This window comes from Nostoc sp. (assembly GCF_036919595.1).
GTDB lineage: Bacteria > Cyanobacteriota > Cyanobacteriia > Cyanobacteriales > Nostocaceae > Nostoc.
The window spans coordinates 1-88,668 of sequence record NZ_JBALCO010000173.1; the positions used below are offsets into that span (position 1 = coordinate 1).

Consider the following 88,668-nt stretch of genomic DNA (forward strand, 5'->3'; position numbering starts at 1 on the left):
CAGTCATACTCTGCGTATTTTTCTGCGCCAGCGTTTTGGTATTGATGTTCTTACTTTTGAACAGCATCCTGTGGCTTAATTCACATAAGGCGTTTGAACGCTCCTAGTAAATTGAGAAGCTTTATGCTGATAAATATATTTATTATTTTCAGTTTTCCAGCAAACCGCACGAAAATCGGCATTAACTTCTAATTAAAATGAGAAGATCAATCATAAAGTCCCTATTGCGAGTAAAACACTCTCAATTGTGACCCTAACATCTAATGGTGGGGTGCAAGATGTCGGACAATCTAATGATGGTCTATGGCGTGCAAAATGCCTTCTGCCCATACATTCTTTGACTAAACCCAGTGCGGAAAAGAGAAAAATGCTTGCTTGAGTTTTTCATTAAGATTCAGACTCGCTTTTCAGAGGGCACTGATGAGAACGGTTTATGCCGCCATCAAAGTGCAGAGCCAAAAACGCTCTAGCTTTGGTCTGTTGAGGACACTTCTAAAGACAGTTTACCGAAGTTTCATGTAACGGAAAATGCCACCAAAAGTTGCGTAAGCATTGCTTCTGGGCAATCAGTTTAGACTATTTTCTACCGTAATTCTTATTGGGTTACCAAACCTCTAAGAAAATCTTGATTTGTTGACCACACTAGTGGGGGTTCTCTAAGATAGACTCTGGTTCCAACAAAGTGTCCATTAAGACCCCCCAAACAACAAATTAATCAGGTATAGTCTGACAAGTAAATTTTTACTTACTTTAACCTTAAAGATAAGTAAGTATAAGGTAAATTTTGTGTTTAAAGTTGCAATCATTCCTAATGGTGAAACCTATTAACAATATTATTGAGGCACATAAGATGCGTTGTGGCGTGTCTTTACAAGCTATGTCTTCTGTTGAGAAAAATGAAGAGATTAATGTCTGGTTGAAGTTATACAGAACACTTTTAGATAAATGTCAGTATACTTCTTTAGAATTGGCTGTGCGATCGGCTGCCTTAAAAGCTTATCCCATAGCAAATTTTCGCACAGCCAATTCTGTTAGGCTTGGGAGTAGTGAAAACAATAAAGAACAGTGCCATAGTATTGTGGCAGTGTCAAACTATAGTTGACTCTTAAGTGAATAACACCTGAAAAAGTCGTTTATCTACCCTTTCACAAATCCAATGACACTTGATAATAACCAAGGACTTACCTATAAAAGTTCCCAATCTACGGGACAGCCGGGGTTCTCTCTGGCAGTTAACTCGACCAATCCCTTTAATAACTCTGGGGTGAACTTTGGACCAAATCACGAAAATAAGAAGATTTTTGCGGAAAATAGCCGAATTGGCGAGATTGTTCCTGGTCGGGTTGCCAACATCAAAGTAATTGGTGTAGGTGGTGGCGGTGGTAATGCCGTTAACCGCATGATCGAATCTGATGTCTCTGGGGTAGAGTTTTGGTCAATTAATACTGATGCTCAAGCATTAACTTTGGCAGGCGCTCCCAGTAGATTGCAAATTGGACAGAAGCTAACGCGGGGTTTAGGAGCAGGTGGTAATCCTGCGATTGGTCAAAAGGCAGCTGAGGAATCACGAGACGAAATTGCTACAGCTTTAGAGGGAGCAGACCTAGTATTTATCACCGCTGGTATGGGTGGTGGCACTGGGACAGGTGCAGCCCCGATTGTGGCAGAAGTAGCAAAAGAAATGGGCGCTCTTACTGTTGGTGTAGTCACACGTCCATTTGTCTTTGAGGGACGCCGCCGCACCAGCCAAGCAGAACAAGGTATCGAAGGATTAAAAAGTAGAGTAGATACACTGATCATTATCCCTAACAACAAACTACTGGAAGTGATCCCGGAACAAACGCCTGTACAAGAAGCTTTTCGCTATGCAGATGATGTGCTGCGTCAAGGGGTGCAAGGTATTTCTGATATCATCACGATCCCCGGCTTGGTAAACGTTGACTTTGCTGATGTCCGAGCTGTAATGGCAGATGCGGGATCGGCATTGATGGGAATTGGCGTTAGCTCTGGTAAATCTAGAGCCAGAGAAGCTGCGATCGCAGCTATTTCTTCGCCGTTACTAGAATGTTCTATTGAAGGTGCTAGAGGTGTTGTCTTTAATATTACAGGTGGTACTGACCTGACTTTGCATGAAGTGAATGCAGCCGCAGAAGCAATTTATGAAGTAGTTGATCCCAACGCCAATATTATTTTTGGGGCCGTAATTGATGACAGACTCCAAGGTGAGGTAAGAATTACTGTAATTGCTACTGGATTTACAGGTGAAGTGCAAGCTGTACCACAACAAAGCGTGGCTAACGTTCGAGTCGCACCTAATACCTCGAAGCGACCAACAACACAGCAACCCCCAGTTAATCCCCCAACCTCAACTCCAACTCCAACTCCAACTCCAGAACCAAAAGAAAAACCTGGATTGGATATACCTGACTTCTTGAGAAACCGACGTACACCACGAAATTAAAAGATTTTGGATTTGAGATTTTAGATTAAATTAGCAGTCTCAGGTTAGGCTGAGTGCTGTATAAAATCTGCTAGTTCCAGGGTTTTACCAAAAGCAGGGGTAAGCAATTCGTTGCCATCCCCAATTTTGTTAATTGGTAAAGAAACTTGTTAACGCTACTTATAGAATGAACTTGGGCAGGAGTCTGCTGGCTCACATGTCCAGATGTGCTTTTGGAATAAAAAACAGGAAGGCATGTCCTACTACAGATACAACGCTGAACAGCCCGTGTAGACATCGCTACATCTACCCCCGCGATCCATTAAACTCATATTCGGTACAAGTAAATATATTTACTTAAAGAAAGTTGGGTGGGAAACTCGCCTATGCAAGCGTCCGAAGGAAGTCTGTTTCCTGGAGAATAAGGTGAGTTCGATAAACCTCTTCCAGACTTGAACTTTAGTTCAAGTCTGTCACTCTAGGAGTCGGAGAGGGACGGTTTTGCGTAGTAAAACCTCTTTAAGGATGTTTTAAAAGTAGCAAAGTATACTATAAACTCCGCTGCCATTCCCTTCCACAGAGGGAGAGGGTTTGAAATCCCCATTGCTGCACTTGATGCCGCAACTCTTAGAGACACTCTTGCGTTCGCCAACGCTAACATCGGGAAGGGGGGTTAGGTTTGGCAGGTATTGCTGTTACCAACAATACTTTTTAAACATCCTCTTGGAGGTTTTTGATTTAGTTCATTAGGCGAACATCACATCAGCCGTCGAACTCACGTAGAATAAGACACGAAGCAAAAAATAAATGTAAATTATTTTTTGCTTTTTAGTGTCTGTTCAATCCATTGAATAACCTGATGACCAAGGTGAGTACCATCTAGGCGATCAATCTCACGAATTCCGGTAGGACTAGTGACGTTAACTTCAGTTAAATAACCACCAATAACGTCAATACCCACAAAAATTAAGCCATCTTGGCGTAAGCGTTCAGCTACTTGGGTACAAATTTCATCCTCTCTTGGGGTGATTTCGGTCTGAGCCACTGTACCACCAGTTGCCATATTATTGCGAAAATCAGTTCCGCTAGAGAGGCGATTGAGCGCACCAATCGGTTCGCCATTCAGCAGGATAATTCGCTTATCTCCTTCTTTTGCCTCCGGTAAATAGGTCTGCACCATTACTGGTACTCGACCTTGGAGGGTACTGAGTTCGACAATAGAGTTAAAATTGCGATCGCCTGATTGCAAAAATAAAATTCCTTCCCCAGCTTTGTTACCCAGTGGTTTGAGAACCGCAGCTTTCTTTACTTCGACAAATTGCCGGATAAACTGCTTATCAGCACTGACAATCGTTTCTGGAATCGCTTTGGTAAACTGGAGGGCGTACATTTTTTCATTTGCCTCTCGGATGCCACTAGGACTGTTAATCACCAGGGTTTTATTTTGGTCAATGTAATCCAGAATGTAGGTGGCATAGAGGTAGGAATCATTGACTGGTGGATCTGTCCGTATAAATACGGTGTCCATTGTCTCTAAAGAAGTAAAGAAGGAATCGCTCAACTTATACCAAGGATTTGCCGCTATCCAGCGTCCCTCTAGCAACTGCACTGGTATAACTTCAACTCGCTGTATTATAGCCCAAGCTTTGCTATCCACCACACTCAGCAGGTTTCCCTGAGTTACCCAGACTTCGTGTCCCAAGATTTGCGCTGCTTCAATCAGGGCAACACTGGTATCATGACACGGGTCAAGCTGATGGATGGGATCAATGATAAAAGCCAGTTTCACCCTTTATACCTCAATCACCAAGAAATTAAATGGTTATTCAATTATTATCTCTTGATGCTCTCACCAATTGACGTACATGTGTACTGCTGAGTAGAAGCTAGTACAACACGGCGTAGATAGAGCAACCATTTAAAAACCCTAAAAAGCCCATTCCGTAGTACTTTTGACTTTTGACTTTTGAATGCATGACTTCCGCCTTGCGGTACTAGAGGGTAAAGTCTTGTGGACAGATGTGACTTTTATGATAGAAAAGTCTGTAAACAAGGCAGCGTTCCTCTTCCTTCTAGAGTTGTTGCGCCTGCCGTGTAATTTGCAGCGGCTTGTCGCTAGCGATCGCAATATCTTCTGAATCTACACGCTATTGCTAGAAGTTAGTAGCTCATCCAGCTTGCCTTGACTGTCTAAAGCGTGGATATCATCACAACCACCGATATGGTGATCATTGATGAAAATTTGCGGTAAAGAACGGCGTCCATTTGCTCTTTGAGCCATTTTATTTCTGGCTACCTCATCTCCGTCAATGCTGTATTCGATAAATTCAACCCCCTTGTTGTTCAGCAAACTTTTGGCACGGATGCAAAAAGGGCAAGTCCTCCAAGTGTAAATTTCTACGTTTGCAGCCATAATGTCCTCAACTTGATTTAATACTTCTTAATTTTAGAACTTTGCCACTTGCTGTAGCGGCTCTATCTCGTTTTGACTTTATCCTCAGAAGTGGCTAACTAAATTTGCCAGATTAAGTTACTAGTACAGATGAGTCCCTTCAACACATGCTACGCCAAGCTTGCTTCTTTGCAGGAGTACGCAAAGTTCAAAATCAAAATTGCTAAAAAGCTAGCTTGTTTTATAGGCTTCTTAGCGATTGTATAGCAAGCTTTAAGAGCTTGTCATTACCAACATTAAATAAATTTTGGGCTTCGTTGTCATCCCGCTTGGGAATAAATTTCGAGGCTAATAGCTTGTATTCTTCTCAAGAGGACTAAATACAAGTTTTTAAGCCATGTAGATGCCTATGCTGTTAAAAGGGAAAATTTTGCACATAGAAGGAATTTATAAAGGTATACAGTTTTGATCACAATCGCTCAAACTATTACGGCAAAAGCTTTTTCAGTATATTTAGTTTATTTGAACTTAGGGGAGTAGAAATATTCTTTATCTTTAATAGCAAATGCCGTAGTCAATAAAACTACGGCATTTTTAACTGAAATACAAAACTTTAATTTCAGTATTTACCCACAGTCAACGGCATATTCAATTAGCTGGGCAAGGCGGTGACGTAGGGTTTCTAATCCCAAGCGCTGACTCGCGGAAATAAATACTGCTAAGGGAAATTCTTCCCTAGCTAGAGCCAGTGTCTCACTATCGGCTTCATCAATCTTGTTAAAAACAACCAGCGCCGGGCCAGGAGTTATTGGCATTTGTGCCAGGATTTCCCTAACTGAGCGAATATGACGCAACCAAGCCGGGTGAGACAAATCCACCAAATGTAGTAGAGCATCGGCTTCTGTGACTTCCTCCAAGGTGGCGCGGAAGGCATCCACTAACGATGCAGGTAGTTCGTGTATAAACCCTACCGTATCTGTAATCAGAATTTCCTGATGTTCATCTGTTTCGCCATGAGGAATTACTAAGCGGCGCGTCGTGGGATCGAGAGTGGCAAATAGCTGGTCGGCTGTATAAACTTCTGCATTCGTGAGAGCATTCAGCAAAGTGGACTTACCAGCGTTGGTATATCCAACCAAAGCCACCGAAGGAACTTCTTGATGCTGCCGTCGCTGCCGTAACCGCGAACGATGGGCTTGCAACTGATCCACTTCTTTTTGCAGTCGAGAAATACGCTGCCCAATGGCACGGCGTTCAGTTTCCAGTTTGGTTTCACCAGGGCCACGAGTCCCAATACCACCACCTAATCGGGACATGGTACGACCTCTACCAGCCAGTCGCGGTTGCATGTATTCTAACTGTGCTAGTTCTACTTGCAATTTACCCGCACGAGATTGAGCGCGTTGGGCAAAGATATCCAAAATTACTTCGGTACGGTCAACCACCCGGATACCAATTTGCATTTCTAAGTTGCGGACTTGGGAGGGTGAAAGGTCGCGATCAAAGACGACAAGATTGACTCCTAGTGTTTGAGCAGTTAGGGCAATTTCTTGCACCTTACCTTCGCCAACAACTGTCTGGGGATGAACGCGCGATCGCTTTTGTTGTATTGTCTGTAATACATCTCCCCCAGCAGTATCAACTAAACGCCCCAATTCCAGTAGGGTGTCTTGGAATTGTAGGGGAGTCATCTCACTGGTCATCAGCCCCACAATCAGCACGCGATCGTGGTCAGCATCTACTTCCTGGGCGACAAATTCCCGCTGGAATTCCGCTTCCAGATTTTCTACCAAGTCTACTAAATCCTGGTCTGCCAGATCGTCCAAGTCCAGAGGTGGCGATATATTCCAACTTGGAGATTGGATTTGGCTTTCCCCTACCTTGGGAGCAGCAGGACTAGTAATCAAGGTGCGAGACTCTTGGGGTGTCAGATGAGCTAAATAAGCTTCTTTGACGTACCCAGTCGAACCGCCTCCCCGCCGTGTAAATCCGGTTCCGGTAATGTTTAGTACAACTAGGGCATCTAAGCGTTGCAATGCCATAGCCGTGAGCGCCGCCTCATTTGGCGGTTCTGGCTTCAGATGTGTGGCAATACAACGAATACCGCTGAGTCGTTCTGCACCATAACGGGGCAATTCCAGCGGTGGTATTTGCGTTTGACGCGGTGTGCCTACGCCGACGCGAATCACTTGTCCGCGACGGTTGATATAGGCGCACACAGGCTGATTGACTTCTGTGCTAATTGCTGCCAGACGCTGGGAAAACTCAGGCGTGGTGATGCGATCGCCTGGTATGCGCTGGTGATACAGCCGCTGTAGTTGCTTCAGCTGGCTGGACTTCAGACCTTGGAGATTTCCAAAAATAGTTTCTATAGGCGTTTTTGACCAGTTAAATGGCCCCCCGAATCCTTATAGGTCTATTTTACAACAGGGTTTCGGCTCCTATCTCTCTCCTTTGAGGGATGCATTGGGAATTAGTTCGCTGAAGATATGGATTTGAGGCTATTTTGGTGGTAGTAATCCACAAATCGAGAAATGGTAACAGCACGCGCTTCTTCAGAACAAAGGGCTGTATTGAGAAATATCAGCTGGCAGACTTTTGAAACTATGTTAGCTGAGATTGGAGAAGATAGAGCCTCTCGAATCGCCTATGACCAAGGAACGCTGGAAATTATGACCCCACTGATGCCGCATGAACATTGGAATTGCTTGTTGAAACTGCTCATTTTCGTTTTGGGTGAAGAGTTGAATTTAGAAATTTTTCCTACAGGTTCAACGACTTTAAAGCGGGAAGATTTACGGCGTGGTGCGGAACCAGATAGCAGTTACTATATTCGCAATGAAGCGTTGGTGAGGAACAAATCAGAAATTGATTTGAACCGTGACCCAGCACCGGATTTAGTAGTAGAAATAGATTTAACGAGTTCTTCGCTGAATAAATTCGATATTTATGCGTCTTTAGGTATTATGGAAATTTGGCGTTATGACGAAGGTGTGCTATATATTTACCAACTACAACAAGGGCAATATGTAGAATGTAATAATTCGCCAAGTTTTGCACAATTGCCTTTAATTGAAATCGGTCGATTTTTAGAAGAAAGTCAAAGAATGGGCGTGATGAAAATGACGCGGAATTTTCGAGAATGGGTGAAGGAACAATTTTAAGGATTTAGTACTGTATCGGCATCGCTTTTAATTTCAGTTAGTATTTTCAGTGGAAGTCTGAAGCCGATCGCTAAATTAATCGTTACATTATTTTAGTTTTTATAGTGGTAATTGAATCAAGGCTTGAAAACGTTCATCTTCGCGGATACTATCAAAAGATGAGTCGGTTTTTGCCCATTCACGGCATTCATCAGGACTTAGATTAATTGCTTGTTGTAGATTTTCCAGCGCCTGCTCAATATTACCTTTAAGCGCATAATAGCAAGCTTTGTTGTAGAAAGGGCTTGGATAATCTGGTTTAATTTTCAGTGCTTGGTCGTAGGATGCGATCGCTTCTTCAGTGCGTCCTAAATTAGATAGCGCATTGCCGCGATTGTACCAAGCTTCGTGTAAATCTGGTTGAAATTTCAGTGCTTGGTCGTAGGATGTGATCGCTTCTTTGTAATCTTGTCCAGCAAGCTGCAAATCTCCCAGTTTAATTAGTAATTCTGCTTGGCTACTAGTTCTTTGATAATCTGCTGCAATTAATTCTTGAATTGCTAGTATTTCTTGAGTTCTTTCTTCTGGTGTTAGCGTGAGATATTTTTCATAGTCTCCATCCTGGAGTATACGTGATGATTCCTGCTTGAGAGTTTCTGCATCTATAGGAAAGTCAAACAACCCCGAACGCCAGTCAAAGAAGTCTGGAGCGCGTTGAATAAAATATTTAATAGCAAATAGAGGTAGGAAGAAAACAAAACAAATATTAAAGCTATCTCTAAAACGTTCTCGCTGTTGATTCAGGTTAATTAAAACAGGCGGTACACTCTTCCAACTATATGAATAAATATCTCTACTATTCCAGCCCGCCAATGCTTTAGACTCTTCATATTCATAAAATGAATGCTCTAAACCTGTAATAAACAAAATATCTATCTGTTTTTTGTTATCTAATTTGTCTATGATTTCATATAAATTAGTAACAGCTTGCTTTAATCGCAAAACCTCAATTTTTTTATTAGTAATTTCTTCTTTAACTTTGCCAATTAACTGCTCACCCTCAGCCGGAGAACAACGAGCAAATAACAAGCCAAAGCCTTCTGTAAAGTTAAGAGTACGGACTAAGGCTTGATATTCTTCATTTGGTTCTGTTGGTAAATCTTTATCCCAATCAGTCAGTTCCAGTTTCATCAAGCTGTGTCTCACTAAGGTTCAAATTATCAAAAGCACCCTGAAATTCTTTAATTCCTTTAATTAAAGGATGAATATCATACCAACATTGAATTTGTTCTTCCTTATCACGGTAGCGATATTCCAAAATACAGCGATTGAATAATAAGTTACGGTGTTGTTCATCATTTACTATTTGTTTAGAATGATAAACTTTGGCTAGTGCTTGCCATTCATCTTCATAAACTGTATTGCGGTAGGTAATTCTAGTTTCGCTAATTGACCTTTGTAAAGCTCTATTCGTAATCGGTAGATTATTAGTATATTTAATTGCTTCCTTCATTAATAATAGCAAATTCCGCACATGACCTCCACTCATTAAGCAGAGTTGCTGTAAAGCTTCTGGCTGCTCAAACATATTTCTGATAGAAAGGTTAGGGTCAATCTGACTCACCCGCTTTTGCAACAATTCCTGGACTTTATTAATTCCTCGTTGATAACTTTTATTTTCAGGAGTTTGCACCATAATCATTGGTAAAACTTGAGCATCACTACCATAGATATCTCGTAAATCTGTAGCGCGGTTAGAGAACACTAATGAAATCGGTACTGTATAAATTAGATGGCAATTTAAAGCTTTGAGTTGTTCGCTCCGGTCTCAAAAAATATGTTCGTGATTGCTGCGTCCATCTTCCTGGAGTATGGGTACAATCCGATCTAGATTATCAGCGATGACTACCAATTGAGAATATTCCGAAGGTAAGCGTTTTTTTGCATCTTCAATAAATTGATTCAAAGCCAAAATCAAAGTTTGGGTGTGCGGGTTAACTCGTTCGCGGATTTTGTGGCGGAGACTGGGTTCGGTTCTCATTTTGGCTGTGATTTTGGCAAAAAGAGGAATTTCCTTCTCTACCTCCAGACCTTCTAAAGATACGTCAGGTAGCAAATCTTTTAAATCATGCAAGCGGTTTCTCAACCATGACACCAAAGGTTCAGGATTAGCGTTATCTTTTAATGCTTCTAATAAACGTCGTGTACAAGCAAGGAGAATATCTGTATATTGGGCATCTTCTGGCTCAATATCTTGTTCATCGGCGGCAAAATAGACAACAAAACAACCTTGCTCGTTTAAATATTTCAGAAGACGCAGCAATTCTGTTGATTTGCCTGCACCACGATGACCAGCATAAAGTTGACAAGTATTTCTGTCTGACAACAAAATCTCTCTACCCACCTCTACCAAAATGTCGCCATCTCCTCGCACCTCCTGACAATCGACATAAACCGGATCTCCTGCGGGCAAAGGTCGAAATGGGTCAAAAGCGTTGTATATCTTTTTTAAAGTTGCAAAATCCTGAGCCATAGGTAGAATTTACTAGTTTAGTGCGATAATAACGCAAGTTTACATGGGGATTGAGTAATCAGCAGCCCTAAAATTCATTAATGAAGCTCAAAGACTCATTCACGAGTATCAAAGACTCATTAATGAAGCTCAAAGACTCATTCACGAGTATCAAAGACTCATTAATGAGTAAAAAAGACTCATTAATGAAGCTCAAAGAGTCATTCACGAGTATCAAAGACTCATTAATGAAGCTCGAAGACTCATTAATGAGTAAAAAAGACTCGGCGACGAGTATCAAAGACTCATTCACGAGTAAAAAAGACTCGTTGGCAAGTATCAAAGACTCATTAACAAAGACACTAACAGGGAAGGAAAAAATCTTTACTTGTTTGTCATTACACAAGAAAAGCCGGAGTTAAAGTTTTTCGCCACCGATTTACCAATTTTTGCAATTCCCCCGACAACCAGCCATCAAACTGGGGATATACTGGTAAACGCGGCACCAATTCCCACCCCGCAGGCTGTAAAATTTCTCTCAATGCCTGTTCCTGAACATGAGGATAATCGGGATTCACCTCATCTTTTGGCCCAATTCCACCTAAATCTCGCGCACCAGCTTCGATACAAGCAAGTAACCATCGGTCATCTTTAACTAAATTCGGCGGAATTTGAATCGTAATATCTGGCGGTAAAATCTGACGCGCCCTGAAAATGACTTCTGGTAACTGATGGGGGTCAAAAGGTGGTGCATCAAAGGTTTGTTGATATCCTGGACTATGGGGTTGCAGGATGACTTCTTGAATGTGGTGATAACGTTGATGCAGTTGAGATATAGCTGTTAATGTTTCCCACCAATCATCTACAGCTTCTCCAATTCCCAACAGTAACCCAGTTGTAAAGGGAATCTGCAACTCTCCCGCCCATTGCAATTGCTGTAAACGAACTTCTGGTAATTTACTCGGTGCGTGCCGATGTACACTATTTAACAATGTTGGTGTTAACTGTTCCAACATCAGCCCCATCGAAACATTCACACGCTTGAGCTTTTGCATTTCTTCAAAACTCAGTGGCCCCGCATTCGTGTGTGGTAAAAACCCCATTGAAAGCGCTAATTCACACAAATCATAAATCCGCCCAAACCACGCCTGACGTCTCGGCGAATGGGGATGCACTTCACCGCTGAGTATGAGGATTTCACAGACTTTTTCGCTTTGAAGTGGTTTTAAAATACTTTCTGCATCTGAAAGACTCATCCAGGGACTTTTACCCGGTTCACTGCGAAAGTTACAGTAACTACAGCGATTGAAGCACTCGTAAGTGGGAACAATTGTATAAGCAGGGCTATAGGTGACAAAACGAGAATTATTAATTGGCATAAGCAGGATAATCTAACTATATAGATTACCATGTGACTCTTGTTGCCATAATATTAGATAAACGATAACTATTTTGTTTTATAAATTTCTGGTAACTGCCACCAAGTAGCATGGGGATACTCGTGATGTTCCTCATGGTAGCCAAAATGATAGCAGGTGATAAATGACCACCAAATTGGACGGCTAATTGTTTGGGCACGATGAGGCTGAATATAACCTCCTATGGGTTCGCTATGAGGTAGAAAAGTACCAAAATAAAATAATTGGAATGAACTTAAAACCGAGGGAATCACCCAAAAGGTTGTTAGATTATCGTGGGGTATATGAAGGATGTAATTAGCAAAGTGATAGATAAGAGTCAGAGCAATTATTTGTCCCCAACTCCAGTAACCCTTCATAAAATAAAAATACCAAGCAAAGAAATTTTTGTATTTACCATTATGAAAATCTGGGTCTATTTGACTTGCTGGATTGTGGTGATGCACCCAATGTTTTTTCAATAATTTTTTATATGGTAAAAGACCATAAAGAGATAGGGTTAATGTCCCAATAAAATGATTAATCTTGGTGTTCTGGGGAAACACTACCCCATGCATAGCATCATGTGATGTAATAAATAATCCCGTATATAGAAATGTTTGCCATAAGATAACAGGCGATAACATCCACAATTTAAAATTGGAGATGTCAATGGAAAGTAATAAACTCAGGCTAATTATCCATAGGCTAACAATGACAATAGCAATGAAAAGTCCCTTAAATTGAGATTTACTTTTCACTACTGGGGTCAGTTGTGTTTGATGACTGGGTACTTGTTCTAATTGAATCACGCTTTTACTTTGCCTAGTATTCAGGTAAAAATTCCTAAAATATAGTCACCACAAAAAATACTAACCAGCAGCCAGAAAACTCTTTTAGCGGTTAGTGTTTCGCATTGGACAGTGCCAATACTTGAAAATGTTTATAAATATTAAGATACTTTAACTAGTATTACACATACAAGCCGATACCAACAAATATTTTTGGTTGAGAAGTTGGAAAATCTAAGTTATTACACTGAAAAAATCAGTATATATAAAAACTAGTATTTATCCTATAGTACTTTCTAAATAGCTAAAGCTGGCGAAAAGGATGCAACACATTTTGCTATCATGATTCGCATTCCCGTTTAGTCACATAGTGGCGATAGCGAAACATTGCTTCTAGTTGCACTTGCACTAACCAACCACTGACAAATTCAACTGTACCTCCGCCAGGCATAGAGAAGGAAATAGCATCAGTTAGCCTAGTTTTGCCATTTTCTGGTTCAAATTCATGTCGATGTACCCAAGATTCAAAAGGACCAGATATCTGTTCGTCGGCAAACAGGTGATATTTTTCACATTCAGTATGACGCGCTAACCAAGTTAAGGGTAATGGGCCGAGAAACAGACGAAATTCGGTGATAGCGCCCACGTTCAGCCCCCCTTCACGACGAACCACTTGAACTGGCTGCCAAGGTGGATTCAGCAGTTGCAAAATATCTGGCCTTTCGTGAAATTTCCAAACTACTTCTGGTAGGGCATTAATTACTGAGGAATGTTTAAAGTGCAGCATGGAAAGAAAAACCTAAAATTCAACTTTCGGATTCGGTATCAATCTCGATATCTAGAGTATCTTCATCAACCCGGACATACAAAATATTTGGGTTACAGCAAACTTGACAATCTTCAATATAAGATTGTTGTCCTCCAGCACTCAAATCAATAAAAGTTAAGTTCGGTTCGCCGCAATAGGCGCAGTAATACTCAGCTGTGTTTTGCATCAAGTTTTCAGCTATGAATTCAATGGCTGTAATTCCTTTGAGGATGGGTTGATATAACTCTTAGCATCAGCCAAATGCTTTAGTAGTGTAGACTGTGGCAGAGGCCCTTGCAAGTGGCTCCAGGGTAATACTTGCTCTGTTGACCACTCGGCGTGGACGTAGAAATCTAAATCGGGGATTTGTCCTTTGAGTTGTTTGAAAGCCCGTTTATAGCTACCTAAGGAGTCACCAAAGTGACGAGTAAGTTGAAGAAGTTGGGACACTCTGCGATCGCCTCTGGATAACAAAGCTTGTATAATCGACCAATTATAGCTTTCTGGGCGAAACTCTATCCCCTGCGGTTTTAGCTGTTTTTGCAAAAACTGCAACCGCTTTTCTGCTTGGCGATTCACCCCAAACCATTGAAACGGTGTGTGGGCTTTGGGTACAAAGGTGCTGCATCCAAATGTTAAGCGCAATCCCGGTGCAGCTTTTTTAATACTACGCATCATCGCCACGGTTTGCTCTAAATCCTCTAGTTCCTCACCAGGAATTCCTGCCATTCCGTAGAGTTTCAAGCTTTTCAATCCGCCAGCTTTGGCATTTATCGCTGCTTGGATAATTTCATCGTTATGCAGCTTTTTGTTGACGATTTGCCGGATTTTCTCAGAACCACTTTCTACTGCAATGGTAAGCGATCGCGTGTCTCGTTTCGTCAAAGTTTCTGCTAACTGCACTGTTACAGTATTGGTTCGCACTGAGGCAATACTGAGACGGACATCATCATACTTTGGCTGACTAATATAATTTAGCAAAGTCTCAAATTCTGGATGCTGAGTTACTGAAGCCCCCAATAATCCTAGCCGATTTGTAACTTCTAAACCTTTTGCGATCGCTGGAATTAATGAACTTTCAAGACTAGCTGTTCTAAAAGGCAGTGTGAGATAACTCGCCAAACAAAAGCGGCACATTTCTGGACAACTTCTCACCACTTCCACCATGTAAATATTTTCCCATGCAGCTTTTTTGGTGACTACAGTCGAAGCCGATAGAGTATTTCCCCGATAAGTCTGCTTTTGCACCACTGCGGGAACTTCTGGAGAAATTGGTTTAATTGACTTTATTGCACCATCTATTGCGTGATATTCCACTTGATATAAACTGGGAATATAAATTCCTGGGACTTGTGCAAGTCTTTTTAGTTTAGTTTGTCTAGAAGCATTTCTTACTTCTTTGTAAGCCTCAATGAAATTTCCCAGTAGGTTTTCGCCATCCCCCAATAAAATTACATCAAAAAAATCTGCATAAGGTTCGGGATTCGCTGTGAGAACGGGCCCACCACCAAAAATTATCGGATGATAATCATCACGAGAAGTTGCCAAAATGGGAATTTCTAAAGATTCCAGCAAATTTAAAATATTCACATAATCCAGTTCCCAGGAAATAGAAAATCCCACAATTTCCGGTGTTCTGGGGAGTTGTTCGTGAGTATCTGTAAACAGGCGACTCACCTGCACATCATCACGCATTGCCAAAGTTGCCCAAACTACCTGATAGCCGAGGCTAGTGATACCTACGCTGTACTCATTGGGAAAGGCAAAAATGATGGCGATAGCGTCGGTGTCTGGGGTGGCGGGAGTGAAAAGGAGGCGTTCAGAGTCAAATACAGATAATGTCACAGGTGTTTCTTAGGGGTGTTTGAATAATGCAGTCTCATAGAATTCGCGGCTACATAGGCAAAACCCACGTAGGCTGACGAGAGTTTGTGTAGCCGCGATTTATAGCCGCTAGGGCTTCTTTATCTATATTTAATTTTAAGCCATAGAATTATCAAGTTAAAAAACAATGTCACGCTATTAGCAAGAATAATTGGCAGGGCTTGTAGATAAATTCCGTAGATTAACCACAAAAAAACACCAATTATGAATGTGATCAGTGTAACCATAGAAACATCTTTTGCTGATTTTGTTTGCCATGTTTTAAACATCTGTGGCAAAAAAGAGATTGTGGTTATTGTGGCAGCCGCTAATCCTAAAATTGTCAGAAAATCCATGCGATGCAACCAGATCAATTCATTTGTATTGTAACGTCAGAATAGCACTTACATTAGATAAAATTTTTCCGAGTTTACCTTTCGCTTTTCTGATATTGTTTTAATTTTTGATTTATCTCTTGTTAGATGAACCTTGGTATTTAGGAGCTTGGTACTTTGCCTTCAGAGCAAAAAAATGCCTCTCCAATTCCACCTTATGAACAAGAGCAACTGTCCCACCAAGCCCATTATTTTTTAGCCATTCAATCTCTGAATTTTTTAGTGGATTTTGTGAGTTAAACTTCCAAATAATTGGATACAGAATAATATAAATATTTTTGAAAGCTCCCAAAAATTTAGGAACTTGATACTGAGATTTGAGAGAGCAAAACTCATTTTCTAGTTTTCTAAGTTCTTCTAACTTATATTGCTGTTGGTAAACGATTTCAACTGTTTCAAAAAGTTCTTGCTCTGTTAACCAAGAGAACTCTAATTCAGTTAGCTCAATTCCTAAGTCAACTTTTCGCGAAATGAGATACAACAAACTCACAGGTGATGAATCGTTATATTTAGTTGCTTGGTACTTGGACTTTAGGCAAGTAAAGTGTTTTAAGCGATTTTGCGCCTCTTTATCCATGTTGCTAGTAGATGCGATCGCACTTAGTTAAATGTATTATATACAACTATAATAACATCAGTAAAGAACGGCGAGTCAGATACCCACCGTTCTTACTTGGGGTGCAAGATGTCAGTTGAAGTCGCCTGAAATTCGTCGCACTGATCTGGGCTAACAGAAGATCAGGAATTAAAATCTTAGCAAGAGGCACAATAGTAGCTGGAACTATTTTCAAAACATATCGTTAAAAATTCCGTTGCCTGAAAGCTAGGGAATGTCGAAACCCCAAAAAATTACATGAATGCTAAAGACTTCTTAAATCAAGGATTAAACCACAGTTCGCAAGGGGATTATCAAGGAGCGATCGCAGCTTACACCCAAGCAATCAAGCTCAACCCTAACTATGCTGAAGCTTACCATAATCGAGGGCTTATTTTAAGTGGTCAACTCAAAGATTATCGCAGTGCGATCGCAGATTTTAATCGCGCAGTAGAAATCAATCCCAATTTTGCCACAGCCTACTATCACCGAGGTAATGCTCGTTACTTTTTAGCCGATTATGAAGGAGCGATCACTGATCATAACCAAGCATTACAAATCGATCCCAATTTAGCCCAACCTTACCACAGTCGGGGTAATGCTTACTTTGCATTAGAAGACTACGACAAAGCGATCGCTGATTATATCCAAACAATAGAAACTAGTACCCAGTTAGCTGATAATATCAATATTGATATTGCCAATGCCTATCATAATCGGGGTGTAGCTCATTTTGAAAAGGGTAATCATCAAGGAGCGATCGCTGATTTTCAGCAAGCTTTACAGTGGCATCCCCATTTTGCCGCAGCTTACAGTAATCGGGGTAATATTCATCATATTTTAGGAAATTATCACGAAGCGATCGCGGATCATGACCGAGCATTACAATTAGATCCCAACTTAGCCGAGGCTTATCATAACCGAGGTAATGCCCATTACGCTTTAGCAGATTATCAAAGTGCGATCGCTTCTTACAACCGCGCCCTAGAAATCAATCCCATGTTTGCCGGAGCATACTATAATCGGGGTCTGGTTCTTGCTCATCTCAAAGAATATCACCGAGCAATTGAGGATTTTAACCAAGCATTAAAGCTAAATCCTGATGATCTGCAAGCTTATTGTGAGCGGGGTCTTGTCCGTAGTACTCTTGAGGATTATGAGGGTGCGATCGCAGATTATGACCAAGCGTTACAAGAAAATCCGACTCTAGCTTTAGTATACGGCTTTCGCGCGAATGCTCGTCGCCGACTGGGAGATTATCAAGGTGCAATTGAAGATAGCAATCGCCTATTACAACTCAATCCTAATTTAGCTGAAGGATATTGCGATCGCGCGGCGGCTCGTCGTTCTCTAGCAGATCATAAAGGAGCAATTAAAGATTACGATCAGGCATTAGAGATTAATGATAACTTAGCCGCAGCTTATTATGGTCGGGGTATTGCCCGTGAAGCCCTGCAAGACTTACAGGGAGCAATTAACGATAACACCCAAGCAATAGAACTTGTGCCTGAATTTTCTCAAGCGTACTGCAATCGAGGAAATGCTCGTCGTCTTTTGGGGGATGAACACGGAGCGATCACAGATTATAATCAAGCATTGCAAATTAATCCTGATTTAATTGAAGCATATTACAACCGAGGTTCAACCCACTATGCTTTAGAAGAATATGAAAGTGCGATCGCAGATTACACCCAAGCTTTGGAAATTAATCCCCAATCTGCTGCATTTTACAGCGATCGCGCTAATGCTCGCTATGCCTTAGAAGATTTTCAAGGGGCAATAGAAGATTACAGTCGAGCGATCGCGAGCGACCCCAGTTTTGCTGAAGACTGGTACAATCGGGGTCGTAGCCGTTCTTTATTAAAAGACTTACAAGGAGCGCTTGCAGATTTAAACCAAGCCTTAAAGCGTCAGCCTAATTGGGCTTCAGCTTACATCCTTCGGGCAGATGTATACCAAAATCTCGGAGACTCTCAAGGAGCAATTGCCGATTTCCAGAAATCCGCTGACTTATATTACCAAGAAGGAAATATCCAGTATTATCAACAAATTATTCAGCTAATTGAACAGCTTCAATGAAGAAATTGGATATTGGGCATTGGGCATTGTCACGCTGAAATAAATGAATTTCCAGATTTTGAATTGATTGTTAAGTTTGATGTAATAATCCGATGTAAATGATGATTGCGTGCGCCACGCCAATTGTACACCACTAGCACCACCACCCACGATCGCAATGCTAATTAGTTCTTAAGGATTTTTACCTACAGCTTCAATTAGTTCATACCAATGTTCCAATAGCTGCGATCTCATATTCTGCTGCACCTGATACAGACACTGTGGCCGGAGTTCTGCCAATATCAATAGACAGTACATCAAAATCTACCGCAAGTCCGTAGCACAAACAACTTTGTTATTTTCCAAGTCTAGGGCAACTACTCTGTTAATATACAACTGTGCTTGAGCAAAGTTCGCTAAAGGTCGCAAATCAATATGGCATTCATCGTAGCTGTTAAATCCAGCAATGTGTCCTGGTAGCATTCCAGAGTCGGCTGTCTTTTTATTTGCAGTAATCAACGTCAAACTTACTTTGGGTAACGTCTTCATTCCAAACATTCTCAGGACAATTGATGGCTGTGACTGCCACCAATCAGTACTAAGTCTTTAATTCTTGTATGTTGACAGTAATCATTAATTATTTTCATACTGTTAAAAATATTTCAAAAAATATTTCATCAACAAATAACAGTCGATTATCAAAAATATGTCTGGGGATACATGCTTTTCAGCAAAAATTTAACAAAATTCAGTATAATTTACAAAAACAACGTTTAAAAATAGCAATTGAACAATTAGGGAATAAGACAATAGAAACCAGTCTCGCTGTAATTAATGATTTAGAGCAAATTGCCCAAAATTATCCACAGTATCACTGGATAATCATGGAGATTCTTACTACTTTTGTCCGAGAAAATGCTCATTACACGCCCCAAAAGGAAGTAACAAGCAATATCGGGGCAAAAGTTCGTGCAGATATTCAAGCAGCCCTTACCGTTATCGCTAGAAGAGATGTAAGTAAATCGGCGGGAATAAATCAAACTATGTTAAGTAATGTCAAAAGATTGGGATTGGCTTTTAGTAGGGGCTTTAGCCCTGATGTTAGGGCTAAAGCCCTGACTAAAAACCGGGAATTCTTTATGTCGAGCTACTTAAATAAACACCCAGAAAATGAGCAACTTGATTTAAGTCACGTGGACATGAGAGGAGCAAACCTGAATAGGGCGAACCTAGAACAGACAAATCTCTATCAAGCTAATCTTGCTGGGGCTAATCTCAGAGAAGCTAATCTTGCTGGGGCAATTCTCAGTGCAGCTAACCTAGAAGGAGCTAACTTATATCTAGCCAACCTAGAAGGAGCAATCCTCAGTGCAGCTAACCTAAAAGGAGCTAACCTCTCTGGCGCTAACCTGCATTGTGCAAGCTTATATCTAGCTAGGTTGGACGGGGCAATTCTCGATGATGCCATACTTGATGGGGCAAATCTTAGGGAAGCAAAATTTTCTAAGTAAAATACTAGTACCGCAAGGTGTAAATTCAGCTACCATTTAAATTAACAAGACTTGGGACTTAACAACGGGCAAAATCCCCTTGTTAAAAGTAGTCAAACTTCCGCCACAGCTTACGATAGCAGTCCTAAATGATTCGTAAACTTCTTTCCTTCTTCTTTTGGCGCTCTTAGCGGCTTGGGGGCTTGGCGGTAGCCTGCGGCAAGCCGCTGCGCGTCTACGAGAATTTTTACAACTCAAATAAGATTGCTATAGTACGGTTTATCTACAATACGCTACGCGTTCGCCTCTGGTTTAGGTGGATAAGGCGAAATTCGTCATTCATAATTCGTAATTCTTGTACCACAAGCGTTTCATTGTTTTGGAATGGGTGGTTTATTTCTGCCGCAACGTATAAGTATATTCGATGTCATTCCTTAGTTCAATGAGTGTCTTGACACCTATTATAATTTTTTGCTAAATGCTATACTATTTTGCCCAAATATCTAAGTAATAATTCTAGGTTGTAAGGAAAATCTTTACCATGTCTTCTAAAAAGACAGACGCTCCGTTGAATTGGTTGATAACTATAACAGTTATATTTGGCTTCTCATTGACTGTAATTTTATTCGCGTTGTCCAGTATTAAGGAGTTGTCAATTCAGGAAAAAATCCAATATAGAAATCAAGCATTAACAACTACTGCAATAGTTTTTCTAACATCGGCAGCAATATTTAATACTTATTATGCATCAAAGCGTGCCCAAGCAATGCAGAAAAATGCGATCGCAGCTGAGAAAAACCTGGAAATTGGCATTCAGAATGCCAAAATCAATCAAGACAGATTGATTTCAGAACGCTTTATGGGGGCAATTGCCCAGCTTGGTCATGATAAGATTGAAACCCGAACAGGTGCAATTTATGCATTAGAAAGAGTTGCTCAGGATTTTCCTACTGAACACTGGACAATCATGGAAATCCTCACTGCCTTTGTGCGAGAGAATGTACATATCCAGCAGGTGAGGGTAGAGCAACAAAAGCCAGAATATTCACCAGCAGATTACTCAGGTAGGCGTAGAAGTGGGTCGCGTCCGACTCAGCAGTTGGAGCAAAACCTGCATGAAGAATTGCCAAACATCCGCACTGATATTCAAGCAGCCCTAACTGTTATCGGCAGGCGTAATTTACTCGAAGACCCAAAAGATCAGAAACTTGATTTACGCAATATCGACATCAGACGAGCAGACCTGCTAGGAGTTAATCTCCAACAAGCAGACTTACGTGGTTCTGACTTGAGTGGGGCTGACCTGCGTGGAGCCGACTTGAGTGAGGCTGACCTGAATGGCGCTAAACTCGTTAGGTCTATTCTTTATGAAACTAAATTACAAAAAGCTAGCCTATGTGGAGCAAACCTTTGTTGGGCTAATCTCAACCGCGCTAATCTTTGTGGGGCAAACATGCGTTCAGCCAACCTCTGTGGCGCAAGTCTGCGTATAGCTAATCTGCAAGGAGCAAACCTCTATAAAGCTAACTTGCAACAAGCAACCTTAAAAATGGCCAATCTCTCTGGAGCAAAGTTGTTTCTCGCTAACTTGCAAGGAGCAAAACTGGGTAAAGCCAATTTGCAGATGACGGGTTTAATTGGTGCTAACCTTTCAGGGGCTAACTTAAATGGGGCCAACCTTTCAGGGGCTAACTTGAATGCAGCCAAACTCCACCAAACGGAAGTCTATTTTGCCAACCTCTCAGAAGCCAGCTTAACGGAAGCTGACCTGCATCAAGCAAACCTCATCGGAGCAAACTTGTATAGGGCAACCTTTTATCAAGCTAACCTGACTCAGGCAAATCTGATGGGAGCTAACTTCTCAGAAGCTAACCTCAGTGATGTCAAACTGGAAGGGACAATTTTAACAGGGGCTAAAAACTTAGAGTTGCAGCAGATTAGAAAGGCACTTGGCGATCGCACTACTCGTCTACCTGATTATATAGAAGTACCGACAGATTGGCGGCAGTCTGGTTAAGTTATCGCAGCATCATTAGTTATTTGGGCGCATTCTACCGTTTTCACAAAATACTAATATAGTTTCTACTATCAGCTTGCCTTTACTGGAATTTGAATTACAAGCTGCGTTCCCTGTCCCGAAGTTGAATAGCACTCCAATGTTCCGCCGTGTTTGACCGTGATAATTTGGTAGCTAATAGACAATCCCAGCCCCGTCCCTCTACCCACAGGTTTTGTCGTATAGAACGGATCAAAGATGTGTTGTTTCACAGATTCAGACATTCCTGAACCGTTATCTGCAATTACAATTTTTACCTGATTTTGGGTGTTGATATCGGTTGAAATTGTGATTTGGCTAAAATTCTTTGACATCTGTTGATGGCTGCGATCGCAATTGTATTCCTCTAGCGCGTCAATTGCATTTGCCAGAATATTCATAAACACCTGATTGAGTTGACCTGCATAACATTCCACTAACGGCAGATCGCCATAGTGTTTGACTACATGAATTTCTGGGCATTCTGGTCTAGCTTTCAGGCGATGTTGCAGAATCATTAGCGTACTATCAATCCCAGCATGAACGTTAACAGGCTTTAGTTCTGCTTCATCCATACGAGAAAATGTGCGGAGCGATTGAACAATATCACTAATTCGCGTCGTTCCCACTTTCATAGAAGCAAGCATTTTAGGTAAATCTTCTGCTAAAAATTCTAAGTCAATCTCCTGAATCATTTCTTGAATTCCGGGACTTGTTTGAGGATACTCCTGTTCATACATCTTAAGCAAAGCCACTAGAGCAATTACATACTCATCTAGATAAGTCACATTCGCATGAATAAAATTGACTGGATTATTAATTTCGTGAGCAATTCCCGCCACCAACTGTCCTAAGCTCGACATCTTTTCTGTCTGTACCAATTGGGATTGAGTTTTTAAGAGAGTCTCTAGCGTCTCTTGCAATTCTTGAGTTCGTTCTTCAACTCGATGTTCCAGCGTATCATGAGCTTCCTGGATCGGTTGAGCGATCGCCCGACTTAGCAGCCATGCCAGTGTCAGTGATGCGCCCAATCCCACTATAATGCTGATTATAGCCGCAAATTGGCTTTGCTTTGCTGCCTTATTGCCAGATTCCTGAATTTGAACTGCAAAATCTTGATTGTTTTTGAGCAGATTTTGTAATGAAGTATTAGCTTTTTGATAAAGTAATTCTCTAGTTGGTCTACTGGACTCCAATTGAGTGTAGAGAGCTAAAGCAGACTCAACGCGCTTTACTTGAGGCAAATTCTGTTGCTGCCGATGTCCCAGTTTTGCTTGCATTAACTCCGGTTGAGAAATATTAAACTCATAGAACTTTCGCTCCAAACTCATAAATTCCTGGTGGGCTTGCTTCCAGACTTTCCAATTTTGGATGAACTGTTCTGATAACTGTTGCTCTGCTGCGTTGTTGATCGGCGTATTCAAAGCTTGCTGCGTATTCAACGCTTGTTCCCATCCCTGATCAATTTGTTTCCAGGCTTTGTCAATCCGCACCAAAGTCAACTGCCGCTGTTGTTTTGTCAAGGTCTGGTTAAGTAATAGCCGTTCGGAGGACTCAATTTGAATTTGTCCATCACTGATTTTCCACAAGCCATCCATACTGGGTAAATCGTTGTTAGCCAGCTCGTCGATATAGCTTGATAGCTTTGAAATACTGCTATACGAACCTACACTCATTATCAGAATGATTGCAGTAATAACTCCAAAAGAACCAAAAAGTTTTAGCTGCAAATTTAGTTTGGAAAACATAGCACCTTTACTTAGATATGACGATGCTAAATACAGCATTCGCTGTTTTTTAGGATTCCCCAAACATCTGGCGATCGCACAACAATATTACCCGAAAATCTTCAACTACCCAAACATTGGAAAGCTTAAGTTTCACCCTCTTAGGACTTACGCACACTCTACTAATTCTTCTCTTCGAGACGCTTTGCGTTTGCGTAGCGTTCCGAAGGAAAGGCGCTCTTGGCGTCTTCTCTTCGAGACGCTGCGCGATGGCGGTTCGAGAAATTAAGCTTTTTATTTAGCAATTGTTTGCGTAAATCCTGCCTTTGAACCTCAACGTCGAGCCTTTGAACCTCAAACGTGACCTTTTTAAGATATAAGATTGGCTAGAGTGACTGCAAAACCTAACTTACTGGTATAACCTGATAAATATTCCCTAAGCGAGAGATAAACAATAGGACACCTGTCTTATCTTAGTAATTCTATGGGAATAGGAAAAGGAGATGTCTGTAACAAAAGGATTAAAAAGTTTAGATTTAATTCGGGAGCTTCGGCAGCAACTCAATCTTTCTCAAAAACAGTTTGCTGCTAAATTAGGAGTTTCATTCAAAACAGTCAATCGCTGGCAGAATGGGCATACAGTGCCTTCACAGATAGCATTAAAATTAATAGAAGAAATGTTACGGAAGATGGGTGAACCTGGTAAAAGTCTGCTAAACCAGTATTTTCCAGAAGCAGAGTAGGGTTATGACTCATAAAGTGAGGGCATCTAAACCTAAAGACATCTTTGCTAGCAGTACAAATAAGGGCGCAATCATTCGGGAGCAACTGCTGCACTATACTATTGCTTTGCTATCCGTAGCCTTAGGACTGGGAGTAACACTGCTGCTCCGTCCATATCTGAGCGCAACGCCTTCTGCACTATTTTTTGCAGCAGTGATGGTGAGTGCCTGGTACGGGGGTTTCGCACCAGGACTACTGGCAACTGTTTTGTCTACTTCGATAGTTAACTACTTGTTTCTTCAGCCGCTCTATCCGCTGTACATTACACATCGGGACATTTTAGTCCGGCTGACCGTGTTCATGATGACAGCAGGGTTAATCATCTGGCTCAACGAATCACGCCGCACAGCCCAAAGGAAAGCTGAAGCGAACCTTAAGTCCCTACGCCAAAGTGAGTCAAGGTTTGGTCGCTTAGTAGAGTCCAATATCATTGGAATCATTATGGCTGATGTGAACGGCTCGATCATTGAAGCTAATGATGCCTTTCTCCAAATGGTTAATTATACACGCGAGGATCTGCGCTCTGGTCGAATCCGCTTGGGCGAGATTACCCCACCTCAAGGTATTGGGGTGAGTGAGCGATCAATTCAAGAACTAAGAATTGCCGGGAGTTGTAAGCCTTTTGAGCAGGAATACATCCGTAAAGACGGCTCTCTAATTCCTGCCTTACTTGGCTTTGTCAAGCAGGAAGAGACTATCATTGGTTTTGTTCTTGACTTGAGCGAAGACAAGCCGCGCTACGCGATCGCAACCAGGTAGAAGCAGCGTTGCGTGAAAGTGAAGCCCGCTTTCGCCAGATGGCAGACACCGCTCCCGTACTGCTATGGATGTCTGGCACTGACAAACTTTGTTATTACTTTAATAAACCCTGGCTAGATTTTACCGGGCGGACTCTGAAGCAAGAGATGGGCAATGGGTGGGCTGAAGGTGTTCATCCTGATGATTTTCAGCGTTGCTTAGATACATACATCAATGCCTTTGATGCCCGACAAAGTTTTAAAATGGAATATCGCCTCAAACACTTTGATGGCAAAGACCGTTGGGTTTTGGATACTGGTATACCATACTTGGCACCAACTGGGGAATTTATCGGCTATATTGGCTCCTGTGTTGATATCCACGATCGTAAAGTTGCCGAAGCCGCTCTGGAACAACTGAACGAAATGCTAGAGCAACGGATTCAAGAGCGCACCCTCCAACTTGAAGCCGCGAATAAGGAACTCGAATCCTTCTCCTATTCAGTCTCTCACGACTTGCGAGCACCGCTTCGCCACATCGCCGGATTTATAGAATTGCTTCAAAAGCGGCATAGCTCAACAAGCACGTTAGATGAAACGAGTCAGCGCTATTTAAGAATAATTACCGAAACTGCCAAACAGGCAGGAATACTAATCGATGAGTTGCTCACATTTTCCCGCATGGGGCGCAGCGAGATGCGCTACATCAATCTCAATATGGAGCAGTTAGTGCAAGAGATAAAGCGCGATTTGGTCAACCAAACCCCAGGACGCATAATTAATTGGCACATAGAGTCAGTGCCAGAAGTACAAGGCGACCCCTCCATGCTGCGGCTCGTCCTTCGCAACCTCATAGGCAATGCCGTAAAATATACCCAGACTCGAAACCCAGCAGAAATTACTATTGGAAGTACTGAGAATGAAGACGAAGTTGTCTTTTTTATAGAAGATAACGGCGTAGGCTTTAATATGCAATATGTTCACAAGCTATTTGGAGTATTTCAACGTCTACATAGCGACCAAGAATTTGAAGGTACAGGTGTTGGATTGGCAAACGTGCAACGCATTATTCATCGACATAATGGCCAAGTCTGGGCAGAGGCTGTAGTTGACAGTGGAGCCACCTTCTATTTCTCACTACCTAAACTCGCGAAGAAGGAGGGCGAATGAAAGAACTCAAGCGAATTCTACTGATTGAAGACAGTGCTAACGATGCAGAGTTAATATTGGCCGCCTTGTCAGAAAATCATCTCGCCAACGAAGTAGTGGTAGTGCGTGATGGAGAGGAAGCACTAGATTATCTCTATCGCCGGGGGCTGTTTCGGTTGCGAATGGAGGGGCATCCTATTGTAGTGCTGCTCGATTTGAAACTGCCTAAAATCGATGGACTAGAAGTACTGGCACAATTAAAATTTGACCCAATAATGCGAGTGATTCCGATCGTGGTACTAACTTCTTCCCGTGAGGAGCCAGACTTAGTTCGATGCTACGAGTTAGGTGTAAATGCGTATGTCGTCAAACCTGTAGATTACCATGAATTTGCCGATGCTATCAAGGGTCTGGGACTATTTTGGGCAGTGATTAATCAGCCACCCGTTGGTGCTCTACCTTCTGCACCTCATCGTCAACAGGAGATTAAATGATGAATGTCCTGCGTTTTCTGCTTTTGGAAGATAGTCCCTTAGATGCAGAGCTTGTCCAAGCGATGTTAACTGAAGGGGAAATTAATTGCGAACTGATCAGAGTTGAAATCGGTGCTGATTTCCTGACTGCTCTGGAAACAGAGGATTTCGATTTAATTCTTGCCGATCATGCCTTGCCTTCTTTTGATGGAATTTCTGCTCTAGAAATTGCCCGAAATCAGTGTCCAGAGGTTCCTTTTATCTTTGTCTCTGCCGCATTGGGCGAAGAATTAGCGATCGAAGCCTTGAAGAACGGTGCAACGGATTATGTATTAAAGCAACGACTAGGGCGGTTAGTTCCCTCGGTGCAACGGGCATTGCGGGAAGCTAAGGAGCGGCGGGAGCGCCGCTGAGGAATTGCTACAGAAGAGTGAAGCCAAGTATCGCAGAATTGTTGATACCTCTTATGAGGGAATCTGGATGATTGACTCTCAATCACGAACTGAGTTTGTGAATCAACGGTTATCCGAGATGTTAGGTTACCCGGCTCAAGAGATGCTCGGTCGTTCCTTGTTTGATTTTATGGATCAAGCTAATGGGATAGCCGAAGAGATACTAAAGTGGCTAAAGGGAGAAGGGAGTGATTTAAAAGAAGGTCAATTGCGCTGCAAGGATGGTTCGTATATATGGACGCTGATTTCTGCTAGAGCTATTTTTAGTGAACAAAATGAGTTCTTGGGCGCGATCGCCATGCTAACTGATATCAGCGATCGCAAACGCACTGAATCAGAACGCGATCGCCTTTTGCAACTTGAGCAAACAGCCAGGGCAGAAGCAGAGGCTGCTAACCGGATAAAAGATGAGTTTTTGGCGGTACTTTCCCATGAATTGCGATCACCGCTGAATCCGATTCTCGGTTGGGCAAAACTGTTACAGAGCCGTAAATTTGATGAGACAGCGCTCCAAAAAGCCCTTGAAACCATTGAGCGCAATGCTAAATTACAAGCTGAACTAATTGATGACTTGCTCGATGTTTCTCGCATCCTTCAAGGCAAACTCAATCTCAAGATGATACCAGTCAATCTGGCATCCACGATTGAAGCAGCAATGGAGACAGTGCGTTTAGCAGCAGAGGCTAAAACTATTAAAATTGAGATCATGCTTGATCCGCAGGGGAAAGTTTTGGGTGATTCAGCCCGCTTACAGCAAGTTTTCTGGAACATTTTATCGAATGCCGTCAAATTTACACCGATTGGGGGACATGTAAATGTGCGATTGGAGTGTATCGACGCTCAAGCGCAGATTAGCGTCAGCGATACAGGTAAAGGCATTCACCCTGACTTTTTACTTTATGTGTTTGACTATTTCCGTCAGGGTGACAGTACAACAACTAGAAAGTTTGGTGGGCTAGGGTTAGGTTTAGCGATCGCTCGTTACTTGGTTGAGATGCACGGTGGAACGATTTCGGCCGAAAGTCTTGGGGAGGAGCAGGGAGCCATCTTCACAATTAGGTTACCGCTGCTCAAGAACAGTGCAACAATCGACGATGATCCGAATGCTGATTCCTCAACTGCCGTTTTTGCCTCCTCTCCCCTCATGGGTCTACAAGTCCTGATTGTGGATGACAATACTGATAGCCGCAACTTTTTCAGCTTTGTGCTGGAACAGTTTGGAGCGATGGTCACCGCAGTTGCATCAGCAGATGAAGCATTACAAGCGCTAACACAGTCAAAGCCAGATATCTTACTCAGCGATATTGGGATGCCAGAGATGAACGGCTATATGCTGATGCAAGAGGTGCGTACTCTGGAAGCAGAAGTAGGGGGAAAACAGATTCCAGCGATCGCTCTGACTGCTTATGCAGGCGAAATCAATCAGCAGCAAGCACTAAGAGCGGGGTTTCAACAGCACATCGTTAAACCTGTAGCACCAGAGGAATTGCTCATGGCGATTTCCAATTTAGTCAGATGTGTTTAGGTGCTTGTGAGAAATCTGAGTAATTAGATGAACCTCCTTAAAACGTTAACCCAACCGGATTAAATGCGATCGCGCACTGAAGTGATTGCTAGCAAATGGGTTGGTTAATTTAACAAACAATTTAGCAAAAAAACTTTCCGGAGTGAAATATATCACTAAAAATTATAAAAATATCAAATTTAAAGAGATTTTTTAGTGTTTGAAGTTTATTTATTTTTTCTGATAAAAAATGTTTTCTTTTCACTAAATTTTCTCTGATTGTGGGTGCTGTTACAAAGCATAATTTGGAAAACGTTTACTATACCTGAGTACTTTCAAAAAATAAAAGTAGTTCGTCAAGAACATAAGTCTCTTAATACTGGAGAGTAATATCATATCCACTAAATTACCTATAAGAAAAGAACCCCACCCTAACCCTATCCTTACAAAGGGGAGGGAATTAAATTTCCTGTCCCCCTTATAAAGGGGGGAATTCGACTTGTATGTACACCGCAGGCGGGGAGGTTAGCTCAAGCAGAAGTTAATCGTGTCATAGCAGCCATGAATCTGGCAAAAGTCAATCTGGAACAGTCCCAGGTGCGATCGCCCCAAAATGGACAGGTATTTGAGATCCACCCCCATCCTGGGGAATTAGTATCAAATGATGGCATTGCAGATATTGGACAAACCAGCCAGATGTATGTCATAACCGAAGTCTACGAAAGCGATATTGGCAAAGTACATTCAGACTGCGCTGTATGACAGTAACACCAGACTGCATCGCAGTTTGCAAGCAGACATTGTTTTAACCAGTCCCCAAGCCCGTAACTTGCCAAGCTTGTCTACATTTTCTCGTCGGCGACTTTATCAAGCAATGGATATACCAGGGGTAAGGTCGGCAGAACCAATGTATTTCAACAACACAATTTGGAAGAATCCCCAAACACATCGTGAGACGGGAGTATTAGTTATTGGCTTTAATCTGGACAAGCCAGCCTTTGATTTAACGGATGTTAACCAGCAATTGCAGAAAATTAAGCTGCCAGATACCGTTTTGTTTGATCGTGGTGCAAGAGGAGATTATCAAAAAGCGATCGCTCAAATTGACCAAGGTAAAACCCTAACCACCGAAATAGAACGGCGCACAATTACCATTAGCCGCTTATTCCGAGTCGGGGCTTCCTTTGGCGCAGATGGGAACCTGATTACTAGCGATCAAAACTTTTTGCGGCTATTTTCTGGGCGACAGTCAAGTAGTGTCTAGTCTAGGTTTGATTGTTCTTAAACCAGGCTATGACCCAAAAAGGTGGCAGCAATATTGAAAGCCTACCTGAGAGATGATGTCAGAGTATTAACCCATGCAGAATTTATTGAATTTGAGAACAACTTCTGGAGAACAAATTCCCCAATTGGGTTTATTTTCAGCCTGGGTGTATCGATGGGGTTTGTGGTAGGGGTGATTATCGTCTTATCAAGTCCTCTCCACCGATGTTAATGCCCATGTTCAGGAATACGCCACCTTCAAAGCAATGGAATATCGCAATTATTACCTGCTAGGTGTGGTGCTTGAAGAATCGTTGATATTGGCAGCTTGGCAGCACTGGGCTTCTTCCCCGGATTAGGAGTGTCCTTAGCACTTTACCAACTGACTCGCACAGCTACAAATTTGCCCATGTACATGACTGCGATTCGGGCATTGCAGGTATTAGTGCTGACTATCATTATGTGTGCAATTTCTGGTGCGATCGCCACCCGCAAACTCCAAGCCACCGACCCCGCTGATATGTTTTAAAAATGGGCATCAGAATAATTAACAATCCAAAATCCAAAATCCAAAATTGTTATGCTTCCCGTCATTTCCATCCGTAATCTCGACCACTACTTTGGTCACGGCTCACTCCGCAAGCAAGTTCTATCTAACATCAACTTAGAGATTAACGCCGGTGAAATCATTATTATGACCGGGCCCTCTGGTTCCGCAAAGACTACCTTGCTGACCTTAGTCGGTGGGTTGCGTTCTACCCAATTTGGTAGTTTGCAGGTGTTGAGACGCGAACTTTGTGGTGCTAGTGCAGAAGAACTAGTGCAGGCGCGACGCCGTAAGGGTTATATTTTCCAAGCACATAACTTGCATGGTAGTTTAACGGCACTCCAAAACGTCAAAATGGCTTTGGAATTGCACAAACATCTTAGGTTAAAAAAGATGCTAGCTAGGTCAGCCCAGATGCTAGAGCAGGTAGGATTAGGAAATCACCTGCATTACTATCCTGATAAACTGTCTGGGGGACAAAAACAAAGAGTAGCGTAGGCGTAGCCCGCCGCAGGCATCGCTCGCACCTTGGTCAGTCATCCTCAAATTATCTTAGCGGATGAACCCACCGCCGCCCTTGACAGTCAATCGGGACGAGATGTAGTCAATCTTATGCACAAACTGGCAAAAGAACAAGGCTGTACCATCTTGATGGTTACTCACGACAACCGCATCCTAGATATTGCTGATCGCATCGTTCACATGGAAGATGGTAAGCTCAAGTCAAAATTAAAACTATCAGCTTAGGCATCATGTAAAAATAAGTTGTACAAAATTTATTTGGAATAGCTTGCTAAATCTAGCTTATATATAAAATTTGTTCAGGTTATTTTTACACAAATCCTTGGAGGATGAGTCCTCTCCCTTTGGGAGACGATGCCGCGCAACCAGCGTCACCCGTTCGCTCTTAGCGTTCCCGCAGGGTAAGGCGGTTCGTTTAATAAAAATTAAGTGCATCTTCATAGCGAATTGGTATAAGTTCTGGAGTAATCCAGGCAAAGATCGTTGAAGCAGGAATCATGCCACTTCAAGTGGTGTGAGATTCAAAAGCGTTCATTACTCAAGCTCAGGACTCGTAACGTCGAGCTTTTTACTCCATTATTCCAGATCAAAACTCGAAACGAGGAAATTTTAGGTAAAGTCGCTGCTATTTTACATCCTATCTCAAAATTAGTTAAAAATGTTATAAGTATATAAACGGTAATTAGGGTAGGCAAACTGACGCCACAGTATACTAATTAAGTTTTAAAATCATTGACAATGTAATAGACCTTGGTTATTAAAGTTAATATCAATTCATTAAATTACACTTACGAATCATTCTCTCTTGTCTCCTACCCCTACCCCTGTACTGTCCATAAGTCCCTAGACGATTTCCCAACATCTATGGTTTTCAACAACATTTGCTTCAAACAGGAAACACTAATAGAAATAAGCTAGTCTATTTTCTAATCCAAGCAAGGTATTTTTTATAGCTCTATGATTACTGAGAATCACGCTAATGATTCAAACAATAAGTTGCTCAGTTTTGATGTCAAAAGTTTGACACCTAATCGCCGTGCAATAAATGTGTTAAAGGGAATATTTGCTGTTCTCCCTCTCACCTTGGCATTGCCTGTAGATGCTTTACAAGTAAAGGTGACTCCAACTAATCCTAAATTAGGAGATACGCTCTCAGTGGAGATTAATCTAGACCATCAAGAAAATGGTACAAATCCAACAGTAGCTAGTGGTAATAATACATACCCAGCTTTTGAAATTTCCCCCAATCGGTATCGGGCTTTTGTTCCCACAACTCCACTAGAAAAAGCTGGAACAAGGCCACTTCGGGTTGCAGGGGATGGTCAGGTGCAAAACTTGGCAGTGAATGTGCTTAATCGCAAATTTCCTATACAGCGCATAACTTTGCCACCTGGCAAAGCCGGAGTAGATGCCACAGAATATGAACTAAAACGGGTGGCAGCTTTCAAGGCACTACAAACACCACAAAAGTATTGGAATGGAGTATTTCTGAAGCCAAATGCTGGGCGGATGAGTACAAACTATGGTGTACGTCGCTACTATAATGGTACATTTGCAAAAGACTACTATCATCGTGGTCTTGACTACGCTGGTGCTGCCGGTTCACCCGTGATTGCACCAGCCGCTGGGCGAGTTGCTTTGGTAGGTAGGGCATCCCAAGGGTTTCGGGTTCACGGCAATGTAGTTGGCATTGACCACGGTCAAGGAGTAATCAGTATTTTCATGCACCTGAGTCGTATTAACGTTAAAGAAGGTGATTTTGTGAAAGCTGGTCAACTAATTGGTGCAGTGGGTTCCACAGGTGCTGCCACAGGCCCACATTTACACTGGGGTCTATATGTCAACGGACAATCTGTTGATCCAACACCTTGGCGAACTAAAGTCGTTAACTAGTAGAGGCAGAATTGATCGCGTCTGTGCATAATTTGTGTTTTTTTTGCTGAGAATTAGGCAAAAGAAATTGGATTGATACCCTCCTTACCTTGCTTGGCTAACATAAATGATGATCAGCGTTATGAGTATTGAAAAAATTGTAGAACAAGCTCTCCAAGATGGTTATTTAACACCAGCAATGGAAGCAGAAGTCGGTAGAATCTGCGACAATGCCTCGGAACTCTCAATTGAAGAGTATATGGCACTCGATCGGCTGATGGGAGCATTATTGACTGGTGAGGTAGTGGCGGTACCTCGGAAACAATTCATTAACGTCATGGAAGAATTGGTACTGACTGAAGCGATCGCCCGAGTCGCAGAAATTGAAGCCACCAGCGAAAGTTCTCTAGATGTCGGCGATATTGCTGCTTACGCTCTCAATCGGCTACCACCTTTGTATGCTACTACAGAAGAAGGTGCTACCTTCCAGCGCGAAACGGCTCGGGCACAACTGCAAGAATTAATTTCTCAGCAAGTAAGTGAGGCAATTAACCGTTACCTTGATCGACCCCATTTCTTCCCAGAACGGCAAGCCTTGGGTAAAAACACTGGCAATGAGGTTGTACGCCAAGTTAGTGCTTTACTCCAGACATACGCACCTAACTTTGAGCAAAAATTATAACTTTAAGAGTCATTAGTCATTTGTCAGGAGTTTTAGACAAAGGACAAAGGACTCTTAATCAATCATTCACGCACTAACACTGTTGTCCCTAAACTCACTTGCTCGTACAACAATCGGACATCAGAATTACGCATCCTTAGGCAGCCGTGGGATACAGCGGTTCCTACTAGCCCAATCTCCGGTGTGCCATGAAAGCCAATTTCATTCCTTCCATCTGACCAAAAACCAATCCATCTGTCTCCCAAGGGACTATCCGTACCAGCCTGAAATACTTTACCAGTGATCGGGTGACGCCAGATTGGATAGTGTCGCATGTGGATCACCTGGAAAGAACCTGTAGGCGTTTCCCAACCTTTCTTACCTACAGCAATTGGGTAGCTGGCTATGACCTCATCTCCTGCATATACATAGGTGCGGCGATCGCTTAAATCAACCATTACTTGCGTCTTGGCATCAGCCAGCCTATTAGATGGTATTTGTTCGGCTGAAGCCTGAGACCATAGAGCTTTTGGCCAACTATCCGCAACTGGATTTTGTCTTTCTGCTTGCGCCACCAGCCGCGTCTTAGTTGGTAGGTCGGTTGTTTCAGCTACATCATTCTTAATTATTTGAGGCTGAGTTTGAGGCTTAATAGCAGCAGACCTGAGTGTAGGTACTTTCGCTACATTCTTCTCAATTATTTTCGACTTAGTTTGAGGCTTAATAGCAGAGGACTTTGGTGTAAACGCCCTCTGAGGAGTTGAGCCTTGGGTAACTTCACCAACTGGCACAGATGCACCCAGCGCAATTTCCCCTAAACTCACTTGTGAAACATTCTTGTAGACTTTCTCTGAGCGGCTTCCCTTAGGATTGGTTAGGGTAGAATCTCGCCGCATCGAAGTAGATGCAGACTTCTCAGACTGCCCTTGGGCCATAGTAATGCGCCAATGGACAGCTAAAGATAAAAATGCTGTGCCAAAACAGAGCAACATTACCATCCGCCCTACAGATTCGTTTCTTACCATTGCCATCGCCTATTGTTTATCCCTGACATATCCAGCCGAGCAATTAGATGTGTTCATCATCCGATTATCAAAAATTTATCAATACTTATCATTTCCGATATAAATCTGCCAATACCTTTGGGCAAACTAAGACTATGCAAATTGTCCCAGCAGCAAAACTCCAAGTGACCAACCTCATTCCTCCAAAGTTCTGGGGGTTGTAAGCCAATATTCGGACTTTCTGGTGGAACTTTTGAAATGTAGCAATCAATCATTAATGGTGTAGGTGGGAGAAAAACCATGTTTGAAAAACTATTGCTAGCAGTCACAATTACATTTTCCCTTAATTTCTTTTTTCAAGTTCGTGTACCAGAGCAACAAAATGGTGCTACCTACGGTTCACAACCAGAACAATCAGCAACTATTCTGGTAATAAAATCAAAAAAATAAATCACCATTATAGTAACCACAGCAAGCCAACTTCCAGAAATTATTGCCTGAATTTTAAAGATATCAAGAAGTCAGAATTACAAAATTTTTATCTTCATCCTTATAACTAGATTTAATTATTTTTATCAAGCGTATATACCCAGTTGCTAAAATGACCTAAGTGTGCATATTGCTGCGCCTTTGTTAGTTGATGGGTACAAGGGCAACTATGCGAACAGTATAAGGAAAAAGTGGGTCTCCTTATTGCTATAAATGTATCCAAAATTGTATGCTTCAGTGTTCCAGTCATAAATCCGTCACCTTAGCATGGAACTTCTGTCCCATTAGCAGGTCTAATAGATAGGGATGATTTAGAGCCAGTACGATCTATGAGTCAGTCGATTACTGTATCCTGGTCAACGGTTGATGCAAAGTATCCAGAAGCATCAGTGCAAGTTGACAAACTCCCTAATCACGATTTAATTTTGCGCTGTCAAGCGGGACTGCGACCAGATCGTGCTGCGTTTGCAGAACTATTACGCCGCTATCAAAGTCAAGTTGATAAAGTTCTATACCACCTGGCTCCAGATTGGGCTGACAGAGCCGATTTGGCTCAAGAAGTTTGGATTCGAGTCTATCGGAATATTAACCGATTACAAGAGCCTGCTAAATTTCGGGGCTGGTTAAGCCGCATTGCCACCAACTTGTTTTATGATGAGTTGCGTAAACGCAAGCGGGTTATGAGTCCTTTGTCATTAGATGCTCCCCGCTTGTTAGACGACGGCGAGATGGATTGGGAAATCGCCGGCGATACCCCAGGTCCTGAAGAAGAACTTACAACTAGAGAATTTTACGAGCAATTGCGGGAAGCGATCGCGGATTTACCAGAAGTCTTTCGTACTACCATTGTCCTCAGAGAAATCGAAGGCATGGCATACGAAGAAATTGCTGAAATCACTGGAGTTTCATTAGGAACTGTGAAATCAAGAATTGCCAGAGCTAGATCGAGGCTGCAAGCTCACTTGCAGAATTATTTAGACTCCTAATTTACTGCATCTTGCCTCTGCCCAATGGCAGACTTTAAGCATTGATTAAGAATTATTACAAAGATGTAGATCGCCTCTGTCTTTAGGAGGAAAATTGGCTAATTTTTCCGAATTTCCGTCCAGTTTACCCGTGTTTGAATTGGTAATAATGTTAAGATGACTACTGATTCTCAGTTTTACGACTGTTCTCCTTTGCAACTTCCTCAAGATTTGTCAGATGGAACGGCCAAGCATACCAATGAATCAACGGGTCTTATGGATATGGTGAAGCGCGATCGCTTCGAGTTATTGAGTGCTTATCTCGATGGTGAAGTCACAGCCCTAGAACGCAGGCAAGTAGAAGAATGGCTGGCAAATGATGCCTCAGTTCAATGCTTGTATGCCCGACTCTTAAAGCTGCGCCAAGGCTTGCGGACTCTCCCAGTGCCAGCAGCCCAACAGTCACCAGAAGCAACAGTTCAGCAAGTATTGACACGTTTGCGCCGCCGTTCCCGTTTAAACTGGATGGTGGGAGGTGCAGCCATTGCTGCTTGTGTAATCGGTGCAGTATCTGGCTTAGTATCTGGTGGTTCCAGTCCGCCGCAACTGGCACAACGACCAGAAATAGAACCGATACAAACGTCATCACCGTCTATGGCTCCACTTTCCCCACTGATGGTGGGACTAAATAACCCGGTAATTGAAATTCCTAAAGCAGCAGTAGCTTCTCCAGAAAATCCAATCTATCCGGTACAGCTGCAACGGCACGACTCTAAACAGGATATAAACTAATCGCATTAACAGTTCACAGATCATAACTGTGACTTTGCTGTTAAACCAGAGCCTGTCCACCAGCCGTAAGGTTGGAGGAATCCTCCTAATTCGTTAACTTGGTTTAGAGTCATCAAATAAACCCAAGCCCAACCTAGATAGAGCGACTGTGGCTGATAAACCTCGATAATTTGTCGATTATAGAGGTTTTCTGATGGTTGTCTAGTGGACTGGTAATTTTCCAGCATATCTAGCTCATTTAAAATCCTTGGGTTGGAAAAAGAAAGTAAATATCCGTAAACTTGGGTATTCCCTAGCGTCATTGCTGGGTAGCCCATTGGCAGAGCAAACAATTTACCTTGTACAAAAGCTCTTTTAACATCTATTATCTTGCCAGCACAGTATCTTTTATAGTTAGCTTCACCTGGTTTGAGCGTGCCGTAGACAAAAACCCGCATTAAATCGGAAAATTCTACATTTGATTCAACCATCTAAACCTTCATCAAATGACTATTGCTATACCTAAAACACTAGCAGTTCGGGCATAATCAGGCTGATGCTCAATTATATAAATCTGTGAGTAGTTGACCTACAATATAGGTTAACCTAGCAGGCTGACATAGCAGGTTAACCTAGACAGACCCAGTAGGAGAATTTTTTTGGTGGATTCCGGATATAACCCAGCAGCAATTGAGGAAAAATGGCAAAAAACATGGGTAGAATTTGGCTTAGAACAGACACCTACAGCTAGCAACAAGCCAAAATTTTACGCTTTATCCATGTTCCCTTATCCATCGGGCAGCCTACACATGGGTCACGTCCGTAATTATACGATTACCGATGTCATTGCCCGTCTCAAGCGAATGCAAGGCTATCGGGTAATACACCCAATGGGTTGGGATGCCTTTGGGTTGCCGGCAGAAAATGCCGCCATTGACCGTGGTGTGCCGCCAGCAAAGTGGACTTATCAAAATATTGCCCAGATGCGGCAGCAATTGCAGCGTCTTGGTTTATCCATCGACTGGGAATGTGAACTTGCTACCTGTTCACCGGATTATTACAAGTGGACGCAATGGATTTTCTTGCAGTTTTTGCAAGCTGGGTTAGCTTATCAAAAAGAAGCAGCAGTAAATTGGGACCCCATTGACCAAACTGTACTGGCAAATGAGCAAGTTGATAACGAAGGACGTTCTTGGCGCAGTGGGGCAATAGTTGAGCGCAAATTATTGCGGCAGTGGTTTTTTAAGATTACTGACTACGCCGAAGAATTGCTGAATGACTTAGATAAATTGACAGGTTGGCCGGAACGCGTCAAGTTGATGCAGGCAAACTGGATTGGTAAATCTACAGGCGCTTACTTAGAATTTCCGATTATTGGGATAGATGAAAAAATCGGCGTGTACACCACACGTCCAGATACCGTTTATGGTGTCAGCTACTTAGTGTTAGCACCAGAACATCCCTTAACAAAGCGCGTCACCACAAAAGAACAACAAGCGGCAGTAGAAGTCTTCATTAAAGAGGTTTCCAATCAAAGTGAGTTGGAACGGACTGCTGAAGACAAACCTAAGCGGGGTATCCCAACTGGTGGGGTGGCAATTAACCCGTTTACAGCAGAAGAAGTGCCCATTTGGATTGCTGACTATGTACTGTATGAGTATGGTACTGGGGCAGTCATGGGAGTACCAGCACACGATGTCCGGGATTTTAAGTTTGCCAAAAATTACGATTTGCCAATTGATTTTGTCATAGCTTCCCCAGATGATGTTGCAGGTTTTGACTTAAGTCCAACATCAGAGATAGATGAAATTACACAACTCATCCAAATTGAATATAACCAGGCATACACTGAACCAGGAATTTTAATTAATTCTGGGTCTTTTACTGGTATCGCTTCGGCAGATGCTAAAGAAGCCATAATTGAATACGCCGAACAACAAGGTTTTGGTAAAGTACGGGTGCAATATCGCTTGCGGGATTGGTTAATTTCGCGGCAGCGTTACTGGGGCGCACCAATACCTGTAATTCACTGTCCCAACTGTGGGATAGTGCCAGTGCCTGACAAAGATTTGCCAGTTCAGTTGCCAGAAGAGGTGGAATTTTCTGGACGTGGCGGTTCACCTTTAAGTCAGCTAGAAAGCTGGGTAAATGTGCCTTGTCCAACTTGTGGCACTCCAGCAAAGCGGGAAACTGACACGATGGATACTTTTATTGATTCCTCGTGGTATTTCTTGCGCTTCCCTGACGCTAAGAATGAACGACAGGTTTTTGATTCAAGTAAAATTAATGACTGGATGCCAGTAGATCAGTATGTAGGTGGGATTGAACACGCGATTTTACATTTGTTATATTCGCGATTTTTTACTAAAGTGTTGCGGGACAGAGGGTTACTGAACTTTGATGAACCCTTCCAACGCCTATTAACTCAAGGTATGGTACAGGGTTTAACTTACCTAAATCCCAACAAGGGCGGTAAAGATAAATGGATTCCTTCTAATCTAGTAAATTCAGCCGACCCTCGTGACCCTCAGACAGGCGAACCATTACAACGTCTCTATGCCACCATGTCTAAGTCAAAGGGCAATGGTGTAGCGCCAGAAGATGTAATTGCCAAATACGGTGTAGACACAGCGCGGATGTTCATCTTGTTCAAAGCGCCGCCAGAAAAAGACTTGGAATGGGATGAAGCCGATGTGGAAGGACAATTCCGCTTTTTAAATCGGGTTTGGCGTTTGGTGACAGATTATGTTGCGGCTGGGGTATCCGGTAAGCAAGCCCAATCTGATTTAACTAAGGCAGAAAAGGAATTACGGCGGGCGATTCACACGGCTGTTCAAGCGGTGACAGAAGATGTGGAAGGTGAATATCAATTCAACACAGCTATTTCAGAATTGATGAAGTTGAGTAATGCTTTAACGGATGCCAGCGGCAAAAATTCACCAATTTACGCAGAAGGTATTCAGAATTTGGTGCTATTGCTAGCACCCTTCGCACCACACATTGCTGATGAATTATGGCATTTATTGGGTAAAACTGATTCAGTTCATACTCAAACTTGGCCATCATTTGACCCAGCTGCTTTGGTAGCTGATGAAATCACTTTAGTGATTCAGATTAATGGTAAAACTCGCGGCACAATTCAAGTGCCAGCGCAAGCAGATAAGGCAGCGTTGGAGAAGTACGCTCGTGAATCAGAAGTTGCCCTGCGTAACCTTGAGGGTAAAGAGATTAAAAAGGTGATTGTGGTGCTTGGGAAGTTAGTGAATTTTGTAGTCAGCTAAGAGTAGAGGGAAGAGAACACGCTAGGCGTTCATGCTGACCAACCATTGCTAAATCACATCTGAATTCATAACTCTGTATTCCTATTTTTTAATGCCCGATTGCGATACCAAGCGGGGAAGCGTATCGTCATCAAGATGGCGATCGCAACCATGACTATGTGTAGAATCGTAGAAACGTTGAGTGGCAGCAGCCAACTGATCAATGCACTCAGCGCAAAGGTAATCCCCCAGGTCAGGGTAAGAATCTGATTCACGCGAATAAAAATAGGACTATTCCAATGTTCTTGAGTAACTTGCTCACGGGCATACTGAATCGTAAATGGGATACCCACCAGTAAGGAGCCAATCGCAATCACTGCCAAGGCACCGTCAGCAAAAAGTCCTGGATGTTGCGTAATGAAAGGATGCTGCAAGTAAACACCCACAACTAGAACGAAGGCAAAAAAGACAACCGTACACCAATCTAAAATGAAGCCTTTACGTAAATTTTCACGTCCAAGAATGAACGTCAGGACGAGTGCAATAATTGCCCCGTGGAGGATACCACTCTCCCCTCTGTTTGCCAACACAGAATAAATGATCCAGGGTAAGAACCCTAAGATAACTCTTTTCATCGTGTTTGTTCTTCCTAATGCCTGAGCAATAGACTTTGTATATTGAAAGAGTGGCAGACCGAATTTGCTCTATCCCGACATCTCCCAACAATCTGCTAAACGTTAGTCTTAGACGGAGAGTACACATTGCTAAATCATACTAAATCATATCTTGCCCGTTTCGTACAAGTGGTACTAAATCGATTTCTAAATCAATTTTGCGACCATTGCCTTTGCGGTTATCGTAAGGATTTAAATCGTGTTTAGCGTTATGGTCATTAAGTCTGTAGAATTTCTTTAATTGTGGCAGGCTTGCTACCTGTGAGACATTGGATAGCAGTCTGATTAATATACCACAGGCTTTTTCGGTACTGTTGTTATTGTGCATTTCCAGAGCGTATATGGCGCGTCTTGCTAGTTTATCTGCTCTGCCTGGATGAGTCTTATAGGAATTACTTTTTAATTCTTCTGTAGGGATGTTAAAGCCATAAAACATTTGTTGCAAGAAGTATTGTAACAAATGTTTCTTTCTGTGGTATGTGTGTATTTTAGAACATCTATATGATCGTCCAGAGAGTAGGACTATTTTATTTATACACGAAAAAGCGCTTGAGAGTTTTGCTCACTCAAGCGCTTCTCCGTAAAAGCTTATACCAACTCACTTGTTTGATGCAACATTTGAAATCTGCAACACTTCCTTGACAGGGAGTATTGCGGGGATAACTTGTGACAAACATCTGGTGAAATGGTATCACTCCTTGCACTAACTAAGAATATCTCTTTTGCAAGAAAACCGGGGATCTAGTGAGTGACAGTTTATGAACTGACACTAGTTAAAAACGACTCACTATGAATGGTAACTAACAAGACTAAGCACAACTGTAGCAATTTTGTAAGTATAGTATAAAAACTTATAGTTTCTTAGCGTAGGCGTAGTCCGCCGTAGCCATCGCCTACCACTGAGTGCCGATTCACAATGTGCAGGAATTAGTAGCATAAATATCTCAACTTCAGCGGCAAATGAATCGTTATAAAGTAAATTAGAGAAGGCTTGGATATTAGCATCGAAGCGATTTAGACTCAAATAAATCGTCACCTCCTCTATACATGTAGGTATTCTTTAGAGAATGGCAATCCAATAACAAATCTTCGACCCAAGCAGATTGAAAAGTTTGGGTTAGGTATCTTCTATCTCTTCGCAAACGGTAACATCCTAGTCTTCCGCATAGTGTAAGAGGTTACTTCCTTGGTTGAAGCAAAACATAGCTTTTTCACCGGCAATTCCCGCAATATTCAAAACGATTTTGCGTGTTTCAATAAAAACAACAGAGGCGGATTATAGGTAATATTTAAGAATTTCTCATACCTGTGCCTAAAATTGTAAAAGTCTAGATAGACGCTTCACGCTTGGCTAAAATAGCCACTCCCCTACGAGCAGACGACTTAACCTGGCATCTAGGTGTGTGGTAAAATTGCCTGGAACAGAGGTTTCATCTGAGTTGGAGTCTCATATAAATTGCAAAGGTCAAACTTACCGAGCAATAACTCCCACGATACTTTTCCTATGGATTCGGAAAATATACAACAAGACTGGTGACAAACTGAGTGTAATTTGTAAAAAAATATCTAGAATTTGCTACCAGACTGAACCAACTTCACACAATTTTGACTTCTATTTAACTTTAGGATAGACACATGAACGATAAGCTGATGCTGATGATTCCTGGCCCAACCCCGGTGCCAGAAGCTGCCTTACTGGCATTAGCCAAGCATCCGATTGGGCACCGCACCAGTGAATTTAGCAACATATTGGCAGAGGTGACGGAAAACCTCAAGTGGCTGCACCAAACTCAAAGTGATGTGCTGACGCTGAATGTCAGCGGTACTGGTGCTGTAGAAGCTGGAATAATTAATTTCCTCTCTCCAGGCGATCGCATTTTAGTTGGCTCTAATGGTAAATTTGGCGAACGTTGGGTAGAAATTGGTCAAGCCTACGGTTTAAATGTAGAAGAAGTTAAAGTGGAATGGGGAAAACCCTTAGATCCAAAGGTATTTGCTGAAAAACTCCAAGCAGATACCCAAAAGCAAATTAAAGCTGTGATTATTACCCACAGCGAAACCTCGACGGGTGTGTTGAATGATTTAGAAACCATCAACCGTTACGTCAAAGAACATGGTGAAGCTTTAATTATCGTTGATGCCGTGACTAGTTTGGGTGCGTTCAATCTACCTGTGGATGCTTGGGGTTTGGATATAGTAGCCTCTGGTTCCCAAAAAGGTTATATGATTCCGCCAGGATTGGGTTTTGTCTCTGTTAGTCCCAAGGCTTGGGAAGCTTACAAAACTGCGAAGCTACCAAAATATTACTTGGACTTAGGCAAATATCGCAAAGCCACAGCCAAAAATACAACTCCATTTACTCCGCCTGTGAACTTGATTGTAGCGTTACACACCACGTTACGAATCATGAAAGAGGAAGGCTTGGAGTCAATATTTGCTCGACACGAACGGCTCAAAAATGCTACCCGCGCCGCCATTCAAGGGTTAAATTTACCCTTGTTGGCAGCAGATAGTTCCGCTAGTCCGGCGATTACGGCTGTAGCACCACAAGGAATTGAGCCGGATAAAATTCGGTCATTGATGAAAAAGCGCTTTGATATTGCCCTAGCAGGCGGTCAAGACCATTTGACTAACAAAATTTTCCGCATTGGTCACTTGGGTTTTGTGAGCGATCGCGATATCCTTAGCTGTATAGCATCCTTAGAAGTTACCCTAAGAGAACTTGGTTACGAAGACTTCACCCCTGGATCTGGTATAGCTGCAGCAGTTAGAGTGTTTAGTCAGTCCTGAGTACTAAGCACTAAATCAAAAGAGCGAGTTAAATTATCAAATCGCTCTTTTGATTTGGCTGTAAATGAGTAGAAACCGCCACAGTGAATAGACCTATATATCAACTTTTACACAAGGTAAAGTTGATCTGACAAGCTTCAATTTTCCTAGATGATACCAACTTGCCCTAGATAGTATTATTTACTCCGGAGACAGTCGCACAGCGTATTTGACACTAAACAATACTAACTTTGGTAACTTAGTATAATCCTAAAATTGGCATAAATAGCATTGTTTGAGATTCCGGTAACAGCCTTTTGGTAGAGACTTATAATCCCTGACGCCCGATAGCACAGGGTTAGCTAGTCCGCAGGCGTCTGACTCGCTCTAAGCGTTGGCGCAGCCTCTCGTAGAGAAGGCTTTACGCTAAATTATGCGCTAGCGTAAAGCCTTCTCTCAAGGGAGACGCTAGCGCCTGCCGTAAGATACCCGAACGCAAGAGCGTCTCCTATCTTGAGAAGGGCTGTAGGGAGAAAACTGCGCTGCTTTACCAAAATCCAAAATTCAAAATCCAAAATCCAAAATCCAAAATCCAAAATTGGTATGATCTACGCTGTCTCTAGCCAATCATAAATTTGTTCTAACTGCTCTAGAGTAATTAACCCATACTGCCAAAGAATCATTGTCAAAGGGCCTGGATCTTGCTCCCGATGCCGAAGCGCCACCGCTAGCGATGCTGTGGAAATTGCCAAATCTTCTTGCAAGAAATGAATAAGTCGAGAATATTTTGATGGTGACATTTGTATCTCACCTCCTTGTGCAGAATGTATTGTCATATAATCAGTTCACCATTGCTCGGTAGCCAGTAGCCAATATTTCATCTGTCACTGTGCCGTTATCGGCTATACACCCCAACACAGTTATTTAATCTGCCTTAAAGAAAGGCTTTTCATACAGGATCTGAGAAATAGAAATTTCCGTACAAATAATCTGCTCGATTTTCAAGCAGTATTTTTACTTAGTTAAATTCACTCAATCTTGTTTACTTTTATGCTTTATTTAATTACACATGTAGTAACAAAGATTCCATAGCCTATATTCTCTTATTGGCGACTATTTACATTTACGCCGAAGGGAATATTTTTGCAACCAAACCTTAAAACTGCGATTTGAGCTTGGAGGCAGTAGAATTTTACATTATTATCACAGTTTTTAAATAGTAGCGTTACAGATGACTTTTGTACCACAATACGTGACAATTTTTACAAAAAAAACATATATTTCGATAGTATAGGCTCTGAACAGAGCAACCACCAAAATCTTTATCCTCACAAAGCTCCAGAGTTTCAAAACTCAATTTTGACAAGATCGCCCGCTTTCAACTTCAATTCGGCAGCTCTTCCAGAGCGAAGTTCAATCACCTTATCGATTGGTGTATTGGGGCCATAGGTAGGACAAGGCTCACTTGCACAAGGAGGTGCAGCTGCCTGAATATATTTAACTACACCCTTATGTAGAAATACCATGTCCAAAGCCACAGGTACATTCTTCATCCAGAAACTAACTGGTTGTGCTGAAGGAAACCCAAACAGCATTCCTCGGTTATCTGGCAAAGCTGGTCGATACATCAATCCCTTCGCTTGCTGTTCTGACGTCTGTGCCACTTCTAGCTGAATCGTTGTGCCATTAGGAACAATGGCTTTTGCAGAAATTGGTAGTGTTTGACCTAAACTCTCTGGTGCTGGAGTTTGAGAACCAGACGTGAGGGTAGGAGGTTTAGCTGTTGTGGGCACAGAACAGCCGATCAGAAAAATACTCAGTAACATCGAGAGCAAACCTAGCCAACGAGTCATAATTCTTTTTGATTTTGTAATTTAGATTTCAATTTTACTAGTGTTGTAGGCAGAAACCGTTGGGTTGGGAGGCAGCGGCCCCCAAATGTATATTCCCAGTCTCAGACTGGGAATGCGGCAACGAATCTCCTTGTTAAAGATAGGCAAACTTCCACCACAGTGTACTAGGATTCTCTTAAAACATACCCTACGCCTCGCACTGTTTGAATAAGGCGCTTTTGACCTTCATCTTCAATTTTTAGGCGCAAGTAGCGGATGTACACTTCAATTACATTCGACTCACCTAGAAAGTCGTAACCCCAAACATTTTCTAAAATTTGTTCACGGGTTAACACCTCACGGGGATGTTCCATTAAGAATTTTAATAATTCAAATTCCTTCATTGTCAAGTCAATTGCCCGTCCGCTGTGTATGGCACGGCGAGTTGCGATGTCTAAAATCAGATCCCCAAAGCGTAATTGCTCCGTGGTATCCAAATCAGGTTTTAAGTAGAGGCGAATTAACTTTAAAAAGTCTTCTGAGCGGTATGGCTTGAGGATATAATCATCGGCTCCAGCTTCTAGACAAGCTACACGATCATCGACTGTATCCCTTGCCATTAAAATCAATACAGGCGATCGCATACCAGTGCTTCTCAGATTTTTGCACAATGAGAGTCCTGATTCACCTGCTAGCATCCGGTCTAAGACAATTAAAGCAGGCTGGCGATCGTGGTAGTGTTGCAAACCACTCGTCGCATCATGAGCCAAAATTGATTCATAGCCGGCTTCTTGCAAATCGCAAGAAAGCTGATTTGCTAGGCTCTCATCGGTTTCAATCACTAAAACACAGGGACTTTGAGCAACTGTCATAACAATTTGGGATATTGGATTTGGGATTGTAAAGATATTCCAGTGAAAATCTTTACATAAGTTAGAAGTGCAATTACGAGTTTGTAGTGATGGAGCAATCCTGATTTGACACGTGGCTAAGGATCTTTTAGCACGTTCAAGTGACAGCCATCGAATTCTCGGATGCAATCTTAATAACTAACTCCAAATACCATCTCCATACCAGTAATTCTGGAAGGAAATCAGCAAATTGAGCATAGGTCATGGCAGCAGAGGAACAGAGGAAAGAATTTTTTGTTTGCTTCCTCGCTTCTTCAACAATACCCTGCTTGGTCAAGAACTAAGGTAATTCTACGGAAGTTGGTTTAGCGATATGTGGCAAACCCCAACCTAATTTTTCTCGTAAAATTCGGAAAAACTCAGGCGGTTGCAGGCGAATAAATCTGGCACTATATTGCGATCGCTCCATATATACTCTATCTTCTGGTAGTACATAGCATCCCCCATTACCATCCACCACCATCACCAGTCGAGCAATATTAACTGGATAGATGTTGACAGATTCAGTATCTGGAAATACCAATGCTCTAGAAGCTAGGGAATGGGGACAAATGGGTACTAGCTGTAAAGCAGGTATGCCAGGAGTCACCACTGGGCCACCAGCACTTAATGAGTAAGCTGTAGAACCAGTAGGCGTAGAAACAATCACACCATCCGCCGCAATATCTACTGGCGCATGACGCCCTATGGCAATTTCAAAATGGCACATAGAGGTCAAAGGTTCCCGATGCAGCACCATTTCATTCAAGCAAAGGGCTTCCCATAGCACTGAATCTCCCCGAAACACTTTGACGGTGAGCATGGCTCGTTCTTCAATTTCATACTCACCCGCCATCAACTGTTCTAGTGCTTGGGGCAATTGATTCAGGAAACTTTCCGTCAAAAATCCCATGTGGCCGGTATTCACTGTTAGTAGTGGAATACCACAGGGAGCTACCTGACGAGACGCTGCTAAAACAGTGCCGTCTCCCCCTAATACCACTGCAAACTCCATATCTGAGTCAAAACCAGGGGGTGTCAGACCGTCAATGGGGGTGTGGCATACAGGACTATCTGGGTTAGAGTAGCCCAGTATGCCACCGATACTCGATGTCACACATACATTCCAACCGGCTGCGGTTAGCTTGTCTTTCAACTCGATAGCGACACGACTCGCTATCGGTTTAACGTCATTGTAGATAATGCCTGCTTTCGGCACACTCAAATATCCAAGTTTAGGCGATGCTCTGTATTATGTAATCCTTACACATTTTTGACCATGTAGTCATTAATCTAGAGTCAAATATCCAGAGTCTAGAGTTTTACGACTAATGTCTGTTTTGTAATGACTATTGACTATTGACTTTTGAAGACTGTTTAAAAGGAGTTTTTTTAGGTTTCTGCTTTTTGGTTTTATTTTTCTGGTAGTCTAACTCTTTGAGCTTTTTCATTATTCGGCTGAAGTACTCTTGTAGATAGCTTTCTAGGGTTGTGGTTTGTTGCTGATCTAAACCAAAAACTGTGTATACTTCATCCATTGGAGCATTTAACTCTTTACCACTAGCCAACACTTCTGTAAACGCTAGCCTATCTGCTACGTTCCATCCCCACTGAAAGAACCGCATTAAGCCCCGCACAGTACGCAGCAAGTTTGTTGGCATCCGGGTTACTCTGGCATCTTTTCCAGATAAGCGTTCGCACAGGTTGATGATTTCCTCTGCACTCCATGCACGAGTACCGACTACAGGAAAAGCTTGGTTTTCCGTTTCTGGCACGCTCAATGCTCGAATAGCAAACTTAGCAATGTCCTGAGTGTCCATATAGGCGATGGGAGAAGAATTACCTGTCACCCAAACTGGCTGTGCTTCCAAAATCGGAATCCCATACTGACTGATTAATCCTTGCATGAACCCAGCTAGCCGCAAGATAGTGTAATTCAAGCCAGACTCAGCCAGGAAGAGTTCTGTACACCGCTTAATTTCCATTAGCGGCACTTCTGGGTATTTATCAGCATCTAAAATCGAAAAGAAGATAAAACGCTCTACACCCGCTGCTTTTGCAGCCTGAATCAATGCTACTTTGCCGTCCCAGTCCACTTGTTTGATACTCAGTGAATCTGTAGGGCGAGATGTTGACGCATCAATAACTTGGGTTACACCTTCTAATGCTTCCGTTAGGCTTTCGGGGTAACGCAAATTTCCCGGTACGAGTTCTGCACCCCATTCTTTGAGAAAAGCTGCTTTTTTACTGCTCCGAACAAGACAGCGTACTTTATATCCCTCATCGATTGCACGACGAGCCACTTGTCTTCCTAAGGTGCCAGTGGCACCGACAATTAATAATGTCATGAGGGTTGTAATAAATTTTAATGTTTTATGAAAAGAATGTTATCAGAATAACCTATGCAAACAAAAGTTTACATCTTTTCTCAGAAAATCAATTTATTTGGAAAAACTTATGGGAAAACGGCTGTCCGGTAAACGGACAAGCTTTTTTCCCAGTTAGCGAAAAGTATGAACGCTAGCTTGAGGCGAACAGAACTTTCTAAAGCAGAGGAAAACCTTTTTCCTCTCAATAGCCGATTCCCGTAGGGATTATTCTTCTGTGCCCTGAATTTTCAGTAACAATGCGCCTAAGCCCCAGCCCACGAAGATTAAACTGAAGGACAATAGAGCTCCATCCAAAATTTCGCCGCCCATTGGTGTGATTCTCCTTATGCAAAGTGGTGTGTAAACTAGGTCTACCAGAAGCTTTTCAATAGTTGCTGTAGGATTAGACCTGTGTAAATAATTTTAAACTAGTTTAGCAGGTAATCCCTACTGGTTTAGGGGGTAATCCCTACTGTTGGTAAAGAGGGAGATGGGGAAATTGGGGAAAGTTGATGATAATAATTATGAAGAGATTTTATGTATCAAAATAATCAAGATAATTTAGTAAATTTTTGCAAAGAGAATCGTCCGCGTTTGGTGCTGACGCTGGGAGATCCGGCGGGGATTGGGCCGGAGGTGATTTTGAAAGCTTTAGCAGATCCGGAAATTAGTAAAAAATATGACGTTACAGTGGCGGGTAACCGGAATTTGCTGGCACAGACTTATCACAGACTGAATTTAACTGAGAATTTAGCAGCTTTGGCAAATCCAGACGAGTTGTCAGTCAGTGATGTGCAGTTTGATCGGGAAATTAAAAGTGAAATTATCACTGGAATAGGTAATGCAGCAAGTGGTGCAGCTAGTTTTGCCTATATGGAATATGCGATCGCTCAAACACTCGCTGGTAAATTTGATGGTATTGTCACCGGACCGATCGCTAAATCGGCTTGGAAAGCCGCAGGCTATAATTATCCAGGGCAAACGGAACTTTTGGCACAAAAATCAGGTGTTGACCGTTTTGGGATGTTATTTGTGGCGCGATCGCCACATACTAATTGGACACTCCGCGCAATACTAGCCACCACACATATTCCTCTACGTCAAGTAGCTGAGACATTGACACCGCAGTTGTTGACACAAAAACTGGATTTGCTGGTGGAGTGTTTGGAGAAAGATTTTGGTATAGATAGAGGAAGAATTGCGATCGCGGGTTTGAATCCCCACAGTGGTGAACAGGGACAATTGGGACATGAAGAACAAGATTGGTTAATTCCCTGGTTGGAGCAAGAGCGGGAAAAGCGACCACAATTACAGCTAGATGGGCCGATACCGCCAGATACGATGTGGGTTAAACCTGGTCAAGCTTGGTATGGAAATTCTTTAGTACAAAATCCGGCTGATGCTTATTTGGCACTTTACCACGACCAAGGCTTAATTCCTGTGAAGCTGATGGCGTTTGAGCGGGCAGTTAATACTTCTATTGGTCTTCCTTTCGTTCGGACTTCACCAGATCACGGAACAGCGTTTGATATTGCGGGTAAGGGAATTGCTGATGCTACGAGTATGAAAGCAGCAATACATTTAGCGGCTGAGTTGGTTAGTAAAAGATTGGCTAACAAAAATGAGGAATGATGATATGACAGTTTGCAGTTGAGTCAAATATAGACCTAACCCCCAGCCCCTTCCCTTGTAGGGAAGGGGAGTAAGATTCAAAGCCTCTCTGCTTTTAGGAGAGAGGTCAAAGTGTATTGCATACAAACGAAATACGCTATATCACGAAGTAGTAATTAAAAGTCTTTAAGTATTGAGTTGTTTTCTGACCATTGAATATCAGGAAATATTCTTCCCCGACAACTGTACAAGTAGGCTTTGGCTCACTCATTGTTGTTTTTTACCATCTATTTTGAGATTTTATAACTTTATCATTGAAGCTATTTACTAGCTTCAAGTAAAGGTAATTTCTAAATACCAGTTATCTGTTTTTCAGGCGACTGGTATTTTTTTTTGTTTTTTGGGTTAGAGAAAGGATAGGCTTACGCCTAAAAATTCTGAAATATATATTTATATACACGCTTAATTGCAGGACTTTTTTTAATTTTTCAAAGTGAAAATAGATGAAGAGTTGTACTCTACTTGTCGTGGTGTCAACACGCCTTTAAATATTTTTTCTTAAACACTTCGTGTGAAATAACTTTTAATCTCTCCAAATGAAAATAGATGAAGAGTTGTACTCCACTTGTCGTGGTGTCAACACGCCTTTAAATATTTTTTCTTAAACACTTCGCGTTATAGAAAGATTAAATCGGCTAACGCCGATAGTAATGAGGAAATCTAGTTATTTACTCCTTGAGTAGATAGAAATTCCTTTTTTTGTTCATTTAGAGTTGAAAACTTTTTTCTTTTTAGGAGTTAATTATGAATTTTGATACCATTGGATACATTCGTCGTGATCTTCAAAGTCTTCATGACTGGTGTCCTTATCAATCTAAGATGAAGTCAATGTCTTCTAGTCGGATTGCTTTTGATCGAACTCACAAATGGTTTGGATACGAGGTAATACTACTAAAGCCTAATGCGAAGATTAATCCAGGCAATTGGGATGAGAGGGTTAATCGACTTGGCAATCGCATTCTTCCAGGATGGAATTGTGCCTTACTTTGCCATTATCGTCCAGGTGGTGGTATGACAGAACACTGTGACCACTCAGTTTTTGAACCTCTGGTAGCATTAGTCAATATTGGACGTGCTACTTTCCGCATTGATAATCAGGAATATCACCTTGAAGATGGTCAGGTTATCCGGTTTGACTCTAGTATTCTCCATGAACTACTTCCGGTTGTATCTGAACGCTGGTCTTTGAGTTTCCGAACGATTAAACCACAGTATTTACAGTTCTAAATTCCTGTAATCTTTTGACTGTAAGGATTACGTGACTGCGGTTGCATCGCTGATGTCACTCTATATTCGTGACTGCGGTTGCATCGCTGATGTCACTCTATATTAAATCTTTGTAACTTGCGCTCCCATCGGAAATACAAACTTTCCCCATCCACCTCATCTGTCTCTTCACTTTCATTAATGAGGTCTTGGTTTTTCTCTTCTAATTCCCGCATATACTGCCTAAGTATACCCCCAACAGCGATCGCTCTAGTTTTATGCAGTTGACGGGTTAACTCTAGAAACCATTCTCTATCACCCACAAAATCTGACTCTTTCACCTGATACTTGAGAATTTCTGGGATAAGTAGTGAAGGGTTATGATGCTTTGCGATCGCGCTAGTATGAATAATTGGCTGGTAATCAATTCGTAAGCACTGCTGCCACAATGCTACCCATTTGGCATAAGAAAGATAGCCATGACTGAAATACGAAGGCGGCACCATTGCCAAAATATGTAAATGGGGGTGTGCCGAGACTCCATCTCTACCTTTGGTGACTTCTGTGGACTTTACCCAACCTTTCGCAGGCCATGCTTTCAATTCAGTGAATCGCTTAAAAGCTTTATTTATCGAATCCAAGTTTTCCCTAAGTTCCTCAATCTGGCAATTCTTTACAGTCAAGGTGACAAATAGCCAACGGTAGTTGGGGTAATCAGTTACAACCTGTGGGAGAATTTTGTAAGCCCTTGCTTTCCACATCAGCGATCGCCGCCACTGACAAACTGGACAGTGACGAACCCTACAGAATCGGGCATCTAATAGCTTTAACTTGAGAATACCTTCCGATTCGTCCGGCACTAATTGAAATTCCAGCAACTCGGAACACATTCTCATCCGCCAAGCATACTGTTGAAAATAATCTTCGTCTGCTTTGGCGTAAAAATGCAAGAGTTTATCAGTATTAGCTCTGTGCTTGTCCCAAATTTTACCTATAGGCGAAACTTCGGTTAAGCTCTGTATATTTGGATTTTGTTGGAACTTATCTTGAGACGATATATTAAAAGCAATAAAGTTACTGTCTGAGGCTTGAGCAGACACGAAATTACTAAATCAGTTTGGATCAACGTCCCAATTTAACGCAAGTTATCCGGTCAAGCCTCAGTAAAAGTATTTAAGTAAGCAATAAGATTAATGCTGACTTATCTGAGTCGTTCATTATTATGAAGTACTCCCGAAATCAGAAAGATCAGGAATCAGCATTTTCGTCGGGCGCTTCAAACTTGTAACCATAGCCCCGTACAGTTTTAATAAACTCCGGTATGCTGGCATCGACTTCCATCTTCTTACGAAGTTGACCAATATGCACATCAACCACTCGTCCATCTCCTATGTAGTCGCAACCCCAGATTTTTTGGATTAGCTGTGGACGACTCCAAGCCTGATTAGGATGACTTGCCAAAAAATGTAAGATATTAAATTCCAGCGCTGTTAAAGCGAGAGGTTTATCGTTAAGTGTTACCTCCCGACCCTCTGGGTTAATTGCTAGCTGCTTGAAGAGAATACGTTGTGTTGGGGAGGGGTTGATGTAGCGTATCCGCCTTAAAAGAGCTTCTACTCTAACTTCAACTTCCGCAAGACTAAATGGTTTAGTCATGAAATCATCAGCACCTGCGCTCAAGATTTTAATTTTATCAGCCTCGTCAGTCCTACTAGTCAGTATTAGCACTAAAACATTAGTACGACTCTGCATTTCTTGGCAGAGGCTATAACCATTAACATCCGGTAAATTCCAATCCAGAATTACTAAAGTTGGATTGAATTGCTCAAACAACGACAAAGCAGTCTTACCATCTGCTGCCGACTCTATTTGATATTTCCGACTTAAAAAACGATAGACAAGATTTCGGACACCGAAGTCGTCATCAACGATCAGAATTTTGGGATTAGTCTCAGAAACCATAACCATAATGCTGCCTATTGTGGATTGGGCGATTTGCTGTTGTGCCAGTTTTGCTTGAGGTGTTTCTGTTAAGAATGTATTCACGCGTGTCTATGCTGAGAACTATCGCTACTGTAGTACTTGTGTACAATTAGTTTTCCATAAGTATGAAAACTTCAATCATGTAATGCTTATAGAATATATAATTATTGGCTGATTTTTGTAAAATTTTTAATTTATATTGTATAATATAAAACTTTTATAATAAAAATGAGTATAATTGAAGACCATCTCCATAACCGCAAAAAGTCAAGAGAAATAATAAACGCCACAGCAACTGTTACAACTTTGGAACAGTAATGCACTACCTGATTAATTAGGTATCTACAAAGGCTCACAAACAAAGCTCTAAGCCAACCTAGATCCTAAACTCCTATTTTCCCAAATGTACTCTAGGCAACAGGTATGTCTTCTTGAAGAGGGTCTACGAAAATTTACTCAGCGTGCATTTACATGTAGCTACCCTCTTAAGCATATAGTATACTACAAGTTTCAGCATCAAACTACGACAAGTCTTGGACTGGTGGCAAGCTAAGGGTGATTTTGCCAGTTTTGCCAAAATTTTTGCAAGCTCTTAATCTGGCGAAGGGGAGTCTTGCAGATAGGAATTGCGACCTTACCTGATTGGGAACCACCAAAAAGTGGTGCTTTTGCATTAAACCTGCATTGCGTTGCCGTCCATGCATATAGCGCTGCTTGTATAACTCGAACAGTGCAGCAAGAGATTGAAAAGATTTTATTGTTAGCGATCGCAGATATTGAAAAAGTCAAAAAATACTATAGTAATGATTGGATATTTTTAATTTTAAACTAAGATTTTCTCGTTATGTATAGATTATAGGAAATTTAAATAAATTTAAATTTGGCTGTATTATTCAATATCATCAACATCAAATTTAAAGATATTTAATTAACTTCATATAAAACATTGTCTTGTCATATGTAGTCTTAAATGGCTTTATTGGCAATTGATTAATTGGTAGAAATTATTAAAATTACCACTCTATCTGAGGAGATAGTTTGAAAATATTCATCCCAGAGAAAGAGCAATTAAATATGCTTAGTCCATTAAATTGCTATTAATATCGTCAGTAAGGAATAATTATGACTAACAATTTAGCAGGCGGCATCATTCCCCCACAGCCACCAATAGAATCACAATCTGAAGCTCATGTCTTAAAGACTCGTCTAGAATGGGGCGAACCAGCTTTTACAATACTGGATGTGCGCGATCGCAACACCTTCAATGAAGGTCACATTATGGGAGCGATGCCGATGCCAGTAGATGGATTAGTAGAGCGGGCAGTAGCTTCTTTGGCTAAGAGCCGGGATATTTACGTTTACGGAGCTAATGAAGAAGAAACTGCCCAAGCCGCACAACAACTGCGTTCTAATGGATTTGAGCATGTCTCTCAACTCAAAGGTGGTCTTGCCGCGTGGAAGGAGATCGGTGGCCCAACTGAAGGCATTGTCGAATCAACAACTCCTCTAGGTGCAGATGACTACAATGTGGTAGATCGGCTAAAAAATCACCAAGAGAATCTGCAAAAGGGAGGCACTAGCCCGACAGAAGCTATTAAAAGGGGAGCCAGTAATTTAAAGGAAAGCATTCAAGAGGGAGCCAGTAATTTAAAGGAAAGCATTCAAGAGGGAGCCAGTAACCTAAAAGAAGGCATTGAAGAGAAAGCCAGTGAGGCTAAGGAGAAAGCCAGTGACGTCAAAGAAGGCATTCAAGAGAAAGCCAGTGAGGCTAAGGAGAAAGCCGGTGACGTAAAGCAAGACATTCAACAGAAAGCCGGTGATGTGAAGCAAGACATTCAACAGAAAACCGATGATGTGAAGTAAGACATTAGCGAATCTAGAACTTTTACAGCTTCAGATGATTCCAATATTGGCTCTTATGCATAAAATAACTTAGCAAATCAGTAATAGACTTCTTGCAAAATCTCAATTTCTCGTGAGGAAATAAGTCAGAATTCACAGAGAACTCTGAGCCGCGGCTTTTGCCATTCCCCGTACCCTTACGAGGAAGCAAGCTACGTAATAGCGTGCAGGAGAACAACTTGCCGTTCGCCCTTGGCGTTGACTATAACAAAAGGCATGTGATAAGTTGAAGAGTCAGGAGACAAAATGTTCTGCCTCCAGAGGCTTGTCCTCCAGAAATATAACTTTTGCAAGAGGTTTACTGTTTGATTCAGTGTTCAAACAAATCCTTGAATTGTAACAAATCTAAAGAAACAATTGTTGGTAGAAATTCAAAACATTCTTGAGCAATTTCCCAACGTTCTTCTCGTTTGAGCATTTCTGTTAACTTCTGCTGCACACTAAGTAAGTAGCGCACATCATTGGCAGCGTAACTCAGTTGAGATTCAGATAAACTGGCAGCGTTACCCCAATCAGAACTTTGAGAGCTTTTATCCAGTTCCACTTTTTCTAACTCTTGCACCACATCTTTAAGTCCGTGGCGATTTGTGTAAGTACGGGCTAACTTACTAGCAATTTTGGTGCAAAAAACAGGCTGAACCTGAATCCCCAGATTGGCTCGTAAAGTTGCAAGGTCAAAGCGAGCAAAGTGAAACACTTTTACAACATTTGCCGCTTCCAAGAGTTTTTTTAAGTTTGGAGCGTCAGCTTGTCCTTTGGCTATGCGAATTGCAGTCACTTTTCCTTCTAGATTGCACAGTTGGACAAGACACAAGCGATCGCGTTGCGGCAATAATCCCATTGTTTCTGTATCAACTGCGATCGCTGTAGATTCTAAATACTGTCTAAGGGCTGCGTCACTGAGGTCGCGATCGCTCACCTGAAAATCTTGTAATGTCATAAATTGTTCAAAAATAATTGCAGTGTCCAATAGATAGAAGTCTTGTCAGACACTAAATTATTATTGTGCAAAAAAATCAGAAATTAAATCTACCTAGTGCGGAAAAACATTTGTGTCAGGTAGACTTCGCCTTGATTATTAGTAGCAACGCCAATTCCAGTCAGGTTATAATTTCCTTTAAGATTTTTTAAATGTCCCGGACTGTTGATCCAACCAGTAACAGCTTTGTCTACAGGGTTGCTATATCCCCGATTGAAAGCAACATTTTCCGCCGCACTGTTGTAGCGAATAGGGATAGCTTTAACTCGCCGTTCAAATCCTTGATGGCTAAATGGGGTTTTACCTTTAGCCATATTTTGACTATGAATTCTTGCCTGTCGAGTGATATTTGCATTTATGGTCAACTTTGGCAGTCCTTTAGAAGCCCGATATCGATTAATTTCGTCAAAAACTGATTTTTCTAGCTCTGTAGTTTTAAAAGTAGGAGTCGATATTGCAACCTGACTGGAAAAAAGTGACAACAGCTTATTACGGGTGGATGTATTTGTAGAAAGATAATTTGGTTTCGGAACAGTCGTTAATCCACTAGCAAGGACAAGCGCACTTAAAGCGATGCCAAAAGCAGTTTGTCGGAACATGGAGAATTGCATAATGTGTAGAGATGACTTCTACTCTACCCTATAGTTCCAACAATATATACCATGATTCTATTAAGGATTGATGAATTTCGGCAATCTGGCTACATCGTTGTACAGGAAGTATAAACAATCATTTCCAATTGTCAATACTTCAATAAATAAGCTTCATGAAATCACGGTTATTTTTACTGATAATTTAAGAATTTTCATCAATTACTAAAAAAATAATCTAGTCTTCAATAGACAAATGTCATTGAAACTACATTATTCAGCCTGCTAGCAGGCTGAAGTCTGGGGAATTTGATGAAAACAAACCTAAATCTTACCAAATCTATCAGCGAAGGAAAATTTGTGTGAAGTAGATTGCGCCTCTACTGTTGCTAGCGACACCAATCCCCGTCTTCTCATAATTACCTTTGATATTGGCTAGATGCCCTGGACTTTTGAGCCAGCCTTGAACAGCTATTGTGGCAGGATCACTATATCCCTGGTTGTAAGCAACATTTTCACCAGCTGCTCTGTAAGGAATACCGATTGCTCTAACACGTTCTGAAAATCCCGTATGTCCAAAGGGAACCGTACCATTAGCCATGTTCTGACTGTGAATCCTGGCTTGATTCTCGATGGCAGAATTGCGAGTTAGCGCTGGTAGTCCTTGGGAAGCTCTATAGTTATTAATTTGGTTGAAAATCGACTGTTCTAGAGCAGCAGTGTCTATCCTAGATGCTGCAACTTTAATAGTATCAGTTAATACATATAAAGTTTTCGTTAAAAAGGTTAGATTTGTTACCGGAGTAGCGAGCGCACCACTATTGAGAAGAATGGTGCTTAAAGTAAGTCCGTAAATTGTTGTTTTAATCATTTGCTGTAACTTTAGTTACAGACAATCTAACCAAGCTAGTGCGAATGTGACAAATTGGTTATCGGTCTATATACCTCTGTTTATGGGGTTTTATGTTCAAAAACTACCAGTAAACGTTTAATTTCATAATCTTACGAAAGTTTTTTATAAATATAAAAAGTTGTCATCTACCATTAGTATGATAGTTTTTAGACAAGCCTTTTCTACACTTCATTGTGTAATACACGAATATTTCCAAAACTTTGCTAAAAATGGTTAAAAAACAATCAAAAATTTCTAATAATTAGCAGTATTAATACTTAATAAAAGTAATTGTTATGAACTATTTTTGAATCTGAAGAGATGATTTAACTAAATATTAATACTGACTAAATTGTGGAATATGAGATATACAGCAGTTTTCTTTTACATGAAGTACAAAGTTACGGGTTTGGAGGCAGGAGGTAAAAACTCTTTATATCTGATGCGTGAGTCCTGCCTTTCGTACCTCACTTACTTGCAAACTGCTGTAAATGGCATAAATTTTTTCACTAAAACTTCTGGACGACTAGCTTTGGTTGAGAGTTTCTAACTCTTCCTGTACCACGCGCAACACCCGCGCAATATATTTTACACGCCACTATTTCCGTTCCTTAGTTATTTTGGCATCCGGCTCGTAAGCTTCAATCTCAGTAGCCGATAAAATCCCTTTAACCTCTAACACCTGTTCAATGGTGTCCAGCCGCTCACGCAACACGGATACTTCACCAGTCAAAGCCATGACGATCGCCAACAATTTATCGATTTGCGGATTGTCTAAGTAAACAGGTCGTTTACCCTTAGCTATTTTTGCCGTCCTAATACCAATTCTCCAAAAATAAGACTACAAATACAAAAGAAAGAAACCCAGATAAAATCTGACTTTCTCAATTACGTTAGGGAGTCCGCCAACGTGATTACGAATTGGTATACTTCCTCTGCTTACTTAGTTGCAGCAACCACAAACCAAGTGCCTTGCCTGCTTAAGTTACCATTTTTAAACAGGTCATTAGTTACTTTTGCTTTCCATCCGCCATTAGGGACAAACTTCTCGAATGTCTCATCTGTTGCAAAACCAGCCTCAGTAGCTAGCGTCACGATGCACAAAGTTTTGGCGTGCCAACTCATCGTGAGTGGGTTGCGGTAGCATAAAGTGTTGGAATTGTTGATCCATTATTGCTTCCTCTCAAAAATTGGGTGTACATTTACGCATGATTTAAGAACTTGGCTACTGTATGTACATCTTTATCGCCGCGTCCAGAGCAGTTAATTACAATCCGGGGACTGTCGGTTAGTTGGGGACATAAAGTTTCGAGGTAGGCGATCGCATGGGCTGTTTCCAATGCCGGGATAATCCCTTCCAATTTCGACAATCGCTGGAATGCCGCCAAAGCTTCTGCATCCGTCACACTATAGTATTCCGCACGACCAGTATCCTTCATATAACTATGTTCTGGACCGACACCGGGATAATCTAACCCCGCACTAATTGAGTGTGCCTCAATGATTTGCCCATCCTCATCTTGCAAGAGATAGCTCATTGCTCCGTGCAACACACCAACTCGTCCTTTTGTCAAGGTTGCTGCGTGTTTTTCGGTATTGACACCTTCTCCTGCTGCCTCAACCCCAATAAACCGGATAGAAGACTCATTGATAAACTCATAGAATAGTCCCATAGCATTGGAACCACCACCCACACAAGCCAAGAGAATATCAGGCAATACACCCCACTTTTCGATTGCTTGGGCGCGAGTTTCTTGGCCAATTACTGCATGGAAATCACGTACCATCATTGGGTAAGGATGGGGCCCTGCTACCGAACCCAGGATGTAGTGAGTTGTTTCCACATTTGTCACCCAATCGCGGATTGCTTCAGAAGTGGCATCCTTGAGCGTTCCTGTTCCCGCCTCCACCGGACGCACTTCTGCCCCCATTAACCGCATTCTGAATACATTCAAAGCTTGGCGCTCCATGTCATGAACACCCATGTAAATTACGCATTCCAGCCCAAAACGAGCGCAAACTGTGGCTGTGGCAACTCCATGTTGTCCAGCACCAGTTTCGGCAATAATCCGTCGCTTGCCCATACGTTTCGCCAACAATATCTGACCAAGGGCATTATTGATTTTGTGAGAGCCAGTATGATTTAAATCCTCGCGCTTTAAGTAAATTTGCGGTCCCGTGCGATCAGGTCGGGCATAATGAGCAGTCAGGCGTTCAGCGAAATACAATGGTGTGGCACGTCCTACATAGTTCCGTAACAACTGCTGTAGTTCTGCTTGAAAACCAGGATCATTGCGGTATTGCTGATAAGCTGTTTCTAATTCAGCAAGGGCAGGCATGAGCGTTTCAGGTACATACTTACCGCCAAAGCGTCCAAAGCGGCCTAGCGTATCGGGAACCTGAGCAGTTGAACTTGGAGATAGGGGAGTGGTAGTCACAAGCTGATTTTGATGACGGGAATGACTTTATTATTATAGAAAAGTCTGAGGCATATATGAAAAATGGTAATTAAGGACTAAATTCCTCGTTGATACTCTAAATCCCTTAGAATGGATTTGTGATGTTAGCCTAGAAATTGATATCCGAGCAGAATGGTTGCGTAGAAGTTTCCACTGCCTTTTAAATTTTTCTTAAACATTCATTTTATGTCTTCTTCCAATCCCAAATCTTCTGACAAAAGCTTTGTATACCGCGAATTTGGTAACGACAACTCCGCCGCCACAGAAAGACCAATTCCAGAACTGCCATCACAGCAACAAAATCTCAAAGTACAAGCTTCCCGCAAAGGACGCAAAGGCAAAACTGTCACGGTGATTAGCGGTTTTCAAGCCAAACCAGAAACCTTGGCAGATTTGGTGAAGCAGTTGAAAACCCAGTGTGGCACAGGTGGGACAATTAAAGATAACGAAATTGAAATTCAGGGCGAACACAAGCAGAAAATTGTCGAGATTTTAACCAAACTAGGCTACAAGGCCAAAATCAGTGGTGGCTAATCTTAAGTGCGCTTTACCGGATCTCAACTGTGACCTAGATTGAGAGGGGCAATGTTATCTTTGAGAGGTAGAAATATACTTGAGCAGTGGTGAATCACTTCACCGACAAGCTGTCTTTTGTGAGATTAATAGGAGGTTCAAATGGATTTAGTTCGTCTTCTGTGTGCCATTTTCTTACCGCCTTTGGGAGTTTTTTTGCAAGTAGGTTTTGGTGTAGACTTTTGGATTAATATACTTTTGACGTTTTTTGGTTACATTCCTGGGATTATTCATGCAGTGTGGATAATTTTGAAGAAATAATTCTTTGTAAGTGGAGGTTGGGTGTACCAATCTCGACAGAGGCAATTCATAAATTGCCTCTACAAAAAGGCTTAAAAATTGGATATCTGCAAAGTTTTGATCAATAATTTAGAAAAGAGCATTCTGAATTGTGCATTAGACATTCTTCTTCAAAAGTTTGCCGGAGGTATTACAAGACTGTATTGAAAAAATAACTATTTTTTATTTAAAATAAAAACTCTAAAGACACGAGCAATCATGTCTCCAAAGTATAATTTTCTGTGGCGCTAAATACCGAAATTACTATCATTTTTTAACATAGCGTAGAGTCTAAACTCTAGAAGCAAGGGGCAAATATGCAATTGCCATTGCTTAGTTAAGACGTTCAAATCTTTGATCAACCCAGTGCTTATATCTAGTACCCAGCCATGAACCATAGGCGCTTTTCGTTCATAGAGTACCTGACGCATGATGGAAGTTTGGTAAATATTTTTTACTTGCGCCACAACATTGATTTCCGCCAAACGATTCAGACGTTCTTTTCTTGTTGGCAAGGCATCAATTTCTTCTTGCTTCTGTAAATATAGTTCTCGAATCGGATTTACCCAGTTATCAAGAATTCCGATGGTTCTCCCTTCTAAAGCCGTCTTAATTCCTCCGCAATCGTAGTGACCACAAACAATAATATGTTCCACCCCAAGATGTAAAATCGCGTATTCTAAAACGGCTAAAAAGTTAATGTCTGTTAGAGAAACTTGATTGGCAATATTACGATGTACAAATAACTCTCCTGGTTCTGTACCGGTAAATCTTGTTAATGCCAGACGACTATCAGAACACCCGATGTATAGAAAAGGTGGTGTTTGTCCGTTAGATAATTCTTGAAAGTAAGTTGGGTCTAGAGCCAGTTTCTCGGCAACCCAAGCCTGATTATTTCTCAATAGTTCATCAATGCTGTTATATTTCATCTTTCGTCCAATTCGAGAGAGAATATCATAAATATTTTAGCTGATCTACAATTTTTTATAAATCAATATGAGCTTTTTGAAAGCTAAAATTATTGTAAAGATTACAGTTTTTTAGACAGTATAAATTCTAAAAAGCTAACTTAATCGTTAGGTAAAAAACTATGTATGTCAGCCATAAAAATTCAATATATATGAATAAATATAAATTATTAGTAGGGTGCCTTAGCCTACGGCATAAGGCATTTTGAATTGTTGACAGTGCGTTGCGCTACGCGATAACGCAACGCCAGTTGCTACAACGAATAGGGCACTTACAAGTAATAAAATGCTATGAGCCTAGCTTTCACCCGGAGGGCGAAAGCGCCAAAATCTCATCGTTTTGGCAACAATATCCTTGAAACGGCGCTTGCTTTTATTTTTTGGATCTCCCTAGCGCAGTGTAAAGCCTTCTCTTCTCCCAAAGGGAGACGCTATTCGCGTTCGAGGCTTGTCTGCGACACGCTCCGTGAACGCCAAAGGCATGGCATTAGAGACGCTCTTGCGTTCGCATAGAGCGAGTCAGACGCTCCTCAATACAGTTCAGTTAAGGCTTAACTCTTTATCAAAGTCAATTTTTTTAACGAACCGCCTTCTCTATCAGAGGCTTCTCAACGAGAGGCTCCGCCAACGCCAACGCGCAGCCTCTCGTTGAGAAGAAAGAGAAGGAAGAAATGCTTAACTGAACTGTATTGAAACGCTCCTACGTCGCTAATACAACGCTTACGAGCGTCGGAAACCTCTGCAACGCACTGGCTTCCCTAAGTCAACTGGCGATCGCAATCCGGTTATCTCAGCCAAGGACACTCTGATTTTGAACGCATCGCGACAGTCCTTACCAAGAATATCTTTGCAGCTGTTTATAGACGTTTATAGATGCTCCCTCATCCGGAATCAAAATCTAAGATAAGGAAGCACACATTTGTATTACACTTTCTGATGGTGGTAAGCTAACTTAACAAAGATGCCAAATTTAAGGTTGAAATATTAAGTTATCAGCTTCAATCGGGGACAACAACTTTGCTACCGTTATGATGGTTGATCGACCAACGGTGATCAACAGTAACAGAGGAAAATTCGCAAATTTCTTCTAGTCGTTTTTGTTGCACGGCAGCTTTACGGAGAGTAATAATTAGCTGATTCACCTGATGCCGTAAATCTGGATTATCATTTACCGCTAACATGGTTTGTCTTTCTAAAAGTTGAAGTATAAGTTCGTAGTGAATAGGTGAAGGTAGAGGAATTTGCTCCATGAAGTTAAATTGGGATTTCATATTTGGGATTTTGTATTAGTAAAAATTTATCTCTGGTAAATGGATTGTTACATAATAAATAACTACTTGCTTATGGTTTTGATTTGATTAGCAATGAAGATTTGGTAAAGATATGATGATATTTGATGGCAAAGTGCTGCGTATCTACGCATAGTGTGCCCTAATTGCCTAACAATTCTGTGTGGTTAGTTGCCCTGCACCCTTAGTGCAGGGGAGGTGTTTTTTCAAAAATTCTTCGGCAATATACGGGCGATCGCAGCACCGGGATCTGGTTGTTTTACCAATGTTTCTCCAATGAGTACAGCTGATGCACCTGCTGTAAGCACCAAACTCAAATCATCTGGGTTGTGTAGTCCTGACTCGCTGACAACAAGGATGTTTTTCTCCTGCAATTGGCTACCCCTTGCAGCTAAAAGTTGGCAAGTAGTTTGCAAGTCAACAGAGAAATCTTCCAAATTGCGATTATTTATTCCTACTAAGCATACCCCATCTAAGGCTAACACACGGTCAAGTTCTGCCAAACTATGAACTTCAATTAAGGCTGCCATTTTCAGGTTGTTAGCAATTTTGAGAAAGTATTTCAAATCTTGATCGCTCAGGATAGCTGCAATCAACAAAATAGCGTCTGCACCGTGAACCCGCGCTAAGTATATTTGGTAGGCATAAATGACAAACTCTTTGCAAAGTAGAGGCAAATCTACCGCAGCCCGAATCTTGGCTAAGTTCTCAAAACTACCTTGAAAGAACTTGACATCTGTCAGCACAGAAAGACAACTTGCTTTGGCTTGCTGATAAGAAAGGGCGATCGCTACTGGGTCAAAATCTTCTCGGAAAACGCCTTTGCTGGGTGAAGCTTTTTTAACTTCTGCAATCAATGCTGGCTTAGTCTTACCTTGGCGCAAGGCAGCGACAAAATCACGGGTTGGCGGCGCACTAAGTACCTGCTTCTGCAATTCCTGCAAAGGAACCTTTTCCCGCATTTGGTCATATTCTACTTCTTTCTGCCAGACAATTTCCTCCAAGATGTTGTTTGGCGCTGCATCAGGCATGACAGCCTGATAACGTAATATGGATACATTAATAGCTGGGTTAGGGGAACGGCGACGGATTTGCATAATTAGTGCTGAGTTAAGAGTTATGAGTTAGGAGTTATGAGTTAGGAGTTATGAGTTATGAGTTATTAACATCCTCACTCCTAACTTCTCACTCCTAACTTTTAGATAGCGATCGCTCGTTTATAAGCTTCGTCCAGCACTTCCGAAAGTGACGGGTGAGCGTGAACTAGATGTGCGAGACTTTGGACAGATTGACGGTTAGCGATCGCGGCTGACGCTTCATGAATTATGTCTGAGGCGTGCAGTCCGAAAATGTGGACGCCCAAGACTTCTCCTGTGTCTTTGCGATATATCACCTTGGCAACACCATCGGCTTCATTTTCAGCCAACGCTTTGGAATTTCCTTTGAAGTAACTCTTACTTGTGGCGATTTCAAACCCTTCAGTTTGTCCCAACTCCTTAGCTGCGGTTTCCGTTAAGCCCACATAGCTGATTTCTGGGTGGGTAAACGCCGCTGCGGGGATGCTGCGATAGTCTACTATTCTTTCCCTCCCAATTATATTTTCCACCGCGATGATGCCTTGAGCAGAAGCCGCATGTGCCAACATAATCTTCCCGTTAGCGTCGCCAATTGACCACAAATGCGGCACTACTTCACCGGCTGATAGCACTGCCATGCGATCGTCAACTGGAATAAAATTCCGCCGATCAAGTTCCACACCTACAGACTCTAAACCAAGATTTTGTGTTGCCGGGATGCGTCCTGTAGCCACTAAGCAAGCATCCACTTCGATGACATCTAGATCTTCTTTGGTTTTGAAATCTGCTAACTCAATTACCACAGGTGAACCTGGGATGACTTTTTTGGCGTATATCCCTACTTTGGTTTCAATATCGCGGGGAGTAATCAGCACCCGTTCAGCAAGTTTGGCAATGTCGCGGTCAAATCCTGGCATTAGCTGATCTAGGGCTTCAATCAAGGTGATTTCACAACCCAAAGCTGAGTAAATGTCAGAAAATTCCAAGCCGATGTAACCACTACCAATAATCGCCACCCAGTCTGGTAGCGACTCCAACTTAACGCCTTGGTCGCTGGTAAAGACAGTTTTGCCGTCTACTTTAATCCCTGGAGGCACAAAAGGAATTGAACCAGGCGAAAGGATGATGTCTTTGGCCGTGATCGTTTTTTCGCCACCGTCTCCGGTAATAGAGACTTTTTGTGCCCCAGCGATTTTTCCCCAACCCCTGATAATATCGACTTTTAGACGTTTGAGACTGTTGGTTAAGTCGCCTTGAATTTTTGATACCAGATTATTAGCATGATTAGCGATCGCTTGGCGATCAAATTCCACGCTACCAATTTGAATTCCCAGCGACTTGAGGTGGTGGGCATTGCGTAACTCCCGCACACGTCCAGATGCAGCCAGCAGCGCTTTAGAAGGGATACAGCCCCGATTAACACAGGTTCCTCCCATATCAGCAGCTTCAATAATCGCTGTTTTTAAACCACAACTTACGGCGTGTAAGGCTGCGCCATGTCCGCCTACACCAGCGCCTATAATTACTAAATCGTAATCAAATTCTTGACTCACGTTAGTTTCCCTGTGTGCTTCGCCTATTTATTCTCAACTTGACCGACAATCAGCGCAACCCTTTTAACAGTTAGTTATCAGTTTTGTTGCTGGGTTTAAGCCCTCAGCACACAGTTATCAGTGAACACTGGGAACTGGTAACTGATTTAAATCTCCTACCATCCGCCTGATAACTTTTTACTGATTCAACGTTCGGGTGTTGCTAACTTAAATTATGATTCACTCACTTCTGGCGAAAAGATGGATGTTTTCAGTAATTATAATCAAATCTAGATACTTATTTTTTTTATACTCCAAAGGAAGTGGGGAGTTAGGAGTTAGGAGTAGCCCTGTCAAGGTGATATGTAGCTTTATTTTCAAGTGAAGCCCTGCTTTGTTGACTACCAAAAGATGGCATTGGCTGGGGAAAACTGGGAAAGTGTCAAAACAGACCTGCTGAGAACTGTCTGTACTTGTAGTGGTTGGGGAACAGAATCAGCTAAGGTGGATATTTTATTGCATGAGGAGCTAATTGATGATCCAATTGCGATCGTTAGTGAACTTAGTTCTTATTATTCAGAGTTGATTCACCGAGTCATGGATGCTGCTATCTCTCACAATCCTGATTGGGTGATTGCTAATACTCGTCGCTGTGCCGAAAAGATTATGGATGCAGGTGAAGCCGAATACTACTACGCGCTTGAATGCTTGAAAAAGGCAGGTAATGCCTACTTTACTTGGCATCTGGGAAGGAAGTTGAGTGGTTAAGCTATCGGGAAGACTTGATACAAACCCACGTTCCTAAACATAAATTCATGGGCATCTTTAAGCAAAAAGGTATGGAGTGAAAATTATTGTTTGTAAGCCTAAACCATATTCAAAATGGATTAGAGGATAAATCAACAGGGTAATACTTAATCTGCCATTACACCACTTTCTTTGCTCTAAATCTTTTTGCTTACCTTCTGAAGTAATAATGACATTCCTGATTTTTTGACTTTTGCAAGAGGTCTATTGAGATAGTAGGTGGATTTACACGCCGTGCTGTACTAGGTCTATTTCTCTTGCAGCAACAGATAATTCCAACATATCTGCTTGCTTATGCAGTTTAAACACCATCAAGGTTTTTAAGTCTGCAATAACCAGATGATTTAGCTTTGAAATTGAGATTTGCCCAAGATATCAACTTTAGCGGCAAAACATGAAGTAAAATTCACATCTGAAGCAGTCCCCGTATAATCTCATAATTCCTAACAAAAAATAGTCCAGTGTGATGATTGATAAATATCCTCAGAATCTTATAGTGTCCTGCTTACCGCTGAGTATGCTTGTATTACTCAGTAGCATATTTTCTAGTCCACTAAAAGCCCACGCTGTTGATACTACACAATTACCAACTAGTAATTTCATCCTTTCACAAAGAATTCCACCACCACAGGATATCCAACCACCCGCACCTTCGCCACTTCCCTCACCCGAACTGCCACAGCCACTCCCCCCACCAGCAGAACTATTTCCCCCCTCTGCCCCAACTCCCACACCTGAAGAACCATTTCCTGGCAAGTTTCCTCAAACTATTGTTGTTGAACGGTTTGAAGTTGTTGGTAGCACAGTCTTCAGTCCTAAAGAGTTAGCCCTCGCCACTGCTGAATTTACCAAACGACCGATCTCACTGGCTCAACTGTTTCAAGCCAGTTCTAAAATCACTGATTTATACGTCAATAATGGTTACATTACTTCTGGTGCGTATATTCCACCCCAAACACTCCAATCCCGTGTTGTCAAAATTCAGGTGATTGGAGGTAAATTAGAAGCACTCAAATCTCATATTGTCAAAATTCAGGTGGTCGAAGGTAAATTAGAAGATATCCAGGTAACTGGGACTCGGCGGTTGAATCCGAATTATGTCCGCAGCCGACTAGCAATAGCGACATCACCGCCTCTTAATCGCCAGCGTTTACTAGAGGCACTGCAACTTTTGCAACTTAATCCTTTGATTCAAAAGGTGTCTGCTGAACTCTCAACAGGATCGCGGGCTGGTACGAGTCTGTTAGAAGTCAACATCAGCGAGGCAAAAACCCTTACAAGCCAAATAGTTCTTGATAATGGGCGATCGCCAAGCGTTGGCAGTTTTCGCCGCGGATTACGATTGAATGAAGCTAACTTACTGGGATTCGGAGATGGTCTGAGTTTAGGATACACTAATACCGATGGTAGCAACTCCTTTGACGCTAGTTACACATTGCCTCTCAATCCCCGCAACGGAACCCTCACCTTTAACTATGGCACTACATCGAGTCATGTCATTGAACCTCCTTTCGACTCTTTAGATATCGAATCAACTTCTCCCTATTACGAACTGACATTCCGCCAGCCAATAGTTCAAACTCCCATACAAGAATTCGTCCTTGGATTAACGGTGTCCCGACGCGAAAGTTATATTTCGTCCTTGCTACAGAGATATGGGTTTCCCGGTTCTGTACTTTCGCCTGGAGCGGATGAACAGGGACGCACCAAGATATCTGCGTTGCGATTTTTTCAAGAATGGACGAGTCGTAATAGCCGTGAAGTCATCGCCCTCCGCTCGCAATTTAGCTTGGGTATAGATGTGTTGAATGCCACAATTAACCAAAATGCTCCCGATAGCCGTTTTTTTGCTTGGCAAGGGCAAGCGCAGTGGGTACGCCTTTTAGCTCCTGAAACCTTACTATTACTTCGTTTAAATACCCAACTCGCATCCAGAGCACTTTTGCCTTTAGAGCAATTTGGCTTAGGTGGGCAGGATAGTATTCGAGGCTACCGTCAAGATTACCTGCTGACAGATAATGGCACTTTTGTTTCTGCTGAAGTTCAAGTACCGATTCTGCGCTTACCACAGATAAATAGCACATTACAGGTTGTGCCGTTTATAGATTTTGGTGTTGGTTGGAATAGTTCTGGTAGAGAGAATCCCAACCATAATACTCTAGCTGCTGTTGGTCTGGGGTTGCGTTGGTCACAGGGCGATCGCTTCACCGTTCGTCTTGACTGGGGCATTCCTTTAGTATCTGTTGACTCAAATGATAGAACATTACAAGATAACGGTTTGTATTTCAGTTTACTCTATAATCCTTTTTAAAATTTAGGAGTTCATTCTCCTTCCTTTTGCTACCAGAGGCTGCGTCAACGAGGGTTGACACCATTGAAGCAACTGGCGTGCGATTTCCAATTGTCAGATATTTTTTACCCAGTGGGATGCGTCCAATTAATTTAATTCCTGCCTTGCTCTTATCTATTTCACAAAATTCCATAAAGCAGTACTAAATAGCTAGGCCTAAATAAATTAAAGTTTGTAGTGAGTTAGCGCGGTCTTCTCCCTACAGCCCTTCTCAAGACAGGAGACGCTCTTGTGTTCGGGCATCCTAAGGCAGGCGCTAGCCTCTGGCAATGTGAGAAGGGGAGACGCTGTTCGCGTCCCTTGGGCAAGTCTTGCGACACGCCTCTTGTTCGCCAACGGCATAGCAACTTTTAGAGACGCTGTTCGCGTTCGCTTAGAGCGAGTCTGCATTCGCCTCGGGTCTAGTAGAGAGCGTCTGGGGGTTTCCCTGATGAGCGACTAACTTTCCTCTTGGGTAAGACTTTAGTCCTGATAAACGTTGCTATAAGCGAGGAATTGCTCACTACGAACTAGGATTTTATTGTATGTTTAATTATGCTTACTTACTTATTTGAGTGATTAAAAAATAAAAATCAGATAATTATTTATATAATTCGGAGTTTCCCCACTACTCAGAATAAAAATCCGCAAATATACCACGTGTTCTATTCAGTATTTGATTTTATTCTGGGTATCCTAAGGAAGACAAGGTTGGATGATATAGACAAATGGACAAAGTTTATAACTTATGAATGAGTGCAGAAAACAGTTAGAACTTCTACTGCAAAAACTGATTGAACAATTAGCCATCTCATTCCAGAAGGTCAATCATGAAGAGAAGGGCTGGTTTGCACCCTCATACCGATTTTGGGATTACAGACAGTGACAATTTTAATTGAGCAAATTTTCCATAAGTTCAACCTGAAAATCTTGAATTTATGGCAATACGCTTGGTGTTAGTGATATTTTGCCCAGGAAGATCCCCCCAAGTGGAGCAAGTGGCTTCCCTTAAAAAGGGGACTTAATTCCCTTCTTTTTAAGGAGGATTAGGGAAGATCAACCCTTAACCTAAGTGGATTGCAACTTCTGGGAGTAGTATTTTTTAGACTAAAACATTAAAGATATGAGAATTTGAGGAATAGCCATGCTAGGAAATGAGCGGGAAAAAATACGCCATATGTTGGTCATCCAAGACCTACAAGGGCAGCGAACTGTCGTTTTGCAAGAGGCTACTTATTCTTTGGGGCGGCATCCCGCAAACACTATTGTCTTGGCTTCCCGGTCAGTATCAATGCAACATGCAATTTTATTGCGAGTAACTGTTCCACAGACTGACCAATACGGCTTCCAGATTATTGATGGCAACTACAAGGGGAAAGGAAGTACTAATGGCTTATTTTTAAATGGCACTAAATGCTTTTCTCATAATCTCAGAAACGGAGATATCATTGCCTTTGGCGGTAATCATGCTCAAGCAAAATATTATGCTATTTCTAACCTCTCAGAACAAGCATTTTCTGAATCTTCTGATGTTGAAGACTTATCTGGTTTCCTATCACAGCAAGCCAGTCCTGCCAATCCTTTTCAAACCTTAGCTATTGATCCCACCTTTGAAGCAGCCAGTGAGTCCGCCCTAGCTCGCCTAGCATCCTTCCCTGAACTCATCCCCAATCCAATTATCGAGATGGATTTCGAGGGAACAGTAACTTATCTCAATCCAGCCGCAGCTCTCAAGTTTCCCAAACTTAGAGAAGTTGGAACACAACACCCTATCTTAACAGGACTCCTGGGTGCAGTTAACAATTTAGAAAAAAATTCTTTTGTGCGGGAGGTGGAAGTATATGCAGAAGTTTTTGAACAATCCGTTCTCTACCTTCCTGAAAGTGATTTAATTAGAACTTTTATTGTTAGGGATATTACAGAGCAAAAGCAAGCCACAGCCGAACTGCGCCAGCGCGATCGCTTGCTACAGGCAGTTGCAGAAGCCGCTAATTATTTGCTAAGGGAAATGAATTCTGAAACTGGTATTGATCGAGCTCTAGCTGTATTGGGCGAAGCTGCCAAGGCAGATCGTGCCTATCTCTTTCAGAACCATCCCCATCCTGCTACAGGGGAAATAGCAGTTAGCCTACGGTTTGAATGGACGCACTCCTTTATTGAACCTACCCACCACCATTGGCAGAATCAGCCTTATCAAGCTTCTGGATTAGCCCGTTGGTATACTGTTCTCTCTAGCGGCGAGTCGATTAGCGGACTCACCCAAAAATTTCCTGTCGCCGAACAAGAATTTCTGATTAGAGATGGCATTCAATCGCTTATCCTGGTGCCTCTCCGGTTGGAGAACGAATTATGGGGTTACCTTGGCTTGGCAGACTGCACCTTTGAGCGGCATTGGTCAAGGCATGAAGAATCTACCCTTTTGACGATGGCCGCTAGTATCATTAGTACGCAGCAGCGTCAGCAAGTAGAAGAAAAGATTCGCTATCAAGCCCTTCATGACCTGCTGACAGGGTTGCCTAATCGCCTACTATTTAATGAGATGCTCGCTAAAACTCTGCCAAACGCCACTCGGAATGGCGAAAGTTTAGCTGTGATCTTCCTCGACCTAGATCGCTTCAAGGTCATTAATGATACTTTAGGGCACACTTTGGGAGACCAATTGTTACAAAATGTCACTCAAAGATTAAAAGACTTACTCAGAGGCGGAGACACCATAGCCCGTTGGGGAGGTGATGAGTTCACTATTTTACTCCCCCGAGTCAATGATATTGAAGAGGTAAAGCAGGTGGCGCAGAGAATCTTACAAGCCTTAGAGGATGCTTTCCATCTTCAAGGGCATGAACTTTACGTGACTGCCAGCCTCGGTATTGCCTTGCTTGATGACAACAGTCCTGACGCCGAAACACTAATCCAGCACGCGGATGCCGCTTTATATTATGCTAAGGACAAAGGGCGGAATAACTACCAATTCTACAGTGTTTCCCTGAGCGCTAAAAATCCTGAACTCCTAACTTTAGAAAAGAGCTTGCGCTATGCCTTAGAACGCGAAGAATTTACGGTGTATTATCAGCCTCGTGTGAACATTGCCACAGGAGAAATTACTGGCATGGAGGCTCTGTTGCGTTGGCAGCACCCAGAGATGGGTTTGGTTGCACCTAGTGTCTTTATTCCCCTCGCCGAAGAAAGTGGATTAATTGTCCCCATTGGCGAATGGGTGCTGCGGACAGCCTGTAGCCAAAATAAAACCTGGCAAGATGCAGGATTGCCACCCATGATGATCGCTGTCAATCTTTCTCTGAAACAGTTCTGCCAACCCAAATTGGTGGAGACTATAGCCAAAGTTTTAGAACAAACCGGTCTGGAGCCGCGCTTTTTAGAATTAGAAATTACCGAAACTACAGCTATTGAAAATTTAAGTTTTACCAGAAAGGTGTTACAAAATCTACAGCAGATGGGTGTCTACATCTCCATTGATGACTTTGGTACGGGTCATTCCTCGCTCTCACGCCTACAGCTTTTGCCACTCCACAATCTGAAAATAGATAAATCTTTTATTCAAGATTTGACACAGGATGTCAAAGTAGCTCATATTATCAAAGCCATAGTTAGCTTGGGGCACAGCTTGGGATTGAAGTTGACAGCCGAAGGGGTAGAAAAAGAAGAGGAACTGGAGTTCTTGAAATCTATCAACTGTGAGGAGGTACAGGGCTTTTTACTCTACCGACCGCTTTCTGCAAAGATTGCAACAGAAATCCTCGAAAGTAAACGACCAATACTCTAGTCACAAGGAAAAACTGTTTGTACCAGTGAGGATACAATAGCATTCATTGACCTGCTGCCAACCTTTTTCGTCTTATGCTGCCAGTCATTTATTCCGACGAATTTTTAGATCACAAGACTGGAAAATACCATCCCGAAAGACCAGAACGTTTAAGTGCGATCGCCACTGCCCTAAAAGCAGCTACCTTTGCAGATAAAATTGGCTGGCGATCGCCTACACCAGTATCAGAAAAGCCATCACTGATGTCTATGTTGGTTAAAGCGCATAGCCCAGCCTATATCAAAAAACTTTGGCAAATCGCCTCTAGTGGCGGTGGCCCTTTGGATGGAGATACGCCAGTTTCCCCTCGCAGTTATGATGTGGCATTGTTGGCAGTCAGTGCCTGGTTAGATGGAGTTGAGGCTGTATTAAAGTCGGCTAATCCGGCTTTTGTACTAGCACGTCCCCCAGGACACCATGCAGAAAGTGATGCAGGAATGGGCTTTTGCCTGTTTTCTAATGCAGCGATCGCAGCTTTATTTGCCTTAGAACAACCTGGAATTAACCGCGTCGCCATCCTCGATTGGGATGTGCATCACGGTAATGGTACTCAGGCGATCGTCGAAACCCAAGCACGCATCGCTTACTGTTCCCTACATCAGTACCCATGCTATCCCGGTACTGGAAGATCGACAGAACGCGGTTTTCATAATAATGTCTTAAATTTACCTGTACGCCCTGGTAGTGATATTGCAGTATATCAGCCACTATTTGAAACACAGGTTGTACCGTTTTTAGCTAACTTTCAGGCGGATTTACTAATTGTCAGTGCTGGTTATGATGGCAATGCCGCAGATCCTTTGGCAAGTATCAATTTGCAGCCACAAGACTACGCTTTATTTACTGATTATTGTCTTGGGTTAACTCGTAAAATTCTGTTTGGCTTAGAAGGTGGCTACGACTTTGATACTCTTTCTCAATCAGTTGTAGCGACGATTGAACGCTGTTTACTTTAAGCTTTCCTTGTTTACCTCATTGTCGGACAAAAGTTTACAGAAATGATGTATGCAAAGGTTTCTTCATCAAAGGAGTAGAAGGGAAATTGCAGTAAGTCTTTCTTTTCTGCCCCTTCGCCCAATGCCCTTTCTTGTAAACTTCATCGAATCTTCAGAAAGAAAAGTTTGAGTTGGTTCAGAAAGAGCTAAAGTTTTGTTAAGATGCAATTGCTAGCAGTTTCTCAGCGAAATTCACCTATCGGGGTGTGGAGAAATAAAAAGTACTAGCAGCACAAAGTTCAAAAGGTGAAGCAATGACCACCTACATTTTTTTCGATGAAGCTCTACGGATGCTGACTAATGCCTACTTGATATCAGTAGTACTGTTAATAGCAGCTTCTGGTATAGGTTTGGCGGTAATTGAAATAATAGAAAAGGCAGGAGAACCTTAAGTTTACAGATAGCAATGTAGTTCTTGCCAAAAACCATTGGGTGCAGGTGTTCGCCGTGAATAAATCTTGGGAACACTAAAGCATGAAAGTCTCACAGCATTGCAGTCTTACCCGGAAATCCACCAAACACACAGGTAACTGTAGCGCTATTGGGACTCTAACCAAGGAGCTACTACAATGGGTCTATTCGACGCTGTGTTGGGTACAGAAAGCCAAATCCAAGCAGCACTCAATCCAGAAGAAGCTTTTGCTGTGATTATTTTGGTGGCAACAGCCTCAGACGGTTACCTTTCTGTTGAGCAGGCAAATTCTATCACTTCTGTGCTGTCCCGGACAAAACTTTTTAAAAGTTATCCCCATGAGATGATGAACAGGCTGTTTGACAAAATCTTGGGCATTCTCCAGGGTGATGATTTTAATAGTTTATTTGATGCAGCAAAAGATTCTTTATCTCAAGACTTGCGCGAAGCAGCCTTTGCAGTAGCCACCGATTTAGTGTTAGCTGAAGGTATTGTCGCTGAAGAAGAAAAATACTTCTTAAATGATCTATATCAAGCTTTAGGTGTTTCTAGTGAGATAGCAATCAAAATTGTGCAAGTAATCTTGATTAAAAACCGGGGATAGGATGATAAAACATATGCTTAATTAAACTATATAAATAGCTTATAAACAAAGTGTGCCAAAGGAGTTAAGCTTCTTTGGCACTATTTTTGGTATTATTGTGACCAAAGAAGGTAAAAAAGGTAAAGCAAGAAGAAAGAAATCACTTTTCCCCACACGTTACAGAGCAAGTATTTTTAAATACGGGGTTCCCTTTTCTCACTTTCCTTCATTAGGCTTAGATTCGCGACTTTTCCCTTGAAGTCGAAAATCTTGTTGTTTAATGCAGTATTATGTCATAATTCGATTTTATAATTTTTAACTTTAAATTGTAAATTACTTATGCATTGTTCTGCCACCCTAACCCAACTGGTTGAAGTTCTTTTGGCCAGTCCGACAAACTTATCTGAAACTGCTTTAACACAAGTAAGTAGCGGTATCCAAACAGATAGCCGTACTCTGAAACCGAGTGAAGTATTTTTAGCTTTGCGAGGCGATAAGTTTGATGGACATGAATTTGTGGCAACCGCGATCGCAAAAGGTGCAATAGCTGCAATTGTAGATTTTGAATATGAAAATCCTGGCTTTCCTATATTACAGGTAAAAGACACCCTCAAGGCATATGAGAAAATCGGCAGATGGTGGCGCGATCGCTTTAACATTCCAGTGATTGGCGTAACAGGTTCCGTGGGCAAAACTACAACCAAGGAACTGATCGCCGCAGTTTTAGGAACAAAGGGACGAGTTCACAAAACTTATGAAAATTACAACAACGAAATCGGTGTTCCGAAAACTCTCCTAGAACTTGGCACAGAACATGACTACGCCGTGATTGAAATGGCAATGCGCGGTAGAGGACAAATTGCCGAACTGACGCAAATAGCGCATCCAACAATTGGAGTGATTACCAATGTCGGGACAGCGCATATTGAATTACTGGGTTCGGAAGAAGCGATTGCTCAGGCAAAATGTGAATTATTAGCCGAAATGGCTGCTGATAGTGTGGCAATTCTCAACCACGACAATCCCCTATTAATGGCCACAGCGGCGAAAGTTTGGCACGGAGAAGTTTTGACTTACGGCTTTTCTGGTGGGGATATCCAAGGGCAGTTAATTGATCACCAAACTGTGGAAGTTGCAGGAATCCAACTACCTCTGCCGTTACCTGGGCGTCACAATGCGACTAATTTTTTGGCAGCTTTAGCAGTGGCAAAAGTGTTAGGGATCGATTGGGCAAGTCTCAAAGCAGGTGTGGTGGTGGATATGCCCACAGGGCGATCGCAGCAGTTTACCTTACCCAACGATGTGGTAATCTTAGATGAAACTTATAATGCTGCACCAGAAGCTATGATAGCAGCCTTGCAATTATTGGTAGACACACCCGGAAAGCGAAAGATTGCCGTATTGGGTGCAATGAAAGAATTGGGAGAGCGATCGCAGCAGTTGCACCAGCGAGTGGGAGAAACAGTGCGAAAATTGAATCTAGACGGCTTGTTGGTTTTGGTAGATGGACAAGATGCCGAAGCGATCGCCCTTAGTGCTGAAGGTATCCCATCAGAGTGCTTTGCAACTCATGCTGATTTGGTGGCTAGATTGAAGACATTTGTGCAAGCAGGCGATCGTTTATTGTTCAAAGCCGCCCATTCCGTTGGACTAGATCAGGTAGTCAATCAGTTACGTGCAGAATTTCCCAAATGATACCGCTAGAAACCCAACGTCTTATACTGCGAGACTTTGTAGAATCAGATTGGCAAGCGGTTCATAAATACGCCAGCGATGATGAAGTTGTGCGTTATTTGACCTTTGGCTTTTTGCAAAGAGAGATTTCATTGCAAGGCGAAGAATCCCGTCAGCATTTTGCCTTGGCAGTGACTTTAAAAGCCCAAAAGCAATTAATTGGTATCTGTCGCATTTCTACTCTAGATACTGGCAACAAAATAGGCTCTATTGGATACTATTTTAATAAAGAATTTTGCTAAGTTGCCTTTGTAGCGACTAATCTCAATCACGGCATCTGTGAGAGAAGAGAATCCATTAGTATTATCATTAACTGCTAGAAAATTCTGCTGATCAGTGCCTTTACTTAGAGTGAAAGTTGCCGCAGCTTTAACCACAAAAGCAGTTGCAGTCAATATCTGTTGTACATCTGAAAGATTCAGACTCGCAACAGTGCCAAATTTAACAAAATTAGCGGCTGAAACTGTATTCAGACCATCAATATCTACACATACGCACTACTTGCACCAGCGAATTGGAGAAATAATGCGTAGAGGCGTAGCGGCTTGTCATTAGACATCGCTCGGATGTGTAAATTTCAGGCGTTGTTGGAAAGACTAGGGCTGTTACCGTAGCGTCTTTGAAAAAGAATTGCTGCCAAATTAGTCACCAAGCAAGTAATTGCTAGCCACAGCAAGATATAAGTAGGAGCCATCACTACTCCAATCATGAACCAAGTATATACGTGCAATATCATCACGGAAGCGAAAAAGCTGGCAATTCCAGCAGATTGCCACACTTGATATGATGGGCGACGTAACGCTACCAAGCTCATCGTTAAAATTGTGACTAGTAAGTTCGCTGGTACGAGAAATGCACAAATACTTACGCAGTTGCCACGAGAGAACTCAACTAAGGTGTTAAAATCGAGCATTAATTTGTTGGGATAGACGTTAGCTTTTTAAGAATTTAATTTATTCTATTTTAAAATAACTAAATCTACATTAATATATGAGTGAGTAATCACATTGCGAATATAACATAAGTTAAACTATTTAGTTGCATTTTGATACTACCAATAGTTAGTTAATTATAAAGATTTTGGATAAGTAGGGTGGAAAATACCCACCCTAGCTGAATTAACCCGGTAAAATCACTGTATCGATAACGTGTACCACACCATTATCAGCTTCGATATCTGCTGCTAAAACTGTGGCATTTTTAACTTCAAAACCATCAGAAGAATCAATTTTTATGGGTGAACCTTCTACAGAATTAACCGTACCGAGTTGTGCTAGATCAGCCTGTAGCAGCTTTCCGGGAACGACATGATACTTTAAAATTCGTGTTAGCTGAGGAATATTCTGTAACAGAGTTTGGATAGTTCCCCCTGGTAACTTGGCAAAAGCATCGTCATTTGGTGCAAAGACAGTGAACGGACCAGGACTTTTTAATATTTCTACTAAACCAGCAGCTTGTACAGCCGCCACCAGTGTTTTGAAAGACTTAGCCGTAACTGCAATATCAACAATATCAGCCATATATCTGACCTAAATTTCTGCAAAAGATTTTAAAGGATAATAAACCTATTTTAAGTTTTATTAAACCAAATAAATTTAAAATCAGCCGTTGAATAAACAACACGTAGATGTGTACTTTTCGTCAGACATCTCCGAAACAGTTCTGAGTGCTGAGTAATATCATGTCCGGTGAATCAACCGGAAAAAAATGTTCGTACTGGGTTTTTTGGCATGGTCTGGGTTGATTTTTCTGCTCTGGCTCATACTTGCGATCGCGTCACTCAAATCCCTATCTCTAATTGAGTTTGAGATGATTTGTAAGAGATGCAAATATTGCCTTTTGCGAGATTTTTGATCATGATATGTACCCAATGCCCATTAATTATGATTTGCTTTCCAGTTTGCTAGGTCAGTTAAAGAGCGATCGCGGTAACGTCCATAACGCTCTTGTTTACTTTTGATTTTCGCACCCAGTTCGGGAAAAATCCCAAAGTTGGGCGGCATTGGTTGGAAATGCTTCGGCGAAGCAGAACTAATAAATTCCAATAACGCACCTATCATTGTTGTTGGTGGTAAAATCAAAGGTTCTTTACCCAAAGCTAGCCGTGCTGCATTAATTCCTGCCAAGCAGCCACCCGCAGCCGCTGCGGTGTAACCTTCAGTACCAATCAACTGTCCAGCTGCTAACAATGTCGGACGCTCTTTAAATTGCAGAGTAGGATGCATTAGCTGAGGAGCATTAATAAAAGTATTGCGGTGCATTACTCCCAACCGCACAAACTCCGCCTTTTCCAAACTTGGAATTAGCTGAAATATTCGCTTTTGCTCACCCCAACGCAGATTAGTTTGGAATCCTACCATATTCCACAGTTGACCGACTTTATCTTCTTGTCGCAACTGCACCACAGCATAAGGACGTTCCCCTGTGCGAGTATCTGACAATCCTACTGGCTTTAGGGGCCCGTAGCGCATGGTATCTTCCCCCCGCTGTGCTAGTTCTTCAATGGGTAAACAAGCTTCAAAAAATTTCGCCGTTTCCCGTTCAAAACCTTTGAGTTCTGTTTGTTCAGCTTTACAAAGTTCTTCTCGAAACTGCAAGTACTGCTCTTTATTCATTGGGCAGTTGAGATAAGCGGCTTCGCCTTTGTCATAACGTGATGCCATAAAAGCAACGTCACGGTTAATCGATTCTCCCACAATAATCGGACTAGCCGCATCGAAAAAGCTGAGGTATTCCATCCCGGTAAAGCGGTGCAAATCTTGGGCTAAGTCGGGACTGGTTAAAGGTCCAGTTGCCAAAACCACAATTCCTTCTGGAATCGCAGACACTTCACCCCGACGAAATTCAATTAAAGGATGGCTAGCTAAAGTTTGAGTCAAGTCTTGGCCAAATTGTCCCCTGTCTACGGCTAGCGCCCCACCTGCCGGAACGGCGTGTTCATCAGCTTTAGAAATGACGATAGAGCCAAGTTGGCGTAATTCTTCGTGCAATAATCCCGCTGCGCGATTGCTTGCCATTGCCCCAAAGGAATTACTACATACTAATTCTGCCAGATGTTCTGTATGATGAGCAGGGCTGAAGCGTTTTGGACGCATTTCATGGAGAATTACTGGTACTCCAGCTTGGGCTATTTGCCAAGCTGCTTCAGTTCCAGCTAGTCCACCTCCAATTACTTGTATCGGTTGTTCCATAGTTAAATTTTTAGTTCCTATATCATAAGTATCCATCAGCATCAGCGCTAGGACGCATCAACAAGTAGAGTGTTGCTGAGTTTGAGTCTAAACTTTTGTACATAAATACAAAAACGATGCTAGCAAACTATTGAAATAAACAGGAAGATGCTAACCACTAATTGTCCAACGTCGTTGGGCAAAAACTCTAACTGCGCGATCGCACCCTTGGTGTTAGGCGAATGGTTGTAGTTTTTGGAGCTATACCGTCACGACTCCACTAGTTAAGTAGACAAGGTTATAAGGCGTGTTTTCAAACTCGTTGTATTCTATAAAAACAGGCGATCGCAGGCATAGTGTATTGATGAATCGAGGACGACAGGTATAGAACAGTGGGAGAAGTTAAAACCGTTACTTCCACTCCAAAAACCCTAAACTGGTAAATCAAAGGCTGAATTATATCTGTTGTTTTGTCAATCAGTTAATTTTGCAGCCCATTCTTCTTCTGGCTTAAATCCGTATTCATAAATTCCTTTTAAACCCTCAACTTCGCTTATTGAACCAAACCGTTCCTCCCAACGTCGTAGGGCATTTTCCAGTAGCGGCTGATTAAGAGAGTACAGTTCGCTATTGTCTGCGCCGAGAGGATAGGAGAATGGATAGAAAAGTGTGTGATGCACGGAGAAGCAGAGATATGGCTCTCCGTACTCTGGACCACCACGAATCAGCAACTCGCCAAGGTATCTCACCCAAGCTCGAATTGGCTGATGGGGGGATTCTTCAGTGCGAACAAAGACCAGCAGATCGACTTGCATCACTAGCTCTTCAATGGCAGCAGGATACTCACCTATGGCTTTTAATACGTGTTCAATGTATTCTTCATAAGAGTTTCCTGGTTGCCACTCAAGCACCACTCCCTTAATGTCTGATTCGCTGCTTGGGCTAAAGAAGACTTCCCCAACTCTTGCTAGCTCGTCAAAAGCATCTATAGTTCCTATCGTGCTATTGATGTACCAAGCATTGACGAATTGAGTCGAGAGGGAAGTAAAATCGAATGGTGGAACTATACACCACCTGCCAGCACTCTTTTTACCCGCCCAGGTGTCATTTAGAGGTTCGATTGGATCTGCTGTTTTGTTAATTGATTGATTGTGCATATTAATCTTTTCAAGGTAGTATAACTAATTTCCCATTTTGCACTTGGAAGACAAGCTTTTGGGCTTGACCTGCTGTGTCTTTGTAAAAAACTTCAACAAATTCCACAACATTAATCCCTGCTATGAACTGACAGCTTATGTACTTGCACAACGAGATAATAATGAAGCTATTCGTGTCCTGTTTAGCCGCTGTAATCCTCCCGACTCTGAAGCAACATGGTATCCGCCCAATGGCGACTGAAGATGGTACACCAGTAGAAGTAAATATTCGCATAGCACAAGAAGCAATTAGGCAGCGCATTGAGCAAGCAATAAAAGCAAGCAAGATTCTTCAAGTTGAGACTAACTCGTCTAGATTCACACCCATGTATCTCAGCTTTTGCGCCATTTTGTACTTAACTCAAATTATACTATGATGGGAATTTCCGCTCGCGTACTTCCACAGCATAATCTTGCACGGCTTTGGTAATCGTCTCGCGCAAGTTTGTGTAAACCTTGGCAAAGGGTGGCTGCTTCTCTGTAAGCCCGATTACATCTGAGGTAACTAAAACTTGTCCATCGCAGTGAGTTCCTGCACCGATACCAATTGTTGGAATGCTCAGTTTTTGTGTAATCTGCATTGCTAAATCTGCGGGGATATGCTCTAACACTAGAGAAAATACACCAGCTTGTTCGAGAGCGATCGCTTCAAGTAAAATCCTCTCACTCGCTTCTTGCGTTTTCCCTTGTTGTCGCAAACCGAGTTGATGTACTGATTGCGGTGTCAAACCTACATGACCCATTACCGGAATTCCGGCTTCTACCAAACGAGCAATAGTTTCTGCGATCGCTGGATAGCCACCTTCCAATTTTACCGCTTGAGCGCCTGTTTCCTTCAGTACCCGCCCAGCTGAATGCATCGCTTGCTGGAGACTTTCTTGATACGTCAAAAATGGTAAATCTACAACTACTAATGCACGTTTAACTCCTCGACGCACGGATTTGGCGTGGTATATCATCTCATCCAAAGTTATGGGCAGTGTTGTTTCATGCCCTAGAACTACTGCCATAGAGTCACCCACGAGGATTAAGTCTACACCAGCTGCATCAAGGAGTTGAGCGATCGCATAATCCCAGGCGGTCAATGCCACAATTGAACGTCCCTGTTGTTTCCATTGAATTAATTGCTGGGTAGTGATTGCCATTGCCAATTTTAGATTTTGGATTTTGGATTTTGGATTGGGGATTAAGTATTGGGTATTAGGAATAAATTTTCCTAGTCCCCAGTCCCTAATCCCTACTTAACGGCGCGACTGAAAGCAATATGGGATTTTGCACTACTCGTTTTGGGCATTAACCAAGCTAGACCTTCACTAGTGCCAATCCATAATTTATTAGCGATATCAGGTGCAAGGGCAAGAACCCGACTAGAAGGAAGTCCAGCAACTTCTGGGTCTAACACAGCTCCTGTATTTGGATTTAATCGTAGCAAACCATTGTTAGTCCCGACCCAGACACTACCATCTTTAGCAAAACGTACTGCTGTCACGTTACGCCCACGTAGGCGAGTCACAGACCGCAACACTGCACCAGTTTTTGGGTTAATAACTAGCAAATTATTCGGCATTCCCGCCCAAATTAATCCTTCTGGACTAATAGCTAAAGCTTGTACAGTCGTCCCTGGTAAATCGGCTATCCGCTTCATAATCGCTGCACTAGCAGTATTTACCCGTACTAATCCATCAAGAGTGCCAACCCACAGTTGACCTTCAGCATCTAAAATCATGGTGTTGGCGCTGACACCAGGCAGATTTTTTAATGTTGTCATAATCAAGCCTTGGTCGGGACTAATTAGGGCTAAACCGCTATCAGTTCCAGTCCACAAATAACCCCGCTTGTCAAGTAACACTGACAACACCCGTTTAGAAGGCAAAAATAAATTTTGTGCGGTGATTTCGTTAGTGCGGGGGTCTACTCGGATTAGTCCCCCATAACTTCCCACCCACAAACGTCCTACTTTGTCTTGGGCTAAAGCACCAATGGTAACATTCGATAAGCTTACACGAGAAACAATCTTGCCGGTTTTAGGATCAATGCGCGATAGTCCTCGCCAAGAACCTACCCAAAGATTGCCCATAAAATCTTCTAGTAAGTTGCCGACACGATAATCAGTTTCTGGCGAATGTTCTTGCACTCCCTGTTCATCGGGTAAGGGTTTTACTCGCAATGGCGGTGCAGAAGGTGGGTAAACTGGGGTTAAATCAGATGAATTAGTGTCAGGGGTTTTTTGTGCCCATCCTATATTTGGCACAGCTATCAACCCCAGCAAGATAGAAGTAATCCATAAACTAGCACGCTTGTAAAACAATACCACGGTGACATTTCCTTTGGAGAGAGTACCCATAGCCGTTACCTAAACTGGCTTTGGGTTAATTCCAGTGTTCCCCTAGCTGGGATTAATTAAACGTCATCTGGAATTTTTCTAAAATTCAATGGGCATCGGGCACTTGTACCGAACTTGTCCTAAGCGGCTTGCCTTGAGCGTTCGCGCAGCGTCTCGTAGAGAAGCCGAAAGGAGCCGTTGGCGCAGCCTCTCCAAAAGTTGTATTGAGCATTGGCGAAAGAATTCTTATAACTCCTCACTCCTCACTCCCCAAAGGCTCTATACAGTTATTCATGACACTTTGTAAATCATTTGTAACAAAATGTTTAAAACTTTATGTAATAACAAATTCATATACTTAAGTTAAAAACTTTCAAAGAATAACTTATCAATTTCTTGATATATTGTGAAACAAGTTACAAATTACGTGGTGTGGAATTTTTTATCTTTCGCTCACCACTCTGCTAAATCTCTGTCAAGTAAATTCTTTTCTGGTATCTTTTCCATCAACGGGGAAGATATAAGGAGTGTAGAGGCGAGAATGTGTGCCAGCCAGCCCAATCCCCTGAATACCCCAATCCATAAGGGAATTATCTAAATGCTGCCCGCAAAGTGCGGAAGTTTTGGTTAAATTGAGAAGGTTTAGTTGGGTGCGAAAAAGAGATAAAAAAGAATTTTGATTCGTAGGAAGGGGGAAAAGTAGAAGCGCTAGGACGTGTACTCTAGAAAGGGAGAACACTGCTAAGGGGGGTTACTACCGCTACCAAAGTGTCTGCCGCAAAAAAACTGCTACCTTTTTCCAAAGACAACCGCTAACAAAAAATTTCCCAGATATTCTCCCCACTGAAAAAGGGAAAGAGCGCAGTGAAGGGAAGTTGCACAAAACGTGATTTGATAATTAAAAAGAGTGATTTCAGGGAAGGATAAAATATGTCTTACGCTCAAACGAGGACTCAGAGCAAATCTGGGTATAAAGCCGGTGTTCAAGATTACAGACTAACTTATTACACACCCGATTACACACCTAAAGATACTGATCTTCTAGCTGCGTTCCGCATGACACCCCAGCCTGGTGTTCCTCCCGAAGAAGCAGGTGCGGCTGTAGCAGCTGAGTCTTCCACAGGTACTTGGACAACCGTGTGGACAGACTTGCTCACCGACCTCGATCGCTACAAAGGTCGTTGCTACGATATTGAACCAGTTCCCGGTGAAGACAACCAGTACATCTGTTACGTTGCCTATCCTCTGGACTTGTTTGAAGAAGGCTCTGTAACTAACGTCTTGACCTCAATTGTAGGTAACGTGTTTGGTTTCAAAGCTCTACGGGCACTGCGTCTAGAAGACATCCGCTTTCCAGTAGCTTACATCAAGACCTTCCAAGGGCCTCCCCATGGTATCCAAGTTGAGCGCGACAAGTTAAACAAATACGGTCGTCCTTTGCTGGGTTGTACAATTAAGCCCAAATTGGGTCTTTCCGCTAAGAACTACGGACGCGCTGTATACGAGTGCTTGCGCGGTGGTTTGGACTTCACCAAAGACGACGAAAACATCAACTCCGCACCATTCCAAAGATGGCGCGATCGCTTTTTGTTCGTAGCTGAAGCTATCAACAAAGCTCAAGCAGAAACCGGTGAAATTAAAGGTCACTACCTAAACGTCACCGCCCCCACCTGTGAAGAAATGCTGAAGCGGGCTGAGTACGCTAAAGAACTCAAAATGCCCATCATCATGCATGACTACCTCACCGCAGGTTTCACTGCCAACACCACATTGGCTCGTTGGTGCCGCGACAATGGTATCTTGCTGCACATTCACCGTGCTATGCACGCTGTAATCGACCGTCAAAAGAACCACGGTATTCACTTCCGTGTATTGGCTAAGGCTCTACGTTTGTCTGGTGGTGATCACATCCACACCGGCACCGTAGTTGGTAAGTTGGAAGGTGAACGTGCTATCACCTTGGGCTTCGTTGACCTGTTGCGTGAAAACTACGTTGAGCAAGACAAGTCTCGCGGTATTTACTTTACCCAAGACTGGGCTTCTCTACCTGGAGTATTTGCAGTTGCTTCTGGTGGTATCCACGTATGGCACATGCCCGCGCTGGTAGAAATCTTTGGTGATGACTCCGTACTACAGTTCGGTGGTGGTACTCTGGGTCACCCTTGGGGTAACGCTCCTGGGGCTACAGCTAACCGCGTCGCCTTGGAAGCCGTTATTCAAGCTCGTAACGAAGGCCGCAACTTGGCTCGTGAAGGTAACGATATCATCCGTGAAGCTGCCAAGTGGTCTCCTGAACTGGCTGTTGCTTGCGAACTGTGGAAAGAAATCAAGTTCGAGTTTCAAGCAATGGATACAGTCTGATCAAAAGTTAAGAGTTAGAAGTAGAGACGCGACGCCAGTTGCTACAACGGGGGGAACCCCCGCAACGCGCTGGCTGATTAATCGCGTCTGTACAAAAGTTAAGAGTTAAGATTTGCATTAATTCATAACTCATAACTCATAACTCTTCAGGGCTGGGGTCAAGCATGAATCTTAAGCAAATTGCAAAGGACACAGCCAAGACTCTCCAAAGCTACCTGACTTATCAGGCTCTAAGGACAGTACTGGCACAGCTAGGCGAAACGAATCCTCCATTAGAACTTTGGTTGCATAACTTTTCGTCTGGCAAAATTCAGAATGGTGAATCATATATTGAGCAACTGTTGCGAGAAAAACCAGATTTGGCTTTGCGAATCATGACTGTCAGGGAACACATTGCCGAAGAAATCATCGAATTTTTACCGGAAATGGTTCGGACTGGCATTCAGCAAGCCAACATGGAACAGCGTCGCCAGCATTTAGAACGGATCACACGATTAGACACATCCAACCCCAGTCTGCAACCAGAACAGCAAGCAACTTCAGATCCGAATTTGGATGACTTATCCAATTAGTTCGGTCAACCTAGTAGTAAAAAATCGCAACCCATTATCAAAAGCTATGCAAACTTTACCAAAAGAGCGTCGTTACGAAACCCTTTCTTATCTGCCCCCCCTGTCTGACGCTCAAATTGCCAAGCAGATCCAGTACATTTTGAATCAAGGTTACATTCCAGCGATCGAGTTTAATGAAACTTCTGAGCCAACAGAATTATATTGGACAATGTGGAAGCTGCCTTTGTTCGGTGCTCAATCCACTCAAGAAGTGTTGAGCGAAGTTCAAGGATGCCGTTCTCAATTCAACACCAGCTATATTCGTGTTGTGGGTTTTGACAACATCAAACAGTGCCAAATTCTCAGCTTTCTTGTTCACAGACCCAACAAACCCCACAAATACTAAAGTCAGCAAGCTTTAAGTAATTGGTTTACGCAATAGGAGAGGTAGAATTATCTGCTTCTCCTATTTACTAGATTTGTTTTGAAACGCAAAGGGACGCAGAAGTTTATGCTCATCAAAACTGTACAGAAATCGTTCCTACAACACTAAAAGGTGCGCCAGGAATCACACCTAAGCGATCGCTGTTTGGTGAGCCAAGATAATATTCAGTGTCGAACAAATTACGGAAGTTCAGTTGCACTCGCCAGTTTTTCCGTCGGGAGAAAATTGAACTGTCGAAGCGAAGATAGTTAGGAATTACGTAAGAATTAGCAAGGTCGCCGGCGCGATCGCCTACATAATAAATGCCTAAACCAAATCCCAAGCCTTTTAAATCGCCCCTCTGGAGTTGATAAGTTGTCCATAAACTGGCAGTATGACGGGGCGCATTGTCAAACCGATTTCCTACAGGAGTACTATTGTCGCTACTGACAAAGGCATCATTGTAGCCATAGGCAGCAATCATATTTAATCCTGGTAAAATTTCACCTGATATATCTAGTTCAATCCCTCGGCTTTTCACTTCTCCGGTCAAAATGTCGAAGGGTGGGTTATTCGGATCAGCTGTGGGAATATTAGTCTTTGTAATGTCGTAGAAAGCCAAAGTTCCACCAAATTTGCCAAAGTCTAATTTGGTTCCCACTTCATATTGTGTTGACCGTTGTGGTGGAGCGTTCCCACTTTCTAATCTGGCAAAACTTGGCTCAAAACCTTTTGTAAAGGAGGCATACAACGATACAGGTTGTAAGGGTTGATAGACAATCCCGACTCTGGGACTGAAAGCAGTGAAATTGGCTTCGGTGGGTGTTGAACTCAATCGGTCAAATTGATTTCGTTGAAAACTGTCGAATCGTCCACCTAACAATAACTTCAAATTATCAGCAAAAGCAATCTGGTCTTGGATGTAGAAACCATAAGTTGTATTGTTTTCATCACGATTAGTGGTGATAGGAAGTGTGTCCAGAGAATATCTGTCAGGGGAACGAATGGGATTAAAGATATTAATCGATGGATACGAACCACTTTCACCAACTCCAAACTTCAAGTCTGTATTAATTTCCTTCCCATACTCAAACCCAGCTAACAACTTATGCTCTATCGAACCAGTCTTAAAGTTACCCAGAATATCTAAATTATTGAAATAACTGCGGTAAAGACCCTCCCCAGCATAGGTACGACGCGTCAACTCTCCCGTTGTTTCATTCAAACCTGTATATAGTGGATAGAGGCGACCGAGATCAAACCACTTAGCAAAGAAGGTGTTGCGAACTGACCAATTATGGTTAAACTGATGATCTAATGTGGTACTCAAGTTATACTTGCGAACGCTATTTTTGCCAAAAGGTTCGTTTATCCCATCGGTTTCACTGAGATAGCGCGAGATTGGAATCGCTGCAATCCCACGTCCAACAGAGGGAATACCCGGATCGGCTGAAGTATCAGCATCGATAAACTCGAACTCCAATGTTAATTTTGTCGCGGGTGAAATGTTCCACTGCACGGTTGGCGCAAAGAAATAACTCTCGCGGTTAACTCCATCGCGGAAACTGAGGGTTTGTTCGTAAGAGCCGATAAAGCGATATAAAAGGGTTTTATCTGCGTTCAACGGCCCAGAAATATCTAAGGAAGGTCGATACAAACCGAAACTACCCGCCGAGAATGACAAGTTGTAGTAAGGTTCGTTCAGTGGCTTTTTGGTGACTAGGTTGACGATTCCTCCGGGAGAACCCTGTCCAAATAAAACACCCGCAGGCCCTTTTAATACCTCAATCCGCTCTAAATTATCTGTTGTAACCAGGTCATATTGAAAAGGGTTGCTACTCAATACTTTTCGGTTAAGCCTAAAAACGGGTAAATTAAGAGTTGTACCTGAAAATCAGCAGCTAAATGCAACTCAAAAAATTTTCGTTGGTC

82 protein-coding genes and 5 pseudogenes are annotated in these 88,668 nt (G+C 42.3%); 42 read left to right on the plus strand and 45 right to left on the minus strand.

The window, feature by feature from the left end; all coding sequences use genetic code 11:
- Positions 1–811 precede the first annotated feature (811 nt).
- Both V7K21_RS26635 and ftsZ read left to right on the plus strand, forming a co-directional pair.
- Entirely contained in the window at positions 812–1,102 is a 291-nt protein-coding gene (locus V7K21_RS26635) for a hypothetical protein (protein WP_335178552.1), read from the plus strand.
- A gap of 54 nt (positions 1,103–1,156) precedes the next feature.
- Positions 1,157–2,461 carry a cell division protein FtsZ gene (gene ftsZ, locus V7K21_RS26640; protein WP_335178554.1) on the plus strand — a complete coding sequence of 435 codons (1,305 nt, stop codon included), beginning with the start codon at positions 1,157–1,159 and terminating at the stop codon, positions 2,459–2,461.
- Between the two features lie 793 nt (positions 2,462–3,254).
- On the opposite strand, the gene gshB is transcribed toward ftsZ, so the two are convergent.
- The 3 genes from gshB to hflX form a co-directional block, all read right to left on the minus strand.
- Positions 3,255–4,229, minus strand: coding sequence for a glutathione synthase (gene gshB / locus V7K21_RS26645; RefSeq protein WP_335178556.1), 975 nt, complete (start codon positions 4,227–4,229; stop codon positions 3,255–3,257).
- A gap of 351 nt (positions 4,230–4,580) precedes the next feature.
- A complete protein-coding gene (grxC, locus tag V7K21_RS26650) occupies positions 4,581–4,853 on the minus strand; it encodes a glutaredoxin 3 (protein WP_335178558.1) in 273 nt (90 codons plus the stop codon).
- A gap of 605 nt (positions 4,854–5,458) precedes the next feature.
- Complete coding sequence (gene hflX, locus V7K21_RS26655; RefSeq protein WP_335178682.1) at positions 5,459–7,204, minus strand: GTPase HflX; 1,746 nt, start codon at positions 7,202–7,204, stop codon at positions 5,459–5,461.
- A 162-nt stretch (positions 7,205–7,366) separates the two neighbouring features.
- Between hflX and V7K21_RS26660 the strand changes: the two genes are divergently transcribed.
- Positions 7,367–7,996 carry a Uma2 family endonuclease gene (locus tag V7K21_RS26660; protein ID WP_335178561.1) on the plus strand — a complete coding sequence of 210 codons (630 nt, stop codon included), beginning with the start codon at positions 7,367–7,369 and terminating at the stop codon, positions 7,994–7,996.
- Positions 7,997–8,095: 99 nt separating this feature from the next.
- Here the strand turns inward: V7K21_RS26660 and V7K21_RS26665 are convergent, their stop codons facing one another.
- From V7K21_RS26665 to V7K21_RS26710, 10 genes and pseudogenes are all read right to left on the minus strand, one after another.
- Entirely contained in the window at positions 8,096–9,166 is a 1,071-nt protein-coding gene (locus V7K21_RS26665; RefSeq protein WP_335178563.1) for a TPR end-of-group domain-containing protein, read from the minus strand.
- Positions 9,147–10,508: pseudogene (locus V7K21_RS26670) on the minus strand (ATP-binding protein). The gene V7K21_RS26665 and the pseudogene V7K21_RS26670 overlap by 20 nt, the downstream one beginning before the upstream one ends.
- 67 nt (positions 10,509–10,575) lie before the next feature.
- Positions 10,576–10,893: a hypothetical protein gene (locus tag V7K21_RS26675; RefSeq protein ID WP_335178565.1), complete on the minus strand. Its 318-nt coding sequence runs from the start codon at positions 10,891–10,893 to the stop codon at positions 10,576–10,578.
- Entirely contained in the window at positions 10,886–11,866 is a 981-nt protein-coding gene (gene cofG, locus V7K21_RS26680) for a 7,8-didemethyl-8-hydroxy-5-deazariboflavin synthase subunit CofG (protein WP_335178567.1), read from the minus strand. The genes V7K21_RS26675 and cofG overlap by 8 nt, the downstream gene beginning before the upstream one ends.
- 68 nt (positions 11,867–11,934) lie before the next feature.
- Entirely contained in the window at positions 11,935–12,696 is a 762-nt protein-coding gene (crtW, locus tag V7K21_RS26685; protein WP_335178570.1) for a beta-carotene ketolase CrtW, read from the minus strand.
- Between the two features lie 319 nt (positions 12,697–13,015).
- Positions 13,016–13,462 carry an SRPBCC family protein gene (locus tag V7K21_RS26690; RefSeq protein WP_335178572.1) on the minus strand — a complete coding sequence of 149 codons (447 nt, stop codon included), beginning with the start codon at positions 13,460–13,462 and terminating at the stop codon, positions 13,016–13,018.
- 19 nt (positions 13,463–13,481) lie between these two features.
- Positions 13,482–13,670 (minus strand): CPXCG motif-containing cysteine-rich protein, encoded by a 189-nt coding sequence (locus tag V7K21_RS26695; RefSeq protein ID WP_190728608.1) that lies wholly within the window; start codon positions 13,668–13,670, stop codon positions 13,482–13,484.
- Between the two features lie 11 nt (positions 13,671–13,681).
- Complete coding sequence (locus V7K21_RS26700) at positions 13,682–15,328, minus strand: B12-binding domain-containing radical SAM protein (RefSeq protein WP_335178574.1); 1,647 nt, start codon at positions 15,326–15,328, stop codon at positions 13,682–13,684.
- A gap of 119 nt (positions 15,329–15,447) precedes the next feature.
- Entirely contained in the window at positions 15,448–15,702 is a 255-nt protein-coding gene (locus V7K21_RS26705) for a SemiSWEET transporter (RefSeq protein WP_335178575.1), read from the minus strand.
- Positions 15,703–15,814: 112 nt separating this feature from the next.
- Complete coding sequence (locus V7K21_RS26710; RefSeq protein ID WP_335178577.1) at positions 15,815–16,318, minus strand: hypothetical protein; 504 nt, start codon at positions 16,316–16,318, stop codon at positions 15,815–15,817.
- 276 nt (positions 16,319–16,594) lie between these two features.
- Between V7K21_RS26710 and V7K21_RS26715 the strand changes: the two genes are divergently transcribed.
- Positions 16,595–18,415, plus strand: coding sequence for a tetratricopeptide repeat protein (locus V7K21_RS26715; RefSeq protein WP_335178579.1), 1,821 nt, complete (start codon positions 16,595–16,597; stop codon positions 18,413–18,415).
- Between the two features lie 303 nt (positions 18,416–18,718).
- Here V7K21_RS26715 and V7K21_RS26720 read toward each other — a convergent pair whose 3' ends face one another.
- Entirely contained in the window at positions 18,719–18,943 is a 225-nt protein-coding gene (locus tag V7K21_RS26720; RefSeq protein WP_335178581.1) for a hypothetical protein, read from the minus strand.
- A gap of 68 nt (positions 18,944–19,011) precedes the next feature.
- On the opposite strand from V7K21_RS26720, the gene V7K21_RS26725 reads away from it, so the two are divergent.
- Both V7K21_RS26725 and V7K21_RS26730 read left to right on the plus strand, forming a co-directional pair.
- A complete protein-coding gene (locus V7K21_RS26725) occupies positions 19,012–19,905 on the plus strand; it encodes a pentapeptide repeat-containing protein (protein ID WP_335178583.1) in 894 nt (297 codons plus the stop codon).
- Positions 19,906–20,425: 520 nt separating this feature from the next.
- Positions 20,426–21,901: a pentapeptide repeat-containing protein gene (locus V7K21_RS26730; RefSeq protein WP_335178585.1), complete on the plus strand. Its 1,476-nt coding sequence runs from the start codon at positions 20,426–20,428 to the stop codon at positions 21,899–21,901.
- 71 nt (positions 21,902–21,972) lie between these two features.
- Here V7K21_RS26730 and V7K21_RS26735 read toward each other — a convergent pair whose 3' ends face one another.
- Positions 21,973–23,706 carry an ATP-binding protein gene (locus V7K21_RS26735; RefSeq protein ID WP_335178684.1) on the minus strand — a complete coding sequence of 578 codons (1,734 nt, stop codon included), beginning with the start codon at positions 23,704–23,706 and terminating at the stop codon, positions 21,973–21,975.
- A gap of 443 nt (positions 23,707–24,149) precedes the next feature.
- Here V7K21_RS26735 and V7K21_RS26740 point away from each other — a divergent pair, with 443 nt between their 5' ends.
- The 11 genes and pseudogenes from V7K21_RS26740 to V7K21_RS26790 all read left to right on the plus strand — a co-directional run bounded on the left by V7K21_RS26740 (position 24,150) and on the right by V7K21_RS26790 (position 33,630).
- Entirely contained in the window at positions 24,150–24,389 is a 240-nt protein-coding gene (locus V7K21_RS26740; protein WP_335178587.1) for a helix-turn-helix domain-containing protein, read from the plus strand.
- A gap of 4 nt (positions 24,390–24,393) precedes the next feature.
- Positions 24,394–25,188, plus strand: a complete 795-nt coding sequence (locus V7K21_RS26745) for a DUF4118 domain-containing protein (RefSeq protein WP_335178589.1) — start codon at positions 24,394–24,396, stop codon at positions 25,186–25,188.
- Between the two features lie 8 nt (positions 25,189–25,196).
- Positions 25,197–26,336 carry a sensor histidine kinase gene (locus V7K21_RS26750; RefSeq protein ID WP_335178591.1) on the plus strand — a complete coding sequence of 380 codons (1,140 nt, stop codon included), beginning with the start codon at positions 25,197–25,199 and terminating at the stop codon, positions 26,334–26,336.
- On the plus strand, positions 26,333–26,809 hold the full coding sequence (locus V7K21_RS26755) for a response regulator (RefSeq protein ID WP_335178593.1): 477 nt from the start codon (positions 26,333–26,335) through the stop codon (positions 26,807–26,809). Before V7K21_RS26750 ends, V7K21_RS26755 begins: the two co-directional genes overlap by 4 nt.
- Positions 26,806–27,201 (plus strand): response regulator, encoded by a 396-nt coding sequence (locus V7K21_RS26760; protein WP_335178595.1) that lies wholly within the window; start codon positions 26,806–26,808, stop codon positions 27,199–27,201. The genes V7K21_RS26755 and V7K21_RS26760 overlap by 4 nt, the downstream gene beginning before the upstream one ends.
- A 67-nt stretch (positions 27,202–27,268) precedes the next feature.
- Positions 27,269–28,765, plus strand: coding sequence for a hybrid sensor histidine kinase/response regulator (locus V7K21_RS26765; RefSeq protein ID WP_335178597.1), 1,497 nt, complete (start codon positions 27,269–27,271; stop codon positions 28,763–28,765).
- 507 nt (positions 28,766–29,272) lie between these two features.
- Positions 29,273–29,488: pseudogene (locus V7K21_RS26770) on the plus strand (HlyD family secretion protein); the annotation flags it as partial.
- 1 nt (position 29,489) lies between these two features.
- A pseudogene (gene devC, locus V7K21_RS26775) lies at positions 29,490–30,536 on the plus strand (ABC transporter permease DevC); the annotation flags it as partial.
- Between the two features lie 51 nt (positions 30,537–30,587).
- A pseudogene (locus V7K21_RS26780) lies at positions 30,588–31,301 on the plus strand (DevA family ABC transporter ATP-binding protein).
- 732 nt (positions 31,302–32,033) lie between these two features.
- A complete protein-coding gene (locus tag V7K21_RS26785) occupies positions 32,034–32,969 on the plus strand; it encodes a M23 family metallopeptidase (protein ID WP_335178599.1) in 936 nt (311 codons plus the stop codon).
- A gap of 121 nt (positions 32,970–33,090) precedes the next feature.
- A complete protein-coding gene (locus V7K21_RS26790; protein WP_335178601.1) occupies positions 33,091–33,630 on the plus strand; it encodes a late competence development ComFB family protein in 540 nt (179 codons plus the stop codon).
- A gap of 62 nt (positions 33,631–33,692) precedes the next feature.
- Here V7K21_RS26790 and V7K21_RS26795 read toward each other — a convergent pair whose 3' ends face one another.
- Positions 33,693–34,634 carry a L,D-transpeptidase gene (locus tag V7K21_RS26795; RefSeq protein WP_442948925.1) on the minus strand — a complete coding sequence of 314 codons (942 nt, stop codon included), beginning with the start codon at positions 34,632–34,634 and terminating at the stop codon, positions 33,693–33,695.
- A 279-nt stretch (positions 34,635–34,913) separates the two neighbouring features.
- On the opposite strand from V7K21_RS26795, the gene V7K21_RS26800 reads away from it, so the two are divergent.
- The 3 genes from V7K21_RS26800 to V7K21_RS26810 all read left to right on the plus strand — a co-directional run bounded on the left by V7K21_RS26800 (position 34,914) and on the right by V7K21_RS26810 (position 36,859).
- Positions 34,914–35,063, plus strand: a complete 150-nt coding sequence (locus V7K21_RS26800) for a hypothetical protein (protein ID WP_273768179.1) — start codon at positions 34,914–34,916, stop codon at positions 35,061–35,063.
- 368 nt (positions 35,064–35,431) lie between these two features.
- Positions 35,432–36,088, plus strand: a complete 657-nt coding sequence (locus V7K21_RS26805) for a sigma-70 family RNA polymerase sigma factor (RefSeq protein WP_334797282.1) — start codon at positions 35,432–35,434, stop codon at positions 36,086–36,088.
- Positions 36,089–36,244: 156 nt separating this feature from the next.
- Positions 36,245–36,859 carry an anti-sigma factor family protein gene (locus V7K21_RS26810; RefSeq protein WP_335178605.1) on the plus strand — a complete coding sequence of 205 codons (615 nt, stop codon included), beginning with the start codon at positions 36,245–36,247 and terminating at the stop codon, positions 36,857–36,859.
- Positions 36,860–36,879: 20 nt separating this feature from the next.
- On the opposite strand, the gene V7K21_RS26815 is transcribed toward V7K21_RS26810, so the two are convergent.
- A complete protein-coding gene (locus V7K21_RS26815; protein WP_335178607.1) occupies positions 36,880–37,329 on the minus strand; it encodes a gamma-glutamylcyclotransferase family protein in 450 nt (149 codons plus the stop codon).
- 171 nt (positions 37,330–37,500) lie between these two features.
- Between V7K21_RS26815 and leuS the strand changes: the two genes are divergently transcribed.
- Positions 37,501–40,119: a leucine--tRNA ligase gene (leuS, locus tag V7K21_RS26820; RefSeq protein ID WP_335178609.1), complete on the plus strand. Its 2,619-nt coding sequence runs from the start codon at positions 37,501–37,503 to the stop codon at positions 40,117–40,119.
- 65 nt (positions 40,120–40,184) lie between these two features.
- On the opposite strand, the gene V7K21_RS26825 is transcribed toward leuS, so the two are convergent.
- Together V7K21_RS26825 and V7K21_RS26830 are read right to left on the minus strand one after the other, a co-directional pair.
- On the minus strand, positions 40,185–40,733 hold the full coding sequence (locus V7K21_RS26825; RefSeq protein WP_335178611.1) for a hypothetical protein: 549 nt from the start codon (positions 40,731–40,733) through the stop codon (positions 40,185–40,187).
- A gap of 139 nt (positions 40,734–40,872) precedes the next feature.
- Positions 40,873–41,232: a hypothetical protein gene (locus V7K21_RS26830; RefSeq protein WP_335178613.1), complete on the minus strand. Its 360-nt coding sequence runs from the start codon at positions 41,230–41,232 to the stop codon at positions 40,873–40,875.
- Between the two features lie 1,175 nt (positions 41,233–42,407).
- Between V7K21_RS26830 and V7K21_RS26835 the strand changes: the two genes are divergently transcribed.
- Positions 42,408–43,562 (plus strand): pyridoxal-phosphate-dependent aminotransferase family protein, encoded by a 1,155-nt coding sequence (locus tag V7K21_RS26835; RefSeq protein ID WP_335178615.1) that lies wholly within the window; start codon positions 42,408–42,410, stop codon positions 43,560–43,562.
- 587 nt (positions 43,563–44,149) lie between these two features.
- Here the strand turns inward: V7K21_RS26835 and V7K21_RS26840 are convergent.
- From V7K21_RS26840 to petM, 6 genes are all read right to left on the minus strand, one after another.
- A complete protein-coding gene (locus V7K21_RS26840) occupies positions 44,150–44,377 on the minus strand; it encodes a DUF2949 domain-containing protein (protein ID WP_094352561.1) in 228 nt (75 codons plus the stop codon).
- Between the two features lie 510 nt (positions 44,378–44,887).
- A complete protein-coding gene (locus V7K21_RS26845; RefSeq protein WP_335178617.1) occupies positions 44,888–45,394 on the minus strand; it encodes a DUF192 domain-containing protein in 507 nt (168 codons plus the stop codon).
- A gap of 164 nt (positions 45,395–45,558) precedes the next feature.
- Positions 45,559–46,245 (minus strand): response regulator transcription factor NblR, encoded by a 687-nt coding sequence (gene nblR / locus V7K21_RS26850; protein ID WP_335178618.1) that lies wholly within the window; start codon positions 46,243–46,245, stop codon positions 45,559–45,561.
- 319 nt (positions 46,246–46,564) lie between these two features.
- A complete protein-coding gene (locus tag V7K21_RS26855; protein WP_335178619.1) occupies positions 46,565–47,482 on the minus strand; it encodes an NAD(+) kinase in 918 nt (305 codons plus the stop codon).
- 130 nt (positions 47,483–47,612) lie between these two features.
- The gene (locus tag V7K21_RS26860; protein ID WP_335178621.1) at positions 47,613–48,611 is read right to left on the minus strand and encodes an SDR family oxidoreductase; all 999 of its coding nucleotides are present in this window, start codon (positions 48,609–48,611) and stop codon (positions 47,613–47,615) included.
- A 246-nt stretch (positions 48,612–48,857) separates the two neighbouring features.
- On the minus strand, positions 48,858–48,962 hold the full coding sequence (petM, locus tag V7K21_RS26865; protein WP_298921292.1) for a cytochrome b6-f complex subunit PetM: 105 nt from the start codon (positions 48,960–48,962) through the stop codon (positions 48,858–48,860).
- Between the two features lie 207 nt (positions 48,963–49,169).
- Between petM and pdxA the strand changes: the two genes are divergently transcribed.
- Positions 49,170–50,264 (plus strand): 4-hydroxythreonine-4-phosphate dehydrogenase PdxA, encoded by a 1,095-nt coding sequence (gene pdxA / locus V7K21_RS26870; protein WP_335178623.1) that lies wholly within the window; start codon positions 49,170–49,172, stop codon positions 50,262–50,264.
- A 783-nt stretch (positions 50,265–51,047) separates the two neighbouring features.
- Entirely contained in the window at positions 51,048–51,530 is a 483-nt protein-coding gene (locus tag V7K21_RS26875) for a hypothetical protein (protein WP_335178625.1), read from the plus strand.
- A 92-nt stretch (positions 51,531–51,622) separates the two neighbouring features.
- On the opposite strand, the gene V7K21_RS26880 is transcribed toward V7K21_RS26875, so the two are convergent.
- Entirely contained in the window at positions 51,623–52,609 is a 987-nt protein-coding gene (locus tag V7K21_RS26880) for a protein rep (protein WP_335178627.1), read from the minus strand.
- 148 nt (positions 52,610–52,757) lie between these two features.
- On the minus strand, positions 52,758–53,477 hold the full coding sequence (locus tag V7K21_RS26885) for a response regulator transcription factor (protein ID WP_335178686.1): 720 nt from the start codon (positions 53,475–53,477) through the stop codon (positions 52,758–52,760).
- Positions 53,478–54,105: 628 nt separating this feature from the next.
- On the opposite strand from V7K21_RS26885, the gene V7K21_RS26890 reads away from it, so the two are divergent.
- Positions 54,106–54,324 carry a hypothetical protein gene (locus V7K21_RS26890; protein WP_335178629.1) on the plus strand — a complete coding sequence of 73 codons (219 nt, stop codon included), beginning with the start codon at positions 54,106–54,108 and terminating at the stop codon, positions 54,322–54,324.
- Positions 54,325–54,614: 290 nt separating this feature from the next.
- A pseudogene (locus V7K21_RS26895) lies at positions 54,615–55,061 on the plus strand (rhodanese-like domain-containing protein); the annotation flags it as partial.
- A 643-nt stretch (positions 55,062–55,704) separates the two neighbouring features.
- On the opposite strand, the gene V7K21_RS26900 reads toward V7K21_RS26895, so the two are convergent.
- The 6 genes from V7K21_RS26900 to trpB form a co-directional block, all read right to left on the minus strand.
- On the minus strand, positions 55,705–56,334 hold the full coding sequence (locus V7K21_RS26900) for a ribonuclease H-like domain-containing protein (protein WP_335178631.1): 630 nt from the start codon (positions 56,332–56,334) through the stop codon (positions 55,705–55,707).
- An 89-nt stretch (positions 56,335–56,423) separates the two neighbouring features.
- Positions 56,424–56,972, minus strand: a complete 549-nt coding sequence (locus V7K21_RS26905; protein WP_298910621.1) for a CAP domain-containing protein — start codon at positions 56,970–56,972, stop codon at positions 56,424–56,426.
- 334 nt (positions 56,973–57,306) lie between these two features.
- Positions 57,307–57,834 carry a CAP domain-containing protein gene (locus V7K21_RS26910; protein ID WP_335178633.1) on the minus strand — a complete coding sequence of 176 codons (528 nt, stop codon included), beginning with the start codon at positions 57,832–57,834 and terminating at the stop codon, positions 57,307–57,309.
- 619 nt (positions 57,835–58,453) lie between these two features.
- Complete coding sequence (locus V7K21_RS26915) at positions 58,454–58,609, minus strand: hypothetical protein (RefSeq protein WP_335178635.1); 156 nt, start codon at positions 58,607–58,609, stop codon at positions 58,454–58,456.
- Positions 58,610–58,794: 185 nt separating this feature from the next.
- On the minus strand, positions 58,795–58,950 hold the full coding sequence (locus tag V7K21_RS26920) for a hypothetical protein (RefSeq protein ID WP_335178637.1): 156 nt from the start codon (positions 58,948–58,950) through the stop codon (positions 58,795–58,797).
- Between the two features lie 107 nt (positions 58,951–59,057).
- Positions 59,058–60,293: a tryptophan synthase subunit beta gene (trpB, locus tag V7K21_RS26925; RefSeq protein ID WP_335178639.1), complete on the minus strand. Its 1,236-nt coding sequence runs from the start codon at positions 60,291–60,293 to the stop codon at positions 59,058–59,060.
- 207 nt (positions 60,294–60,500) lie between these two features.
- On the opposite strand from trpB, the gene V7K21_RS26930 reads away from it, so the two are divergent.
- Together V7K21_RS26930 and V7K21_RS26935 are read left to right on the plus strand one after the other, a co-directional pair.
- Positions 60,501–60,848, plus strand: a complete 348-nt coding sequence (locus V7K21_RS26930) for a translation initiation factor (protein WP_273768123.1) — start codon at positions 60,501–60,503, stop codon at positions 60,846–60,848.
- 141 nt (positions 60,849–60,989) lie between these two features.
- Entirely contained in the window at positions 60,990–61,148 is a 159-nt protein-coding gene (locus V7K21_RS26935; RefSeq protein ID WP_335178641.1) for a YqaE/Pmp3 family membrane protein, read from the plus strand.
- 266 nt (positions 61,149–61,414) lie between these two features.
- Here the strand turns inward: V7K21_RS26935 and V7K21_RS26940 are convergent, their stop codons facing one another.
- The 4 genes from V7K21_RS26940 to lpdA form a co-directional block, all read right to left on the minus strand.
- Positions 61,415–62,068 (minus strand): carbonic anhydrase, encoded by a 654-nt coding sequence (locus tag V7K21_RS26940; protein ID WP_335178643.1) that lies wholly within the window; start codon positions 62,066–62,068, stop codon positions 61,415–61,417.
- A gap of 1,064 nt (positions 62,069–63,132) precedes the next feature.
- A complete protein-coding gene (locus V7K21_RS26945; protein ID WP_273769510.1) occupies positions 63,133–63,384 on the minus strand; it encodes a DUF5340 domain-containing protein in 252 nt (83 codons plus the stop codon).
- 245 nt (positions 63,385–63,629) lie between these two features.
- Entirely contained in the window at positions 63,630–64,520 is an 891-nt protein-coding gene (gene trpC / locus V7K21_RS26950) for an indole-3-glycerol phosphate synthase TrpC (RefSeq protein ID WP_335178645.1), read from the minus strand.
- 101 nt (positions 64,521–64,621) lie between these two features.
- Positions 64,622–66,052 (minus strand): dihydrolipoyl dehydrogenase, encoded by a 1,431-nt coding sequence (gene lpdA / locus V7K21_RS26955; protein WP_335178647.1) that lies wholly within the window; start codon positions 66,050–66,052, stop codon positions 64,622–64,624.
- A gap of 390 nt (positions 66,053–66,442) precedes the next feature.
- Between lpdA and V7K21_RS26960 the strand changes: the two genes are divergently transcribed.
- The 9 genes from V7K21_RS26960 to V7K21_RS27000 all read left to right on the plus strand — a co-directional run bounded on the left by V7K21_RS26960 (position 66,443) and on the right by V7K21_RS27000 (position 76,953).
- Positions 66,443–66,799 (plus strand): hypothetical protein, encoded by a 357-nt coding sequence (locus V7K21_RS26960; RefSeq protein ID WP_335178649.1) that lies wholly within the window; start codon positions 66,443–66,445, stop codon positions 66,797–66,799.
- Positions 66,800–67,304: 505 nt separating this feature from the next.
- Entirely contained in the window at positions 67,305–69,149 is a 1,845-nt protein-coding gene (locus tag V7K21_RS26965) for a ShlB/FhaC/HecB family hemolysin secretion/activation protein (RefSeq protein WP_335178688.1), read from the plus strand.
- A 268-nt stretch (positions 69,150–69,417) separates the two neighbouring features.
- Positions 69,418–69,630: a hypothetical protein gene (locus V7K21_RS26970; protein WP_335178651.1), complete on the plus strand. Its 213-nt coding sequence runs from the start codon at positions 69,418–69,420 to the stop codon at positions 69,628–69,630.
- 681 nt (positions 69,631–70,311) lie between these two features.
- Complete coding sequence (locus tag V7K21_RS26975) at positions 70,312–72,948, plus strand: EAL domain-containing protein (RefSeq protein WP_335178653.1); 2,637 nt, start codon at positions 70,312–70,314, stop codon at positions 72,946–72,948.
- 74 nt (positions 72,949–73,022) lie between these two features.
- A complete protein-coding gene (locus tag V7K21_RS26980) occupies positions 73,023–73,943 on the plus strand; it encodes a histone deacetylase family protein (protein ID WP_335178655.1) in 921 nt (306 codons plus the stop codon).
- 293 nt (positions 73,944–74,236) lie between these two features.
- Positions 74,237–74,374: a hypothetical protein gene (locus tag V7K21_RS26985; RefSeq protein ID WP_335178657.1), complete on the plus strand. Its 138-nt coding sequence runs from the start codon at positions 74,237–74,239 to the stop codon at positions 74,372–74,374.
- A 177-nt stretch (positions 74,375–74,551) separates the two neighbouring features.
- Positions 74,552–74,998 (plus strand): tellurite resistance TerB family protein, encoded by a 447-nt coding sequence (locus V7K21_RS26990; RefSeq protein ID WP_335178659.1) that lies wholly within the window; start codon positions 74,552–74,554, stop codon positions 74,996–74,998.
- Between the two features lie 318 nt (positions 74,999–75,316).
- Positions 75,317–76,672: a UDP-N-acetylmuramoyl-tripeptide--D-alanyl-D-alanine ligase gene (locus V7K21_RS26995; RefSeq protein ID WP_335178661.1), complete on the plus strand. Its 1,356-nt coding sequence runs from the start codon at positions 75,317–75,319 to the stop codon at positions 76,670–76,672.
- On the plus strand, positions 76,669–76,953 hold the full coding sequence (locus tag V7K21_RS27000) for a GNAT family N-acetyltransferase (protein WP_442948926.1): 285 nt from the start codon (positions 76,669–76,671) through the stop codon (positions 76,951–76,953). Before V7K21_RS26995 ends, V7K21_RS27000 begins: the two co-directional genes overlap by 4 nt.
- Here V7K21_RS27000 and V7K21_RS30900 read toward each other — a convergent pair.
- From V7K21_RS30900 to V7K21_RS27020, 5 genes are all read right to left on the minus strand, one after another.
- Positions 76,894–77,088: a bluetail domain-containing putative surface protein gene (locus tag V7K21_RS30900; RefSeq protein WP_442948927.1), complete on the minus strand. Its 195-nt coding sequence runs from the start codon at positions 77,086–77,088 to the stop codon at positions 76,894–76,896. The two genes, V7K21_RS27000 and V7K21_RS30900, sit on opposite strands and share 60 nt — an antisense overlap.
- Before the next feature lie 200 nt (positions 77,089–77,288).
- Complete coding sequence (locus tag V7K21_RS27005; protein ID WP_335178663.1) at positions 77,289–77,624, minus strand: hypothetical protein; 336 nt, start codon at positions 77,622–77,624, stop codon at positions 77,289–77,291.
- 205 nt (positions 77,625–77,829) lie between these two features.
- Positions 77,830–78,231, minus strand: coding sequence for a fasciclin domain-containing protein (locus V7K21_RS27010; RefSeq protein WP_335178665.1), 402 nt, complete (start codon positions 78,229–78,231; stop codon positions 77,830–77,832).
- A gap of 357 nt (positions 78,232–78,588) precedes the next feature.
- On the minus strand, positions 78,589–79,902 hold the full coding sequence (trmFO, locus tag V7K21_RS27015; RefSeq protein ID WP_335178666.1) for an FADH(2)-oxidizing methylenetetrahydrofolate--tRNA-(uracil(54)-C(5))-methyltransferase TrmFO: 1,314 nt from the start codon (positions 79,900–79,902) through the stop codon (positions 78,589–78,591).
- 452 nt (positions 79,903–80,354) lie between these two features.
- On the minus strand, positions 80,355–81,038 hold the full coding sequence (locus V7K21_RS27020) for a hypothetical protein (protein ID WP_335178668.1): 684 nt from the start codon (positions 81,036–81,038) through the stop codon (positions 80,355–80,357).
- 64 nt (positions 81,039–81,102) lie between these two features.
- Between V7K21_RS27020 and V7K21_RS30905 the strand changes: the two genes are divergently transcribed.
- Positions 81,103–81,279 (plus strand): DUF6887 family protein, encoded by a 177-nt coding sequence (locus V7K21_RS30905; RefSeq protein ID WP_442948928.1) that lies wholly within the window; start codon positions 81,103–81,105, stop codon positions 81,277–81,279.
- A complete protein-coding gene (locus V7K21_RS27025; protein ID WP_335178670.1) occupies positions 81,200–81,454 on the plus strand; it encodes a hypothetical protein in 255 nt (84 codons plus the stop codon). The genes V7K21_RS30905 and V7K21_RS27025 overlap by 80 nt, the downstream gene beginning before the upstream one ends.
- Here the strand turns inward: V7K21_RS27025 and panB are convergent.
- Both panB and V7K21_RS27035 read right to left on the minus strand, forming a co-directional pair.
- Positions 81,449–82,222, minus strand: a complete 774-nt coding sequence (gene panB / locus V7K21_RS27030; protein ID WP_335178672.1) for a 3-methyl-2-oxobutanoate hydroxymethyltransferase — start codon at positions 82,220–82,222, stop codon at positions 81,449–81,451. The two genes, V7K21_RS27025 and panB, sit on opposite strands and share 6 nt — an antisense overlap.
- 92 nt (positions 82,223–82,314) lie before the next feature.
- The gene (locus tag V7K21_RS27035) at positions 82,315–83,421 is read right to left on the minus strand and encodes a ligand-binding sensor domain-containing protein (protein ID WP_335178674.1); all 1,107 of its coding nucleotides are present in this window, start codon (positions 83,419–83,421) and stop codon (positions 82,315–82,317) included.
- Positions 83,422–84,330: 909 nt separating this feature from the next.
- Between V7K21_RS27035 and V7K21_RS27040 the strand changes: the two genes are divergently transcribed.
- From V7K21_RS27040 to V7K21_RS27050, 3 genes are all read left to right on the plus strand, one after another.
- Positions 84,331–85,761 (plus strand): form I ribulose bisphosphate carboxylase large subunit, encoded by a 1,431-nt coding sequence (locus V7K21_RS27040; protein ID WP_335178676.1) that lies wholly within the window; start codon positions 84,331–84,333, stop codon positions 85,759–85,761.
- Positions 85,762–85,925: 164 nt separating this feature from the next.
- On the plus strand, positions 85,926–86,333 hold the full coding sequence (gene rcbX, locus V7K21_RS27045; protein WP_335178678.1) for a RuBisCO chaperone RbcX: 408 nt from the start codon (positions 85,926–85,928) through the stop codon (positions 86,331–86,333).
- Positions 86,334–86,379: 46 nt separating this feature from the next.
- A complete protein-coding gene (locus V7K21_RS27050; protein ID WP_334725509.1) occupies positions 86,380–86,718 on the plus strand; it encodes a ribulose bisphosphate carboxylase small subunit in 339 nt (112 codons plus the stop codon).
- 112 nt (positions 86,719–86,830) lie between these two features.
- Here V7K21_RS27050 and V7K21_RS27055 read toward each other — a convergent pair whose 3' ends face one another.
- Entirely contained in the window at positions 86,831–88,579 is a 1,749-nt protein-coding gene (locus V7K21_RS27055; RefSeq protein WP_335178680.1) for a TonB-dependent siderophore receptor, read from the minus strand.
- Positions 88,580–88,668 lie beyond the last annotated feature (89 nt).

Excerpts from the sequence above, each read along its gene's own strand:
- V7K21_RS26910 (WP_335178633.1), bottom strand. The coding sequence starts at position 57,834 with ATGATTAAAACAACAATTTACGGACTTACTTTAAGCACCATTCTTCTC.
- V7K21_RS26690 (WP_335178572.1), bottom strand. The coding sequence starts at position 13,462 with ATGCTGCACTTTAAACATTCCTCAGTAATTAATGCCCTACCAGAAGTA.
- panB (WP_335178672.1), bottom strand. The coding sequence starts at position 82,222 with ATGGCAATCACTACCCAGCAATTAATTCAATGGAAACAACAGGGACGT.
- cofG (WP_335178567.1), bottom strand. The coding sequence starts at position 11,866 with ATGCCAATTAATAATTCTCGTTTTGTCACCTATAGCCCTGCTTATACA.
- V7K21_RS27000 (WP_442948926.1), top strand. The coding sequence starts at position 76,669 with ATGATACCGCTAGAAACCCAACGTCTTATACTGCGAGACTTTGTAGAA.
- V7K21_RS26665 (WP_335178563.1), bottom strand. The coding sequence starts at position 9,166 with ATGAAACTGGAACTGACTGATTGGGATAAAGATTTACCAACAGAACCA.
- V7K21_RS26840 (WP_094352561.1), bottom strand. The coding sequence starts at position 44,377 with ATGACAATACATTCTGCACAAGGAGGTGAGATACAAATGTCACCATCA.
- V7K21_RS26710 (WP_335178577.1), bottom strand. The coding sequence starts at position 16,318 with ATGGATAAAGAGGCGCAAAATCGCTTAAAACACTTTACTTGCCTAAAG.
- V7K21_RS27025 (WP_335178670.1), top strand. The coding sequence starts at position 81,200 with ATGAAGCTATTCGTGTCCTGTTTAGCCGCTGTAATCCTCCCGACTCTG.
- V7K21_RS27050 (WP_334725509.1), top strand. The coding sequence starts at position 86,380 with ATGCAAACTTTACCAAAAGAGCGTCGTTACGAAACCCTTTCTTATCTG.
- V7K21_RS26745 (WP_335178589.1), top strand. The coding sequence starts at position 24,394 with ATGACTCATAAAGTGAGGGCATCTAAACCTAAAGACATCTTTGCTAGC.
- V7K21_RS26805 (WP_334797282.1), top strand. The coding sequence starts at position 35,432 with ATGAGTCAGTCGATTACTGTATCCTGGTCAACGGTTGATGCAAAGTAT.
- V7K21_RS26985 (WP_335178657.1), top strand. The coding sequence starts at position 74,237 with ATGACCACCTACATTTTTTTCGATGAAGCTCTACGGATGCTGACTAAT.
- pdxA (WP_335178623.1), top strand. The coding sequence starts at position 49,170 with ATGTATCAAAATAATCAAGATAATTTAGTAAATTTTTGCAAAGAGAAT.
- V7K21_RS27040 (WP_335178676.1), top strand. The coding sequence starts at position 84,331 with ATGTCTTACGCTCAAACGAGGACTCAGAGCAAATCTGGGTATAAAGCC.
- V7K21_RS26965 (WP_335178688.1), top strand. The coding sequence starts at position 67,305 with ATGATTGATAAATATCCTCAGAATCTTATAGTGTCCTGCTTACCGCTG.
- V7K21_RS26980 (WP_335178655.1), top strand. The coding sequence starts at position 73,023 with ATGCTGCCAGTCATTTATTCCGACGAATTTTTAGATCACAAGACTGGA.
- V7K21_RS26755 (WP_335178593.1), top strand. The coding sequence starts at position 26,333 with ATGAAAGAACTCAAGCGAATTCTACTGATTGAAGACAGTGCTAACGAT.
- V7K21_RS26635 (WP_335178552.1), top strand. The coding sequence starts at position 812 with ATGGTGAAACCTATTAACAATATTATTGAGGCACATAAGATGCGTTGT.
- V7K21_RS26815 (WP_335178607.1), bottom strand. The coding sequence starts at position 37,329 with ATGGTTGAATCAAATGTAGAATTTTCCGATTTAATGCGGGTTTTTGTC.
- V7K21_RS26900 (WP_335178631.1), bottom strand. The coding sequence starts at position 56,334 with ATGACATTACAAGATTTTCAGGTGAGCGATCGCGACCTCAGTGACGCA.
- V7K21_RS26765 (WP_335178597.1), top strand. The coding sequence starts at position 27,269 with ATGATTGACTCTCAATCACGAACTGAGTTTGTGAATCAACGGTTATCC.
- V7K21_RS26790 (WP_335178601.1), top strand. The coding sequence starts at position 33,091 with ATGAGTATTGAAAAAATTGTAGAACAAGCTCTCCAAGATGGTTATTTA.
- V7K21_RS27020 (WP_335178668.1), bottom strand. The coding sequence starts at position 81,038 with ATGCACAATCAATCAATTAACAAAACAGCAGATCCAATCGAACCTCTA.
- V7K21_RS26960 (WP_335178649.1), top strand. The coding sequence starts at position 66,443 with ATGGCATTGGCTGGGGAAAACTGGGAAAGTGTCAAAACAGACCTGCTG.
- rcbX (WP_335178678.1), top strand. The coding sequence starts at position 85,926 with ATGAATCTTAAGCAAATTGCAAAGGACACAGCCAAGACTCTCCAAAGC.
- V7K21_RS26800 (WP_273768179.1), top strand. The coding sequence starts at position 34,914 with ATGTTTGAAAAACTATTGCTAGCAGTCACAATTACATTTTCCCTTAAT.
- V7K21_RS26720 (WP_335178581.1), bottom strand. The coding sequence starts at position 18,943 with ATGAAGACGTTACCCAAAGTAAGTTTGACGTTGATTACTGCAAATAAA.
- trmFO (WP_335178666.1), bottom strand. The coding sequence starts at position 79,902 with ATGGAACAACCGATACAAGTAATTGGAGGTGGACTAGCTGGAACTGAA.
- V7K21_RS26785 (WP_335178599.1), top strand. The coding sequence starts at position 32,034 with ATGATTACTGAGAATCACGCTAATGATTCAAACAATAAGTTGCTCAGT.
- V7K21_RS26660 (WP_335178561.1), top strand. The coding sequence starts at position 7,367 with ATGGTAACAGCACGCGCTTCTTCAGAACAAAGGGCTGTATTGAGAAAT.
- V7K21_RS26795 (WP_442948925.1), bottom strand. The coding sequence starts at position 34,634 with ATGGTAAGAAACGAATCTGTAGGGCGGATGGTAATGTTGCTCTGTTTT.
- V7K21_RS27005 (WP_335178663.1), bottom strand. The coding sequence starts at position 77,624 with ATGCTCGATTTTAACACCTTAGTTGAGTTCTCTCGTGGCAACTGCGTA.
- V7K21_RS26730 (WP_335178585.1), top strand. The coding sequence starts at position 20,426 with ATGTCTTCTAAAAAGACAGACGCTCCGTTGAATTGGTTGATAACTATA.
- V7K21_RS27010 (WP_335178665.1), bottom strand. The coding sequence starts at position 78,231 with ATGGCTGATATTGTTGATATTGCAGTTACGGCTAAGTCTTTCAAAACA.
- V7K21_RS27035 (WP_335178674.1), bottom strand. The coding sequence starts at position 83,421 with ATGGGTACTCTCTCCAAAGGAAATGTCACCGTGGTATTGTTTTACAAG.
- nblR (WP_335178618.1), bottom strand. The coding sequence starts at position 46,245 with ATGACAGTTGCTCAAAGTCCCTGTGTTTTAGTGATTGAAACCGATGAG.
- petM (WP_298921292.1), bottom strand. The coding sequence starts at position 48,962 with ATGGGCGGCGAAATTTTGGATGGAGCTCTATTGTCCTTCAGTTTAATC.
- V7K21_RS26875 (WP_335178625.1), top strand. The coding sequence starts at position 51,048 with ATGAATTTTGATACCATTGGATACATTCGTCGTGATCTTCAAAGTCTT.
- ftsZ (WP_335178554.1), top strand. The coding sequence starts at position 1,157 with ATGACACTTGATAATAACCAAGGACTTACCTATAAAAGTTCCCAATCT.
- V7K21_RS26695 (WP_190728608.1), bottom strand. The coding sequence starts at position 13,670 with ATGCAAAACACAGCTGAGTATTACTGCGCCTATTGCGGCGAACCGAAC.
- V7K21_RS26725 (WP_335178583.1), top strand. The coding sequence starts at position 19,012 with ATGTTGACAGTAATCATTAATTATTTTCATACTGTTAAAAATATTTCA.
- V7K21_RS26835 (WP_335178615.1), top strand. The coding sequence starts at position 42,408 with ATGAACGATAAGCTGATGCTGATGATTCCTGGCCCAACCCCGGTGCCA.
- V7K21_RS26930 (WP_273768123.1), top strand. The coding sequence starts at position 60,501 with ATGTCTTCTTCCAATCCCAAATCTTCTGACAAAAGCTTTGTATACCGC.
- V7K21_RS26845 (WP_335178617.1), bottom strand. The coding sequence starts at position 45,394 with ATGACTCGTTGGCTAGGTTTGCTCTCGATGTTACTGAGTATTTTTCTG.
- V7K21_RS26825 (WP_335178611.1), bottom strand. The coding sequence starts at position 40,733 with ATGAAAAGAGTTATCTTAGGGTTCTTACCCTGGATCATTTATTCTGTG.
- V7K21_RS26885 (WP_335178686.1), bottom strand. The coding sequence starts at position 53,477 with ATGGTTATGGTTTCTGAGACTAATCCCAAAATTCTGATCGTTGATGAC.
- V7K21_RS26760 (WP_335178595.1), top strand. The coding sequence starts at position 26,806 with ATGATGAATGTCCTGCGTTTTCTGCTTTTGGAAGATAGTCCCTTAGAT.
- grxC (WP_335178558.1), bottom strand. The coding sequence starts at position 4,853 with ATGGCTGCAAACGTAGAAATTTACACTTGGAGGACTTGCCCTTTTTGC.
- V7K21_RS26935 (WP_335178641.1), top strand. The coding sequence starts at position 60,990 with ATGGATTTAGTTCGTCTTCTGTGTGCCATTTTCTTACCGCCTTTGGGA.
- V7K21_RS26735 (WP_335178684.1), bottom strand. The coding sequence starts at position 23,706 with ATGCTGTATTTAGCATCGTCATATCTAAGTAAAGGTGCTATGTTTTCC.
- V7K21_RS26995 (WP_335178661.1), top strand. The coding sequence starts at position 75,317 with ATGCATTGTTCTGCCACCCTAACCCAACTGGTTGAAGTTCTTTTGGCC.
- V7K21_RS26715 (WP_335178579.1), top strand. The coding sequence starts at position 16,595 with ATGAATGCTAAAGACTTCTTAAATCAAGGATTAAACCACAGTTCGCAA.
- V7K21_RS26705 (WP_335178575.1), bottom strand. The coding sequence starts at position 15,702 with ATGGATTTTCTGACAATTTTAGGATTAGCGGCTGCCACAATAACCACA.
- V7K21_RS26810 (WP_335178605.1), top strand. The coding sequence starts at position 36,245 with ATGACTACTGATTCTCAGTTTTACGACTGTTCTCCTTTGCAACTTCCT.
- V7K21_RS26975 (WP_335178653.1), top strand. The coding sequence starts at position 70,312 with ATGCTAGGAAATGAGCGGGAAAAAATACGCCATATGTTGGTCATCCAA.
- V7K21_RS26945 (WP_273769510.1), bottom strand. The coding sequence starts at position 63,384 with ATGGAGCAAATTCCTCTACCTTCACCTATTCACTACGAACTTATACTT.
- V7K21_RS26905 (WP_298910621.1), bottom strand. The coding sequence starts at position 56,972 with ATGTTCCGACAAACTGCTTTTGGCATCGCTTTAAGTGCGCTTGTCCTT.
- V7K21_RS26740 (WP_335178587.1), top strand. The coding sequence starts at position 24,150 with ATGTCTGTAACAAAAGGATTAAAAAGTTTAGATTTAATTCGGGAGCTT.
- trpC (WP_335178645.1), bottom strand. The coding sequence starts at position 64,520 with ATGCAAATCCGTCGCCGTTCCCCTAACCCAGCTATTAATGTATCCATA.
- V7K21_RS26990 (WP_335178659.1), top strand. The coding sequence starts at position 74,552 with ATGGGTCTATTCGACGCTGTGTTGGGTACAGAAAGCCAAATCCAAGCA.
- V7K21_RS26860 (WP_335178621.1), bottom strand. The coding sequence starts at position 48,611 with ATGACATTATTAATTGTCGGTGCCACTGGCACCTTAGGAAGACAAGTG.